The 107,994-nt window shown below is 51.6% G+C and carries 121 protein-coding genes, 4 tRNA genes and 4 pseudogenes (1 of these 129 running past the window's edge); 51 read left to right on the top strand and 78 right to left on the bottom strand.

The window, feature by feature from the left end; genetic code table 11:
• The 3 genes from ACZ5TN_RS11615 to ACZ5TN_RS11605 all read left to right on the top strand — a co-directional run.
• A protein-coding gene (locus ACZ5TN_RS11615; RefSeq protein ID WP_011250188.1) for a dihydrodipicolinate synthase family protein crosses the window boundary here: on the top strand, positions 1 to 64 show its end. It extends 815 nt beyond the left edge of the window; only the last 64 of its 879 coding nucleotides appear in the window; its start codon lies off the left edge, out of view; the stop codon is at positions 62 to 64.
• Positions 65 to 127: 63 nt separating this feature from the next.
• Complete coding sequence (locus tag ACZ5TN_RS11610; RefSeq protein WP_011250189.1) at positions 128 to 352, top strand: DUF5646 family protein; 225 nt, start codon at positions 128 to 130, stop codon at positions 350 to 352.
• A gap of 73 nt (positions 353 to 425) precedes the next feature.
• Positions 426 to 620, top strand: a complete 195-nt coding sequence (locus tag ACZ5TN_RS11605) for a type II toxin-antitoxin system RelE family toxin (RefSeq protein WP_143598755.1) — start codon at positions 426 to 428, stop codon at positions 618 to 620.
• A 1-nt stretch (position 621) separates the two neighbouring features.
• On the opposite strand, the gene prf1 is transcribed toward ACZ5TN_RS11605, so the two are convergent.
• The 7 genes from prf1 to ACZ5TN_RS11570 form a co-directional block, all read right to left on the bottom strand.
• On the bottom strand, positions 622 to 1,869 hold the full coding sequence (gene prf1, locus ACZ5TN_RS11600) for a peptide chain release factor aRF-1 (RefSeq protein WP_464917653.1): 1,248 nt from the start codon (positions 1,867 to 1,869) through the stop codon (positions 622 to 624).
• 64 nt (positions 1,870 to 1,933) lie between these two features.
• Positions 1,934 to 2,170, bottom strand: coding sequence for a pro-sigmaK processing inhibitor BofA family protein (locus ACZ5TN_RS11595; RefSeq protein WP_054839993.1), 237 nt, complete (start codon positions 2,168 to 2,170; stop codon positions 1,934 to 1,936).
• Positions 2,171 to 2,179: 9 nt separating this feature from the next.
• A complete protein-coding gene (locus ACZ5TN_RS11590; RefSeq protein WP_054839992.1) occupies positions 2,180 to 2,740 on the bottom strand; it encodes a hypothetical protein in 561 nt (186 codons plus the stop codon).
• Positions 2,741 to 2,848: 108 nt separating this feature from the next.
• Positions 2,849 to 3,244, bottom strand: coding sequence for a type II toxin-antitoxin system PemK/MazF family toxin (locus ACZ5TN_RS11585; RefSeq protein WP_011250193.1), 396 nt, complete (start codon positions 3,242 to 3,244; stop codon positions 2,849 to 2,851).
• 29 nt (positions 3,245 to 3,273) lie between these two features.
• Positions 3,274 to 3,957, bottom strand: a complete 684-nt coding sequence (locus ACZ5TN_RS11580) for a hypothetical protein (protein WP_464916773.1) — start codon at positions 3,955 to 3,957, stop codon at positions 3,274 to 3,276.
• Between the two features lie 93 nt (positions 3,958 to 4,050).
• A complete protein-coding gene (locus ACZ5TN_RS11575; RefSeq protein ID WP_054839990.1) occupies positions 4,051 to 4,452 on the bottom strand; it encodes a hypothetical protein in 402 nt (133 codons plus the stop codon).
• Positions 4,453 to 4,495: 43 nt separating this feature from the next.
• Positions 4,496 to 4,939 (bottom strand): class III signal peptide-containing protein, encoded by a 444-nt coding sequence (locus ACZ5TN_RS11570; protein ID WP_054839989.1) that lies wholly within the window; start codon positions 4,937 to 4,939, stop codon positions 4,496 to 4,498.
• Positions 4,940 to 5,058: 119 nt separating this feature from the next.
• Here ACZ5TN_RS11570 and ACZ5TN_RS11565 point away from each other — a divergent pair, with 119 nt between their 5' ends.
• The gene (locus ACZ5TN_RS11565; protein ID WP_011250197.1) at positions 5,059 to 5,610 is read left to right on the top strand and encodes a hypothetical protein; all 552 of its coding nucleotides are present in this window, start codon (positions 5,059 to 5,061) and stop codon (positions 5,608 to 5,610) included.
• A gap of 8 nt (positions 5,611 to 5,618) precedes the next feature.
• Here the strand turns inward: ACZ5TN_RS11565 and ACZ5TN_RS11560 are convergent, their stop codons facing one another.
• From ACZ5TN_RS11560 to ACZ5TN_RS11550, 3 genes are read right to left on the bottom strand one after another with little or no spacing between them, the layout of a single operon-like run.
• Positions 5,619 to 6,929: a site-2 protease family protein gene (locus ACZ5TN_RS11560; RefSeq protein WP_464917652.1), complete on the bottom strand. Its 1,311-nt coding sequence runs from the start codon at positions 6,927 to 6,929 to the stop codon at positions 5,619 to 5,621.
• A 39-nt stretch (positions 6,930 to 6,968) separates the two neighbouring features.
• On the bottom strand, positions 6,969 to 7,370 hold the full coding sequence (locus tag ACZ5TN_RS11555) for a DUF126 domain-containing protein (RefSeq protein ID WP_011250199.1): 402 nt from the start codon (positions 7,368 to 7,370) through the stop codon (positions 6,969 to 6,971).
• A gap of 9 nt (positions 7,371 to 7,379) precedes the next feature.
• Positions 7,380 to 8,540: an aconitase X catalytic domain-containing protein gene (locus ACZ5TN_RS11550; RefSeq protein WP_464916772.1), complete on the bottom strand. Its 1,161-nt coding sequence runs from the start codon at positions 8,538 to 8,540 to the stop codon at positions 7,380 to 7,382.
• Positions 8,541 to 8,633: 93 nt separating this feature from the next.
• On the opposite strand from ACZ5TN_RS11550, the gene ACZ5TN_RS11545 reads away from it, so the two are divergent.
• The 9 genes from ACZ5TN_RS11545 (at position 8,634) to ACZ5TN_RS11505 (ending at position 14,404) form a co-directional block, all read left to right on the top strand.
• A tRNA-Met gene (locus tag ACZ5TN_RS11545) sits at positions 8,634 to 8,711 on the top strand.
• Positions 8,712 to 8,813: 102 nt separating this feature from the next.
• On the top strand, positions 8,814 to 9,728 hold the full coding sequence (locus ACZ5TN_RS11540) for an LAGLIDADG family homing endonuclease (protein WP_464916771.1): 915 nt from the start codon (positions 8,814 to 8,816) through the stop codon (positions 9,726 to 9,728).
• 68 nt (positions 9,729 to 9,796) lie between these two features.
• Positions 9,797 to 10,252, top strand: coding sequence for a 30S ribosomal protein S15 (locus tag ACZ5TN_RS11535; protein ID WP_011250202.1), 456 nt, complete (start codon positions 9,797 to 9,799; stop codon positions 10,250 to 10,252).
• A 30-nt stretch (positions 10,253 to 10,282) separates the two neighbouring features.
• The gene (gene gan, locus ACZ5TN_RS11530; RefSeq protein WP_011250203.1) at positions 10,283 to 11,716 is read left to right on the top strand and encodes a GINS-associated single-strand DNA-specific exonuclease; all 1,434 of its coding nucleotides are present in this window, start codon (positions 10,283 to 10,285) and stop codon (positions 11,714 to 11,716) included.
• Positions 11,694 to 11,951, top strand: a complete 258-nt coding sequence (locus tag ACZ5TN_RS11525; RefSeq protein WP_011250204.1) for a KEOPS complex subunit Pcc1 — start codon at positions 11,694 to 11,696, stop codon at positions 11,949 to 11,951. Before gan ends, ACZ5TN_RS11525 begins: the two co-directional genes overlap by 23 nt.
• A gap of 15 nt (positions 11,952 to 11,966) precedes the next feature.
• On the top strand, positions 11,967 to 12,569 hold the full coding sequence (locus tag ACZ5TN_RS11520; RefSeq protein WP_011250205.1) for a 30S ribosomal protein S3ae: 603 nt from the start codon (positions 11,967 to 11,969) through the stop codon (positions 12,567 to 12,569).
• Between the two features lie 63 nt (positions 12,570 to 12,632).
• Positions 12,633 to 12,899, top strand: coding sequence for a hypothetical protein (locus ACZ5TN_RS11515; RefSeq protein ID WP_232500564.1), 267 nt, complete (start codon positions 12,633 to 12,635; stop codon positions 12,897 to 12,899).
• A complete protein-coding gene (locus ACZ5TN_RS11510) occupies positions 12,896 to 13,321 on the top strand; it encodes a type II toxin-antitoxin system VapC family toxin (RefSeq protein ID WP_464916770.1) in 426 nt (141 codons plus the stop codon). The genes ACZ5TN_RS11515 and ACZ5TN_RS11510 overlap by 4 nt, the downstream gene beginning before the upstream one ends.
• 15 nt (positions 13,322 to 13,336) lie before the next feature.
• Positions 13,337 to 14,404 (top strand): SPOUT family RNA methylase, encoded by a 1,068-nt coding sequence (locus tag ACZ5TN_RS11505; RefSeq protein ID WP_464916769.1) that lies wholly within the window; start codon positions 13,337 to 13,339, stop codon positions 14,402 to 14,404.
• Between the two features lie 81 nt (positions 14,405 to 14,485).
• On the opposite strand, the gene ACZ5TN_RS11500 is transcribed toward ACZ5TN_RS11505, so the two are convergent.
• The 6 genes from ACZ5TN_RS11500 to ACZ5TN_RS11475 form a co-directional block, all read right to left on the bottom strand.
• On the bottom strand, positions 14,486 to 15,205 hold the full coding sequence (locus ACZ5TN_RS11500; protein WP_464917651.1) for a DUF92 domain-containing protein: 720 nt from the start codon (positions 15,203 to 15,205) through the stop codon (positions 14,486 to 14,488).
• A 75-nt stretch (positions 15,206 to 15,280) separates the two neighbouring features.
• A complete protein-coding gene (locus ACZ5TN_RS11495) occupies positions 15,281 to 15,730 on the bottom strand; it encodes an Lrp/AsnC family transcriptional regulator (RefSeq protein ID WP_048053714.1) in 450 nt (149 codons plus the stop codon).
• 191 nt (positions 15,731 to 15,921) lie between these two features.
• Complete coding sequence (locus ACZ5TN_RS11490; protein WP_011250211.1) at positions 15,922 to 16,206, bottom strand: MazG nucleotide pyrophosphohydrolase domain-containing protein; 285 nt, start codon at positions 16,204 to 16,206, stop codon at positions 15,922 to 15,924.
• Positions 16,199 to 16,591: an ArsR/SmtB family transcription factor gene (locus tag ACZ5TN_RS11485; protein ID WP_332370041.1), complete on the bottom strand. Its 393-nt coding sequence runs from the start codon at positions 16,589 to 16,591 to the stop codon at positions 16,199 to 16,201. Before ACZ5TN_RS11485 ends, ACZ5TN_RS11490 begins: the two co-directional genes overlap by 8 nt.
• 52 nt (positions 16,592 to 16,643) lie before the next feature.
• Entirely contained in the window at positions 16,644 to 17,015 is a 372-nt protein-coding gene (locus tag ACZ5TN_RS11480; RefSeq protein ID WP_011250213.1) for a Mov34/MPN/PAD-1 family protein, read from the bottom strand.
• Positions 17,016 to 17,085: 70 nt separating this feature from the next.
• A complete protein-coding gene (locus ACZ5TN_RS11475) occupies positions 17,086 to 17,874 on the bottom strand; it encodes a DUF2666 domain-containing protein (protein WP_011250214.1) in 789 nt (262 codons plus the stop codon).
• Between the two features lie 123 nt (positions 17,875 to 17,997).
• On the opposite strand from ACZ5TN_RS11475, the gene lonB reads away from it, so the two are divergent.
• Entirely contained in the window at positions 17,998 to 19,905 is a 1,908-nt protein-coding gene (gene lonB / locus ACZ5TN_RS11470; RefSeq protein ID WP_011250215.1) for an ATP-dependent protease LonB, read from the top strand.
• 13 nt (positions 19,906 to 19,918) lie between these two features.
• On the opposite strand, the gene ACZ5TN_RS11465 is transcribed toward lonB, so the two are convergent.
• The 4 genes from ACZ5TN_RS11465 to ACZ5TN_RS11450 all read right to left on the bottom strand — a co-directional run bounded on the left by ACZ5TN_RS11465 (position 19,919) and on the right by ACZ5TN_RS11450 (position 23,654).
• A complete protein-coding gene (locus tag ACZ5TN_RS11465) occupies positions 19,919 to 20,083 on the bottom strand; it encodes a hypothetical protein (RefSeq protein ID WP_048053715.1) in 165 nt (54 codons plus the stop codon).
• Between the two features lie 15 nt (positions 20,084 to 20,098).
• Positions 20,099 to 20,677, bottom strand: coding sequence for a CBS domain-containing protein (locus tag ACZ5TN_RS11460; RefSeq protein ID WP_011250217.1), 579 nt, complete (start codon positions 20,675 to 20,677; stop codon positions 20,099 to 20,101).
• A 259-nt stretch (positions 20,678 to 20,936) separates the two neighbouring features.
• Positions 20,937 to 21,803 (bottom strand): DMT family transporter, encoded by an 867-nt coding sequence (locus ACZ5TN_RS11455; RefSeq protein WP_011250218.1) that lies wholly within the window; start codon positions 21,801 to 21,803, stop codon positions 20,937 to 20,939.
• A 168-nt stretch (positions 21,804 to 21,971) separates the two neighbouring features.
• A complete protein-coding gene (locus ACZ5TN_RS11450; RefSeq protein WP_464917650.1) occupies positions 21,972 to 23,654 on the bottom strand; it encodes a hypothetical protein in 1,683 nt (560 codons plus the stop codon).
• Between the two features lie 114 nt (positions 23,655 to 23,768).
• Here ACZ5TN_RS11450 and ACZ5TN_RS11445 point away from each other — a divergent pair, with 114 nt between their 5' ends.
• Positions 23,769 to 25,232 (top strand): DHH family phosphoesterase, encoded by a 1,464-nt coding sequence (locus ACZ5TN_RS11445; protein WP_464917649.1) that lies wholly within the window; start codon positions 23,769 to 23,771, stop codon positions 25,230 to 25,232.
• A 42-nt stretch (positions 25,233 to 25,274) separates the two neighbouring features.
• On the opposite strand, the gene ACZ5TN_RS11440 is transcribed toward ACZ5TN_RS11445, so the two are convergent.
• Genes ACZ5TN_RS11440 through ACZ5TN_RS11430 form a run of 3 tightly spaced genes read right to left on the bottom strand, consistent with a single transcriptional unit; the run spans position 25,275 to position 26,682 of the window.
• The gene (locus tag ACZ5TN_RS11440; RefSeq protein WP_054841391.1) at positions 25,275 to 25,484 is read right to left on the bottom strand and encodes a PRC-barrel domain-containing protein; all 210 of its coding nucleotides are present in this window, start codon (positions 25,482 to 25,484) and stop codon (positions 25,275 to 25,277) included.
• A 34-nt stretch (positions 25,485 to 25,518) separates the two neighbouring features.
• On the bottom strand, positions 25,519 to 25,998 hold the full coding sequence (locus tag ACZ5TN_RS11435; RefSeq protein WP_464916768.1) for a hypothetical protein: 480 nt from the start codon (positions 25,996 to 25,998) through the stop codon (positions 25,519 to 25,521).
• 48 nt (positions 25,999 to 26,046) lie between these two features.
• Entirely contained in the window at positions 26,047 to 26,682 is a 636-nt protein-coding gene (locus ACZ5TN_RS11430; protein WP_464916767.1) for a DUF120 domain-containing protein, read from the bottom strand.
• Positions 26,683 to 26,889: 207 nt separating this feature from the next.
• Here ACZ5TN_RS11430 and ACZ5TN_RS11425 point away from each other — a divergent pair, with 207 nt between their 5' ends.
• The 4 genes from ACZ5TN_RS11425 (at position 26,890) to ACZ5TN_RS11410 (ending at position 31,452) form a co-directional block, all read left to right on the top strand.
• Positions 26,890 to 27,639, top strand: a complete 750-nt coding sequence (locus ACZ5TN_RS11425; RefSeq protein WP_464917648.1) for a class I SAM-dependent methyltransferase — start codon at positions 26,890 to 26,892, stop codon at positions 27,637 to 27,639.
• A 198-nt stretch (positions 27,640 to 27,837) separates the two neighbouring features.
• Positions 27,838 to 30,504: a valine--tRNA ligase gene (locus ACZ5TN_RS11420; RefSeq protein WP_464917647.1), complete on the top strand. Its 2,667-nt coding sequence runs from the start codon at positions 27,838 to 27,840 to the stop codon at positions 30,502 to 30,504.
• Positions 30,505 to 30,585: 81 nt separating this feature from the next.
• Positions 30,586 to 30,996 carry a YhbY family RNA-binding protein gene (locus ACZ5TN_RS11415; RefSeq protein WP_011250226.1) on the top strand — a complete coding sequence of 137 codons (411 nt, stop codon included), beginning with the start codon at positions 30,586 to 30,588 and terminating at the stop codon, positions 30,994 to 30,996.
• 3 nt (positions 30,997 to 30,999) lie between these two features.
• Entirely contained in the window at positions 31,000 to 31,452 is a 453-nt protein-coding gene (locus ACZ5TN_RS11410) for a 30S ribosomal protein S19e (RefSeq protein ID WP_011250227.1), read from the top strand.
• A gap of 50 nt (positions 31,453 to 31,502) precedes the next feature.
• Here the strand turns inward: ACZ5TN_RS11410 and ACZ5TN_RS11405 are convergent, their stop codons facing one another.
• Positions 31,503 to 33,044, bottom strand: a complete 1,542-nt coding sequence (locus ACZ5TN_RS11405) for a hypothetical protein (RefSeq protein ID WP_464916766.1) — start codon at positions 33,042 to 33,044, stop codon at positions 31,503 to 31,505.
• 219 nt (positions 33,045 to 33,263) lie between these two features.
• Between ACZ5TN_RS11405 and ACZ5TN_RS11400 the strand changes: the two genes are divergently transcribed.
• The 3 genes from ACZ5TN_RS11400 to ACZ5TN_RS11390 are packed head-to-tail and all read left to right on the top strand — an operon-like array spanning position 33,264 to position 34,831.
• A complete protein-coding gene (locus ACZ5TN_RS11400) occupies positions 33,264 to 33,602 on the top strand; it encodes a DNA-binding protein (RefSeq protein WP_011250229.1) in 339 nt (112 codons plus the stop codon).
• An 11-nt stretch (positions 33,603 to 33,613) separates the two neighbouring features.
• Positions 33,614 to 33,928: a hypothetical protein gene (locus tag ACZ5TN_RS11395; protein ID WP_048053717.1), complete on the top strand. Its 315-nt coding sequence runs from the start codon at positions 33,614 to 33,616 to the stop codon at positions 33,926 to 33,928.
• Positions 33,929 to 34,831, top strand: a complete 903-nt coding sequence (locus ACZ5TN_RS11390; RefSeq protein WP_011250231.1) for a transcription initiation factor IIB — start codon at positions 33,929 to 33,931, stop codon at positions 34,829 to 34,831.
• Here ACZ5TN_RS11390 and fen read toward each other — a convergent pair whose 3' ends face one another.
• Both fen and ACZ5TN_RS11380 read right to left on the bottom strand, forming a co-directional pair.
• Positions 34,832 to 35,854, bottom strand: coding sequence for a flap endonuclease-1 (fen, locus tag ACZ5TN_RS11385; RefSeq protein WP_464917646.1), 1,023 nt, complete (start codon positions 35,852 to 35,854; stop codon positions 34,832 to 34,834).
• Between the two features lie 86 nt (positions 35,855 to 35,940).
• Positions 35,941 to 37,143, bottom strand: coding sequence for a molybdenum cofactor synthesis domain-containing protein (locus ACZ5TN_RS11380; protein ID WP_464917645.1), 1,203 nt, complete (start codon positions 37,141 to 37,143; stop codon positions 35,941 to 35,943).
• 108 nt (positions 37,144 to 37,251) lie between these two features.
• On the opposite strand from ACZ5TN_RS11380, the gene ACZ5TN_RS11375 reads away from it, so the two are divergent.
• Positions 37,252 to 37,896, top strand: a complete 645-nt coding sequence (locus ACZ5TN_RS11375; protein ID WP_464916765.1) for a DUF7411 family protein — start codon at positions 37,252 to 37,254, stop codon at positions 37,894 to 37,896.
• 96 nt (positions 37,897 to 37,992) lie between these two features.
• Here ACZ5TN_RS11375 and pfpI read toward each other — a convergent pair whose 3' ends face one another.
• Positions 37,993 to 38,493, bottom strand: coding sequence for a deglycase PfpI (pfpI, locus tag ACZ5TN_RS11370; protein WP_464916764.1), 501 nt, complete (start codon positions 38,491 to 38,493; stop codon positions 37,993 to 37,995).
• A 100-nt stretch (positions 38,494 to 38,593) separates the two neighbouring features.
• Positions 38,594 to 39,049: an Lrp/AsnC family transcriptional regulator gene (locus tag ACZ5TN_RS11365; protein ID WP_011250236.1), complete on the bottom strand. Its 456-nt coding sequence runs from the start codon at positions 39,047 to 39,049 to the stop codon at positions 38,594 to 38,596.
• A 110-nt stretch (positions 39,050 to 39,159) separates the two neighbouring features.
• Here ACZ5TN_RS11365 and ACZ5TN_RS11360 point away from each other — a divergent pair, with 110 nt between their 5' ends.
• The gene (locus tag ACZ5TN_RS11360; protein WP_464916763.1) at positions 39,160 to 40,326 is read left to right on the top strand and encodes an OBG GTPase family GTP-binding protein; all 1,167 of its coding nucleotides are present in this window, start codon (positions 39,160 to 39,162) and stop codon (positions 40,324 to 40,326) included.
• 994 nt (positions 40,327 to 41,320) lie between these two features.
• Here the strand turns inward: ACZ5TN_RS11360 and ACZ5TN_RS11355 are convergent.
• Both ACZ5TN_RS11355 and ACZ5TN_RS11350 read right to left on the bottom strand, forming a co-directional pair.
• Positions 41,321 to 41,398: transfer RNA gene (locus ACZ5TN_RS11355), tRNA-Ile, on the bottom strand.
• 6 nt (positions 41,399 to 41,404) lie between these two features.
• Positions 41,405 to 41,480: transfer RNA gene (locus ACZ5TN_RS11350), tRNA-Asn, on the bottom strand.
• Between the two features lie 93 nt (positions 41,481 to 41,573).
• On the opposite strand from ACZ5TN_RS11350, the gene ACZ5TN_RS11345 reads away from it, so the two are divergent.
• Positions 41,574 to 41,650: transfer RNA gene (locus ACZ5TN_RS11345), tRNA-Thr, on the top strand.
• Between the two features lie 3 nt (positions 41,651 to 41,653).
• On the opposite strand, the gene upp is transcribed toward ACZ5TN_RS11345, so the two are convergent.
• The 7 genes from upp to ACZ5TN_RS11310 all read right to left on the bottom strand — a co-directional run bounded on the left by upp (position 41,654) and on the right by ACZ5TN_RS11310 (position 51,091).
• The gene (gene upp, locus ACZ5TN_RS11340; protein ID WP_464917644.1) at positions 41,654 to 42,322 is read right to left on the bottom strand and encodes a uracil phosphoribosyltransferase; all 669 of its coding nucleotides are present in this window, start codon (positions 42,320 to 42,322) and stop codon (positions 41,654 to 41,656) included.
• A 70-nt stretch (positions 42,323 to 42,392) separates the two neighbouring features.
• The gene (locus ACZ5TN_RS11335; protein ID WP_464917643.1) at positions 42,393 to 43,826 is read right to left on the bottom strand and encodes an MATE family efflux transporter; all 1,434 of its coding nucleotides are present in this window, start codon (positions 43,824 to 43,826) and stop codon (positions 42,393 to 42,395) included.
• A 64-nt stretch (positions 43,827 to 43,890) separates the two neighbouring features.
• Positions 43,891 to 45,303: an MATE family efflux transporter gene (locus ACZ5TN_RS11330; RefSeq protein ID WP_464916762.1), complete on the bottom strand. Its 1,413-nt coding sequence runs from the start codon at positions 45,301 to 45,303 to the stop codon at positions 43,891 to 43,893.
• Between the two features lie 61 nt (positions 45,304 to 45,364).
• Complete coding sequence (locus tag ACZ5TN_RS11325; RefSeq protein ID WP_464916761.1) at positions 45,365 to 45,781, bottom strand: type II toxin-antitoxin system VapC family toxin; 417 nt, start codon at positions 45,779 to 45,781, stop codon at positions 45,365 to 45,367.
• 9 nt (positions 45,782 to 45,790) lie between these two features.
• Positions 45,791 to 46,018, bottom strand: coding sequence for an AbrB/MazE/SpoVT family DNA-binding domain-containing protein (locus tag ACZ5TN_RS11320; protein ID WP_464916760.1), 228 nt, complete (start codon positions 46,016 to 46,018; stop codon positions 45,791 to 45,793).
• Between the two features lie 84 nt (positions 46,019 to 46,102).
• Entirely contained in the window at positions 46,103 to 48,484 is a 2,382-nt protein-coding gene (gene ppsA / locus ACZ5TN_RS11315; protein ID WP_464916759.1) for a phosphoenolpyruvate synthase, read from the bottom strand.
• A gap of 129 nt (positions 48,485 to 48,613) precedes the next feature.
• A complete protein-coding gene (locus tag ACZ5TN_RS11310) occupies positions 48,614 to 51,091 on the bottom strand; it encodes a glycosyltransferase family 39 protein (RefSeq protein ID WP_464916758.1) in 2,478 nt (825 codons plus the stop codon).
• Positions 51,092 to 51,146: 55 nt separating this feature from the next.
• Here ACZ5TN_RS11310 and ACZ5TN_RS11305 point away from each other — a divergent pair, with 55 nt between their 5' ends.
• The 9 genes from ACZ5TN_RS11305 (at position 51,147) to ACZ5TN_RS11265 (ending at position 63,317) form a co-directional block, all read left to right on the top strand.
• Positions 51,147 to 52,226: a hypothetical protein gene (locus ACZ5TN_RS11305; RefSeq protein ID WP_464916757.1), complete on the top strand. Its 1,080-nt coding sequence runs from the start codon at positions 51,147 to 51,149 to the stop codon at positions 52,224 to 52,226.
• A gap of 291 nt (positions 52,227 to 52,517) precedes the next feature.
• The gene (locus ACZ5TN_RS11300; RefSeq protein ID WP_464916756.1) at positions 52,518 to 55,853 is read left to right on the top strand and encodes a C1 family peptidase; all 3,336 of its coding nucleotides are present in this window, start codon (positions 52,518 to 52,520) and stop codon (positions 55,851 to 55,853) included.
• Positions 55,854 to 55,896: 43 nt separating this feature from the next.
• A complete protein-coding gene (locus ACZ5TN_RS11295; protein WP_011250247.1) occupies positions 55,897 to 56,196 on the top strand; it encodes a DUF424 domain-containing protein in 300 nt (99 codons plus the stop codon).
• Positions 56,197 to 56,241: 45 nt separating this feature from the next.
• Positions 56,242 to 57,414: a 60S ribosomal export protein NMD3 gene (locus ACZ5TN_RS11290; RefSeq protein WP_464917642.1), complete on the top strand. Its 1,173-nt coding sequence runs from the start codon at positions 56,242 to 56,244 to the stop codon at positions 57,412 to 57,414.
• Positions 57,414 to 58,481, top strand: coding sequence for a DUF1464 family protein (locus tag ACZ5TN_RS11285; RefSeq protein ID WP_464916755.1), 1,068 nt, complete (start codon positions 57,414 to 57,416; stop codon positions 58,479 to 58,481). Before ACZ5TN_RS11290 ends, ACZ5TN_RS11285 begins: the two co-directional genes overlap by 1 nt.
• Positions 58,482 to 58,545: 64 nt before the next feature.
• Positions 58,546 to 59,874, top strand: coding sequence for a CoA-disulfide reductase (cdr, locus tag ACZ5TN_RS11280; protein ID WP_464917641.1), 1,329 nt, complete (start codon positions 58,546 to 58,548; stop codon positions 59,872 to 59,874).
• Between the two features lie 76 nt (positions 59,875 to 59,950).
• Complete coding sequence (locus tag ACZ5TN_RS11275) at positions 59,951 to 61,399, top strand: potassium channel family protein (protein ID WP_464916754.1); 1,449 nt, start codon at positions 59,951 to 59,953, stop codon at positions 61,397 to 61,399.
• 45 nt (positions 61,400 to 61,444) lie between these two features.
• Positions 61,445 to 62,590: an ATP-NAD kinase family protein gene (locus tag ACZ5TN_RS11270; RefSeq protein WP_464916753.1), complete on the top strand. Its 1,146-nt coding sequence runs from the start codon at positions 61,445 to 61,447 to the stop codon at positions 62,588 to 62,590.
• 112 nt (positions 62,591 to 62,702) lie between these two features.
• Entirely contained in the window at positions 62,703 to 63,317 is a 615-nt protein-coding gene (locus tag ACZ5TN_RS11265) for a hypothetical protein (RefSeq protein WP_464916752.1), read from the top strand.
• Positions 63,318 to 63,341: 24 nt separating this feature from the next.
• On the opposite strand, the gene ACZ5TN_RS11260 is transcribed toward ACZ5TN_RS11265, so the two are convergent.
• Complete coding sequence (locus ACZ5TN_RS11260) at positions 63,342 to 63,500, bottom strand: hypothetical protein (RefSeq protein WP_464917658.1); 159 nt, start codon at positions 63,498 to 63,500, stop codon at positions 63,342 to 63,344.
• Between the two features lie 130 nt (positions 63,501 to 63,630).
• On the opposite strand from ACZ5TN_RS11260, the gene ACZ5TN_RS11255 reads away from it, so the two are divergent.
• Positions 63,631 to 64,452, top strand: coding sequence for a hypothetical protein (locus ACZ5TN_RS11255; protein ID WP_464916751.1), 822 nt, complete (start codon positions 63,631 to 63,633; stop codon positions 64,450 to 64,452).
• Here ACZ5TN_RS11255 and infB read toward each other — a convergent pair.
• Positions 64,449 to 67,883: an intein-containing translation initiation factor aIF-2 gene (gene infB, locus ACZ5TN_RS11250; RefSeq protein ID WP_464917640.1), complete on the bottom strand. Its 3,435-nt coding sequence runs from the start codon at positions 67,881 to 67,883 to the stop codon at positions 64,449 to 64,451. The two genes, ACZ5TN_RS11255 and infB, sit on opposite strands and share 4 nt — an antisense overlap.
• 93 nt (positions 67,884 to 67,976) lie before the next feature.
• Here infB and ACZ5TN_RS11245 point away from each other — a divergent pair, with 93 nt between their 5' ends.
• Complete coding sequence (locus tag ACZ5TN_RS11245; protein ID WP_464916750.1) at positions 67,977 to 68,822, top strand: hypothetical protein; 846 nt, start codon at positions 67,977 to 67,979, stop codon at positions 68,820 to 68,822.
• A 1-nt stretch (position 68,823) separates the two neighbouring features.
• Here the strand turns inward: ACZ5TN_RS11245 and ndk are convergent, their stop codons facing one another.
• The 14 genes and pseudogenes from ndk to ACZ5TN_RS11175 form a co-directional block, all read right to left on the bottom strand.
• Positions 68,824 to 69,348, bottom strand: coding sequence for a nucleoside-diphosphate kinase (gene ndk, locus ACZ5TN_RS11240; protein ID WP_011250258.1), 525 nt, complete (start codon positions 69,346 to 69,348; stop codon positions 68,824 to 68,826).
• Positions 69,309 to 69,983: pseudogene (locus tag ACZ5TN_RS11235) on the bottom strand (ATP-binding cassette domain-containing protein); the annotation flags it as partial. The gene ndk and the pseudogene ACZ5TN_RS11235, both read right to left, overlap by 40 nt.
• 76 nt (positions 69,984 to 70,059) lie before the next feature.
• The gene (locus tag ACZ5TN_RS11230) at positions 70,060 to 70,509 is read right to left on the bottom strand and encodes a hypothetical protein (protein ID WP_464916749.1); all 450 of its coding nucleotides are present in this window, start codon (positions 70,507 to 70,509) and stop codon (positions 70,060 to 70,062) included.
• A complete protein-coding gene (locus ACZ5TN_RS11225) occupies positions 70,506 to 71,261 on the bottom strand; it encodes a hypothetical protein (protein ID WP_464916748.1) in 756 nt (251 codons plus the stop codon). The genes ACZ5TN_RS11230 and ACZ5TN_RS11225 overlap by 4 nt, the downstream gene beginning before the upstream one ends.
• Before the next feature lie 84 nt (positions 71,262 to 71,345).
• Positions 71,346 to 72,953 carry a hypothetical protein gene (locus tag ACZ5TN_RS11220; RefSeq protein ID WP_464916747.1) on the bottom strand — a complete coding sequence of 536 codons (1,608 nt, stop codon included), beginning with the start codon at positions 72,951 to 72,953 and terminating at the stop codon, positions 71,346 to 71,348.
• A complete protein-coding gene (locus tag ACZ5TN_RS11215) occupies positions 72,950 to 73,837 on the bottom strand; it encodes a hypothetical protein (RefSeq protein ID WP_464916746.1) in 888 nt (295 codons plus the stop codon). Before ACZ5TN_RS11215 ends, ACZ5TN_RS11220 begins: the two co-directional genes overlap by 4 nt.
• 231 nt (positions 73,838 to 74,068) lie before the next feature.
• On the bottom strand, positions 74,069 to 74,596 hold the full coding sequence (gene cobO / locus ACZ5TN_RS11210) for a cob(I)yrinic acid a,c-diamide adenosyltransferase (RefSeq protein ID WP_464916745.1): 528 nt from the start codon (positions 74,594 to 74,596) through the stop codon (positions 74,069 to 74,071).
• Positions 74,597 to 74,735: 139 nt separating this feature from the next.
• Positions 74,736 to 74,942, bottom strand: a complete 207-nt coding sequence (locus ACZ5TN_RS11205) for a 50S ribosomal protein L24e (RefSeq protein WP_014122366.1) — start codon at positions 74,940 to 74,942, stop codon at positions 74,736 to 74,738.
• Positions 74,943 to 74,944: 2 nt separating this feature from the next.
• Positions 74,945 to 75,157 carry a 30S ribosomal protein S28e gene (locus ACZ5TN_RS11200; RefSeq protein WP_011250261.1) on the bottom strand — a complete coding sequence of 71 codons (213 nt, stop codon included), beginning with the start codon at positions 75,155 to 75,157 and terminating at the stop codon, positions 74,945 to 74,947.
• Between the two features lie 79 nt (positions 75,158 to 75,236).
• Positions 75,237 to 75,608 (bottom strand): 50S ribosomal protein L7Ae, encoded by a 372-nt coding sequence (gene rpl7ae, locus ACZ5TN_RS11195; protein ID WP_048053845.1) that lies wholly within the window; start codon positions 75,606 to 75,608, stop codon positions 75,237 to 75,239.
• A 73-nt stretch (positions 75,609 to 75,681) separates the two neighbouring features.
• Positions 75,682 to 76,866, bottom strand: a complete 1,185-nt coding sequence (locus ACZ5TN_RS11190) for an ATPase domain-containing protein (protein ID WP_011250263.1) — start codon at positions 76,864 to 76,866, stop codon at positions 75,682 to 75,684.
• Positions 76,867 to 77,006: 140 nt separating this feature from the next.
• A complete protein-coding gene (locus ACZ5TN_RS11185; protein WP_464917639.1) occupies positions 77,007 to 77,618 on the bottom strand; it encodes an HVO_0476 family zinc finger protein in 612 nt (203 codons plus the stop codon).
• A gap of 33 nt (positions 77,619 to 77,651) precedes the next feature.
• Positions 77,652 to 78,956, bottom strand: coding sequence for an ATP-binding protein (locus ACZ5TN_RS11180; protein ID WP_464916744.1), 1,305 nt, complete (start codon positions 78,954 to 78,956; stop codon positions 77,652 to 77,654).
• A gap of 55 nt (positions 78,957 to 79,011) precedes the next feature.
• Positions 79,012 to 80,907, bottom strand: coding sequence for a phosphoadenosine phosphosulfate reductase domain-containing protein (locus ACZ5TN_RS11175; protein ID WP_464917638.1), 1,896 nt, complete (start codon positions 80,905 to 80,907; stop codon positions 79,012 to 79,014).
• Positions 80,908 to 81,024: 117 nt separating this feature from the next.
• Between ACZ5TN_RS11175 and ACZ5TN_RS11170 the strand changes: the two genes are divergently transcribed.
• From ACZ5TN_RS11170 to rpl18a, 7 genes are all read left to right on the top strand, one after another.
• Positions 81,025 to 81,978 (top strand): SPFH domain-containing protein, encoded by a 954-nt coding sequence (locus ACZ5TN_RS11170; protein ID WP_011250267.1) that lies wholly within the window; start codon positions 81,025 to 81,027, stop codon positions 81,976 to 81,978.
• Positions 81,979 to 81,984: 6 nt separating this feature from the next.
• Complete coding sequence (locus ACZ5TN_RS11165; RefSeq protein ID WP_011250268.1) at positions 81,985 to 82,404, top strand: NfeD family protein; 420 nt, start codon at positions 81,985 to 81,987, stop codon at positions 82,402 to 82,404.
• Between the two features lie 47 nt (positions 82,405 to 82,451).
• Positions 82,452 to 83,036 (top strand): thymidine kinase, encoded by a 585-nt coding sequence (locus tag ACZ5TN_RS11160; RefSeq protein WP_464917637.1) that lies wholly within the window; start codon positions 82,452 to 82,454, stop codon positions 83,034 to 83,036.
• A 78-nt stretch (positions 83,037 to 83,114) separates the two neighbouring features.
• Positions 83,115 to 83,270 carry a 50S ribosomal protein L39e gene (locus ACZ5TN_RS11155; RefSeq protein ID WP_011250270.1) on the top strand — a complete coding sequence of 52 codons (156 nt, stop codon included), beginning with the start codon at positions 83,115 to 83,117 and terminating at the stop codon, positions 83,268 to 83,270.
• Between the two features lie 10 nt (positions 83,271 to 83,280).
• Positions 83,281 to 83,553 (top strand): 50S ribosomal protein L31e, encoded by a 273-nt coding sequence (locus tag ACZ5TN_RS11150; protein ID WP_464916743.1) that lies wholly within the window; start codon positions 83,281 to 83,283, stop codon positions 83,551 to 83,553.
• Between the two features lie 27 nt (positions 83,554 to 83,580).
• Positions 83,581 to 84,270 carry a translation initiation factor IF-6 gene (locus tag ACZ5TN_RS11145; RefSeq protein WP_011250272.1) on the top strand — a complete coding sequence of 230 codons (690 nt, stop codon included), beginning with the start codon at positions 83,581 to 83,583 and terminating at the stop codon, positions 84,268 to 84,270.
• 52 nt (positions 84,271 to 84,322) lie between these two features.
• Positions 84,323 to 84,556: a 50S ribosomal protein L18Ae gene (rpl18a, locus tag ACZ5TN_RS11140; protein ID WP_011250273.1), complete on the top strand. Its 234-nt coding sequence runs from the start codon at positions 84,323 to 84,325 to the stop codon at positions 84,554 to 84,556.
• Between the two features lie 268 nt (positions 84,557 to 84,824).
• Here the strand turns inward: rpl18a and ACZ5TN_RS11135 are convergent, their stop codons facing one another.
• The 4 genes from ACZ5TN_RS11135 to ACZ5TN_RS11120 all read right to left on the bottom strand — a co-directional run bounded on the left by ACZ5TN_RS11135 (position 84,825) and on the right by ACZ5TN_RS11120 (position 89,217).
• Positions 84,825 to 85,979 carry a glycosyltransferase family 4 protein gene (locus ACZ5TN_RS11135; protein WP_464916742.1) on the bottom strand — a complete coding sequence of 385 codons (1,155 nt, stop codon included), beginning with the start codon at positions 85,977 to 85,979 and terminating at the stop codon, positions 84,825 to 84,827.
• Between the two features lie 106 nt (positions 85,980 to 86,085).
• A complete protein-coding gene (locus ACZ5TN_RS11130) occupies positions 86,086 to 86,793 on the bottom strand; it encodes a UbiA prenyltransferase family protein (RefSeq protein WP_464916741.1) in 708 nt (235 codons plus the stop codon).
• A gap of 103 nt (positions 86,794 to 86,896) precedes the next feature.
• A complete protein-coding gene (gene gltA, locus ACZ5TN_RS11125; protein WP_011250276.1) occupies positions 86,897 to 88,342 on the bottom strand; it encodes an NADPH-dependent glutamate synthase in 1,446 nt (481 codons plus the stop codon).
• Positions 88,342 to 89,217 (bottom strand): sulfide/dihydroorotate dehydrogenase-like FAD/NAD-binding protein, encoded by an 876-nt coding sequence (locus ACZ5TN_RS11120; RefSeq protein WP_464916740.1) that lies wholly within the window; start codon positions 89,215 to 89,217, stop codon positions 88,342 to 88,344. The genes gltA and ACZ5TN_RS11120 overlap by 1 nt, the downstream gene beginning before the upstream one ends.
• A 150-nt stretch (positions 89,218 to 89,367) precedes the next feature.
• Between ACZ5TN_RS11120 and ACZ5TN_RS11115 the strand changes: the two genes are divergently transcribed.
• Complete coding sequence (locus ACZ5TN_RS11115) at positions 89,368 to 89,598, top strand: hypothetical protein (RefSeq protein ID WP_464916739.1); 231 nt, start codon at positions 89,368 to 89,370, stop codon at positions 89,596 to 89,598.
• Here ACZ5TN_RS11115 and ACZ5TN_RS11110 read toward each other — a convergent pair.
• On the bottom strand, positions 89,585 to 90,346 hold the full coding sequence (locus tag ACZ5TN_RS11110; RefSeq protein WP_011250279.1) for a tRNA (adenine-N1)-methyltransferase: 762 nt from the start codon (positions 90,344 to 90,346) through the stop codon (positions 89,585 to 89,587). The genes ACZ5TN_RS11115 and ACZ5TN_RS11110 overlap by 14 nt on opposite strands.
• Positions 90,343 to 90,957, bottom strand: coding sequence for a DUF257 family protein (locus tag ACZ5TN_RS11105; RefSeq protein WP_011250280.1), 615 nt, complete (start codon positions 90,955 to 90,957; stop codon positions 90,343 to 90,345). The genes ACZ5TN_RS11110 and ACZ5TN_RS11105 overlap by 4 nt, the downstream gene beginning before the upstream one ends.
• 59 nt (positions 90,958 to 91,016) lie before the next feature.
• On the opposite strand from ACZ5TN_RS11105, the gene ACZ5TN_RS11100 reads away from it, so the two are divergent.
• Entirely contained in the window at positions 91,017 to 91,343 is a 327-nt protein-coding gene (locus tag ACZ5TN_RS11100) for a signal recognition particle protein Srp19 (RefSeq protein WP_011250281.1), read from the top strand.
• On the opposite strand, the gene ACZ5TN_RS11095 is transcribed toward ACZ5TN_RS11100, so the two are convergent.
• Positions 91,344 to 91,586 carry an Lrp/AsnC family transcriptional regulator gene (locus ACZ5TN_RS11095; RefSeq protein WP_011250282.1) on the bottom strand — a complete coding sequence of 81 codons (243 nt, stop codon included), beginning with the start codon at positions 91,584 to 91,586 and terminating at the stop codon, positions 91,344 to 91,346.
• 227 nt (positions 91,587 to 91,813) lie between these two features.
• Here ACZ5TN_RS11095 and ACZ5TN_RS11090 point away from each other — a divergent pair.
• From ACZ5TN_RS11090 to ACZ5TN_RS11080, 3 pseudogenes are all read left to right on the top strand, one after another.
• Positions 91,814 to 92,806 (top strand): annotated as a pseudogene (locus tag ACZ5TN_RS11090) (DEAD/DEAH box helicase); the annotation flags it as partial.
• A gap of 3 nt (positions 92,807 to 92,809) precedes the next feature.
• Positions 92,810 to 93,835 (top strand): annotated as a pseudogene (locus tag ACZ5TN_RS11085) (LAGLIDADG family homing endonuclease); the annotation flags it as partial.
• Between the two features lie 180 nt (positions 93,836 to 94,015).
• Positions 94,016 to 95,191, top strand: a pseudogene (locus ACZ5TN_RS11080) (helix-hairpin-helix domain-containing protein); the annotation flags it as partial.
• Here the strand turns inward: ACZ5TN_RS11080 and ACZ5TN_RS11075 are convergent.
• Positions 95,184 to 95,522, bottom strand: a complete 339-nt coding sequence (locus ACZ5TN_RS11075) for a hypothetical protein (protein WP_464917636.1) — start codon at positions 95,520 to 95,522, stop codon at positions 95,184 to 95,186. The pseudogene ACZ5TN_RS11080 and the gene ACZ5TN_RS11075 sit on opposite strands and share 8 nt — an antisense overlap.
• A gap of 103 nt (positions 95,523 to 95,625) precedes the next feature.
• Between ACZ5TN_RS11075 and ACZ5TN_RS11070 the strand changes: the two genes are divergently transcribed.
• Together ACZ5TN_RS11070 and ACZ5TN_RS11065 are read left to right on the top strand one after the other, a co-directional pair.
• Positions 95,626 to 96,183, top strand: coding sequence for a dephospho-CoA kinase (locus ACZ5TN_RS11070; protein WP_464916738.1), 558 nt, complete (start codon positions 95,626 to 95,628; stop codon positions 96,181 to 96,183).
• Positions 96,184 to 96,226: 43 nt separating this feature from the next.
• Positions 96,227 to 96,643, top strand: a complete 417-nt coding sequence (locus ACZ5TN_RS11065) for an RNA-binding domain-containing protein (protein WP_464916737.1) — start codon at positions 96,227 to 96,229, stop codon at positions 96,641 to 96,643.
• 12 nt (positions 96,644 to 96,655) lie between these two features.
• On the opposite strand, the gene ACZ5TN_RS11060 is transcribed toward ACZ5TN_RS11065, so the two are convergent.
• The 6 genes from ACZ5TN_RS11060 to ACZ5TN_RS11035 are packed head-to-tail and all read right to left on the bottom strand — an operon-like array spanning position 96,656 to position 99,992.
• The gene (locus ACZ5TN_RS11060; protein WP_464916736.1) at positions 96,656 to 97,927 is read right to left on the bottom strand and encodes an ABC transporter permease; all 1,272 of its coding nucleotides are present in this window, start codon (positions 97,925 to 97,927) and stop codon (positions 96,656 to 96,658) included.
• Positions 97,924 to 98,682: an ABC transporter ATP-binding protein gene (locus ACZ5TN_RS11055; protein ID WP_464916735.1), complete on the bottom strand. Its 759-nt coding sequence runs from the start codon at positions 98,680 to 98,682 to the stop codon at positions 97,924 to 97,926. The genes ACZ5TN_RS11060 and ACZ5TN_RS11055 overlap by 4 nt, the downstream gene beginning before the upstream one ends.
• On the bottom strand, positions 98,679 to 99,038 hold the full coding sequence (locus ACZ5TN_RS11050) for a hypothetical protein (protein ID WP_464916734.1): 360 nt from the start codon (positions 99,036 to 99,038) through the stop codon (positions 98,679 to 98,681). The genes ACZ5TN_RS11055 and ACZ5TN_RS11050 overlap by 4 nt, the downstream gene beginning before the upstream one ends.
• 1 nt (position 99,039) lies before the next feature.
• On the bottom strand, positions 99,040 to 99,237 hold the full coding sequence (locus tag ACZ5TN_RS11045) for a helix-turn-helix transcriptional regulator (RefSeq protein ID WP_011250290.1): 198 nt from the start codon (positions 99,235 to 99,237) through the stop codon (positions 99,040 to 99,042).
• The gene (locus ACZ5TN_RS11040; protein ID WP_464916733.1) at positions 99,238 to 99,603 is read right to left on the bottom strand and encodes a DUF2178 domain-containing protein; all 366 of its coding nucleotides are present in this window, start codon (positions 99,601 to 99,603) and stop codon (positions 99,238 to 99,240) included. It lies immediately after the preceding gene.
• Complete coding sequence (locus ACZ5TN_RS11035) at positions 99,603 to 99,992, bottom strand: DUF2178 domain-containing protein (protein ID WP_367884412.1); 390 nt, start codon at positions 99,990 to 99,992, stop codon at positions 99,603 to 99,605. Before ACZ5TN_RS11035 ends, ACZ5TN_RS11040 begins: the two co-directional genes overlap by 1 nt.
• A 225-nt stretch (positions 99,993 to 100,217) precedes the next feature.
• Here ACZ5TN_RS11035 and ACZ5TN_RS11030 point away from each other — a divergent pair, with 225 nt between their 5' ends.
• On the top strand, positions 100,218 to 101,174 hold the full coding sequence (locus ACZ5TN_RS11030; RefSeq protein ID WP_464916732.1) for an integrase: 957 nt from the start codon (positions 100,218 to 100,220) through the stop codon (positions 101,172 to 101,174).
• A gap of 18 nt (positions 101,175 to 101,192) precedes the next feature.
• On the opposite strand, the gene ACZ5TN_RS11025 is transcribed toward ACZ5TN_RS11030, so the two are convergent.
• The 11 genes from ACZ5TN_RS11025 to ACZ5TN_RS10975 form a co-directional block, all read right to left on the bottom strand.
• On the bottom strand, positions 101,193 to 101,750 hold the full coding sequence (locus ACZ5TN_RS11025) for a putative toxin-antitoxin system toxin component, PIN family (protein ID WP_464916731.1): 558 nt from the start codon (positions 101,748 to 101,750) through the stop codon (positions 101,193 to 101,195).
• A gap of 3 nt (positions 101,751 to 101,753) precedes the next feature.
• The gene (locus ACZ5TN_RS11020; protein WP_143598694.1) at positions 101,754 to 102,047 is read right to left on the bottom strand and encodes a hypothetical protein; all 294 of its coding nucleotides are present in this window, start codon (positions 102,045 to 102,047) and stop codon (positions 101,754 to 101,756) included.
• Between the two features lie 104 nt (positions 102,048 to 102,151).
• A complete protein-coding gene (locus tag ACZ5TN_RS11015; protein ID WP_464916730.1) occupies positions 102,152 to 103,042 on the bottom strand; it encodes a hypothetical protein in 891 nt (296 codons plus the stop codon).
• A 264-nt stretch (positions 103,043 to 103,306) separates the two neighbouring features.
• Positions 103,307 to 103,900 (bottom strand): hypothetical protein, encoded by a 594-nt coding sequence (locus ACZ5TN_RS11010; protein ID WP_464916729.1) that lies wholly within the window; start codon positions 103,898 to 103,900, stop codon positions 103,307 to 103,309.
• A gap of 4 nt (positions 103,901 to 103,904) precedes the next feature.
• A complete protein-coding gene (locus tag ACZ5TN_RS11005; protein WP_464916728.1) occupies positions 103,905 to 104,246 on the bottom strand; it encodes a hypothetical protein in 342 nt (113 codons plus the stop codon).
• On the bottom strand, positions 104,243 to 104,821 hold the full coding sequence (locus ACZ5TN_RS11000) for a hypothetical protein (RefSeq protein ID WP_464916727.1): 579 nt from the start codon (positions 104,819 to 104,821) through the stop codon (positions 104,243 to 104,245). The genes ACZ5TN_RS11005 and ACZ5TN_RS11000 overlap by 4 nt, the downstream gene beginning before the upstream one ends.
• A gap of 6 nt (positions 104,822 to 104,827) precedes the next feature.
• A complete protein-coding gene (locus ACZ5TN_RS10995) occupies positions 104,828 to 105,100 on the bottom strand; it encodes a hypothetical protein (RefSeq protein ID WP_011250300.1) in 273 nt (90 codons plus the stop codon).
• Positions 105,097 to 105,297, bottom strand: coding sequence for a hypothetical protein (locus tag ACZ5TN_RS10990; RefSeq protein ID WP_011250301.1), 201 nt, complete (start codon positions 105,295 to 105,297; stop codon positions 105,097 to 105,099). Before ACZ5TN_RS10990 ends, ACZ5TN_RS10995 begins: the two co-directional genes overlap by 4 nt.
• Before the next feature lie 108 nt (positions 105,298 to 105,405).
• Positions 105,406 to 106,269 carry a hypothetical protein gene (locus ACZ5TN_RS10985; protein ID WP_464916726.1) on the bottom strand — a complete coding sequence of 288 codons (864 nt, stop codon included), beginning with the start codon at positions 106,267 to 106,269 and terminating at the stop codon, positions 105,406 to 105,408.
• Positions 106,270 to 106,274: 5 nt separating this feature from the next.
• The gene (locus ACZ5TN_RS10980; RefSeq protein WP_054839936.1) at positions 106,275 to 106,886 is read right to left on the bottom strand and encodes a hypothetical protein; all 612 of its coding nucleotides are present in this window, start codon (positions 106,884 to 106,886) and stop codon (positions 106,275 to 106,277) included.
• Positions 106,887 to 106,950: 64 nt separating this feature from the next.
• Complete coding sequence (locus ACZ5TN_RS10975) at positions 106,951 to 107,895, bottom strand: hypothetical protein (RefSeq protein ID WP_011250304.1); 945 nt, start codon at positions 107,893 to 107,895, stop codon at positions 106,951 to 106,953.
• Positions 107,896 to 107,994: the final 99 nt, after the last annotated feature.

The raw sequence follows: 107,994 nt of genomic DNA, 5'->3' as shown, positions 1-107,994 counted from the left end.
CTACACTATGGATGGAAAGGAAGTTGAAGAAAAGGTGAGGGCTCTCCTCTTAGAGGTTCTGTAAGCCAAGAAAAAAGTAGTCGAAACATAAAAATACCTCCTGTAGATACCACTAGACGGTGAGAGTATGGAAAGGACTACTGATGCACGCATTGAATATATTCTCTCTGAACTGGAGAGGCTCAAGGTTCACATCCAAAGACTTGAGTCTATGCTCGTTCCCCTTGTGAAGGACGAAGTCCCCGAGGAGGAGCTCAGAGAGATAGAAATGGAAGCGAGAAAGTTCAAGGAGGAAAGCGAGGAATGGATTGATGCCGAAGACCTCGATGAAATCCTGGAGGATGAAGAATGACGTTCAGAGTTAAAATCAGAAAGGAAGTCATAAAAGAGCTAAAGAAAATGCCAAAGCCAATCTCAACAGATTTCTGGAGCTGAAGGACGTTCTTCAGTATGAAGCCGTTCCGAGGGACAGGTTTGATATCGCAAAGCTGAAGGGTTCCGATGATCTGGATATATACAGAGTTAGACTCGGTGAATACCGGGTTATCTACTCAGTAAACTGGGAAGAGAGAGTTATACTAATCCATCGGCTTAAAAGAAGAGGGGAAGCGTATAAATAGCTCACTGAATCTTGTACCTTAGAATCGCGCCAAGACCCCCAAAGGCCTTGTAGAACTGCTGGCCTTCCTCGGTATCGAGGGAGATAATCTCGACATCCGCCCCGCTCTCCTCTGCCATCTTTATAAGCTCCTCCGCTACGTCCCACTTCTCGAAGGTTATGTTCTGGCTTCCGCACTTGGGGCAGTGAGTCAACTGCTTCTTGTAAACGTGGAACTCCTGTTCGCTCATTGTCTTGAGCTCCTCCCAGCCGCAGTTGTTGCACTTCGCCCTGACGCGAACCTTGTCGTAGCCCTCGCTGATTAGGAGCTTGTCAACGGCGCCGAGCTCAAGGGCCTTCCTAACTTCCTTCTCACCGTAGGTTATCATTCCCGTGTCCTTGACGAGGTGCTTGAAGAACTCCTGGATGAGCTGACGCTCCTTAACTGCCTCATGGTCTTTGAGGATGTCGCTGGCCTTCTCAACAAGCTCCCTTAGACCGTACTCACCGTGGTAGCTGATGTCAACAACGCCGATGACCTTCTTCCTGAGCTCGTGGTGGAGGTAATCTCCCTCAACGAACTCCTCCTTCGTCGGACCAGGACCGCCTATGATTATGCCCCTGAGCTCACCCTTCTCAAGGAGGGGCAGGAAAGCCTTGTTGGCGTGCTCCCCAATCCTCTTCATGAACTCGTGGGTCTCCTGCTCCCTGATGCGCTCGTAACGCCTCGCCGACTGACCACCGGCGCGGGTCTTTCCGGGGACGTTGGAGGTAAGCTCGTCTATGACCTCGATTCTCTTCCCACGGAGGAGACCTATAGTCGCCTCGTTCTTCTCGACGGTTATAAGGCCGTAGGCGTCCTTAACGCGGAGCATCTCCTCAAGGGGCTCGGTAACGAAGGTCTGGTCACATCGATATAGCCTGACGTTGAGCGGCTCGGGTGGAACGATAGCCCAGAGCTTTATGTCGCTCACACCTTCCTGCTCGCTCACGTTTCCGACGAAGAGAGCCAGGCCGTTCTCGGGGGTCTGTTTGTAGAGCTTGAGATGCTGCATCGCTCTTTCGAGTGCACCAAGGACGTTCTTTCGAGTTGACTTGCTCTTGATGTTCTGAGCGGTCCCGTACTCCTCCCTAAGCTGCTGCATGACCTTGTTTATGTCATAGCCGGCCGGGATGTAAAGGCTGACGAGCTCGGTTGCGCGGCCTCGATAGCTCTTCAGCTCCTCGACCTTCTTCTTGAGTTCGTACATCTCGGCAGACTTGTGAGACATGAGCATCACCCCTAACTTCTCTCGCTGAAATAGGCACGAAAAGGGTCTTTATAAAGGTTTGGAGCTACAGAAGGGATAGCAGGATGACTATGAAAACACCCGGGATTCCACCGATAGCGACTATCAAAAGGTTCAGAAGGTTGAGCTGGACGTGAGTGATGCCAAGGAAGTTGAGAAGGCCGAGTATGAGCAGGCCAGCTATCGTGTTCAGGGCCAGCCACTTGATTATTGCCAGGGTCAGCTTGGTGACGGCCCATCCAACCGCTATGATTAGGAAAAGAAGAACTAAAATCTCCAGCATTCTTTCACCTCAAAGCTTTTCAAGAGCTTCCTTTGCTATATCTCCGAGCTTGACCCACTTCTTGCCCTCGAAGGGAAGTATCACTTTGTCCTCGACGTCCACGAACTCCCGGACCTTCTCTGACAGCTCGCGCAGGCCGAGCTCACCTATGATCATGAGAGCAAAGCCTTTCTGGTTTTTGTCCCCTGTTTCAAGCTGTTTTTTGAGTTCATCCACAATCCAGGCCCTGTATTTGTCGAGAAGCTCCGGATAGGTTTTGACGATAGCATAAGCCAGCGTCATCGCGTTCTCCCTGACGTAGGGGTTTCTAGATTCCGTAAGGCCAAGGATTTTCCTGAAGGTATCCTCGTTAAAATGACCCTTGACAACATCAGGGTTGCTTTCCACGAGGTTCGTTATCGTTAGCAGGGCATCTCCAACAACACCCGGGTTGTTCGAGGAGAGAAGTTCAAAGAGGGCCTCCCTGATCTTCTTGTCCTTTACTGCCTCCTGGAGAAGGAGTTCGAACTGGCTCTCCTCCAGCATCTTTTGAACCTTACCCTTCTTGGAGCCGAATGAGAGGAACGCCATCGCCACCACCTTAAGGGGATTTGGAGAAAGGAGATTTAAAGGTTTATCTTTTCTTTTTGAAAGCTTTGCCCTTCAAGGCGAGCGAGCTTAGTGTTTGAGGTTCGGGGATTAAAAGAGGCTGTGGATGTTGGATAGTAGTTGTTTGAGTGTCGGCCGGTCGAGTTTTCCGATTAGCTTTCCGTTTAGAACGATGTCCTTGGGAAGGGTGAACAATTTGAACGGCTTGATGATGCTTATGTTCCTCAGCCTTCCCGTTCCAGGCACTAGGTTAGAGTTGGAGATTATTATCACCCTCCTTTTGAGTTCAGGAGGTAGGCTTAGTATTCGGTAGTCTTTGTGGCGGGATACCTGGCAAACTATAACGTCCAAGTTATCTGAGTTGAATTTATTCTCTGAGACAATTATGACAGGCCTTATTTTGTCTTTTAAAACGAATTTTTGGCTGTTACCCTGGAGTTCATAGTAAGGAAACGGTGCCGTCCATATTTCACCTTGTTCCAGCATGTTTCGTCCTCCTCTGGCTTCAAAGAAAGTCAGTCTTCCAGAAGTTCGTCAATGAAGTAGTCGTCTATTGTCCTTGGTTCGGGATTTAGGGACTTTATTTTCTCCGCGACGATTTTGAAGTCTTTTTCAAGTTCAGCTAGGTCTCTTTCCTCTTCGACAATTTTCAGCACTCTCAGAAGCAGGAGGAGGAAGTATCCGATTAGTTCTTCTATGGTGTTGAAATCCCTGTTTTCCACCATTATCCCAAGGAGGTTCGCCTCCAGGGACAAGAATTTGTCGAGGATTTCAAACTGCTTAACTTCCTCTTCGGTTAGGTTGTCCCTGCTTAATGCCTTTTCCCATAGTTTTCTGTTCGATTCGTTCACCTGGGCCTGGAGTTCCACAATCTCGGGGATTAAGATATTGAGCACTTCCTCTTTGACTTCTTCTGGGTTTATGTAGCTGTTTTCCGCGGCCTCCATGAGTTCGTCCAAGAAGGGGGATGTTTCAGATAGGATAATGTTGTTGATATCCCCTATTGCTCTTTCGTAGGATTCTTTAGTTGCCTCCTCGGGAGTGATCTGTAGAAGTTTTTGCAGGATTTCATCGGAGTTTTCATCTATTTGCGCCCGTATTTTCTCAAATACGTCTGATAACGATGTGATGTCTGTGAACATGAGAAGAGGAACGTCTCTGAAAAACCTTTGCCAGAATGTATAGTACTCCCTCGCCACTTGGGCGCACACAAGGATCACCCTCAATAGTTTCTGTCTCCAATGGGTGGTATCAACGCAATGCTTAAATAAGTTTTGCAGTTATCCAGCTCCCTAGCTTCCCAGCGCGCAGATTATTACCTTGCACGCCTCATCGTTGCCAGCCATGCAGTCGTCGTAAATCTGTCCCAGGTTCTTGCCGTTTGCGTCGTAGTTAATCGCACTTGAGTAGTCGCCGGAGTAGGAAGTGCCCTGGACTGTGCAGGTGGTCTTTCCATTTGAGGTCGAGAGGGAGACGGCTTTGGACTTGATGTTTTCCCACGTCCCGGTTGCGTTGAGCTGGACGATGATGTACTGTGCGGAGTTCTGGAGGGAGAGGGAACTGACTTGCTCGCTGGTTCTCAGGGCGTTTGGTATGTACCCTGTGTTATAGGCGAAGAGCGTGATGAAAAGCAGAATGAAAGCAGTGCCGAGCATGAAGACGTATTCGAGAGAAGACTGAGCTGGAGATTTCATTGGACACACCTCGGAGAAAATAAAAGGGGAACAAACTCCAACATCAGCTCTTCTTAGCATCCGAAAGGTCAAGAATCAGATTACATGCAGCCTCGTCTCCACCCTGACAGTCATCATAAATCTGGCCAAGGGTTGTAGGAAGCTTAGTGTATGAAGCCCAGTCTGAGCTTTTGTCTATGTTGGCAGTTGCTATCACCTTACTCACTCCTGTAACCTTGCCATTATCATCTTTCTGAGCAACACCGATCTTAAGGAGAGTACTGTCACTCACAACAGCATAGTCGTCATTCCATATGCCACTCCCAACAAGCCTCGTTTTGACCATCTCAACCTGGGCTTGAAGCTGAGATATATCTGCAGTCTGCTGGGCTTGGCTTCCGCTCTGGCTGACGTACCTCACAGCTATCAGGATTATAACCAGGGCGGCCGCGATCATGAAGAGGTACTCGATGGCACCCTGGCCCTTCCTCCTCTTGAGTCTGAACATTCCACAACACCTCCGAAGGGTTACTTCACCCCATTCTCAATCCAAAAACCCTTATATAGCTTTCTACCCAAATTTGAGGGTGAGGCCTTCAATATTGTGTAATCAGCAGGGGTGGTGGCATGAGGTTGCTTAATTTCCAGCATGAATCTGCAAGTATTGAGGATTGTACAAGCACTGTGGTTGAATTATCAAATAAGGCCCTCCAATCAACCCACGGATTCATATCATCCGCAAAGATTTCCCTGAGCTTTGGAGCTTTTATGAACCTCGGAGTTACGGTGCTCATAGACGACGAGAAAGATATGTTAAAGGGCATCATTGCGGAACATTCAACTGGTAAGAACAGGGCCGATGCCCTCAACAAAGCCCTGGAGATTCTCAACTCGAAGCTGCCGAAGAACGCTGAGGTTGTGGACTTCGAGGTCGGCACCTACGTAACCCCCGTTACGAGGAGGGCCTACGGCGTCGCTGTTGCCGTTTACAACGCCCCCACTGAGCAGAAACCCTTCGAGGAATTCACGATGGAAGAAAGGCGGAGACTCATCGCACGGGTTCTCAAGGAGTTCAACTACAACCCGAAGGTACTGAACATCTCAGAACTCGCCAGAATGTTCGGAGTGTCGAGGGACTCGATATACTACGACATCCAGCAGATACTAAAGGAAAAATAATTGAAAGGCTAAGCCGTCCAGAGCGGCCTTGGAGTTGCTGTAATCACGAATATCACAAGCGCCGTTAGTGCTAGAACTATTCTGCCCTTTGAAACGGGACTGACCTCGTCGAGAGCCCCCGGGTTGCCAGCGGAACCTATGAAGATTATCAGTATGGCCCATATCAGCCAGCCGCTCCAGAGATAGCTCATCCCGACGAGGAGCAGAGCTGCGGCGTAGGTTATCATCTTATGCGCCTTCTCGCCGATGAACGCCCTAAGGATGTGGCCGCCGTCGAGCTGGGCGACGGGGATTAGGTTGAGGAAGGTAACCAGTATTCCGACCCAGCCAGCTATGGCTACTGGATGAAGGAAAATCACGTAATCGCCCTGTACGTTGAGCACCAGCCTTTGGAGGGCCTCAAAGAGCAGGTTGGTTCCGAAGTAGAGGCCGCCCTCCGTTGATGGCACCATGCTCATGGGCACCAGCACGGATAGCTTCAGACCGAGCACAGTCACGGGCACGGCGACGAGGAAGCCCGCTATCGGCCCGCTGACGCCGAGGTCTATGGCGGCGTTTCTGGTAGGGAGCGGTGACTTCACCCTTATCACGGCTCCCAACGTCCCGAGGATGTTTGGGAAAGGTATGAAGTAGGGCATCGTCGCTTTAACGCCGTGGTAGGTGGCCGCAATCTTGTGGCCGAGTTCGTGGGTGCCTATTATGGCCATCACGCTGACCGAGAAGGAGAGCGCAATTATATACGGGTTTCTAAGGCCTGGAAGGCCGTAGTGGTCAAGGGTGGCGATGTAGTTGAGCGCCAGGTAGTAGCCGGCGAAGAACGTCGAGAGTACTGTAAGCACGAGGAAAAGCCAGGGAAGCCATGGATTGTCGGGGGGTATCTTTCCAGCGGGAAAGACGAAGAGCACGACTCTACCGTCCCTCTTCTTAAGGGCCGCCCAGTAGCCGAGGTTCTCAAGCTCCCTGAGAACCCTCTCAAAGTTTTTTTCGTAGATGTCGAGAACCTCAAAGACCGCCACGTGCCCATCAAAGCCGTAAAACCTCAGAGAGTAGAACTCATTTAGCCTTGCCTCGACCTCCGGGGGAAGACCGTGAGGAGATTCTCTCGGGACTTCAACCCCGGGAGAAACTCCACTCCCCTCGGGAGCTGGGACTTCCTCCCTCCCAGAACGGACGTTCGGAGATTCTACACCGCTTACAGCATAGCCCACTAGTATCATGTCGCCGCCGCACTTGGGACAGGCCCTCTCAATCACGGGTTCGGTGGAATCCAGGACTTCCCTGTGGCCGCAGTTTACGCACTCGTATATTCCCCTCGGCATTTTCACTTCCCAAAAGAAATTGGGGAGAAAGTTAAAAACCTACTCCCCATCCTCAAGGATTTCGACCTCTCCGCTGTCGGCATCGACGCGGACTTTCATCCCGGTCTTGAGCTTTGAGACATCCACACCGTCAACCATTGGAATGTCTGATATAATCGCGCCCGTGGCAACTATAGTCTCGGCTTCGCCAACGATTATCGCCTTCGGGGCTTTGTTGTTCTTTTTGAGGGCATAGATAACGTAGGAACCAACTGTGGAGCCCTTGCCCCTCGGGAAGACGAGGATTTTTCCCGCTATGCTCTGACCCCTGATGTCGCTCTCGGCGTCAGTCACGATGCCCGTCTCGGGATCAACGCCGCCGAGAAAGGAGAGGGGCTTCCTGGAGACTATAACTTCTCCCTCCGCTTTGCCCCCAACGATTTTCCTGCCCTTGAGCTTCATGTTACCACCTCACGGAGCCTCCTTTATCAGGTTCTCAACGCCGTCAAGCCGTACGCTGAAGCCAAAGGAACGGAAGTAGAAGGCCGACTTTCCGCTGTTCGTGGCTATCCCCCTGTACCATCCCTTTATCGGCGAGACGACGAAACATGAATCGGGTATGATTTTCCCGTTGTAGCGTTCGATTATCTCAGTATAACCCAGGGCATCCGCCAAAGCCTTCACGGCCCTGCTGGCGGTTATGAAGAGGGGTATCTTGAGGGGCTTCCCGCGCATTCTCAGGAGTTCTGCTATTTCCTTGACCTCCGGCAGGGAAGCGTGAGGACAGCCAATCAGGATCATGTCTATCTCACTCCAGTCGTCCTGGAAGGATTCTCTAACGGCTTTAAGGTCAGAGTCCTCAACGGTTATCGTTTCCAGTTTGTCAGTTATAGCCTCCCTGTACTCAGGGGTCTCTCCCTCAACGTGGTAGAGGGCTATCGAGCCGGTAGCCCCCATCGCGGCGCCGAGCTCCTTGAGGAACTCGGTCTTTTCAGGCTTTAGGTTTTTGAAGTAGGGGACGTCGTTTCCGAGGGTCTTGCCGACGTGGTAGCCGAGAACCGAGTAGTCTGCGAAGGTCTTTACCTTAGCTTTAACGTCAACGATAACCGTTGCCTTCCTGTTCTCATCGAGGTGGAGGCCGTAGTTTGGAGTTTTGCCGACGATGGCAGCGGCGAGGCTAGACGGCCCTCCTTCCCTGTTCGTCCTAGCTCCCAGAATAGAATTGGCGAAGCTGACAGCTGAACTCTCGCTCCAGGCTATATGGTCCCCGAACTTGGGGAGGTTTGCGCCGTAGTACGGGGTGCAGGTAGATGTGACCTCAATGCCCATCTTTCTGTAAAGCTCAAGGACTTCCATCTGCTTTTCCATGAACTCGTCGTCGCCTATTCCCGCCGGATTGAGGGTTGTGTAAACACTGACCTTCGCTCCAGCCTCTACAAAGTCCCTCAGGAACTCGATTCCAGCATCACCGATGTTCTTGTAGGAGACTCCCGCCACCTGGGCGCTCTTTATCGGGATGAGCCTGTCAGCACCGTAGATGTCGCCGAGGGCAACGAGTATCTCCATCGCCTTCTGCAGTGCATAGCCGTACTCTCCCGCTAAAATTAGCTCCTCCTCCTTCGTCAGGTACATTCTACCACCGGCATAATTTGACCTGGAAAAGTTATAAAACCGCCTCCGCAAAATTTATAAACCCTCCACTGTTCACTAACTAACGGGTCGAGCAGCGGGGTGGGGCAGCTAGGAGTGCCCGCCGGGCTCATAACCCGGAGGTCCGAGGTTCAAATCCTCGCCCCGCTACCAGTCTATTTTTGTGCATTTCTTCTGGTATTTGTTCCCCCATGATGTTTATTGTTCAGCATAATTTTCGAAAAGTTTATACATACATCTTGCTAAGTAGTAATAATGAGAAGGTTGCGAGATTTATCAGTATTCGAACTCAAAGAGATTATGGACTATGCAAGAACTCTCGGTTCAGAGGGGCTTAGTTATTCAGCCATCTCATCAAAGATCGCTGAGGCATATGATGTTAGCGTTTCCCGACCTACCATCAGTAGATGGTGCAAGGGAACACACGACCCATTCAACAAAATAAACGATGTGAATTTGAGCCCGTCCCCAGCTCTCTCGTACGTGATTGGTGTTTATCTGGGAGACGGAAGCATTCATAACAAGGATAACGGAAAATACCGAATAAAGCTCAAGGTTGTAGACAGGGAATTTGCTGAGGCGTTTTACAATGCTCTGAAGACGCTGGGATTGCATCCCGTCTTTGGATTTGAAAACGATTCCACGAGAGTTAATCGTTTTTATGTTGAAGGCTCCAGCAAGGCTTTGTATGGATTTTTGAAAAATCCCATTGAATTCCTATTTGAGGTAGCAGAGTTGTATCCTGCGGAGTTTTTGAGGGGTTTCTTTGACAGTGAAGGTTTTCCGGTGGTCTCTGCTGGTAAAAGATTTAGAGTTTATGTGGAGGCTGTGAACTCGAATCTGAAACTGCTCGAATTTTCAAGGAAGTTGCTCGAGACAAAATTCAAGATAACATCCGCGATATTCAAGATGTATTCTAAAGGTCAGAGGGTTGTTATACGAGGACGGGAGTATAAATCAAATGTGGATATGTTTGGCCTGCGAATAACCAGATTAATGGACATTAAACGGTTCCACGAGGAAATTGGATTCACTGCAGAAAGAAAAACTCAAAAACTGCAGTATGCGCTCTCTCTTCTGGAATGCTGTCCCAACGATGCCACTATGCGTTGGAAGGAGAGATACATTAAAGTTGGTAGGGAGTATCGGGAGCGGGGCAAACCTTTTTAAACTCATTCCGCAACGCCGATGCGAAGGGGCGGCTGGCGGGAGCTGGCCGTCACCGGGAGGTGTATGATATGGCGAGGATACACGCGAGAAAGAGGGGTAAGTCTGGTTCAAAGAGGCCACCGAGGACCGCTCCGCCGGCTTGGGTCGAGTACACGGCGGAAGAGGTCGAGGCTCTGGTTGTCAAGCTCAGGAAGGAAGGCTACAGCACGGCCATGATAGGCACGATTCTCCGCGACCAGTACGGCATTCCGAGCGTCAAGCTGATAACCGGCAAGAAGATAACCAAGATACTCGAAGAGAACGGCCTCGCTCCGGAGATTCCAGAGGACCTCATGTTCCTCATCAGGAGGGCCGTCAACCTCAGGAAGCACCTCGAGCAGCACCCGAAGGACAAGCACTCAAGGAGGGGCCTTCAGCTCATCGAGAGCAAGATCAGGAGGCTCGTCAAGTACTACCGCAGGACTGGCAAGCTCCCAGCCAAGTGGCGCTACGACCCAGAGCAGGCCAAGCTCCTGGTCCGCTGATCCCTTTCCTTCTTCTTCCGGTGATGCCGCGTGGATAAGGAGGCTTTTTTGGAGCGCGTTAGGGAAGGGGCCGAGCTAATTAAGATGCATATCGAGTTAGGTCACACGATAAGGCTCATCTCCCACAGGGACGCTGACGGCATCACGGCAGGTGCGATTCTTGCGAAGGCCGTTGCGAGGGAAGGGGGAACCTTCCAGCTCAGCATCGTCAAGCAGGTGAGCGAGGAGCTTATAGACCAGCTGGCGAGGGAAAAGAGAGAAATCTACGTTTTCAGCGACCTCGGAAGCGGCTCAATTGAACTCATCGAAGAAAAGCTGAACTTTGCCACCGTCGTCGTTGCCGACCACCACCCACCCGAGAAGGACTCGTTCTCAACGGACTCCCACGTCCTTGTTAATCCGGTTCCATTCGGAGCAAACAGCGTTAGGGACTTGAGCGGCTCTGGGGTGGCCTACTTCGTCGCAAGGGAGATGAACAGAAAGAACAGGGACATGGCCTACGTAGCCATCGTCGGCGCCGTTGGGGATATGCAGGAGATAGACGGGACTTTTCACGGACTCAACCTTGAAATCATAGAGGACGGAAAGGAGCTGGGTATTCTCGAAGTCAGGAAAGAACTCAGGCTCTTTGGAAGGGAGAGCAGGCCGCTCTATCAGATGCTCGCCTACGCTACCAATCCTGAAATCCCGGAGATAACGGGAGACGAGAGGAAGGCAATAGAATGGCTCCGCGCCAAAGGCTTTGACCCTGAAATGAAGTACTGGCAGCTGAGGGAAGAGGAAAAGAGAAAGCTCCACGAGGCCCTCCTCGTCCACATGATAAAGCACGGAGCACCGAAGGAAGCAATAGACAGGCTCATTGGTGACGTTGTCATAAGCCCGCTCTACCCTGAGGGGGACGTAAGACATGAGGCGAGGGAGTTCGCAACGCTCCTCAACGCCACAGGAAGGCTGAACGCCGGAACGCTGGGAGTTGCTATCTGCCTGGGCGACGAGGAAGCCTACAAAGTTGCCAGAAAGATGCTCGACGACTACAAAAAAGAGCAGATAGAGGCGAGGAAGTTCATAATCCAGAACTGGAACATGGTCGAAGAGGGGGAGCACGCCTACGTCTTTTACGCTGGCAAGAACATACGGGACACTCTCGTTGGAATAGCAGCCAACATGGCCATCAACGCGGGTCTGGCTGACCCAGAGAAACCCGTGGTAGTTCTAGCCGACAGCGACGAGGACGAGAACCTGGTAAAAGGCTCTGCCAGAACCACGGAGAAGGCACTGGAGAAGGGCTACCACCTTGGGGAAGCGTTGAAAGAGGTTGCCGAAAAACTTGGCGGCGAGGGCGGTGGACACGCCATAGCCGCGGGCATACGCTTCCCGAAGAACAGGATAGACGAGTTCATTAAGCTCTTCAACGAAGCCCTCGGGAGGCAGGTGAAGGGCGGTGGAAGTGAAGGCGAGGGTTGAGATAGTCTGGCACTACGGCGATGATGCCAAGGCGAGGGCAATAGCTGAAGCAATCCAGGTGGACAACGAGAGCATGCCCGAGGAACTAAAGAAAAGTTTAAATGTGCAAACCCGATGGGTTGATGGAGACGTCATAACAAAGGTTAAATACTCGGGTGAGATTGACACCCTCATCAAAGCGCTCGATGATATTGTGTTTTCGGTCAAAATCGCCGAAGATAGCGTAGAGGTGTGAACTGGAGGTGTTAAGATGGCAAGAGGTAACCCAAGGAAGAGGGCCGCTGCGGCTAAGGATAAGTGGAAGATGAAAGAGTGGTACATCGTTTACGCTCCCGACTTCTTTGGGAGCAAGGAGATAGGCCTCACTCCCGCTGACGACCCTGAGAAGGTTATAGGCAGGGTTATTGAAACGACTCTGAAGGACCTCACCGGCGACTTCACCAAGGGCCACGTCAAGCTCTACTTCCAGGTCTACGACGTCAAGGGTCAGAACGCCTACACCAAGTTCAAGGGCCACACCCTCGCGAGGAGCTACATAAGGTCCCTCGTCAGGAGGAGGACCACCAGGGTTGACGGCATATTCAACATCACCACCAAGGACGGCTACAAGCTCCGCGTCATGGGCATGGTCATCGCCTACAGGAGGATTCAGACCAGCCAGGAGAGGGCAATCAGGAAGATCATCCAGGACATCATCTACAAGAAGGCCGAGGAGCTCAACTTCGCTGACTTCGTTCTCCAGTCTGTCAACGGTCAGATAGCCAGCGAGATAGCGAAGGAAGCGAGGAAGATATACCCGATCAAGCGCGCCGAGGTCAGGAAGATAAAGGTTCTCGCCGAGCCTTCCGCCTGAAGGCTTTTTCAATTCTCTTTTGGTTCTATTCTCGGAAACGTTATATGCTTCCATGCCGTATTCATGTTGGGTGATAGGGTCATGGGATCTGCCACAAAGCACATTCAAGCCGAGATAGATGAGAGGCTCTACCTCATGCTGAAGTCCATTTCCATCCGAACTGGAAAACCGCTCAAAGAACTTTTGCAGGAGGCGATTGAGAAGTACGTCGAGATTGAAGAGAAAGAGCTTAAACAAAAGGCGAAAAACGACCCCATCTGGAAAATCGTTGGAAAGGGGGAGCTTGAGGAGAACGCCAGCGAAGACGAGGAGTGGGGGCTTACCGAATGAAAAGGCCGGTGCCAGAAGTTATCTACCTTGACACGAGTGCGCTCATAGCCCTCTTCAACAGAAATGACAAGAACCATGAAAGGGCTGTATCTTACCTGAGGGAGGCCCTCGAGTCCGGGAACCTCTTTCTCCTCTCAAGGCCAGTGCTCATGGAGTACTTAAACGGCCTATCCAAGAGGTATGGAAAGGAGATCGCTAAGGAAAACTACGATGCCCTAACCTCTAGCAGCTTCGTGTACATTGAGAACGAAACGGAGGCAGATTGGAGAAAGGCTTGGGAGTTCTTCTTTAAGTATCGCGACCAGAGGGGTATTGACCTCTTCGATTCCCTCAGCTTTGCGATCATGGAAAGGCTCGGCCTGAAAACAGCTTTCACGTTTGACTCTGAATTTAAGGTTCATGGGTTTAGGACTGTACCATAACCGGGAGGTGATACCTTGAAGTTTCTCGTCAAGACTCAGAGGGGCATGGAGTCCGTTGCTGGGAACTACATCCGAGAAGCCCTTCCCAACGCTGAAGTCTGGGCTTCTCCCATGGGTTATTCGGGTCTTGTAATAGTTGAAACCAACGATGAGAACGCTGAGGAAAAACTCCTTGAAATACCTGAAGTGGAGCGCGTTATACCCGTCCTTGTCGAGACGAATGCGGAGCTGAAGGAGATAGAGAAAGCCGCCGATGAAATAGCCAGTCTCATAAGTAAAGATGAAACCTTCGCCGTCAAGACCAAGAGGCGCGGAAAGCACGACTTTTCGAGCATCGATGTCAACCGCGTTTTAGGTGCGAGGATCAAGGAGCTCACCGATGCGGACGTGAACCTGAGCTGGCCGGACAAGGTAGTCCAGGTTGAGATAATAGGGGATAGGGCGTTCATCTCGGTTCTTCCAGGGGAGGAATACCGAAAATACACTCCAGACAAGTTCGACGCCAGGAAGCTCTTTTCCAAGGTTACCCTTGTCCAGATGCCCTACTGGGGCGACTACAAGGCCTGCAGGAAGTTCGGTGAGAAGATCGGCAGGGCGGCCCAGGCCTTTGAGGTCAAAGAACTCATCATAGCACCTAAGGAGAAAATGGACGCCTACGAGCTGATGGAATTTCTCAGGGGCATCAAGATAGGCCAGGAGAGCAGGTACCAGATACAGAGGGAGGCTTATCCCTGGAAAGTCGAGAAGGTTCCCGTGTCTGTGTGGGATCTCTACCAGGTCATTAGGGACAAGAGAAGGAACAAAAGACTCCTGATAATCACTGATCCTAAGGGACCTACTTTAGCAGAGGTCAAAGAGAAACTGGCAAAGGACATGCACTACGCCAAGGAAGTAGTCATATTCATTGGTTCGCGGGAAGGCATCCCGAGGGGCCTCTTCAGGTTTGCCGATTACGTGGTTGACCTAGCACCTTACATGACGTTTGCGACCGAGCACGGCATACCAGCGACGCTGGTCTCCCTCTGGGAGGTTTATGAAGAGTTCCTCAGGAAGAGTGAAGAAAAAGCCGAGGACTCTTCCTGATCTTTTTATCTAAATCGGCGTCAGGCCCTAAGGTCGTCCTCACCGCTCGGGAATCCGCCGTAGTCATCATCCGCCGGAGTCTCATACCATCTCAAGAGCGTAGAAGAGAGCAGCACCGATTAGACCGCCAAGAAGGCTTGCCAGAAAGTTAGTGGAGTTGTTGTCAGTGATTCCCTTCTCCTCAAGGGTCGCTCCAATGAGACTGTCCAGATTCACGCCAACGAAACCGCCAATTGTGACTGCGAGTAACATTTTCCAGGTATGAGTGGTCAGCGGGAGAGCGAAGGGGGCTATCATCAAAGCACCGATGAGGGCTATAACCTCACCCTGGACTGATACGGCACCATTCGTTCCGGGATTAACGGGTTTCAAGTTGGTTATTAACCTAGGCTTCCTACCGAGGACTTTTCCAAGCTCGCTCGCGAGAGTATCTCCGTTCACCGTGGCTATTGAGGCAAAAGTTGCCGCCCAGAAGATATCCTCCTTAACAGCAGCTTCCACCAGGAGAAATATTAGCACAGCCAGACCGTTTCCGAGAACGTTGCCGATGCTTCTTGTGCCGTTGTTTGACTGGGCGAGGCCTTTCTTAACTTTTTCTCCATACCGATACTTTGTGGCCAGAACCCCGAGGATAAGGAAGGTCAAAAGTGCCAGAAACGTCCACGTTCCACCAAGCACAAGAACACCTAAGCCCAAAAGGGCCGCGGCTATCGAGCCCTTGGCATCTAAGGCTCGGGAGCGATATGCCAGGACCCCAAGGAGGAGCACCGTGATTATATCAGCAATGATGTTCAAAGTCATCACCGTCATCTTGGTAGTGCTCTGAAGAAGGTTTATTACTTTTTCCCCATTTTGAAAATAGAAGGAGAACAGAGACTAGAGGGTCTCAAATTTGATTGTCTCAGTGATGAACGTTACGTCCATGTGGTCTATCGCGGGAACTTTCTTGGATATCTCAGAGATTATCCTTTCAAGCTCCCTCATGTCCTTGGGCCCAATTACGTGGATCACAAGGTTGTGGGAGCCAAGTGCACGCTGGATCACCTTGACGTGTTCGTCTTCCTTAAGGGCCTCTATGGCATCCTTGACATTTGCACCGGGCTTCAGAGTAATACCGAGGACAACGTGAACGTAACCGAGAGCATCATAATCGGGTATCACGGTGTACTTTAAAATTACACCGCTCTGCTCAAGGCGGTTCATCCTGCGGGAGATTCTCTGCCTTGTCGTGCCGAGAAGCTCGGCGAGCTCCTTGTATGTGAGGCGAGCGTTCTTTGAGAGAAGCTTAAGGATGCGAAGGTCAACGGGATTTATTTTATCCGCCATCACAGCCACCCCCTAACGTTTGTTTGAGTTGTTTACAAATGCATATAAAAATGTTTCGTTTTTGGATGTACTTCGGCATAATCCAGTTATTGATGGGTCGCCAAAAATCGCGGTTATTGCAGCATTAAACGTTCAAAAGTGTTATAATTGCGGGAGCTTACTACAGAAATACGATAATAAAAATAAAACCATCAGCTTCGCAAATCTCTCTTTCGGTATTTAAGCACGGTACTGTCAAGGGCCTGGAAGGCGTCAATTCCATAGTGGTTGGCTATACATAGGAGGGCGTAGAGAACGTCGCCGAGCTCCTCTTCAAGTTTCTCTTTCCCCCCATGTCCCTTAATGCCCTCAAAAGCAAGCATGGCATCGGCGAGTTCACCGACCTCCTCCACCAGCGCCGCGAGCATCTGGAAAGGGGGCCAGTAGCCCCCCTGCCTCTGGATCAGCTCATCGACCTTCCTCTGAAGTTCATTCATACCCAACGAGCACCCCTTCAACTTTCTTCAAGAGCTCTTCAATCCTCTCTGTGTTGGCCTTATAGAAGCGCATCCTACCTTCTCTGCGCTCCTTCACAAGGTCGAGCGTCTTCAGGGTGCGGAGGTGGTGGCTTATGAGGGTCTGGTCCTCACCGAGGACTTCAGAGAGCAGGCACACACAGAGCCAGTTGTCGCGGGTGAGCTTCAGAATCTTGAGCCTTATCGGGTTGGACAGGGCCTTTAAGAACTCAATGATTTCTCTATCAACTTCAGGCTCAAGCTCCGCTTCCATCTCGGGAAGTCCGCATTTCTCGTAGCACTTGAAGACGCTCTTTTTGGGCCTTTCGGGGAGTTTCTCCACTATGTCCCTTACCTTCATGTTCATCACCGAGGAAAATCCGACGAATCCCTAAATAAATCTTTTTCACATGAAATATTCAATCAATGATCTCAATAAGGACCTCCTCCCCCGAGGATGTGTATGCCCTCACATCGTCCTCGGTAAAGGGCCAGGGAATTATCAGGTGGACTCCCCCGAACTTTGAAAAGAACCTCAGATCGGCCTCAGAGGGCCAGAATGCTGGAGAGGGATGGGAGTGAACGGTTCCCTTTATGCTCTCGTCCAGAGGGAGCATCCAGTGGTTAAAAAATACCGAGTTTCTGCCGGGATACTGGTTGGGAGCTATCAGAACCTCCTCAAAAATTCCGTCCTTCTCCCTCAAAAAGCCAGCAAACTCGTTAGGATAGGCACTCCTGGCCAACTGAAGAAGGTATTCCAGAAGCTCCCTGCGGATTTTTATCGTTCTCATGGACGGCACCTCAAAAGGGAAAAGGTCAGCGAAGCGAAGAGTCATCACCGCTCAGGTGTCCTCGGCGTCATCACGCCTTCTCAAGGTACTTCTCGAGGCTCTTGGACGGGACGTCCAGAGGAAGTCCTATCTTCTCAAGGGCCACGCGAAGAGCGTAGACCCTCGCGTGCTCAAGGAACGGTTCATCGGCGTAGGCGGAAGGCTCGAACGCCTCGTAGGCTTCCACAACCTTCGGGATGTCGGACTTTTTAACCTTTTTGAACGCCGAGAACTCACCCTCTATACCCTCAACGTCTATGTGCGCATACGCGGGAAGCTTTAGGGTGACCGTCTCGTTGATGCTCGCTAAAAGCCTTGCAACATCGAGTAAGGGTGTTTTTTCGTCTATGATGAGCCTCTTGACGACTATCCACTTTCCGTGCTTGGCAGTAAAGTTCACGTGGTCTTCTTCATACGGAAATTCTACCTCAACTCCAGTAAGCTCACCTTCAGGGTAGTTGATGGGAACAACACCTTCGAGCGTCATCCTGACGAGAACTGCCTTTGCAGCATCAACCAAGAGCTTTTTCAGCTTTTTGTCGTTCTCTCTGACCAGTCCGCCCAGTTTCCTCGATGTTCCAGGGGACTTGAGCGCGACTATTGTGTCGCTGAGGGTGTCTTTCCTGACTTCTTCTGCCAGTTTTCTTATGCCATCTATGTCTATCTTTTCCCCCATGTAGCCGGGTATCCTGGAGTTCACAGAGTTCGCTATTCCTGCAAGGAAGTGGGCAACGTTCTCATCCTCAAGCTCCGTGAGCTTCTTGGCGACCCGCCAGTCGTTATGCTTTGCTGTGAATGCAACGTGCTCCTCTATCCTCATGCTCTCACCGAAGGGAGTTTTGACGTTGGGCTTTTAGCTTTTTTGTGGCGCTGCCCATACCCTCAAAAAAGGTTATAAATCGGGTCAATCCACTCAGTCCTAGAGCTGAGAGAGGGAAGAAAGATGGACGAGGAGTCCACCAAGGAGAGGCTGATTCCCCGCGAGTACGGAGAAAGTCTTGATCTAGGAATCGATTTCAAGACCACCGAAGAAATCCCGGTACCGGAAAAGCTCATCGATCAGGTCATCGGTCAGGAACACGCAGTTGAGGTCATAAAGACGGCCGCAAACCAGAGGAGGCACGTTCTCCTCATAGGCGAGCCTGGAACTGGTAAGTCAATGCTCGGCCAAGCAATGGCGGAGCTCCTTCCAACGGAGAACCTTGAGGACATCCTGGTCTTTCCGAATCCCGAAGACGAGAACATGCCAAAAATAAAGACTGTTCCAGCATGCCAGGGAAGGCGTATCGTGGAGAACTACCGCAGAAAAGCAAAGGAACAGGAAGGAATCAAGAACTACCTCCTCATGTTCGTCATATTCACGGTGATACTGGCAATCATCATGGAGCCAACGGCCACCACACTCCTAATGGGAATGTTCGTGGTGCTCCTCAGCATGATGGTGCTCTCCAACATGCGCTTCAGGAACACGGTTCTTGTGCCAAAGTTACTCGTTGACAACTGTGGAAGGAAGAAGGCTCCCTTCGTTGACGCCACAGGAGCGCACGCTGGAGCACTGCTCGGTGACGTCAGGCACGACCCCTTCCAGAGCGGTGGTCTGGGAACGCCCGCCCACGAGCGCGTTGAGCCGGGCATGATACACCGCGCCCACAAAGGCGTCCTGTTCATAGACGAGATAGCAACGCTCTCACTCAAAATGCAGCAGAGCCTCCTCACGGCGATGCAGGAGAAGAAGTTCCCAATAACCGGTCAGAGCGAGATGTCGAGCGGTGCGATGGTGAGGACGGAGCCTGTCCCATGTGACTTCATCCTAGTTGCCGCCGGAAACCTGGACACCATAGACAAGATGCACCCGGCTTTACGCTCCCGTATCAGGGGCTACGGTTACGAGGTCTACATGAGGACAACGATGCCAGACACCATTGAGAACAGGAGAAAGCTCGTCCAGTTCGTCGCTCAGGAAGTCAAGAGGGACGGCAAGATACCACACTTCACAAGGGAAGCCGTTGAGGAGATAGTGAGAGAGGCCCAGAAGAGGGCGGGAAGGAAGGGCCACCTCACGCTCCGCCTCAGGGATCTCGGTGGTATAGTCAGGGCGGCTGGAGACATAGCCATCAAAAAGGGCAAGAAGTACGTTGAGAGAGAAGACGTCCTTGAGGCAATGAGAATGGCAAAACCGCTGGAGAAACAGCTCGCCGACTGGTACATAGAGAACAAGAAGGAGTACCAGGTCATAAAGACCGAGGGCGGTGAGATAGGCAGGGTAAACGGTCTCGCAGTTATAGGCGAGCAGAGCGGTATAGTCCTGCCGATAGAGGCCGTCGTTGCCCCCGCGGCCAGCAAGGAGGAGGGCAAAATCATAGTCACCGGAAAGCTCGGTGAGATAGCAAAGGAAGCTGTCCAGAACGTCTCGGCAATAATCAAGCGCTACAAGGGTGAGGACATCAGCAGGTACGACATCCACGTCCAGTTCCTCCAGACTTATGAAGGCGTCGAAGGTGACTCGGCGAGCATAAGTGTAGCAACGGCCGTTATCTCGGCCCTCGAAAACATACCGATAAGGCAGGACGTTGCGATGACAGGCTCCCTCAGTGTCCGTGGAGAAGTGCTCCCAATAGGTGGGGCGACACCGAAGATAGAGGCTGCCATAGAGGCGGGCATAAAGAAGGTCATAATACCCAAGGCCAACGAGAAGGACGTGTTCCTGAGTCCCGACAAAGCAGAGAAGATTGAAATCTACCCGGTCGAGACCATAGACCAGGTGCTGGAAATAGCACTCCAGGACGGGCCGGAGAAGGACGAGCTTCTCAGGAGAATACGCGAGGCCCTTCCGCTTTACGGGTCTTCCTAACTTCTTTGGGGTTTCATTTTCTTTCCTTGAACCTTAGAACGAAGAAGAGAACTACCATGAAAACCGTTACGACCTCGCTGACCTCAAAGGGCAGGATGCCGACGACTCCCAGTGTATAGAGAACTGCCAGAAGAATTACAATGACAAGAAGAATGCGATAGGCCTGTTTTTTCTCCACTTCAGACACCTTCCATTACTCCCTAGATAGAGTCTTTCCGAGTCTGAACAGATCAACCCTAGTTATTATGCCAACGATCTTTCCGGCCTTATCCTGAACAAGAACTGCAGGGTGATCCTCAAGGAGGTACTTGACAACCTCAAGGTCTTCATCCTCGTTAACGATTGGGAAAGGTTCTTCCATGACTTCCACAACCTTGTGCCCGTAAATGTCGTCGTACTCAAGGCTCTGGCGCACGAGCGTCCTCTCGGTGATTGAACCAACGACCTTGTTTCCAGAGATGACGGGAATCTGGGATATGTTGTGTTCATTCATAAGTCTGATAACCTTCTCCACGCTATCGTAGGGCTTGACCGATATGACTGGAGATGACATGACATCCCTGGCCTTCGGCTGGGCCTTTTTGCACTCAAGGAGGGCCTGGAGAATTCGGTTGAGGGTCGAGAGCCTCGGGTCAACCTTCCCGGCTTCAAGCTTGGCTATGTAGGCCTGAGTCACTCCAGCCTTCTTCGCAAGCTCTTCCTGTGTTATGCCAAGCTCCTTGCGGATTTTCCTGATCTCCCTGGGGTCTATGGGCCGGGGTATGGTCACCATCAATAACCACCAGTTATTGGACGGTGGTGGGTATTATAAGGCTTTCTTGAGAAGGGCATCGAAATGTGGGCCGGGTACAGAGGCCCGCGGTCACTGCTCCCGCGGGTGGATGCTCCCGGCCCTGTGGGCTCGGCGTGAGCACGCTCCGCTCACGGAACCCGATACCTTGCGGAGGCGGTTGTACCGAGCCCTGCGAGGAGACTGACTGTCCCCTCGCTGTCGGCGTTGTAATGTAGTCAGAGAAGTTTAAAAACATAGCTCAACCTGTGGAGATTAAGATAATGCCCGCAACCGCAAGGGCAAGCCCCTCGAATATTCTCCTGTTGGGTTTCTCACCGAGGAGGAGCACAGCCAGAAGTGATGATATAATCGGGTTTATCGCCGAAACGGGCGCCGCTATCGGGGAACCAACGCTTGAGACGGAGTACACAAAGAGGTACTGGCCGAGAATAAGTCCGAGCACAGCGGCACCGCTTATCGTTAGAAATTCTCCGATGGTAATGCTCCTGATTTCTCCATAGTATTTCGGAAGAAGGATTGAGATGCCAATTGCCGCAAACATCATTCTAATGCCGGCGAGTTGGAGTACGGGGACATCGGAGCTCAGGTAGTCCAGCAGGGTTATTGCCACACTCCAGGATATCGGTGCCAACAGGGCGTATATAAAACCGAGTCCATCAACTTGCTCCTCTTCTTCTGCCCTTCTGACTATTATTATGGCAGTTACAACAAGCAGGGCCCCGATAACCACCTGGGGACTGACTTTTCTGTCCAAAAAGAGAACAGCCCACAGTATTGCCCAGAGTGGGTATGTGGAGGTAATCGGTACAGTCCTCGACACTCCCATCCTTTTTAAGGCAGAGAAGTAGAAGTAATCGCCGATTACGAAACCGAACTGGGCGGAGATGAACGCCACTAGAAGAAGCCTTGGGGAAAGTCTAAAAACCCCCATATTGTTTGTAGCGAGGAAAATTACCAGGAAGGTCAGTGCCGCAACGTAGAGCCGCAGAATATTCGCACTTATAGGAGACAGCCTTTTTAAGCCCATTCTCACAAGGATAGTCGCTGACGCCCATGAAAACGCCGAAACCAGTGCCGCAAGGATTCCAATTATCAATGAGTTCATGGTGCTCACTTGAAGAGACGCCTTAAAAAATTATTGGCTTAGCGTTTAGATGTTCGTAGAAGAGATGTTTTATTAGCCCCTCCCGAAGAGCAATTTGAAGTGATGAGCCAGGCTAGGCTGACCTTAGGGATGATGAGGATCTTGAGTGCTGAACAAAAAAGGAATGAGTCAGCGGAGGATTATGTTGAGCTTCCTCAACCTGATTGAGACGCTGTACTCGCTGGACACCTCTTTGATAACCCTGTTTATGGTCTCTGCAACATCCTGCTTTATTTTTTCGTCCGAGATTCCCGAGTATGCACCGAAGAGACCTCCAACTTCTTCCTTTGCGAAGCTGGCCTCTATATCAACATACACAGTGGAACCCTGAACCTCGTGGTTGAGCTTTAACCACTTAAAGGTAGCACGGGGCACAAGTTTCAGCTCCGCGTGAATTCTGGCTTTAAGGGTTTCAATCGCCGGCTCAATCCTGCTCTTAAGAAGCGTCTGTTCCGCTTCCTTTTTCTTTTCTTCGGTGAGGAACGCGAGCTCGTCTATTCCTGCCTCCTGGAGAAGCTTTTCCACTTCTTTCTCAAGGAGTTCTTTCTTTGCCAGGATTTCTGAGGCCTTCGCTGACGTTGGTTTCACGGAGGGCTTAGTAGGCACAACACCTTCAGGACGAATCACCTCAACAGTGACGGTGTGAATTGAAATGTAGCGCTCTATGGCCTTAGAGAGCTCACGAGCATGGCGAGCCAGCACGGCTCTAACAGCTCTCTCTGCAGTGTCCTTATCGTATTCTCCCTTCACAGCAATGGAGAGGTTTATCTCAAACTCTCTTCTTCCTTTTATATCGAAGTACGCACTCTCCACCAGCATTCCCGAGGTTTCAATTTCCCTGATAACAGTCTTGGCAAAGTTACTGAAATACGGCCACATATCCTCGAGTACTGACAGCCGGATTTTCTTGCTCTTATCTATGTAGTCAGTTCTCTTTTTGTCCTTTTCAGTGATTTCCCTGGGTCTGGCTTCTTCACCGTCGAGAACTACTCTTATATCCTTGAGACGGGGTTTGTACTCAGAGACCCTGAATATTATTGGGGCGTTCTTGCTCACTATGTGGAAAATCCTTCTCTCCGAAATCTCTATATCCCTGCGGTTTTTGCTTTCCGAGCTTCCATATACGGTAACATTGAGATCAACAACCCCTCCCTCTGCATGGCCGGTGAATTCAATCTTTTTTATTCTGATACCGCGGATTTTTTCAGAGTCCCTCTGTATAGCCTCAGCGTATTTCATAAAGGCCTCCTCGGGGATTTTTTCACCCTCGAGCTTTATGGAAATTTCGGGCCCAATTGTTGTCTCCGCTTTCTTGGGTACAATCTCTGGGAGTTTCTCAGCTTTCTTGGGGGCGGTTCGTTCTCTTTCAGGAGCGGCCACCTTTATAGGCTGAGGCTTTTCAACTATCCCAGCTTTTGGCTCCTCACCACCCTCTTCAAAGAGCTCGTTGATGGGCACTTTTGGGGTTTCTGAGTATGCCTCAAGGTTCTCAGCTATGGCAAGCTTTAGTTCAATTTCATCTAACGAATAAACATCAACGATCATTGGCTTGTCGAGGAGAACTTTGAATAGCTCGACTGTCTTGTCACCGCTGTATCTCTCGTTTGTATCTACCACAATACCCTCAGCCGCAAGGACTTTACTGCTGTCAAGCAGGAGTGTTATGTAATATTTGTTACGGCTATCCTTAGAGAATATCTTCAAAAATACCCCACTTCCTTGAGAGAGGGCCTCTTGGATTAAATTACTCAGTTCCATTTTAGAGGTAACGACCGCGTTCTCTACCATGGGAGTCTTTGTTGGAAGCTCCATGGGCACCACCATTAGCTATATATATTGCCTCGCCAACAGAACCAAATGGCAAATTCACTTCATAGTGTACCAGGGTAACTATTTAAACATTATTGTCCGACTAGGGTGATGCTGATGAGGATACTAATACTTGGAGGGGGCATCCTGGGGCGTCTGATAGCAGAGGCACTCCGCGGTGAATTTGAGGTTACTATCATAGAGAAAGACGAGCTAAGAGCTCAAACTCTGAGCGAAGGCGGGTTAAATGTAGTCCACGGAGACTTCTCATACACTGCCACACTCCTGAAGGCAGGCATAGACAAAGCGGACCTGCTTGTGATAACTACGATGGATCTCGAAACCATCAAAAAAACTGTTTATGTTGTGAGAAGCAACAGCAAGAACATCCCAATCGTTACAGTTTTACCCGATGGCACAACTATTGAGAGCCTTAAAGAGGACTTAAAAGCCTCTTTCGAGGCCGATTTAAACATTGACTACGCAATAACCCCCATGGATGCCATTAGGGATGCCCTCCTGGCTGTCATACACCGCATTGGTGAAAAGAAGAACCTGAACCTTCTCCTCAAAAAGTTAAGGGAGCTTAGAGAGTCCGCCGATACACTGGGAATAATAATGCACGACAACCCGGATCCAGATTCAATAGCGAGCGCCACGGCCCTGGCAGCTATTGCCCAGACTCTCGGGTTTAAAACAAAGATTTTCCACGGTGGTGAGATAACCCACCACGAAAACAGAGCTTTCATAAACCTACTTGGAATTGAACTCACCAAAGTTTCACGGGGATCGTATGAGATAAAGAGGATGCCTTTCCTTGCCCTCGTTGACTGCCAGCCAAACGGCAATCTGACCATTCTCGAAGAAGCCGACCTTGAGAGAATCAAGATAGTGATAGACCACCACCAGGTTCTCCAGCATTTGAGTGAGTTATTGCCCGAAGATGCGTTCACAGATATCCGTCCAGAAGTAAACTCGGCATCCTCTATCCTTGTAGAGTACCTCAGGGGCATGAACTATCCTTTGACTCCGGCTTTAGCTACCGCCCTATTCTACGGAATATACGTGGACACAAAGAAGTTCTCCAAGCTCAGTCCGGTTGAGTTAAAGGCTATCGAGTTCCTCGCAGGAAAGGTCGATTATGAGATTCTCGATAAAATAGAGCACCCCGACATAAGCACCGAAACGGCTGAAATACTCGCGAGGGCAATACTGAACCGCAGGATGTACAAGAACGTCGTTATCAGCAACGTTGGCTTCATAAAGAACAGAGACGCCCTGGCAGAAGCGGCGGACTTCCTCCTTAGGCTGGAAGGGATAACAACAGTTCTGGTCTTTGGCATAGTTGAGGACTACATAGAGATGTCGGCCAGGACTCGGGATGTCCGCGTTAACATAGGGAAAGTCATGAAGGAGGCATTTGGGGAAATCGGCAGCGGTGGCGGCCATGCCCGCGCAGGGGGCGCAAGAATTCCGCTCGGGCTTTTCAAGCTGGCCAAAGACAAGAACTCTCTCCTTAGGCTCGCAGAGGAAGCTATAACGGAAAAATTCCTTGAGGCACTGAACATAAAGGAAGGCTAAAGGAAGAGAGAACAACCCTTTTCATTTATTTGATTCCAAGGATCACTCCTCTTTTGCCCTTACGAGTATTATATCCCCAATGGCAGTAACGCGGTCGTAGGGAACCCCAACTTTTTCACCAGGAAGCACAAGTGCCAGCACCCTGCCGCGGCCCTGGTCTATCTCTATTAGAACCTCATCAACGTAACCGACGTAGTTGCCCTTTGTATTATATATCTGCTTGCCGTATATTGCTGAAAGCCTCATCACCATTGCAATCACCAGGGCAGGTTAGCAATGGACGTATTTAAACGTTGTCTTTTGGAATTCTCCTAAACCGTTCGAGTCCCCATCGCATCAGAGAACCCAACACCAAGAAGAGCGCCACACGTCCGCTACTCTTTATCACCGAGAAGAGGCCGCCCTCGACCCCCTGAAAAGGCTCAAAACTCCTGAATAAAAAGAGAACAACCGCAAATCCCCCCACATAATTGGAAAAGCCCAACAGTGCATCGTTTAAATCGGAGGGCTTTATCACAAAGGCAGCCATCAAAGCCAGAACCGCAAGAATGTAGTCAAGGCTTTTCACTCCGCCCCCATAAGCCCAGGAAAGTACGAGCACGGCAGTGAAAACCACCCCCATTAAGGAAGCCGCGGGAGCGACCCTAAATCCCGCTGGCCCGAGGTACATCCCAAGCACAACACCCACAGCCGCACCCAGAAGTATGGAGTAGGCCATGTAATCCCTGCTTGCAGCGTATCCAAAGAAAACAACCAAGAATCCCAAAAAGGCCCCCCAACCCAGAGTAGGCCAGAACAGCGTTCAACCTTGCGTTCATTGGATTACCTCAAGTCTTACCCTGTCCCCGTCCTTAAGCTTCAGCGCCTCCCTCAAATTCACCGGTGCAATTATCTCGGCTATCCTGGGGGGATGTATGGTTCGAGAAGGAACGACTATAGCCCCCTTGATCCCACCTATCATAACGGGATACGCCTTAACATCACCAAAAGTCCGGCCATCTTTGACGAAGCCAGGGATTATTACCGGCCTAATATTGCAAACTGCATCAAGCACAGTCTTAGGAAACAGAATTTTAACGTTCAAAGTGCCTGGAAACGGCTTAAATCCAAGGTACTCCTCGATAAGGGGTTCGTACTGCCTTACATAATAAGCACCTTCCCCAAGTCCCGACACGACTTCACCCACTATCACTCCTTTTGATAGCGCGTTTGATATTTTGTCGCATATCTCCTGAAGGAAATCGAGACCCTTTGGGAGAATCTCAATATATGTTCTCCTTCCCTCCGTCTTTCGCTCTATCAGTCCCTCATCCTCAAGCTCCGCAAGGAGACGGAGAACAGTCTGGGGGGACGTATTAAGGGCATCAGCAAGTTCTCTTATCGTAATTCGAACGGGTCGTCCTATCGCGTTTCTCTCAGATAATTCGATGAGCATCAATATTTTCTTCATTCTTCTGCCACCGCCACAACCTCTGTTGTTACGTTTTAAAATGTTTCGTAACAACCTAGCTCCAAAGTTAGATGTTATCCATGAGCATGTATTTTTTCTCTGATCACATGACCATCATAGTATTCAGCAAAAGAAAGGCGGATTTGGACTTAGATCTGAGGGTGAAAATTTAATATTCGAACTATCCTTCACCTCTTGGTGGTCTACGTGCACGAGCTCTACACGGTGCTAGCTGAATACTACGACACAATCTACAAAAGTAGAGCCGAGAGGGTTAAGGAAGAGATTGACTTCGTCGAGGAAATCTTTAGGGAGGACGCGAAGAGAGAGGTAAAGCGCGTTCTCGACCTAGCCTGCGGGACTGGAATCCCAACGCTAGAACTTGCAGAGAGGGGCTACGAAATCCTCGGTCTCGACCTGCACGAGGAGATGTTGAGGGTTGCGAGGCGGAAGGCAGAGGCTCGGGGTTTGAACGTCAAGTTCATCCGGGGCAACGCCCTGGATATAAGCTTTGAGGAAGAGTTCGACGCTGTTACGATGTTCTTCTCTTCAATCATGTATTTCGATGATTCTGCAATTCGGGAATTATTTAATTCTGTAAGGAGGACGCTGAGGCCAGGAGGGGTCTTCATAGCTGACTTCCCATGCTGGTTCTACGGCGGGAACGATGGCCCGATAGTGTGGGACGAAAGGAGGGGAGATGAAAGGCTCGTGATAACCGACTGGCGGGAGGTTGAGCCGGCCGTTCAAAAGCTCCGCTTCAAGAGACTCGTGCAAATAATCATGCCGAACGGAGAGACAAAGGCGTTTTTCGTCGATGACGAACTCAATATCTACACGCCGAGGGAGATGAGGCTTCTGGCAGAGCAGTACTTCAGCGAGGTCAAAATCTACGGGAACCTGAGGAGGGACATCGCCCCCAGCGACAGGAGGTACTGGCTGGTGGCCGTGAAGTGACCCAAACTTTTTTAAATACGCTGGCCATTTCTATACCCTGGTGGTGCCTATCGTCCACCGTAACACCTATTTCAACCCCTGAATTCCAGGCGTTCCGCCCTTCTGGGTTAGCTCAAGCTCTGGCACCACCGCGGCTAAGGTTTTTAAAAGGCCCTTCTGAGGTTATCCCATCTTCAGAAAAACCAAAGGGTGATGCCCATGCTTCCTAAAAACTACGACCCCAACGAGATTGAGCCCAAGTGGCAGAAGTTCTGGCTCGATGAGAAGATATACAAGTACGAGCTCGACGAAAAGAGGCCGAGCTACGCGATTGATACGCCCCCACCGTTCACGAGCGGAACGCTCCACCTCGGCCACGTTCTCAGCCACACCTGGATCGACATCATGGCCAGATACAAGAGGATGACCGGCTACAACGTGCTCTTCCCGCAGGGCTTCGACAACCACGGCCTTCCAACAGAGCTGAAGGTCGAGAAGGAGTTCGGCATAAGCAAGGACCAGCCAGAGAAGTTCCTCCAGAAGTGTATCGAATGGACCTGGCAGGCCATAGAGGCGATGAGGAACCAGTTCATAAGGATAGGCTATTCCGCCGACTGGGACCTCGAGTACCACACGATGGACGACTGGTATAAAGCGGCCGTCCAGAAGTCCCTCATCGAGTTCTACAAGAAGGGAATGCTCTACCAGGCGGAGCACCCAGTCTATTGGTGCCCGCGCTGCAGGACGAGTCTTGCCAAGGCAGAGGTCGGCTATGTGGAAGAGGATGGCTTCCTCTACTACATCAAGCTCCCGCTCGCCGATGGAAGCGGTCACGTGCCGATAGCCACCACCAGGCCAGAACTCATGCCCGCCTGTGTGGCAGTTTTCGTCCACCCTGAGGACGAGCGCTACAAGCATGTTGTCGGCAAGAAAGTGAAGCTCCCGATATTCGAGAGGGAAGTTCCCGTTCTGGCCGACGAGGACGTTGACCCGAGCTTTGGAACTGGTGCTGTCTACAACTGTACCTACGGCGACGAGCAGGACGTCGTCTGGCAGAAGCGCTACAACCTTCCGGTCATCATAGCTATCAACGAGGACGGAACGATGAACGAGAACGCCGGGCCTTACGCCGGCCTTAAGACAGAGGAAGCCAGGAAGAAGATAGCCGAAGACCTTGAAAAGATGGGTCTCCTCTACAAGAAGGAGAAGATAAGGCACAGGGTCCTCCGCCACACCGAGAGGAGCTCCTGTATGGCTCCCATCGAGCTCCTGCCGAAGAAGCAGTGGTTCATCAAGGTGAAAGATTTCACGGACGAAATCGTCAAGGTTGCCGAGCAGATAAACTGGTACCCACCGGACATGTTCCTCCGCCTGAAGGACTGGGCGGAGTCAATGGACTGGGACTGGGTCATCAGCAGGCAGAGGGTCTTCGGAACGCCCATCCCGTTCTGGGTCTGCGATAACGGCGAGATAATCCTGCCGAACGAGGAAGATCTGCCAGTTGACCCGCGCTTTGAGAAGCCCCCGAGGAAGTGCTCCGACGGAAGCGAGCCAAAGCCTGTAACTGACGTCCTCGACTGCTGGGTTGACTCGAGCATAACCCCGCTCATAATCACCAAGTGGCACGAGGCCATTAAGGGCGACGAAGAGGGTAAAAAGTGGTTCGAGCACAACTTCCCAACGGCTCTGAGGCCGCAGGGAACGGACATCATAAGAACGTGGGCGTTCTACACAATATTCAGAACGTGGGTTCTCACCGGCGAGAAGCCCTGGCACGACATCCTCATCAACGGTATGGTCGCCGGACCGGACGGAAGGAAGATGAGCAAGAGCTATGGCAACGTGGTTGCCCCGGACGAGGTCATCCCAAAGTACGGCGCTGACGCTCTAAGGCTCTGGACGGCTTTAGCGCCGCCGGGAGAGGACCACCCGTTCAAGTGGGAGACCGTTGACTACAACTACCGCTTCCTGCAAAAGGTCTGGAACATCTATCGCTTCGCAGAGAGGCACCTTGAGAACTTTGACCCCGCTAACGCTCCAGAAGAGCTTGAACCGCTCGACCGCTGGATACTCAGCAGGCTCCACAGGCTTATCAAGTTCGCGACCGAGGAGATGGAGAAGTACCGCTTCAACCTCCTCACCAGGGAGCTGATAACCTTCGTCTGGCACGAGGTCGCGGATGACTACATTGAGATGATCAAGTACAGGCTCTACGGCGACGACGAGGAGAGCAAGCTGAAGGCGAAGGCTGCCCTCTACGAGCTGCTCTACAACGTGATGCTCCTGCTGGCCCCGTTCGTGCCGCACATCACGGAGGAGCTCTACCAGAACCTCTTCCGCGAGAGGATTGGAGCCAAGAGCGTCCACCTACTCGAGTGGCCGAAGTACAGCGAGGCCAGGATTGACGAGGAGGCCGAGAAGCTCGGAGAGCTCGCTCGCGAAATAGTCGGAGCCATGAGGCGCTACAAGAACAGCCACGGCCTCTCGCTCAACGCCAAGCTCAAGCACGTTGCTATCTACGCCACAGATTCCTACGAGGTGCTCAAGACCATAGAGAAGGACATAGCTGGAACCATGAACATCGAGAAGCTTGAGATAATCAGGGGGGAGCCCGAGCTTGAGGAGAGGATCATCGAGATAAAGCCAAACTTCAAGACGGTAGGGCCGCGCTATGGAAAGCTCGTGCCGAGGATCACCGCCTACCTCAAAGAGAACGCGGAAGAGGTGGCAAAGGCACTCAAGGAGAGCGGAAAGATCGAGTTCGAGGTCGATGGCCAGAAGGTAGAACTTACCAAGGACGACATCGTGCTCAGGAAGGCCGTCTTCAGCGAGGGAGAAGAGGTCGAGACGGCGGTCGTTGGAGACGCTGTGATACTCTTCTTCTGAGCTTGCCTTCTTTACATTTCCTTGTTACCCAGGGTCAACCTTTTTAAAGCCATTTTCAAAGAGGGTGGAAGGTGAGAGACTATGAAGAGACTACCTGGTAGCGTGAGAAGAGCCATCCGCGCGAGATACTATGACATAGAGCCGCGAGCGTGGATTGGGAAGAAAGGATTAGCCGAGAGTGTCATCGAGGAGATAAACACCCAGCTTGAAAAGGATGGGATCCTGAAAGTCGAGATAAGGAAGGGCGCGCTCATCTCAACCGGAATGGACAGAAAGGCCATAGCAGAGAGGGTCGCGGAGCTCACCGACAGCGAGCTTATAGACGTCAGGGGCAAAAGGTTTATATTGTTCAAACCGAGGGAAGGCTGGGAAAGGTATTTAAGGCGCCTTGAAAGAAAGGCGTCCGCTGAGAGGCGGGAGGAGAAACCCGTCCAAAAAGTCAGGCTCGATATCGCTAACTTCAGAAAGAAGTTTAAGAAGGGGAGGGATTGAAAGATGGCGACTGTCTATGACGTTCCCGGTGACCTGCTCGTCGAGAGGGTTGCCAAGGCTCTGAAGGAGGTTCCCGAGATAAAGCCGCCCGAGTGGGCCCCGTTCGTCAAGACTGGAAGGCACAAGGAGAGGCTTCCCGAGCAGGAGGACTGGTGGTACTACCGCGTTGCCAGCGTCTTCAGGAAGGTCTACATTGATGGCCCGGTCGGAATCGAGAGGCTCAGGACCTGGTACGGCGGAAGGAAGAACCGCGGCCACGCTCCGGAGCACTTCTACAAGGCCGGCGGAAGCATCATCAGGAAGGCACTCCAGCAGCTTGAGGCCGCTGGCTTCGTCCAGAAGGTTCCGGGCGAGGGAAGAATCGTTACCCCGAAGGGCCAGAGCTTCCTCGACAAGATCGCCACAGAGCTCAAGAAGGAGCTTGAGGAGCAGATTCCCGAGCTCAAGAAGTACTGAGCTCTCTTCTCATATGTTTTTTGAGAGTCCAAGTACTGAATTTGGATAGCTCATGCTCGTCTAGTTCCCAACCTCCAGAGAATTATGCCGACCAGAATCACAGCTACCACCGCGAGAACCGATATCTTAGGGATGTTCTCTCTCATTCCCGTGTTTAGATCTGAGCAAAGCGGGAGGCCGAGCACGCTAAGGGGTTCATAATACGGTGGGACGATGTAGGCATCTCTCCAGGTGATAAGGAGAAACGTGTTGTTACCCACGACAACGGCTTCGGTTTTATCCGCAAGGGCGTAGCTAATGGGTATCCTTCTGCCGTTGTTTATGATGAATGCAGTATTATTCTCGTGATCAATTTGAAGGGTTCCAGTTTCGTTATTCGGGATGTATTCGCCATTCACGGGAATATATCTAGGGGGGATCAGGTTCTTTCCCAGCTCCCTCTCATCCGTCGTGTTGAAGATTTTGAAGCCCTCATCGGTCAGCTCGTAGGCAGTGAAGCCCTCGGTAGTGGTCCCGTTCTGTCGTATCTCCCACAAGAAGGCAACAAGGGGGTGGTCGTTCTTTCTGTAAACTTGAACCCAAACGTGATGGTACACGTTTTCATCTTCTTGGTAGTCCAACCAGTAGTAGGTTTTCCTCGGGGTTTCAACGGTGTAGTTTCTCCAGGAGAGGGTTCCGTTTCCCAGGATGACGTAGGAACCGTTGTATTCAGCGATGGGGAGGCCATCTATATAGAGTGCTTCTCTGCACTTTCCGCTAACCCTGTACACAACTGGAAGGTTGTACATCCTGAACGAGACCACCCACTCGTTTTTCTCCCACGACCAGAAACCGTAGAGGGACTTCAGCGGTCTCGACGAGTACGCCAACTTTAGAACTTCCTTTGTGATGTCCCTCTTCGTGCCATTTGCGATCAAGAAATACCTCGTGGGAGTGTATTCCGGAAGGAAAGAGGGCGGCTCGTACCTGATTCCATCCTCAACCGCAATATCGAAGGGCGCTTTAACCTCAGGAATGTGGAATCCCTCAGGGGTCTCGTTTTTAAGCTCGAAGTCTCCGTTGTGGTAGAGGTAGTAAACGGTAGTGTTCGGAAAGATCATATCTACGCGGGCCCACAGGCGGCCTTTGTTGTCCAGTCCGAGGTTGACCCACGCGTAGGGGGTAATGCCCGCGTTCTCGGGGGCTATCGTGTCCCTCGCCTCCCACGAGAGGCCCCACTCCCCGGTAACGTTCAGTGTTTTTGGGTCGAGCCTGAAAACGCTGTCGCTGGCTGAGTGAGGAACACTCCCATAGTTAACAACGAGAAAAATGCTCCCGTTGTAGAACAGAAAATCGCGGGCATAGCCGACGTAATTGGGGAGCACCGGCCTTAGGGTTATGGGAACACTTCCGTTGTACACCCCCATGTAGAGTTCGTCGTACGGGTAAGAGTAGATAAGGGTTAGGTTTCCGGCATTGGCAACCTCCAGAGTGTCCACAATGGATAAAAAGTCTCCATCTTCGTATGGCAGCTCCTCCGCTTCAAGCTTCCATGTTAGATCTTGGAATTCGCTCCCATTGTACGCAAAAAGCCCGTCGTTCTCAACGAGCAACTGGTGGCAGCTTTCACACCAGGCTGTACTGTAGGCACTCACGCAGGGCGATGAGAGTACAATCAAAACAGATATGAGAGCGAGTAATTTTCTATAGTGATTCATTTTAATCACTACATCAAGGGTTTTATTACATTATTGAGTTGTTATTCTCCCTTTAAGCTTTTCGTCCCAATACCTTTTTAACGGGACTTCCAATTTTAACCTGGAGGTGAGAACATGGCGGAGGACATAGAGGAGATCAGGAAGCGCAAGCTCATGGAGCTCCAGAAGAAGTACCTCGAACAGCAGAAGGCCCAGGAAGAAGCCCTTAAGAGGGAGATGGAGCTGGAAGCGCAGCTGGAGGCAATAATGAGAAAAATCCTCACACCCGAAGCAAGGGAGAGGCTTGGAAGGGTCAAACTAGTCAAACCCGAACTGGCGAGACAGGTTGAGCTTCTCCTGGTTCAGCTCTACCAGGCGGGGCAGATAAGGGAGAGAATAGACGACGCAAAGCTGAAGAGGATTCTGGCCGAGATAGACGCCAGAACGAGGAGAGACTTTAAGATCAAGTGGTAAAGGGATCGCATATGGACGCTTCCCTGATCATCAAAATCCTCGACGAAAAGGGAGAGGTAAGTCTGGACACATGGAAGGTCGTCTCCATAAAGGAGAACGACGATGGGACTGCCGATATACTCTACAAGAACAAGCACGTCGGCAGTGATGGTGATCCCGTCTTCCTGTGGATCTATGCCAACATAGTTGAGGAAGACGACGATGTTCGCGTTCTTGAGAGGATAACCTTCAAGAAGGAGGATATCCTCTGGTTGGTTAGGTACGTCTTTCCGAAGGTTAAGGTTATAAGGGGTTTGCCCAACAGCCCGCCGGCCGGGGGTGTTTGAGTGAGCGGGAAGAGAGTCTGTCCCGTGTGCGGCTCAACGGAGTTCATATACGACCCCAGCAGGGGTGAAATAGTCTGTAAGGTTTGCGGTTACGTTATCGAGGAGAACGTGGTCGATGAGGGCCCCGAGTGGAGGGCCTTTGATCCGGGCCAGAGAGAGAAGAGGGCGCGCGTCGGTGCTCCCGAGAGCATACTCCTCCACGACAAGGGACTTTCCACCGACATTGGAATAGACAGGTCGCTAACTGGACTGATGCGCGAGAAGATGTACAGGCTGAGGAAGTGGCAGTCCCGTCTCAGGGTCAGCGACGCCGCTGAGAGAAACCTCGCCTTCGCCCTCAGCGAACTTGATAGGCTCGCGAGCAATCTAAGCCTCCCGAAGCACGTCGAGGAAGAGGCCGCAAGGCTCTACCGTGAAGCAGTGAGGAAAGGACTCATAAGGGGACGCTCCATAGAAGCCGTCATAGCCGCCTGTGTTTACGCCGCCTGCAGGCTTCTGAAGGTCCCGAGAACCCTTGATGAGATTGCCGACGTCTCTCGCGTTGATAAGAAGGAGATTGGAAGGAGCTTCCGCTTCATAGCGAGGCATCTCAACCTCACTCCAAAGAAGCTCTTCGTAAAGCCGACTGATTACGTGAACAAGTTCGCCGATGAGCTCGGCCTCAGCGAGAAGGTCAGGAGGAGGGCCATAGAGATCCTCGAAGAGGCCTACCAGAGAGGCCTCACGAGCGGAAAGAGTCCAGCAGGATTGGTGGCAGCCGCCCTCTATATCGCGAGCCTCATGGAAGGGGAGAAGAGGACCCAGAGGGAAGTGGCGGAGGTTGCCAGGGTCACCGAGGTTACCGTGAGGAACAGGTATAAAGAGCTGGTAGAAAAGCTGAACCTCAAGGTTCCGATAGCCTGACTATCGACCGAACCAGCTCTCTAGGGTTCTCTGCTTTCCCGCTTTTACCGCTTTTTTCAGCCTTTCGAGGCCGTTCTTAACGCGCTCCTCGCTGAAGTCGTGCTCGTCGCAGAGGAACTTTAGGATCTCCTCCTCGTCCGGCTCGCGCCACTTAAGCTCGTAGTCGTCCGTAACAGGGGGATTTAGGAAGAACTCCTTTATGGCGTAGAGGTCAACGTCGCTCTCCTTCTGGTACTTGGCCAGCGGGTCTTTCGTTCTCTTAACGATTGTTAAGGCTTTCTTCGGCCCTATCCCCTTTATTCCGCCGGGGTTGTAGTCAGTCCCGACCAGAATGGCCAGCTCGATGAGCTTCTCCCTGTCTATCCCGAGCTCCTTAAGAACCTCTTCCAGAACCACCAGCTCCGGCTTGACCTCGACGTAAACGTTCTTTCCGGGAAGTTTTCTCCTCCCAGTTATCGTGAGGTTCCTTACGAGCCTCGGCGCACCGAAGAGGAGTGAGTCGTAGTCCTGGCTTGCAGAGGCATAGACAGCTTTTTTGGCGGCCATGTAAGCCGCTTGGGCTTCTCCCTCACTCGGGGCCTGAACGACTGGAATACCCATGAGCTCAAGGAGCTTTTTGGCGTCGTTTATCAGCTCCTCGTTCACCCTCGTGGCGCGCATCGCGTACTTCTTGGCCTCCTCAAGGTCACCCTTCTCAAGGGCCTCGTACCACTTCTCCTCTGCTTCTTCCCTTGCCTCACGCCTCTTTTCAAGCTCCCTCTTCTTGAAATCCGGTGGCTTGCCGTCGAAGACGTAGGCCGGCTTTATACCAGCTTCCATCAGGTTGATGGTTCTGTAGAAGAAGCCGCTGAGGTGAGAAGTGATCCTGCCCTGTGAGTCCATTAGTGGAGTTCCATCGCGCTGCCTTATGGTTGAGAGGAACTGGTACATGGCGTTGAAGGCGTCTATGGCAACCTTCTTGCCGTAGAGACTTTCCAGCTCGATTTCCTTTCTCGGTATCAGCTCACCTATCTGGACTCCCATTCTCACCACCGGAAAAGATGAGAAAAAGAAGTATTTAGGCTTTGCCTCAGCCTGCCAGTTGTACAGTATCTCCAAAGTGTAGAGAGTCACCCAAACAGCGTGACCTCAACCTCTTCCCCAGCTTCGAGGATTTCAACGGTCTCTGGGACTTCTATGAATCCATCAGCATCCACAAAGCTTGTCACCGCGCCGCTGCCCTTCAAAATGGGCACTGCTTTCTCCCCTTCAATCCTGACCGGAAGGAACTGTCTCCTTCCCTTGACGGAAAATACCTTGTGGGCGAGCCTCTTCTTGACCTTTCTGACTTCAGAACTCCTTCCAATCAGCTTTCTCAGGAGCGGTGCCACGAGGAGCGTGAAGTTTGTCAGACAGCTCGTTGGGTAGCCTGGAAGCCCGAAGATCGGCTTGCCGTTGATTTCCCCAATGATAGTTGGCTTTCCGGGCTGTATTGCTATCCCGTGGATGTAAACCCTGCCAAGCTCCTCAATTATTGAGCTCGTAAGATCCCTTATTCCCCCGCTTGCCCCACCGCTGAGGAGGACGACATCACAGCACTCAAGTCCCTCGAGTATCAGGCTCTTCAAGCTCTCGCGGTCGTCCCTTGCTATGCCGAGGAAGAGCGCCTCTCCGCCGAGTTCCCTGACGGCATCGGTTATGGCCCTTCCGTTGATGTCGTATATCTTGCCCGGTTTGAGCTCTTCTCCTGGTGGGATTATCTCATTTCCGGTGCTTATCACGGCAACTTTTGGTTTTTTAAACACCGGCACTTCGGAGATACCAACCGCCGAAAGGAGGGCAGTTTCCTTGAAGCCGAGCCTGGTTCCTTTCTTCAGCAGAAGCTTGCCCTTTGGAATGTCCGCCCCTGCCTTCATAACTCCGAGGCCAGGATAGGCAGGCTTGTAGATGATGACGGTGTCTCCCTCCCTGTCAACGTCCTCGAACTGAATGACCGCATCGGCGCCCTCTGGAAGGGGTGCACCAGTGGATATATAGACTGCTTCACCCTCCTTCAGCTGGATTGAAGGGGTATCCCCCGCGTTTATCTCACCCACGACCTTCAGCTTAACAGGTTCGCTCTCGCTCGCCATGAAGGTATCCTGAGCGCGAACTGCGTAGCCATCAACGGTGGCCCTGTCAAAGGGAGGAACGTCTATTGGGGACACAACGTCCTCTGCAAGAACCCGACCAAGGGCCTGTTCAAGCGAAACTTTCTCGACTTTCGGTTCAAGGTTGAAGGACTCGATGACCTTTACTGCCTCCTCGAGCGGAACAACCTTAAGGAACGCCATTTCCACCACCGAAGTTAATGGTTCCATCGCCTATAAATCGATTGCGTAAACGGAATGGCTTAACAGAACCGCTAAAAAACGACGGCATAAGTGGAAAGAGGTGAGATGATGAAGGTATACCACCTCTACTCGGGCGGCAAGGACTCCAGCTTGGCGGCGTGGATTTTAGCAAAGCTGGGCTATGAGGTCAAGCTTGTTACCGTAACTTTCGGAACGCTCGATAACTGGAAGTACGCGGAGGAAACGGCCAGAAGACTTGGCTTCGAGCATGAAATTCTCAAGCTCTCAGGGGAGATCCTTGAGCGGGCCGCCGAAATGGCAGTTGAAGACGGAAGACCCGGAAGGGCGATTCAGTTCATCCACGAAAAGGCTCTTGAGGCCCTGGCCTCGAAACCTGATGTTGAGAGGGTTAGTGACGGAACGAGAAGGGACGACAGAGTTCCATACCTCGACCTGCCAAAGGCGCGTTCACTTGAGGATCGGTTCGGGGTGGCGTACATAAGACCTCTCCTCGGCCTCGGCTACAGGACGATAAACGAGCTCGTTGGAAGGCTCTTTGAGGTCGAGATAAGGGAGAGCGAGGAGCTTGAGAAGAGCGACTACGAGGTCGAGCTTAGGCACCTTTTGAAGGAGAGAGGAATTGACCCGCTGTCAATATTCCCGAAAATGCACTACCAGTCCAGGGTTCTTGGATGGAAGGAAGAAAAGCTGACCTCCTCCCCATCGCGAACGGCCAGGGTTTCAAAGAACTGACCCCACTACCGGCGGAAAGGTCTAACAGTTCCCCACCACTTGCCTACCTGTCTTCAGTAACAGCTAAGGAAAAGAATTGAATCAGAAAGAAAAAATTCACCTAAGAAGCTTGACGAACTCTCTCATCCAGGCGTACAGGTCCCCTGGGTGCCTTGAACTGACCCAGTTTCCGTCAACGACGACCTCCGCGTCAATCCACTCGGCGCCAGCGTTCTTCACGTCGTCCCTGATGGTTACCGTGCTCGTCCCCTTCCTTCCCTTCAACACGCCGGCGGAGATGAGTATCTGCGGCCCGTGGCAGATGCTTGCGACGGGCTTTCCGTCCTCGAACATCTTCTTTGTTATCGCGACGGCCTTTTCGTTCAGCCTGACTATCTCCGGTGCCCTTCCCCCCGGGAGAACCAGCGCGTCGAACTCGTCTGGGTCAACCTCGTCAAAGGAAAGGTCAACGTTGACCGTGTAGCCGTGCTTGCCCGTTATCTTGCCCCTCTGGAAGCTGGCGACGTAGACTTCATGCCCCTCTTCCTTGATCCTGTGGAGAGGATATATCAGCTCAAGGTCTTCAAAACCGTCAGCACTCAGAATCAAAACCTTCATCTCAATCACCCCCATAACATTCAGATAATGATTGAAACTCGACATTTATAACCCTTGCTGGACAGAAATGACGAACACGTGTAAACATTAAAAAGAAAGTTCAGAGCGGCAGTTCGGTGGTCTCCTTGTGAACCTTGAGGACGACCATCGTGTGCGTTGCATCAACTCCTTCAATGCTTCCCATCTTGTCCAGGAACTCATTGAGTTCTGAGCTGCTTCTCGTCCTGATTTTCACAATCATGTCGTAGTCCCCGGTGGTCTCATAGACCTCGCATATCTCGGGGTACTTCTTAAGCTGGTCAGCGACGTGGCCGTACATCCCAGCCTTGGCCTTTATGAGGATGAACGCGAGTATGCTGAAACCTAGAGCGTTTGGATCCAGGATGACCGTGAACTTCTTTATTATTCCCTTCTCCTTAAGCTTCTTTATGCGCTCGTATATCGTGGACTCGGCAAGTCCCACTTCCTTTGATATTTCTCGAAGGGGAGTTCGGCTGTTCTTCTGGAGAATCATGAGGATTTTCTTATCGACTTCGTCAAGACCTCCTCTAGCCATAAACATCACCACCGGGGAAAATTTTTCGGAAGAGCTTATAAATTTGCCGACTATAGGATACCATACGTTTATAAAAACCCGTTCGTCTTTGCGGAAGGGGGTGACAGGGAATGCCAACGAACGTAACAGCGGAATACCTTGCCGCGGAAGAGGAGTACAGGAACGCCAAGACCATTCCAGAGAAGATCCGCGCCCTGGAAAAGATGTACGCAACAGTCCCGAAGCACAAGGGTACGGAAAAGCTTAGACTCCAGATCAAGAGGAAACTCGCGGAGCTCAGGAAGGAACTTGAAAAACAGAGGCAGATGCGCAAGGGCGGTGGCGGCCCCTCAATGGCAGTAAGGAAGGAAGGTGCGGCACAGATAGTCCTGGCCGGCCTCCCAAACGCCGGTAAAAGCTCCCTGATGAGGGCATTGACGAACGTGGATGCCGACGTTGCCGACTACGCTTTCACAACCGTCGAGCCGATTCCGGGGATGATGCACCACAAGGACGTACAGATACAGCTGGTCGAAGTCCCTGGATTAGTGGAGGGTGCGGCACTCGGAAAGGGAATGGGCCCCCAGCTGTTGAGCGTTATCAGGAACGCCGATGCGATAGCCATCGTTGTTGACCTTTCCCAGGATCCGGTTAAACAGATGGAGATCCTCCTGAGGGAGTTCGAGAGGGCTGGCATCAAGGTGAACAAGAGGAAGCCAAAGGTGGAGATAAAGAGGACGGCCAGCGGTGGTATCGTCATCAACGGTCAGGAGAACATAAAGGGCGACATCCAGGAAGTCATGAAGATGCTCAGAGAGGAAAGGATACACTCGGCGGAGATAACCGTTAAGGAACCTGTGACCCTCGAGGAGTTTGCCGACGCGCTCGATGAAAGCCTCGTCTGGAGAAGGGCAATCATCATAGCGAACAAGGGCGACGCCCCTGGAAGCAAGGAGAACTACGAAAAGCTCGTCAAGGCCTACGGCGACCGCTTCAAGATAGTGCCGGTCTCGGCGAGGAGAAAGATTAACCTCGACAAGCTCAAGGACGAGCTTTATGAGCTGGCTGGGATTATCAGGGTTTTCACCAAGAGCCCCGGAGAAGAGCCTGCCTATCCACCGGTGGCGCTCAAGAAGGGTTCAACTGTCATGGATTTAGCTGAAAGAATTCACAAGGACTTCGCCAAGAACTTCCGCTACGCGAGGGTCTGGGGCAAGAGCGTCAAGTTCCCCGGTCAGCGCGTTGGGGCCGACCACGTGCTCGAAGATGGAGACATAGTGGAAATACACGCGAGGTAATGTTGTCCATTATTTTTAGATCTTCTCTGATATTAGCCTACCTTTCCCAAACTCCCTTTGGAAGTGATTCTAGAGGAAACAAGAACTTGGGCAAACTCAATGGAACTATCGTTCCGTGCGTTGAAGCAGAGCTTCAACGTCGCGCAGGAAGCTTTTAGAAAAAGCTTCACCAAGGAAACTTTGCAAGCAAAGTTTCATCAAAGTGCGTGGTTCGTGTTTGACGGAGCATTTTGGGCGGATTTTCCTTTTGAACGCTGTTGGGAGTGGCGAATTCTATTTTTAATTTGCCCGATCTGTGTGAGTTTGCTTTTTAATTGACGCCCCACGGGCGTCAAGGTGTCAGAAACTCCTTTTAGAGGGCTGAAATTGGGAATTCACTAATGCTAGCTTGTGTATCTTGAAAATCTTCATAGAAAAGCAATTTCAAAAGGAACCACGAACCTTGATCAAACTTCGCGGAGGAAGCTTTTGAGAAAAGCTTCACCAAAAGCTCGAATGTCTTCTTGATGTTGGCTTGATGCGATTAGATTCTCTTGGTAGAGGGGCAGAGTAATGCGGGTTTTCTTATTTTTAACGCCTTTCGGGCGTTATACTGCGAGCAAACCCCTTGAGGATTTCCAATTTATGGTGAGAATCACTGAAAAGCTGGGCACTCAAAAGGACATTCCATCTTTGATGAAACTTTGCCCACAAGCTTTTGGAAAAAGCTTGACCAAAAGTTTGTAGCTCTTCTTCAAGGAGAGTTTTATTTTAGGATTTTAGACTGCAAGTGCTCATTTTTGAGTGAGAACCTTTTAGGAAGCTTCTTGAAGAGGGTGTTTTCTTTTCTTTGACGCCCTTTGGGCGTCGATTTTGAGTTAAACACGCACTAACAGGAGAGTTTAGAAGTTCTCTCTTTTGAACACAATTGCTCGACGAGAAAAATCACATGAAATTGGCATTCTGGAAAAGAGCTACGAGCCTTGATCAAACTTCGCCTGCGCGAAGTTTGTACTGGTGGGCCCGGGGGGCTTTGAACCCCCGACCACGCGGTTATGAGCCGCGCGCTCTGACCAGGCTGAGCTACGGGCCCACCTGATGGCGCCGCCGCCCGGATTCGAACCGGGGACCGCCGGATTAACAGTCCGGCGCTCTACCAACTAAGCTACGGCGGCTCGACCCAATGTAGGGAATGAGAGGTTGATTTATAAATTTTGCGGTTTTGAGAAAAGAAAAATTTATAACTGCTCATTCAACTCTTATCCCGTGCCCCGGTAGCCTAGCCTGGCGGGGCGGCGGACTTGTAATCCGCAGGTCGCGGGTTCAAATCCCGCCCGGGGCTCCATCTTCAAACCTTTATCGGTTCTCCGAACGCTCTATCACCAGCGTCTCCGAGGCCCGGAAGTATGTATCCGTGATCGTTGAGCTCTCTATCTATTGCCGCCACGAACATTTCGACATCCGGGTGAGCTTCCTTTATCCGGGTTATTCCCTCTGGGGCTGCTAGAACGCCGACTACCACGTAGCGCTTGGCTTTTCCGTACTTTTTAACCTCATCAAGGACTTTGATAAGCGTTGAGCCGGTTGCTATCATCGGGTCGGCTATTATGACGGTGTCTTCCGCCTTTATCCTGGGCACTTTGACGTACTTCATCTCAATCTCGAACTTTGGCGCCTTTCCACGGGATGCGGAGACTATTCCAACCCTGGCGTGCTCGAAAACTTTAATGAGGCCCTCCATTAATGGAATCGCGGCCCTAAGAACGGTGATTATCACGACGTTTCTGCGGTCCTTCACGATTATGCCCTCTGTTTCTTCCAGCGGTGTTCTGATGGGGACTTTTTCTGTTGCCATAGTCTTGGTTATTTCGTATGCCATGTAACGTCCAAGTTTGACGAGGCCCTTTCTGAACGCTATCGGGCCGGTGTTTTCGTCCCTCAACTCCGTGAGAATCTCCATTATGAACGGGCTGTCCTCAAAAGAGTACACACCTTCCCAGCGCTCGTCCCTCTTCATGGACTTCACCGTTGAGGGTTAGAGTCGGGGTTTATTAGACTTCCGTTTGCCGATTTTTGGTAAGGAAGTGCTACTCTTTTGATTCCTCCTCGATAATGCGCCTCATCCACGTTCCCCTGCTGAACCACAGGAAGGCCACTATCGCCGCCAGAAAGTTGCTCATGCCCATTCCGAAGAACACGCCCTTTGGGCTCATCCCGAAGAGCTCCGCGAGCGGAACTCTAAGCCCGAAAACCGTCACAGCCGCGACGTAGCCGAAGACGTAGCTCAGGGGTATCCTGAAGCCCCAGAGGCGAAGCATGCTGAGAACCATACTCTTCTTGGTGTGTCCAGCTGAGCTAAAAGTCCTCGTAACAACGACGAAGATTCCATTAAAGAACGGAACGGAAATCAGGAAGTATTTGAGGACGTACTCGCTCTGAGCTATAACTTGGGGGTCGTCAAGGAAGACCTTGAATACTGGAACCCGGAAGAGTCCGATTATCAGGATCGCTGAAGAGGCTATGAGGAAGTTAATCACCATTGCCCTCTCGGCTATTCTCTTGGCCCTTTCGTACTTCTCCGCCCCGATGTTCTGGGCTATCATCGTCCCCATAGCCATGCTGACACCCCTTGCTATGCTCGTTATGAAGTTCACAAGGCGGGTGGTGATGGTGTAAGCCGCGTAGGTCACATCCCCATAGCCGTAGATTATCCTCGTCAGAACAACGAAGCCGAAGCTGTTGGCGGACTGGCCGACTGCTGAGGGAAGGCCAACGCGGAAAATCTTTGAGTAGAACTCCATATCCGGCCTGAGCGTTTCCCTCGTGAGGTGAAGGCCGGCCCTTCCGCTCGTTAAGAGACGAGCACCTATGAGGGCACCAGTGGCGTTTGAGAGGACAGTTGCTATGGCTGCCCCAGCAACGCCCCACTCGGGGAAGGGCCCGATGCCGAAGATTAGGAGCGGGTCGAGCACTATGTTCATGGCCACTGTGAGCATGCTTATCTTTACGGGTGTTTTTGTATCTCCAGAGGCCCTCATGAGGGCGGAGAAGGCCATGAACGTGAAGGAGAAGGGAACACCAGCGAAAACGACGGTGGCGTAGGCCTTGGCGTAGGGGTAGACGTTTGGAGTGACCTTCATGAAGTGGAGCGCGTAGGGCAGGATTGCCAGGCTTATCAAAGCGGTAGCGGTGGAGAAGAAGAGCATAAGGGAGTAGAGAGCCCCCGCTGAACGGTTAGCCCTCTCGTAGTTTCCAGCCCCGATGTACTGCCCTACGAAGGCGAAGCCCGCCGTTGCAAAGCCCATGCCGAGGGCCATGAGGGTTCCTATTATCGGCCAGCTCGTTCCCGGAGCGGCCAGGGCTTCCCTGCCAAGCTTGCCGAGCCAGAAGGTGTCGGTTATGTTGTAGAGAACCTGCACAAGGTTGCTGACGATTAGAGGGTAGGCTAACTTGAGGAGGGTCTTCTCTATCGGCCCGTTGAGAATTTCCTGCCTCATTGCCTGAATCTTTCCGCGCTCCATCCCTACCACAGTAAGACGGGCATCGAAGCGGGGATATAAAAAGTTAATGGATGTGGAGTTAAAACTAATGTTTCTCGATTATCGCCCTCATCCAGCTTCCCCTGAGGAACCATGCGAGGGCTATGACCGCTCCAAGAACGTTGCTCAGACCCATTCCAAGCCACATTCCTGCCGTATCTCTCATCAAAACCCCGAGGCCGTAGCTGAGCGGGAGTCTTATACCCCAGAGGCGGATCATCCCGATGACCATGCTCTTCTTTGTGTGCCCCGCGCTGTTGAACGTGTTGTTCACGGCCGAGAATATTCCGAAGAACGGAAGCGAGGCGGAGAAGTAAAGGACAACCTTCCTGCTCTCGGCTATTATTGCCGGGTCGTTAATGAAGAACCTGAATATCGGGACGCGGAAGACTGCGAAGAGGATCGTCCCAGCGCTCAGGATAGCGAAGTTTATGAGCATCGTCTTCTCCGCTATTTTCTTAGCCCTCTCGTAGAGGCCCGCTCCAATGCTCTGGCCCACCATAGTCCCCATCGCCATGCTTATGCCGTCGGAGAAGGCGAACATGAAGTTGGTGAGCCTGTTGGTTATGCTGTATGTTGCGAAAGCCACGTCTTCATAGTGGGGAAGCCCATGTGCCTCTCCGTAGAGCCTTCCGACAGTGAAGATAACCCTCGTGAGGATGACGAAGCCGAGTGCAGTGGTTGATGAGCCGATGCTTGAAGGCAGGCCAACGCGGAAAATCCTCGAGTAGAAGTGGAAGTCGGGCTTGAGAGTCTCGGGCGTGAGGTGTATGCCCACTTTGCCCGTGAACAGGAGATAACCTCCAATGAGGGAGCCGAGGCTGTTGGAGAGCATGGTTGCCACTGCCGCACCAACGACACCAAGCTGTGGAAACGGCCCCCACCCGAATATGAAGAACGGGTCGAGGACGAGGTTGAGGAGAACCGTGCCGATGTTTATCTTAACCGGCGTCCTCGTGTCGCCAACCGCCCTCAGGAGGAAGTTGAAGGCGAAGAGCGTGAAGGAAAAGGGTATGCCCGCGAAAATTACCCTCGTGTAGCGGAGGGCGTAGGGGAATATCGTGTCGCTGACACCCATCAGGCGAAGGAGGTAGGGAGCGAGAATAACACCGAGGATTCCAACGGCCGTCGCGAAGAGGAGCATGAGCGAATATAAAGCCCCAGCGTAGCGGTTGGCCCTATCGTAGTCCTTCGCCCCAACATACTGGCTCACGAAGGCGAAGCCAGCGGTGGCGAATCCCATCCCTATGCTCATGAAGAACCACACGAGGGGCCACGCCGTTCCGGGAGCCGAGAGCTCAAGCCTTCCGAGCTTCCCGAGCCAGAAAGTATCGGTGAGGTTATAGAGCACCTGGACGAGCTGGTTGATGATTAGGGGATAAGCTAGAATGAGGAGTGTCTTGACTATCGGCCCATTGAGTATCTGCTCGCGCATCCGCTCTACTTTCTCGCTCCGCATGATCGATCAGATGGAAATCTAAACGTTGGTATAAAAGGTTTATCGTGGATAAAAGAGCCAGCTACTCTTCCACGATTTTGACATCGAGGTTCAGAAAGTGTCTGTCAAAGGTGTATATTTCATTTATGTCAAGTTCTCTCATTTTCAGGTAAGCTAAAGCGTCGTTCACGCTCACCCCTTTATCCCGAGCTATGAGAACAGCTTTGAGATAATCCTCAGTAGCAACGGGGAGGACAATGACGTTCTCAGCGGTTAGGAGGTCTTCAATGAATTCAAGGGCAATGGTTAGGTTTAATTTAGCCTCAAGGATGTTGGCCACCTCGCTGAGGTGGACTACTGTGGTTGCCACTTCTTCGCCGTTTTCAATTCTGGTAAGGATTTCTCTTGCCTTTTTCTTTCGTTCCAGCACCGAGGAGGGTACTTCTCCCTTTGGTTTAATGACCGCATACAAAAAGACGTTGGCATCGATGAACCTCATAGAGATCCCTCACTGAGGATTTATGTCCTTGAGAAGCTCCTTCTCAGTATCTTCTCCCTTCAGCTCGACTTCGAGGATGTCGAAGAACCTTGAAAGCCTGGGCTTCTTCCTGGGAAGTATCTCTATCCTGTCCTCGAGTTCGACGATTATAACCTCGTTCCCCCACTTCTCACGCCAGGACTTCGGCAAAACCAGCCTTCCCTGGGGATCGACTCTCTTAACTTCCACAGTACCCATAGAATCACCATTAAGGGATTTAGAATGGAACTAAATAAACCTTTTGCCAAGTGGAGAAAACGAAGTAGAAAAGAGGAGAGGACTTCAGAACTCAAGCTCGTCCTCTTCCTCGAAGAGCTTCTTCCTGGCAGCCTCGAGGAGGATCTTCTGCTCCTCCTGGGCAACGGTCTTCCTGATGAGCTCGACTGCATCCGGGTTGGCGCTGATGCTGTCGATGCCGAGCCTGACGAGGATCTTGGCCATCTTCGGGTCACTTCCGGCCTGTCCGCAGATGCTGGTCTCGACGCCGTGCTTCTTGGCGACCTTAATGACGTGCTTGATGAGCTTGAGCACGGCCGGGTGGGTCTCGTCGTAGAGGTGGGCGATCCTGTCGTTGTCCCTGTCGATGGCGAGGGTGTACTGGGTGAGGTCGTTGGTACCGAAGCTGACGAAGTCGATGCCCTCCTTGATGAGGTCCTCGATGATGAGGGCCGCTGCTGGAACCTCGATCATGATGCCCCACTCGACGTCCTTGTGCGGCTCAAGGCCGACTGAGCGAGCGATCTCCTTGGCCTTCCTGATCTGCTCTGGGTGGCCGACGAGCGGGAGCATGACGCCGATGTTGTTGTAGCCCTCCTCGACGACCTTCTTGATGGCGGTGAACTCGGCCTTGAGGAGCTCCGGCTGGTCGAGACCGCGCCTGATTCCGCGCCATCCGAGCATCGGGTTCCTCTCGTCTGGCTCGTCCTCTCCACCGGGCATCTCCTTGAACTCGTTGGTCGGGGCGTCGAGGGTCCTGTACCAGACCGGCCTCGGGTAGAAGGCAGCGGCAACGGTCCTGATACCGTCGGCGAGCTTCTCAACGAGCTCGTCGAACTTGCCCTCCTTGATGAACTTGATCGGGTGCTGACCGATGCTGAGGATCATGTGCTCGGCCCTGAGAAGACCGACACCGTCGGCGCCGGTGGCAGCTGCGCGCTCAGCGACCTCAGGCATTGAGACGTTGACCTTAACCTTGGTCGCGGTGATGAGCGGAGCTCCAGCGACGACGACCTGACCGCCAGCGGCTCCAGCGGCCTTCTCCTCCTTCTTCTCGACGAGGCTCTTGACTATGCCCTTGTAGACAACACCGCGGGTACCGTCAACGGTGACGTAGTCGCCAGTCTTGAGCTTCTTGGTGGCCTCCTTGGTACCGACGACGGCCGGGATGCCGAGCTCACGGCTAACGATGGCAGCGTGGCTGGTCCTTCCACCCTCGTCGGTGACGATAGCGGAAGCCCTCTTCATTGCCGGAACCATGTCCGGGTTGGTCATGGTAGTGACGAGAACGTCGCCCTCCTTGACCTTGTCGATCTCGCTGGCGTCGAAGATGACGACGACCCTACCGGCACCGATGCCCGGTGAGGCACCGAGACCCTTGAGGATGACCTCGGCCTCCTCAGTGCCCTCGACCTCCTCTGCCTTGGTCTCTTCCTTGAGGGTTGTTATCGGCCTGCTCTGGACGATGTAGAGCTTGCCGTCGTCCTTGTCGTAGGCCCACTCGATGTCCTGCGGCCAGCCGTAGTGCTCCTCGATCTTGGCACCCATCTTGGCGACCTCGATGATCTGCTCGTCGGTGAGAACCTGCTTCTCAACCCACTCCGGACCGAGGTAGTCGGCGACCTTGACGTAGACGGTGCCCTTGCTGGTCTCGGGGTTCCTGACGACCATAACTTCCTTCTTGGCGATGAACTTCTCCTTGATCTTCCAGGTGCCCTTCTCGACGATGTACTCGTCCGGGGTGACGCTGCCGCTGACGACGGCCTCACCGAGGCCCCAGCTGGCGTTGATCATGATCTCGTTCCTGTTGTTGGTGACCGGGTTGGCGGTGAACATAACACCGCTCTTCTCGCTGTTGACCATCTTCTGGACGACGGCTGAGAGGTAGACCTTGCTGTGGTCGAAGCCCTGCTTGGCCCTGTAGAAGGTAGCCCTGGCAGTCCAGAGTGAGGCCCAGCACTTCTTGACCTTGTCTATGACGTCATCAACGCCGTAGACGTCGAGGTAGGTCTCCTGCTGGCCGGCGAAGGAAGCCTCCGGGAGGTCCTCAGCGGTAGCGGATGAGCGGACGGCGACGTAAACGGCATCCTTGTTAAAGCGGGCGCTGAGCTCCTTGTAAGCCCTCTCGATCTCCTCGGCGATCTCCGGGAGCATCGGGAGCTCGATGATCTTCTGCCTGATCTTGGCGGTGTTCTCCTGGAGCTGCTTGGAGTCGTCAACGTTGGTCTGGCTGATGATCTCCATAATCCACTCCTGGAGGGTCTTACCGTCCTCAAGCTTAACGTTCTCGACAAAGTACTTGTAGGCCTCTGCAGTCACACAGAATCCGGGCGGAACCGGAATTCCGGCCTTGGTGAGTTCACCAAGGTTGGCACCCTTTCCACCGACAAGGGGAACATCTTCCTTGCCGAGCTCCTCAAACCACTTTATAAACCTGTATTCGCTCATGGCGATCCCTCCAAATTAATTACTGCGGGTGATATATCAACCGGCCGCTTTTAAAATTAACTATCCAGACCTGTTCTTTGGTGTATAGGGATGAAAAAAGAGGAAAAAATGTCCATTAAAGCCCGTATGTCACGGAAGGAACTTTGGGAGGGGGTGCTGCTCGAGGAGGGAGTTCAGGAACTCGATTGCTTTCTCGCTTCCGTACGCGTACGTCATGTAGCGGTATATTGAAACCGCCGCATCGAGCGGGTGCGTCTCTTTGGTCGGGTCGAAGGTTTTCATGATGAAATCGAGCGTTTTCTGTGCCTGTTCTTCAAAGCCCGCCACGTGGTAAATATAAGCCATCTGAACGTAGCTTGTCCTCGAGTACGCGTAGGGGTAATTCTCTGCCTTAAGTCTACCTTCCTCGTCCTGCTGGTCTTTGAGCCATGTGGCGGCTTTTTTAACAGACTCTAACACCGTTTCGTCCCCTGTGAGCTGGTAATACCTTGCCAGAGCGGATGCTACCGCAAGTGTGGTACCGATGTTATCTCTCCAGTCTCCCGTTTTACCCTGCTCGTTCAATATCTCTCTAAGAACGTTTTTCTCCGTCGTGGCGTTCAAGATGCCGAGTTCCTTGTAGAGCGGAAGCAACAGGGCGTTTACAACAAAGCTTCCCGATTTGTCCTTTGGCGTGGTCATGAAGTAATCCTCTTTCTCTCTGGACTTCAATAGACTGAGCGCTTTCTTGGTTCCGTTGAACTGGAACTTCCTGATGGGCTCCAGTGTGTACGCCGTGTACAGCGTGAAGTCGTTGGGAGGAACACCCCAAGGGAATGCCCCGTTCTCCATTTGCTTGTACTCTAGCCACTTTAGTAGCCAGTCTGCCCTCTCCTTGAACCTCTCATCTCCCGTTATGTTGTACAGGTTGTAGTACAGATCAACCATCCATCCGTTTAAGTTGAAATAGGCCTTGTATCCTGTGTCGAAGTCGGCGTAGTTGTAGCCCGTCCAGAACCTCTCGAAAAAGTTCACCAGAGGGGAGTAGTCCCCATGGTACTCTATGGGGAGAGGCTGTTCTATTCTGAGTTCGGGCTCTGGGATGAACTTGTATATCACGGAACCACCATTGCAGAACTCTAGCTTAAAGTGGGTGTCATACGGGGCATATTCCATGAGGCCATACCTTATCAGTCCGTAGGAGTAGCGCGGTCTGTCAACGAATATGTAGCTCACGTTGTATTTTTTCATAAGATAGTAAACGAGACTCCTCTGGTTGGAGCTGAACATTATGACATGGTCCGTGTAAGCCCGCGCCGCTTCCTTTACCGTTGGGGCCTCACCGAAGAACCCCTGATAAACCTTTTTCCACACGACAACGTCCTTTCTGTGGGTGTTTCCAATCAAGAGGTATCCCATATCCCACCAAACGAGTATCGTGGCGTTTTCAGGGGTATTCTGAGATATCCACTCATAGGCCTCTTTGTCCGTTATGCTCGGAATCGATATATAATGGTACGCCCCATAGACCCCCTGGAATGTGGGAGTTAAGATTAAGACCGCTATTATGAGGACTTGGACTGCCCTCTTCTCAGGAAGGGTCTTTACAAGAGCGGAACCGAATCCCCGCACGTCATTTAGGACCCTCTTCAAAACGGGGCCAATTGATGGGAAAACGACATCTATAAGATAGTCCGAGGCGATTGCCGCAAGGGGAATTGTGGCGTAGGGATCCCTAAAGCGGAAGGAAACTCCACCCGCCAGCAGGAATGTCCAGGCCCACAGTACAAGTCCCCTCTGGAGGGGTCCTTTTTTGAAGTAATAGGTACTTCCGAGAACTCCAAAGACGAGCTGGACAATTCCAACCCACTTGAAATATCCGAGGAAACTTACCTCGCTCCTCTGAAGCCGTAAAAATAGTTCTCCAAAAGTTGATTTTACCTGGGGCAGGCCAAGGTATGCCAGAAGTCCAGCAAGGACCAGGATGATTACATAGTGGACGTTGCGCTTTATGGTGGGCTCCAAATAAGACAGCAAGACTATCGCTGCCGCAAAGGCAAAGAATATCCATCCCCTGTGGGTTATAGTGTAGAGCCCAAAGGTCACTGCAAAGGGGATAAAGCTCGAGATTGTCTTCTTTTTAAGAAACCTCAAACCAAAAAACATGCTCACAGAGAACAGAAGCAGCCCCATGTTTTCGGGTATGTAGAGGCTTGTTCTGTATATGAAGTTTGGGGCAAACGCCAGCAGTAGCGTTGCCAGGAGTGCTTTTCTCTCGTCCTCAAAGAGCTCTTTGTAGGCAAAGTAAAACCCCAGGACTGCAAACGTGCCGTAAACGGCTGGTATTACGAGGAAGAAATAGTCCGAGTGGAATATTCTGTAGAGGAAGGCGCCGACTATATGAAAGAGGGGCGGATAACTGTAGGCACGGAGGCCGAGGAGGGACGGTAGATCCCGGGACACTGCCCCTATTCCACCTTCAGCAATCCTCAGGGTGAGGTCCCTATGAAGGTACTCATCATAAGCCGCCAGTAAGAGGTTTCTGTGCGGAATCAGTCTGATTATGAACGACACAATAATGAGCAACAATAGGTATATCATTGAAACGTATGTTCTCTTTCGCTCCACGGCCAACACCTCTAAAAGCTTTTAAGCGCAGCCATCAGCTTTTACTGGTGGTGTTGTGAGGGGGTTAAAAATATTTGGCCTTGCTTTTTTTGGATATCTATTTCTTGCACTCTACTCCAATTATTTGGATGAAGACCTTCGCGCCGTTGTCTATCAGAGGGGCTTTGAGCCCTCATCCGTCTTGCTTGGTTTCTTAGTTGCCCTGGTTTTTTTTATGGCGTTTGCCGCGGGCTATCTTTCGGGACTTCAGCTTCCACCATCATTCCTCATTGCACTGTTTCTCATACTCTCCCTTCACGACTTCCCGAATGCATTTTTAATCGCATTTGTGGCCGTAATTGGATACTATCTCAAGATTGACGTCTTTGAAAAGTTCTCCACTTTGGCCCTCTGGATCTCAATTCTCGGCCCCATCATCTTTTACTTAAGCATGGGCATTCCCCTTTTCCAGTGGGGACTCAGGTACAAAATCGTTGGTCCCCTCGTCCTTTTCGCCCTATTGGGAGCAGGGGGGCTAACATACTCGAAGTTTTCCACCAGAGCAAAAACACTCTTTCTCTTGGCTTATTCTGTCGTATACTTTCTCGGGACTTTCCGCTCCCTGCTTCTCCTCGGATACATCCCGTATCTGCTGGACTACACTCTGAGTCGTGAAAGAAAATGGCATGTTGTAATTTTTGGCTCGGCACTCCTTGGAATGGTGCTCATCATGAGCGGGAGCATCTCTGCTCTGCTTGTAAGAATTGGATTTACGTTTCTGGTTTTCCACAACTTAGTTAGCATCTCCCTTCCCTGGGGTTATTTTCACGGCTCGGTTCTCTTCAGTGAAGGCCCCAGAGCCCTGGTCTCACAGCTCTTTGGCGCATCAACTAACTACACGTACTTCTTTTTCGGTCAAGCGGTGGCTGATTTTGGCATATTTGGTCTTCTTGAGGCGTTTCTCCTCGGCCTCTTCCTTAGAGAGAGCGAAAGGGAGCATGAAACCTTTGTCTTTGTCTGTTCCCTCATGATATATGCCCTCGATTCTGGAATAGACGCGCTCATCCTGATGTTTATCATTGGAGCGTTGATTTTCCAGGATTTGAGGCTGACCATTATCGGGACGAGGACCACACCCAGAACAGGTTCAAGCTGATTCTTTTCTGCCCTAGGGACGAGGCTTTTGAGAAGGAAAAGCAATGCTATCGCCGAAGTGATCCGGTTGAAGTTAATCCAACGCTAATCTTTGTTTGTTAGAGCTAAACCAATAATACCCGCATATGTCTCGGACTCACTCTGTCTTTGCGGTTTAGTGACCAATGACTATCCTGCGTAGTGTGGACTCTTTTGATGATTATCTACCCCCAATGCCCTATATTCACCATTAGTGATAAGATGCGTTTACTCTCGGCGAAATCTTTATATCACTGCTGACATCTAGTTTCCAATGCCAAACAACGGAGGTGTTGCTATGAATCGAAAGGTGTTGAGCCTGCTAATCGTGGCAGTAATGGTGCTGTCGGTAGTGCCAGCAGTGCTTCCGGGGACGCTGGCAGCTCAGAACTCTCCAGAGAATCACAGTGTGATAAGGACACTAGAGGACACACTTGACAAGAGTCTGCTTCTTAGCTCATATAAAACGGGACTTAGATGGGTTTCGCCAGAGGAATACTCGAAAATTACGGGCATAAAATTTAAGCCCCTAACAGAGTCTGCCTTTAAAGAGGCTCTAATGAACGCTCCGTACTATCCGGGTAGGGAAACAATGGCAATATTGCCCTCTACCACAGGATACAAGGTGTCCTCAGGTTTGTCTCTTCCGCCAATGGTGTTCAACAATCTGTATCTCCCACCTATAGGGGATCAAGGTTACATTGGCTCGTGCAACGCCTGGAGTTCAACCTACTACGTCTGGACGTACATGATGAACTGGTGGAGGGACAATCCATATCCTCGCACGCCAGACGTCATCATGAACCCGAGCTTTACCTACAACCTGATTAACGGTGGCGTTGATGAAGGAAGTAACCCCTGGGATGCCATGACCCTTATATCTACAGTCGGTGCCGTTCCACTGGACGCGTTTCCACTCTATACATATCCTCCAAAGGAAGCATTTACAAATGGTACCCTTACAAATTACACTCTCTATTACGAGTGGTACAACGAAGCTATCTCCAGGTGGCCCAACATCACCCAGTGGATGATAGCACCGCGTAACAGCGGTAACGACTACATGTGGCAGGCCTCATTGTATGAGTACCAAGTTCCGGGTCAGTGGTACATAATAGACCTGTCCAACGACACCCAGTGGCAGTACCTCAAGCAACTGCTCGCTGCCGGTTACGTTGTGCAGTATGCTTATGGGGTAAGCTTTCCATTCGATGCGGTCAATATCTTTGACAGCGCGGATGAGATACTGCAGGCCCTTGATTACTGGGCAAGTTACGTCGCCACTGCGACGAACAACGAGACCTATTATCAGTGGGTCAACGAGACATATTTGAGCAACGAGACCTTCATACAGGGTCTGAAGCAGACCTTTATGCCCTACACTGAGACCAAAGCGTTTTATGACTTCACCAAGGAAACCGGCTGGTGGGAAGTTTGGTCCAAGTACATTGAGGTCAAGTATGGAAGGACATATTCGTTAATTAAAGGTGGCCACGCTGTAACCATCGTGGGCTACGATGACAGAGTCAAAACCGCAGACGGATATGGCGTTGTTAGGATAGCGAACTCTTGGGGCCAGAACTGGGGAGATGGGGGATACTTCTACATGAGCTACGAGGACATTCGGTTTGGAGAGGAATCGTTCCAACTGGCATGGGTATACGTTCCTAAGGCGGCCAACTACCAGCCGAAGCTCATGAGCGTCGTCGGCATAGCTCACCCCTTAAGAGGAGAGGTCATTGATGGGACCTACGATCCAAGCACGTATATGCCAGTTCACGAAGCTGGTATCCCGATAGTTGCAGAAGTAAATGGAACTCCAGTGTGGGGCATGAACTTTTTGGACTTCTACCATGATTACCTCCCTGAAAACGTCATTCCGTACCTTGCCAACAACCGTACTCTCCTTTATCGGAAACTTCCACAGGCTCACCCGTTCCCGAACAGCCCGATGGCATTCGACGTAAGTGGGCTTGGTGAAGGGTTAGCTTATTACATGGAAGAAACGGGTGATGCGCCAACTTACATGACTATCTACACAAACGTAAGCGATATAATCCCAGACAACATAACAGGTGAAATCTACAATTTCACACTTCTCTACCAGGGCCCGACCGGCGACTACATGCTTCTCGCCTCGGCTGATATAACCAATGGAACCATTCCCGACGGCGGATGGAAAGTTATCCCCATCGAGGTTCCGATAGTGCAGTACGGAAGCCTCACACTTTCAAATAGCTCAACAATAAACTTCGGCAACTTCAGCGTTGACGTGCTCAGCCTCGTCCCGCTCAAGGGCGCCTACGTCAGCATTGACGGAAAGGAGTACCAGCTCAGCGAGGAGAACGGTGGCTACTACTTCTACGGTACGGAAATAGACCAGAAGCTTAAGCTCCCTGCTGGAACATACAACTACACAGTCGTCGTCGTTTACCCGAATGGTAAGGAGGTCGCTCTTCCGACCAGAACAGTTACCATCGAAGGCCCAACGGTTGACATCCTATCCCCAGTTAACACAGTTTACAACACCTCAACCGTTGAGGTAGTTGTTAACGTTACCGACCCGTACGCCACCGTGACAAACGTTAAGGCCTACCTCAATGGGAAGCCCCTGAACCTGACGGCAAGCGGATCACTCTACGTTGCTACCCTCACTAACCTAACCAATGGAGAGTACAAACTAACTGTGATTGCAAACGACACGACTGGGGCATATGGAATTGCCACCAGGTTATTCGTCGTCCACACAAGCGCCAAGGTAACCGAGGTTATCGTAAACAACGAGACCAACGTTACCATCGGCGTCGTCGGCGGAAGCGCCAACGTGACGGCCGAGAACAACACCATCGTTGCTAACGTTTCCACCTCCTCCGGCGAGTTCACCGTTGAGATCCCAGTTGTGAACAACATACCCGCAGTCGTTGTGAACGCCTCCTCCGTTGACACCGTTGTAGCCGGAGGCAGCAACGCCACCCTGGTTGCCGGCTGGAACGCAACGTTGACTGAAGTTTCGACGAAGACAACCCCTGTAGATACCAAAGGCAACAAGAAGGTATACTCCGTGACCATAACAGCAAACGTTAGCATTGGCGAGAACGGTGTGGCAGTGGTGGCTCTCAGGGATGTCAACATAAGCAAGGTCTATGTTATAAAGAACGGGCAGAAGGTTCAGCTTACCACAAACAAGAGCAACTCACTCGGTTACTATTACAAGGAGGGCAATGTTATATTCGTAGTACTCAAAGAGGACCCGATCATTGTGGCGCAGGGAACAAAGGAAGTAACTGTACCATCAGAGAGCGGCATCTCCATCACGACCCTCAACTTCCTCGGCTACCGCTGGTACAACATATACCACGAGGAGTTCAACGAGACCTACCAGAAGGCCCTCGAACTCGGTGTGGACAACGAAACCCTCCAGAAGGCCCTAGAGCTCCACAAGGAGGCCGAGAAGTACTACGAAGAGGCCATTGAGATCACCGACGGCAACATACTCGCGTACCTCAGCGACCCGAGACTCATAAGACCACTGCGCCTGGCGTACCTCAACGAGATGAAGGCGGTGAAGCTGCTCCTTGAAGCCATCGAGGAGCTTGAGGCCCAGGGCTGAAACCTTTTTAACCCTCTTTTCTTCCTTTTCTCCCGGTGGTCAAATGATATATGTGAAGGTCTATCGCGTTCAGGGGGAGGTTCTTCTCGCCGCCTGCGACGAGGAGCTGCTTGGAAAGACGTTTAGAGAAGGGGAGCTGAAGCTTGAAGTCAAGGAGCGCTTTTATAGGGGCGAACTCGTCGAGGAAGATCGCCTGAAGGAGCTTTTGGACGAGGCAACGATAGCAAACCTCACCGGAGAACGCTGCGTCTCAAAGGCTATAGAGCTTGGGTACGTTGATCCTGAAAGAGTCCTGAGAATCCAGGGTGTCCCCCACGCCCAAATGGCGAGGCTCTTCTTCTGAGTTAGGTTTTTAACTTCTCTTCTGGCACTCTCTCCGGTGAGAGCTGTGAGCGAGCGCTTTTGTTATAGATGTGGGATAAGCGAGAGAGAAGGTGGGCCCCTCATTGAGGGTCTCTGTCAGGTGTGCTACCGGAAGGAAAATCCCGTCCTTCTTATCGAGAACGAAATAAACACGGAGCTCTGTCAGAACTGCGGGAGCTACAAGAAGAGGGGAGTGTGGGTTGACCCCCACAGCTATGAACTTGAGGAGCTCATCTTTGAGGTTGCCGAAAACGCCCTGCTTGAAGCCCTTGAGGATTCCTTCAGCGACAAAATCCGCGAGTACGAGGTCGTATCACCTGAGGAGCTAGAAGAAACTGAGGAAATCCCCCTCGGCAGGGCAGTTGTTGCCTTTGAGCCGGTTGACTACCATATAGAGTACTTCCCTGCGATAATAACGTACGAAGTCCGCGTTAAGGCCAGAACCCACGAGCTTCAGCGAGAGCTGCACGATGAGCGGAAGAAAGTTACAGTATACGTTCGCCAGACCGTCTGCCCGCGCTGTCAGAAGTTCCTCGGTGGTTATTTTGAGGCGATACTTCAGGTCAGGGCAGAGGACAGACCTCTAACGGAGGAAGAAAGAAAGGCCATCGGAAAGCTCGTCGAGGAGAAAGTGGATGAGATAATGCGCAAGGACAGGATGGGGTTCATACAGGACACGATAGAGAAGGAGGAAGGGCTGGACTTCTATATGGGATCAACCAGTGCCGCGAGGAAGCTGGCCCAGGCCATAAAGGAGCGCTTCGGTGGAAAGATAAGCGAGGCCTACGAGCTAGTGGGCATGGACAGGCAGACGAGCAGAGAGGTTTACAGGACGAGCGTCAGCGTCAGAATACCCAAGTTCCAGAGAGGAGATATAGTCACAGACAGGCGGGGAACCGTTTACGAAGTCGAGAGGGTTGACGGCAAGGGCATGACCCTGCGCAATCTCTCCACGGGGGAGAGCGAGCACAAGGACTGGAAGACCCTCAGCAGGGAGGGAGTTGATACAGTCGAGCACGAGGAGAGCGAGGCGATGGTTACGAGCATAGGGAGGGACGAAGTCCAGCTCATGGATATGGAGAGCTATGAGACCTACGAAATTGAAAAGCCAGGAGTTGAGCTTACCGAGGGCGATGTTTACAGAGTTGTCTCTGTAAAGGGGAAGCGCTACATCCGTGGAAGAAAGGAGGGGGAGTAATGAGGGTTATAGGCGTCGACCCCGGAACCAAGAGCTTCGACGTGATAGGGCTTGAAGATGGGAGGATAAAGCTCGACCTCAGCTATCCGAGCGAGGTCGTTGCAGAGGATCCTGGAAGGATAGTGAAAGCCATTGAGGAGTTCAACGCGGACATAATCATCGGGCCGAGCGGCTACGGCGTCCCGCTCAAGCACATAAGCGAGCTCACCGATAGAGACCGCTTTGAGATGACCCTAGTTAGGGAGGAGGAGATGAAGGAAATCCCAGTCCTTATTGGCCTCCAAGAGATGGTAAGCCAGATGGCCGAGAAGGGCATGAACGTGTGGTTCATTCCAGGAGTTATACACCTCCCGACGGTTCCGGAGTGGAGGAAGTACAACAAGATTGACATGGGAACAGCCGACAAGATGGCCATAACTGTCCTTGGAATCTACGACCAGGCAAAGAGGCTCGGTATCGATTACGCCGATGTCTCCTTCGTTCTCCTTGAGGTCGGCTTTGGCTACAACTACGCCGGAGCGGTCAAAGACGGAAAGATTGTGGACGGCATCGGTGGTACAATTTTCCCGGGGCCGGCCTATGTGAACAGTGGGGCCCTCGACGGCGAGGTTGCCTATCTGATGGGCAGCATAAAGAAGTGGCATCTCTTCTGGGGCGGGGCGAGCGTAATAGCGGCCGAAAAGATACTCCCTCCAGAAGAGTTCGCCAAGAGGCTTGATGAAGAGCCCTTTGCGAAGGCCTGGGAGGCCATGAAGGACGGCTTTGTAAAGGCGGTTGCAAGCGAGCTGGCGGTCGTTGGAGATGCGAGGGAAATAATCCTCTCCGGCAGGCTGATGCGCATAGACGAGCTTAGAAAAGACGTTGAAGACCTCTTCGAGGAGCACTTTGACCTCCCAGTGGTCAAGCAGAGGGGCCTTGAGGGCAAGGCGAAGGAGGCCGCCCAGGGAAGCGCGATAATCGGAGACGGTCTGGCAGGGGGCCAGTTCAAGGAACTCGTTGAGCACGTTGAGATAAAGAAGAGCTATGGAAGCGTTCTAGACTGGGTGAAGCTCCCTCTGGCCCTTTAAGGTTTCTCTTTTCTGTCCACCAACATTTTTAACCAAAGGTTTTGAACCTTTCCCGGTGATGGTGATGGAGAGAAAGACGGTCGTTGTTATAGGTGGTGGAGCCGCTGGGATGAGTACCGCCTCGCGCGTCAAGAGGTTGAAGCCAGAATGGGACGTCAAGGTCTTCGAGGCGACGGAGTGGGTCAGCCACGCCCCATGCGGAATCCCCTACGTTGTTGAGGGCATCTCGCCCAAGGAGAAGCTCATGCACTATCCCCCCGAGGTCTTCATCAAGAAGCGCGGCATAGACCTTCACCTGAAGGCCGAGGTAATCGAGGTTGATCAGGGCAGTGTTAGAGTGAGGGAGGAGGATGGCGAGAAGACCTACGAGTGGGACTACCTCGTCTTCGCCAACGGCGCCTCACCCCAGGTTCCCGCAATTGAGGGCATCGACCTGCCTGGAGTCTTCACGGCAGACCTGCCGCCAGATGCCGTTGCAATAACCGAGTACCTTGAGAAAAACCCCGTCGAAAACGTCGTCGTTATTGGAACCGGTTACATAGCCATTGAGATGGCCGAGGCCTTCGTCGAGAGGGGCAAGAACGTTACACTCATCGGAAGGAGCGAGAGAGTCCTCAGGAAGACCTTCGACAAGGAGATAACCGATATAGTTGAGGAAAAGCTCAGAAACCACCTCAACCTCCGCCTTGAAGAGGTCACGCTCAGGATTGAAGGAAAGGAAAGGGTTGAGAAGGTTGTTACCGATGCCGGCGAGTATCCAGCCGACCTCGTGATAGTGGCGACGGGAATAAAGCCCAACACCGAACTTGCCAGAGGGCTCGGCGTCAGAATAGGTGAGACCGGTGCCATATGGACAAATGACAGGATGCAGACGAGCGTCGAGAACGTCTATGCCGCTGGAGACGTTGCCGAGACGAAGCACCTGATAACGGGGAGGCGCGTATGGATGCCCCTCGCTCCAGCAGGAAACAAGATGGGCTACGTGGCTGGAAGCAACATCGCTGGAAAGGAGATTCACTTCCCAGGAGTTCTTGGCACAAGCATAACCAAGTTCCTCGACCTTGAGATTGGAAAGACTGGTCTCACCGAGGCGGAAGCGATGAAAGAGGGCTACGACGTCAGGACGGCCTTTATAAAGGCGGGAACGAGGCCCCACTACTATCCTGGCTCAAAGACTATATGGCTCAAGGGTGTCGTTGACAACGAAACCAACAGGCTCCTTGGAGTTCAGGCAGTTGGAGGAGATATTCTTCCGAGAATTGATACAGCGGCGGCAATGATTACGGCGGGCTTCACCACTAAGGACGTCTTCTTCACGGATTTAGCGTACGCACCGCCCTTTGCGCCGGTCTGGGACCCGCTTATAGTCCTTGCCAGGGTCCTCAAGTTCTGAATTTCCTTTTTGCTTCTCTTTTGTACGGCAGTATGAAGTGGAAAGCTTTAAAGTGGGAGGTGCTGGTTTTTCTGTGATGTGCGAGTACACCTACGAGAACGGGAAAAAGTGCAGGCTGAAACCGCTGGAAGGCTCAAAGTACTGTGCCCTCCACATCCCTAGGGAAGAGGGAGAGGCCGTATACGGTGAGAGACTGAAAGAGATCAAGAAAGAGGCCTTTGAGAAAAGGTTGAAAGTTGGCCAGACATATTTTGAGGGCGTTGATCTCTACGATGTAGCGATAAGGGACTTCACAACTGAAAAAGTTCTTGTTTTCAAAAACTCGCGGGTTACAAACCTCATCATGGATGCCTCCTCGGTTAGGGGTCTTATCCTGATTGACTCAAAAGTTGAGAGAGTTGTTATTTTTGAAAGCACCCTTGAGACGATTCTTGTAAAAAATTCCACGGTTTTCGGTCTCAACATTCTTAGGACGGAGTTTTCAAGTCACATCTCGATAAGAGACTCGGAAGTTAGGTACCTTATGATAAACTCGACGCGCTACACGCCCAAGGGGGAAGTCGGTGAAGAGAAAGCCTATGGGGAGACCGAGAGGATTGTCGGCAACATAGAGATTTCAAACCTTACAGGCGTTAGGAGGATAGGAATAAACACCCGCTACCCGCTCCTCAGGGAGATCCTTAAGGAACACGGGATAAACGTATCAGAAAGCAAGGAGCGGAGCGTTAGGGCGCGGAATCTGATAATAAGGGATGTCTCCTTTGACGTGTCCCCTCGCTATAAGAGAAGGGTGAGGCTTACCGTTGCAGGTTTTCATGGCAGGCTGCACCTTGAGAACCTCGAGGTTTTTGGCCACATTGAAATCCGGAAGAGCTACCTGGTCTCCCCGGAGTTCGTCCACGTCAAAGTTGAGAGTAACCTAGTGCTAAGGGGCACCTCGATCCACACCGACTCTACTTGGGGCATGACAGTTCTTCCCAACCTTCCGATAGAGCTTGAAGTGGGTGGTTTCATTATAGTAGAGGACTGTAGGTTCAACAATCCCCGTGCGGAGGAACTTTTCTACCGTCTCGCGAGGACGAGCTGGGAAAAGAGTGGAGACTTTGACAGGGCTGACGAGTACTACTACCTTGAGATGCTGGCGAAGAGAAAGGCCAAGCTCCAGTCGAGGAAAAAGGGGTTGAAAAGGATCATCAACACAGCAGAGGTTTGGTTTGAATGGCTCTTCGCAGATCTAACCTGCAAATATGGAACGGACTGGAAAAGACCCATTCTCCTCTGGCTGGGAGCCGTTAACGTCATTTTTCCCCTACTGTTCTGGGCTACAAAGAGTGTTGAGGGCCTCTCAAGCTCTCTCAGCTTCCTCGACTACGAGTACTTCAGCATCGTTACTGCCACAACCCTCGGCTACGGCGACTACCATCCCTTCGGCGTTGGCAGAATTATAGCGTCCGTCGAGGCACTCTTTGGAATGTTCATGTGGGCGGTCTTCCTCACGGTCTTCGCTAGGAAGTACATGAGGTAGGGCAAGCTTTAAGCACACATCCCTCTACCTTTATCGGGGGTAGAAATGAGGAAGCTCAGAGTTGGGTTCATAGTCAATCCGATAGCCGGAATGGGCGGTAGAGTGGCTCTGAAGGGAACCGACGGCGTTGTTGATGAGGCGATAAGGAGGGGAGCGAGGCCGGTAGCTCCTGAAGTTGCCCGCCTCTTCCTGAGTGAGCTGAAGCACTACAAGGAGGCTGAGAGTTTTGAATTTCTAACAGGGCCCGGCCCTCTGGGGGAGGACTACCTTAGAGAGTTTGGGTTCGTCTTTGATGTAATCAGGCACAGGGAGATTGGCTACCGTGAGATTGAAGGAGTGAAAATCCCGGACACCACTTCGGATGACACGAAAATTCTCGCCCGTGAAATGCTCGAAAAAGTTGATATAATAGTCTTCGCCGGCGGTGACGGCACTGCGAGGGACGTTCATTCCGTCCTTGGCAAAAAAGTCCCAATCCTAGGCGTGCCCACTGGCGTGAAGATGTTCTCCGGTGTTTTCGCGGCCTCGCCTGAAAGTGCCGCCAGAGTTCTCGTCGAGTTCGCTAGAGGGAGGGCCAGGCTCGAAGAGAGGGACGTCATGGACCTCGACGAAGACGCATATAGGAGGGATGAGGTCAGGCCAAAGCACTACGGGAAGGCCCTGACGCCCGTCGTTGAGCTGCTTGTCCAGGGGGCAAAGGAGCCGCAGAAAGTCGATGAGAGCGAGACCCTTGAGGCCATAGCAGATGCGGTGGCTGAGGAGATTTTGGACGAGGACGGAATCTACTTTCTCGGGGCAGGTTCGACTATAAAAAGAATAAAGGACAGGCTGGGAATAAACGGGACACTGCTCGGGGTTGACGTTGTTGAGGTGAAAGAAGGAAAGGCCAGGCTCCTCGTGAAGGACGCGGCTGAAAAAGACCTCCTACGCTTTGTCGATAAAAACCCGAGGATAGTCGTTACGGTGATAGGCGGTCTCAACTTCCTCTTCGGCAGGGGGAACCAGCAGTTCTCCGCTGAGGTTTTGAGAAGGATTCCGAAGGAGAACATCATCGTCGTTGCTACTCCATCGAAGGTGGAAAACGGAGTTATCCGTGTGTACACGGGAGATAAAGAGGTTGATGAAAAACTCAGGGGCTACATCAGGGTCAGGGTCTCCCCCTGGATGGAGAAGATGGTAAAGGTTATCTGACATTTTAATTTTCTTGCTGGAATGTGTTTGAGAATATGAGTCCCTCTTGATTAAAATTCTCACGAAAACATTTTAAAGCACTTCTTATCGAAAGTTTTACCGGGTGGTAAATGTGGTTTACTTCGAACATGCAACTGACCCGGTGACATTTGGCCTCTTCATGGTGCTCTACTACGCATCGATTCCCCTTGCGATCATCGTGTGGGCCTTTAAGTACTACCCGTATATACAGAAAAGAGAATACCATCTCAAAGAGCTTGGAGCTTTCCTCCTCCTTGCCTTTATGGTGACGTCTTTCTCCGGGTACTCTCTCCTTAACCAGTACCTATACCTCCACTCGCCTTTCGATTCAATATCCTGCTACACTTCCTCATGCATACTGTCATCCGCACTAACTAGTGAGTACGGCTTCTCTGAGGAGGAGCTCAAAAGCTACGGCCTCCCCTCAGTGGGAGTGATGACTGTCTTCAGGATATCTGACGTTGTGGTCAGCAAAAGTTTGCTTAAGCCCAAGAAATTGAACAACATTGTAATTACGAGGGCATGGCTCATACTGCCGGTCGTTGATGTTTACGTGTACCACGTGTCGACTGGCCCCACCAAGAGGATAGTAAGAAAAGAGAGGTTTTACTTTGTGTGGCCATTATCTCCAGGGTCTTTCCTGAGCGAGAAATTTGACGCGGACTTCACCGTTTTGATCACAGGAAATAGTGGAGCCGGGGCATGACTGCTTTTGTCTCTTTTCTCTGCATCATCTTTGTCCCCTCAGCCCTTTTACCAGTTCTTCCATAACGCCCAGGAACGTCTCTACTTCTTCGATGCTGTTGTAGACGTGGAAGGATCCCTCAACCTGAAAATCCGTGCCCCCGCACAGGGGACACCTAAGCTGCCTTCTCTCCATGAGAATCACCGATGTTACTATCTGCTTAGAGTATAAATATGTTGCGCCTGGTAAAATGATCGAAGTTGCCGTGCAGTCCGGACTTGTTTTTAAGCAAAATTTAAAAATCCCGTTTATTACTCTTATTGGTGATGGGGTTATGGTGAAAAGAGTATCAAAGCTAAAACGTATTGATGGAATAACTCACGGGAGCCATATAGACACGGTTTATCCCGATCCCGCTGGGGCTCTGAACTTGCTGATGGAGGGAATTAAAGATAATGAGCCTCGGATTGCGACTGTGGAGTTAAATGTTGGTAAAATCCTGCCCCGCAAAAAGACCGTCAATGTGTGGATATACGACGTGTCCTTTGGCGACGATGTGTTCATGAGATCACTTCTGATTGAGGATTCCAAGAAGAAGATCCTCCAGTTTGCAACGGCTTTTCCCGTTCTCAACTCGGAAACGAGTGTTAAGTTTGAGGTTAACGAGATTCTCGAGTGGGCCAACAGGCTGGAAGCGAACGTCTCGGGTAGGGTCATCGGAGAGGAGACTCCCTATGTGAGCTTCTTTGCAGTTGATTACATCGAGAGAAAAGCCGACTACCTGGAGCTTGACACTGCCAGGGCAAAGCTGGCCTTCCTCGCTTACTGGGCCAAGGTTGGGCCGATAGGGGATAAAATCTCCGTCAGCCCGCAGAATGGAGAGCCTGTGCAGATTAACTTGGAAGATGCCGAGCTGCTCCTCCCAGCCTCGTTCAAGGGCGCATTCATGGACGACTACGCCATAACCGGCAGGGTGCTGAGGGTCAAGCCCAGCAGGACGTTATACGGCGATGGATACCTTATAAGACTGAAGAGTTTCCCCTTGGGCGAGATAGACCTCTTCGTTCTCAGAGAACACCTGAAAGGAGAGAACAAGGAGATAAAAGAAGGGGAAATGCTTACCGCCGTTGGATGGCTCCAGGGAGGGCTCGTTTAGACCGCCCTCCAGAACGGGTCTTCTTTCGCCTTTACCTTTGCCGTCATCTTGAGGGCCTTTATGTCTGTCTCTTCAAGCTCGTCCTTGAGTTGCTTGGCGAGAATTATGACGTCGTTCTTGCTGAGGTCGACGTAAAGGGTCTCCCCGGGGTGTATGTGCCTGCCGACTATCGCGCCCTCGATGGCTATTGCCACCGCGTCCCCTTTCTTCGCCTCCTGGACGAAGTCGTTCTTGTTCTTTATCGACTTGATGACACCGACCTTCTCGCCGGTCTCTTTGATTAGGGTTACACCCGGCCTTATCCTGCCCTCGAGGACTTCGACGCCGACTATGGCCGGCTTGCTCCTTCTGAAGACGTAGCGCTCGTCCGGGTAGAGCCTGATAACGCCTGGGAAGGTGACGTTCTTGAGGAGCTCGCGCTTCCTCTTCTCCTCCTCTGCCTTCACCCAGGCCTCGTAGTCCTCGATGAGCTTGTAGATAATGTTGCCAACGAAGATTGGGACGCCCTTTGCGTTCGCAACCTCTTCTGCATCTTCGTTGACCTTGACGTTAAAGCCGAGGACGACCCCGTACTTCGGCTCCTCTTCCTTAACGCTCAGGGCCTCCATAACGTCGGTCTTGCTGATGTTGCCAACATCTGCCTTTCTGATGGGGATTCCTTTCTCCTGGAGCTCCTTGCTGAGGGCCTCAAGGCTTCCAAGCGTATCAGCCTTGACTATGACGCCAATCTTACCGGTATTTATGACGACGCTCTGAATCTGGCTGAGTATCTCCTGCTTTGCCTTTTCAATCTCCTCCTCGGAGCGCGCCGCTATGACTGGTGAACCAGCTAACGCCTCCTCAAGGCCCGGAGCCGCTATCTTGACACCCGCCGCCGCTGTTACCTCATCAACCTGGTCGAAGCGGAACCTCGGGTCCCTGATCTCGTCGAGGGGTTTTGGCTTCAGGAGCGCGCGGATTTTGGTAACTATCGCCTTGTCCTTTCCGCCAACCACTATCGTGTCGTCCTTTCTCAGAGTTCCATCGTAGATGATGACGTCGATGGTTGTCCCGAGGCCAACCTCTTCTCTGACCTCGAGGATGGTACCGCGTGCGGGGCCTTCAACCTCTATCTTCAGCTTCTCCTCAAGGTACTTCTGGGAGAGGCCTGCTATGAGGACGAGAAGTTCTGGAATGCCTATGCCGTACTTGGCCGAGATTGGGACGATCGCAAGCTCCCTGGTGAAGTCCTGAACGCGGTCGAAGCGGTTGGCGTTGAATCCCATCTCGTAGAACTTTCCTATCAGTTCCCAGAGCTTGGTTTCCAGCTCCTGTATTGCTCTCTGATCCTGCTTCTTAATGTTGACGAGGAAAGGCTCGTCCTCCTCGATGACCCAGCCCTTTATCCTGTCTATCTTGTTGGCGGCAACTATAAAGGGCGTTCTATACCGCCTCAGGATTTCGATGCTCTCTATCGTCTGCGGCTGGAAGCCCTCGTTTATGTCAACAACGAGGACCGCCAAATCGGCGAGGCTTCCTCCCCTAGCCCTGAGGCTCGTAAAGGCCTCGTGGCCGGGAGTGTCGATGAAGAGCAGTCCGGGGAGCTTTATCTCGCCCTTCCAGAGCTTGATGAGCGGGCCGGCGAGCTGTTTGACAACATCTATCGGAACCTCAGTTGCACCTATGTGCTGGGTTATTCCCCCCGCTTCCTTTCCAGCCACGTTCGTGTGCCTGATGCGGTCGAGGAGGGTGGTGTTGTGGACGAGGATGCCGTTGGCCACGAAGTTGTGGGTCTCAGTTGTGACATCATAGACGTAACCCTCGTATTCGAACTCTTCTATGTCCTCAACCGGAATGAACACGAGGTTTTCAGCGAGGTTCCTGATGTAGTCAACGTCACTTGAGTCAAACTCCCTGTTGCGCCAGACTTCGAGGAGCTCTCTTCCAAGCTCTGTGAGCTTTCCGTCCTTTATCAGCCCATCCTTTTCGAAGGCTTTAATGTAGTTGTGATCCCTTATCCTACCCTCGAGGACGGCGATTTTTTTGTCGAGGTTAATTGAGCCTTTCTCGATGGCGTCGAGAATTCTCATTAGAGTCTCGTAGCTCGGGGCTTCTTCGGATTCGTATTTTCCGTAGAACGGAACGTTTGAGTTAAGCTCCGTCCTTGTGAAGCCGAAGAGGAGCCTCAGGCGCTTCAGTTCCTCGAAAATCGGATAGCTTTCGCTCCTCCTGCTCTTTTTAATTGCCTTTTCAAGAGCCTCCGCCTTGTTCTTCACCGAGAAACCTATGTACCTTCTGAATAGGTCGAGGTTTCTCCTGCCAGATATAACGAGGGTCGTGTAGTCCGAGCGGTAGATCTTTGAGACTATTCCAAAGCGGAGAAGGAGCAATGAAAGGTCCTCAAGGAACTCCTGGGATGCGCTCGTCACTTCAATCCTCGCGTCCTTAAGGCTGACGTGCCCGTCGGCATCAAAGTACCCCCTGAGGAAGCGGGAGACGTACTTTCTGGGGGCAATGAAGAGTATCCTTGGGACTCTAATGCTCTTCGCCTTCTGTCTCTCGGGGTATTCAAACAGGACTCTGAGAAGCCTCAGCAGGGCGTTTTTGCCGTTGGTGAGTTCAATCTCGTAAGATGTGGTGCGCTCCACCCTCTTCACTGCCACCCCGAGGACTGAAAGCTTCTTCAGCTCCTCGTAGACCTCAACATCGTTGTTGGCTATCTTGTCCTGGCTTCCGTCTCCGAACATAACGCCCGCGAAGTAGAAGAACGCCTCCCATTCCTCCGGAGAGCGCGGAAGCTTTACGTAGTGGAGCGGCTTCCCTGAGCGGTGCATCCTTGGGGTGAAGGCCACCCTTTCCACTTCGTCCCACAGGTTGAGCCTCTCTATGTCCTCCCACCTGAAAACGTTCCTCTCAACTTTGTACGCCCTGTCGCCCTTAAACTCGCTGGAGATTTTGCTGAGTACTTCTCCCCTGAGCTTTGCGATTAGCTCATCGTTCTTGAGCTTCTCATAAACGAAGGAGACGAATCTCTCATCACTCTCGTTCCCGTGGATTACCCTCGGAACGGCGACGTAGTCCCCCGGCTTGAGCTGGTCTGCGCGTACCCATCCCCTCGTTGTCAGGAAAGGATGTTCTGGCGTAACCGAAACCGAGTGCCAGTTCTTGAGCTTGACTCTGAGCATTTTGCCCCTATGCCTCACCTTCCAGACGTACGGGCTTTCGAGAACTCTTAACCTTCCATCTTCGCCCACTATTGTGAGTTTCGCTCCGAGCTTTCTGATTTCCTTCTCGTTGTCAGCGACTACGGTTTCTTTAGCTAAATCGAACAGTCCCTTAAGTGTTATCGGGCCGTGCTCGGGCAGTATCACTTTCTCATCTGGCAACAGGCACTTGCCGTGGTCAACGTGGCCGAGAACCGCGATGATTGGCTGTCTAATTCTCTTCGTCATTTTTCTCACCTGAGCTAAAGTCCGGCGTGGGCTTTTAAAGGTTAGCCGGGGGAAGGATTAAAAATCCATGCAGTAAATCCTGACGGTGGTGAGATGATAGGACTTGTGGTTGGAACTCTACTCGGCATTCTATTGGCTCTCATCGCGGGCAGACTGAGGGGAAGGGGTAGCGAGATCTTCATGTCGCTGCTGGGAATACCGGTCTTTACCTACGCATTCTCGGTTCCGTTTGCGGAGACTTGGCCGCGGAATACCTACATCTGCGCTGGAACGTGCCTCACTCCTACCCAATGGGCGGGGGTATGGGTGTTTTTGTCGTTTCTGGTTGCGGTTGTCTATTCCTACTTCCGGGCGAGGGAGAGCCTGAGCATTGACGAGTACGTTCAGGTCTCGTACCTGGCGTTGGGGATATTTGCGGGGGCGGTCGTACTTTCGTCAACACTGCTTCCCGCTTTGATCGTTCCGGGCATTCTGGCCTACGCCCTCCTTGTCTGGCCGAGGGAAGGGGGCTCCATAAAGTTCCTGAAGGTTGAGAGGGTGGACTTCCTTGAAGGAGCTGAGGTTTACACCGACGAGAAGAGTATGATGGCCTTTAAGAATGGTAGAACGCTCTTCATCGGGGGAGCAGTCCTCAAAGAATTTCCTCGCTCCAGGGAGCTTGCGGAATGCACTTTGAAGGCTCCAAATCCAAGTCCAGGGATGAAGCTTGCGATTTTAATCGTTGGGTTCCTCCCGGCAACGCTTCTCTTCCTTGTTCCAAGGGGTGTTCTTGCAATAGCCGCCTACGGTATCGTTGTCTTGATGACCTTCCTGCTACTCGGAAAGGTTGCAGTCAGCAGGACGAATAAAAGGCTTCCCGAGGAATGTCGCGAGGTTCTGAAGGAGTACTCGGACTTCATAAGGAAAAAGAAGGGGAAGCTCGACATTGTAATAGACTAAATCAGCGCTCCAGACAGTCCATGCTGTCCAGGTATTCCTTCTTTGACCTCGCGTGGGTGTGGTAGAACCAGTCTGCGGCCTTGCAGTACTCGAAGAGTTCCTCGGGCTTGAAGTAGAGGTTTATCTCCCTCTCGGCGCTCTCCGGGCTGTCGCTGGCGTGGATCACGTTGTAGATTGCATCTCCAACGTCGAGGCCGTAGTCGCCCCTTATACTCCCTGGCTCGGCGTCCTTCGGGTCGGTGGCTCCTGCCATCTTCCTGACGACGCTTATGGCGTATCTTCCCTCAACGACCATAACGACGCTCGGAGCCTTGGTTATGTAGTCGATGAGCGGCTCGAAGAAGGGCTTACCCTTGTGCTCCGCGTAGTGCTTCTCGGCAAGCTTCCTGTCAATCCATATCATCTTCATTCCGACGATCTTGAGACCGCGCTTCTCAAAACGGCTGATGATTTCCCCCATGAGGCCCCTAACGACGGCGTCGGGCTTCAAAATAATGAGGGTTCTTTCAATCTGTTTGTCTGCCATTGGCAACACCGAAGTTGATACTCGGGGGGGTTAATAGGTTTTGTGTAGTCAAACTCCATCCATGCTAGGTACCTTCTCGCGACCTCTTGCTTGTAGGACCCGCTGTATGTGAGCTTTCCGCCTTCAAGAACGACCATCTGGTCTATTCCAAGGTTTAGGGGTATGTGGCTGGCTATGAGAAGGCCAGTCTTCTTGGGGAGTTCGTTGAGAGCATTCGCTATGATTATCCTGCTTGTCGCATCAAGGCCGCTGAATGGTTCATCCATTAGGATGAGTTCTCTCTCAGAAGCCAGGGGTTCTATCATCGCAACTCTCCTCCTAAGGCCCTTTGACAGCTCGCCCACCCTTTTAAAGGCATGATCTTTAAGTCCAAGCGTTTCAACGGCGTTTTTTACGGGCTCAGAACCGTAGAGTTCGGAGAGGTAGTCGATGATGCTGGAAACTCTCATCATGTAGGGAATGTCTTCAACGTCTCTCACATAAAGCATTTTGGAGTAGAGCTCTGAGGGATCTTTAAATGGATCTAGACCGAGAACCTTTACTGAGCCTTCGGTTGGTCTCAGGATTCCGGATAAGACTCTCATCAGCGTTGTCTTTCCTGAACCGTTTGAGCCGAGGAGGAGAACCCTGTTGCCCTTCAGGTCGAGCGTTATCCCGTCGAGGGCGACGTTGTAGCGGAATTTCACCGTGAGGTCTTTAACGCTGGCAAGCTCACGAGCGGGCATCTACTACCACCTCCGGCCCGTTTCTGCTTGGCATAACCTCGCAGGAGTTCGGGATATCCAATGTAACGTGGAAGTAGAGGAATGGATCCTTCCTGTCGAACTCAAAGTTCACCCGCCCGTTTCCCCGAAAGACCTTTCCATCCATGGTAACAACTTCGATGGCGTAGCTGGTGTTTTCGGGACAGGTTATGTTGGCTATGTAAAGGCTCAGCTTAGTTTTTCCAGCTTTCATCGGCCAGAAGACGTCGAAGGAGTAAGTAACGTTTTTGTCGACGGCCCTGCCGAACTTCAGAAGCTGGTCTGCCTGGTCGAGTCTTATTTCGGCGTGCATCGAGCACTTCAGGGGGCTCCAGTATGGTATCCCGAGGACGGCGACCGAAGCGGAGAGCAGGAGGGAGAACACAACTATAATCGTAAGGGTTTTTGACCAGTTCATACGCTCATCCACCTCCTGTGGAAGGAGTAGAGCATAAAGAGGAGAAGCCCGACTGAAGTTCCAAGGTAGGCCCACACAGTCCTCCATTCAAAGCCGAGCTTTCCGGAGAGGAGGAAAGTCAGGAGGAGGGTGAAGACTATGGAGAGGTCGAGCCTGCCCCACAGGATGTATGTTGAGTAAACCGCGAGCGTTGCCGTCAGGAGGAGTGAAACGAGGATTGAGGAGAGAAGGATGAGTGAGCCCCGGCTTATTCCGGAGAGCCATTTGAGAGATACCACCCCGATGGGAAAGAGGGCGGAGAACGCCAGGGGTAGGAAGATGAGGAAAGAGGCCGCGAGTCCGATTAAAGCAGTCCTGGCAGGAGAAGCCCTCTCCCTGAAAAGAAGTGGAACGAACGAGGTTCTTGTTCTGTACATTAGGGGGAAGAGAGCTATCATTACCGCCACGACGTAGACGGAGGAAACAAGACCGGAGTTCGACCACACGAGGGCCCCGAAGAGACCCGCTATCTTCTGCTTCATCGTGAGGTACTGTGAGGCATAGTAGTCCGGTGCCTTCTCCTGAACCTGGCCGGAGAGGTGTCCTGGGGCCCCGAGGATGGGAGTTACGGAGCCCCCGATGATAGAGGCTTTGTAGATTGAATCCGCCGCTATGTAGGATGTGACTGCCGCGACAATCACGGCCGCCAGAATAACTGCCAGTATCTCAACGTGGAGATAATCCGAAAACGCGTTCTTTATCAGGGCCTTCATCCTTTCAACCTCCCTGAATAAATATCGATGTTGCGGGGAAACTTGAAACTCTAAAGATAAAAGTGGATAAAAGAATATGAGAGTTCATTTCCTCTTCCTCCAGAGCCAGACGGGGATTAACGCCAGCGGGAGGAGGAATGCTGGGCCGCAGATGTGTGTGTTCTTATCTGATTTGTTGGATGTGATGGCTCGGGATGTAGTGTTTTCAGTCTTTGCGTCAGCTGCTGGAGCCTGAGTATCCTTTAAATCCTCAGGAACGCTAAGGCCACATGCATTCAGCTGTTTTATTACGAACGGATAAAGAACCTCGAACCTGCTCACGTTAACAGTGTCCTGGGTTGATATGTTGTACATTATATTCATTACCTCATTTATAAGGCTGTTTCTGAGGTACTCAATGCACTGACCTACAGTCTCCCAGCTGGTCGTGATGTTCTCTGGCGTGTAAAGGGAGGGGTCGTACTCCACATGGAGGAAGGGCTCCGAACCGTTCACGAAAGGCTTTATGAGAATGTACGAGCCGTTGTAACCGGGGGGCAGGGGGAGGGTTAGCAAACCCCACGAGTCGGGGGGGACGTGGAAGTCAACGATGGCATATCTCTCGCCCCAAAAACTCCATATCAGGTATGGGCTTCCAGTAGACTTTAAGGCGTGGGAGAGCACAAGCTCTTTCAGGGGCTGGGGATCGTTGTCCCTGAGGTAGGCGAGCATCGCACTTTTTGCCTCGCTCTCGTTTACTCTCATACTTCCTCCGGTGATCGTTGGGACGGTGTAAGGTTTGTTGACCCAGGACATGACGTCAAGGACGGTTTTCGTGCTTCCGTTGAGCCTTACGTAGTCCCTCACGACTACAGCCGGTTGACCGAGGTAGTTCCCCTTTGGGTTGAGTATGTTTGATGTTACGTTCATGGCGAACCCTTGGATGTACGCGCTTGCTTTTCTCACGTCATCGCTTGCCTTAGCCTTTTCTATTACCTGTTCAACTATCCACGGGTTGGTCTCGACGGTTGATATGAACTGTTTCGTCCGGTAGAGGAGTCTCCTAATGTAGTTGTCCGGAGATAAGTACGGTGCGGGGAGGAGGGGAAAGAGGCCGACGTATTTTTTCTCTTCCCCATATATAAGGTATCCTTCTCCCGTGACTTTGTCGACGAGGAACTTGAGATGGAGCTCCCGCGGCCAACCAACGGCCGAGGGGTCACTTGTTCCGATGAAGTTCCTGGACTCAGGGCCTATGGTTATGTTGGAGAGCTCAACGAGCACGAGCTCGTGGGTCGAGTTGTACGGTCTGTAGATTATGGTTATGTTCGTGGTCTGGAGGTCGAGGGCTACCCTGTATGGCGTGCTGACGTAATAAGCAACTTTTATTGACTTAAAAGTCCTGTTAGAGAAGTTATGGGTAAGATCAAATGTGTGTACTCCCCTGATCACAATGTATGGGTTTGAGACGTTGGTACACCCTGTGTAGACGAGGCCAGAAATTAAAGCGTATGTGCCGTTGTCTATCTCAACTGGGGGATACCCAAATCCCAGTGGATAACAGTGGGGAGCGTTGACTGGAATCATTGAGAAGTTCTCGTTCATGGGCCAAAAGCGTATTGGAAGCGGTATGAACTGGGCGGAATCCGCCGTTGCAACCTGAGATGTTCCGATGACTACAAAAAGAAAGAGGAGGGACAGGAGCTTTTTCATTCCTTCACCTCCTCATATACTATTGGAAGTTCGCCCGTGCCAAGGCTGTTGTAGTCAACTCCGTCGGGGAAGCTCCAGAAGAATTCTACATAGCTCAAATCAAAGGGCTTTGTTTCAATCTTGGTGTATGTGTTCGATGGGAGCCCCTCTGGTCCGAGCCTTTCTGACGTTGGGCAGAAACCGTAGCACTTCTCGGTTAGTTCGTGGATAAGATAGCCTTTGTATCCAAGCTCAAAGCGGTACTGGCTCTGGGTGAAGCTCACCTCAACAACAAACTCGTTCGTCTGGCTTATACGCTCTACAACCTCGGCCGATAGAGAGATTGAGTTCTCAACTCCAGACCCGAGAAGTTCGAGTCCTGCCTTTACCTTTGCCTCAGCCGCTACCTTTGCTGAAGCTTCGTCCGTTGCCGAAACAATAACCCGGACACTTGCCGTTTCAGTTCCTCCTGTGGGTCCGGCGTACACATAGTGCTTGCTCTCACCATTGCTCGGGAATGAGACAGAATACCTTTCCCACCCTGTTACTCCGGGGAGCTTAATGCTTGTGTATGTCCCCCTGTTGTAGTCCGTTGCCCCAATTGCTCCGATGTACTTGAGCGTCTTTCCATCGTCTGTATAAAGGACAAGTGAGTGTGTTAACACGGCAACACTTGTGACCACATAGTCATCCCAGGGTATCCTTACCTTGACGTTCTGGACGTATCCTCCCTTTATGGTATTCTCGTACCTGTTGAAGTATGTCGTTGGAGAGTACCAAGTCTTTGCTCCTGTATACGCGGCGGTATCCTCCAAGCTTGCACTCAGGGCGCTAACTGGTGTCACTATGGCCGCTACTAAAACCAATATTCCGAGGAGGCTTGCCACCTTCTTCCACATGGCCATTCACCTCAGGGCACTACCGTGCCCATTTTCGATAATACCACTGTCATTTATAACTTTTTCGAATCTCTTAAGTTTTAAATTTAACTACTGAACCCCCTAATGTTTTTTTAGAAATAAGTAATCTTCCAATTGGAAATTTGGAGGTTTTCAGGTTCCCTCTGCCCGAGGTTCGGGTCTTCCCGGGTCATTCCTTTCTGTTTTAAGTCCATGAAACACATGCCACTTTCCCTCTCAGTACTCCACGCCCCTCCTGGCCAGAACTCCCCTTTGGTAAGGGTGCTTTACCTCCCTCATTTCAGTAACGTAGTCCGCCAGCTGGAAGAGCTCCTCAGGGCAGTACCTCCCAGTCAGAACGAGCTCGGTGTTTTTGGCCTTGCTCTCGATGAGCTCTTCCACTTCTTCCACTGAGAGCATGTTAAAGCCCAGGGCAATACAAACCTCGTCGAGGATGACTAAGTCCCACTCACCGCTTGAAACCGCCTCCTTGGCCCTTTTGAGAGCTCTTTTAGCTGCCTCTATGTCCTCCTCGCTCGGCTTTCCATGCACGAACTTTGGCAGGCCGTAGGACTCTATAACCGCCCCGCACTCCTCGATCTTCTTCTGTTCCCCGTAGGCCTTTGGGGCCTTCATGAACTGGATTATCAGAACCTTCCCGCCGGAACCGAGCATCCTCACAGCGAGGCCAAATGCTGCCGTCGTCTTTCCCTTCCCGTTTCCAGTGTAGATGTGCACCAAACCGAGTCTATCTCTCCAGCTCATTTTGTTCACCGAAGAAGTTTGGGAATGGAGTATTTATCCATTTCGGGTGATTAAGATAGACACTCGGATCTTGACTGGAAACTGGTAAAAGCCCTGCTTAAAACAGTGGCAAAATTGCTGAGAAAGAAAAATGAAAAATTCACTTCCTCCTCTTGGCCCTCTGGAGCCTGGCCTCCTGGAAGGCCTTGGTCCACTTAAGCTTTCTGGGATTTCTACCCATGAAGTAGTACTTCTCGCACTTGCTTGAGCAGAAGAACAGGACTCTGCCGTCGTTCCTGACGAACATCTTGCCCGTTCCCGGCTCGAACTCCCTTCCGCAGTAGGAGCAGACGTTCCAGCGGGCCATCTTCATCTCCTCCTCCTGATCTCTCTGGCCTCACGCTCGGTTTCTCTGAGTATGACTATGTCACCGACGCGGACCGGCCCCTTAACGTTTCTCCTTATGACCCTACCCTTGTCGCGGCCTTCGAGGATTCTAACCTTGACCTGGGTAACGCCACCGGTAACGCCGGTCCTGCCGACGATCTCAATAACCTCAGCAGGGTATCCTTCGTCACTCATACCTCACACCCCTAAATCTAAAATCCCCTCGCAGAGATGACCTTAAACCTTTCGTGAATGTTAAGGAAGGAAAAGGAGCTCACTTCATGAGCTCCTTGACCTTCATGGCGATGTCCTCAACGAGCTCGCGGGCCTTGCCCGGCTCGATGATAGCAACGCTGGCAGCTGGAACCTCAAGGCCAGCGGCCGCTCCAAGCTCCTTCTTGCTCGGAACGTAGACGTACGGGATCTCCTTCTCCTCGCAGAGCGGCGGGAGGTGGGCAACGATCTCTTCAGGGTCAACGTCCTCGGCTATGATAACGAGCTTGGCCTGGCCCCTCTCGACGGCCTTGGTGGTCTCGTTGGTGCCCTTCCTTATCCTTCCGGTGTCCCTTGCGATCTCAACGGCCTCAAGGGCCTTCTCGGCAAGCTCCTGTGGAACCTCAAACTTCACGTAGCTCGGCTTCGCCATCTTCATCCCTCCGAAACCTCATCGTTCATCTGTTTGCACCACCGACTCGGGCTGACCGCTTAAAAGGGTTTCGCTACTCAACTGGCCAGAACACAAACTCGCAGTGATCTGCGCCCATGGCCTCGCACTTGGTTTCCTTGCCCTCCCATCTCTTTCCCGTGAACTCCGTTAGGAACTGGGCTATTGAACCCGCGTAGTGGACATGATATGGCAGGGATGAACCCTTCCCTCCTGGAAAGAGGTTTTTGCCCGTTATCAATATTAGGTCGTCTTTGATGTCCACGATCTCCAGGGTGCCGCCCCCACTGGAGCGCGTTAGGAGCGCTATTTCTTCGAGTGCAGCCCTCAGGCTGTCGGTGCGCATTCTCGCGTCTTTTCCGAGCCCAATAAACTGCTTCTTGCCCCAGAGATAAAGGAACTCTTTGCCCTTCTCAGGCCCTAGGAACTCATAAGCAGTCTCTATAGTAGCCCTTTCGCTGTCTTCGGTGATTATTTCCACCCTATCCCAGTCAAGCCACAGAGTTCCATCGGATTCTGCTCTAAGCCTCTTTTTGATACCCTCCAAGGTAGCGTATTCTTCAAGTACGAGTTTTATCCCCTCTGAAGACCTTACGTATGGAAAGATCAGGTTTGCAGTCTTTAGTGGCTGAATGGAGCGTGCTATGTGAATCCTTCCACGGGACACTTCAAAGACATAGTCAAATGGTATCAAAGTAGCAGCTAGATCAACTTTCTCAAACACATTCCCGCAGAGAGCGGCCATGGCGGTTACTCCAGTTGACTTCACGGAGTTTATCAGACGTACCAGCGTTTTTATGTAGCCCTTTGGATTGGGCTGGAGGGTGTACTGGGCCGTTAAATCATCCACAACAAGAACGTCAAAATCTCCTTTTGAGAGGCGATCCCTAATTACGGCCGTTGTGATTCCTATATCGAGGGGGTTGGAGAGGATGTTCTCACCCTGCTTCTGGTCGGGAGCGTAGAGGTTGGTGTACCCGTCCAGGATAACCAGAGAACCGTTCTCTATGAAGGGGAGGTAGTTGATCCCATTGTGCTCAGCTTCTTTGATGAGAGTGTCAGGTGCTTCTCTAAACGCTACTAGAAGGACTTTTTTCCCGTCTTTAAGAGCGTTTAGAGCGACCTGATGCATGAGAATTATGTTGTCGTATTCGAGTGAACCAACGAAGGCAACGGCGGAACTCTCTATTATGCCGCCGTCAAGGGCATCGTCAACCTGCCTTATTCCCGTCTTTAGCATTTTTCTCACCCTCGCGGAGTTTGTTTGTAGAACTTATAATCTTTTGGTTAACGCTTGAGACATTTTGGGAAAACTATCAAATTAAATTGGATAAAAAATTTCAAAGCTCAGGAGCGGCCAAGCTCATCATCCAACTCAGGTTAAGACTCCTCATCATAGCCCCGATATATCTCGAGGCTCCTTCTGGCTCTCGCCTTCGGAATCTGGTGGCCCATTATGGCCACGATTTCATCTGCCCTGGCCTTCCCGTGGTGGAGCATTTTTCTTTCCGTCTTTATCTTCTCCACCCTGAAGGTGTAGCCCCCGACCTCGATGACTTCCCCAACGACGAACTCCTCGCTCCTTGGTACCTTCACCTTAAAGGCCTGGGTGATGCCCTTTGGAAGGTAGATAGAGACCTTTATGACCTTCGGGTAAGTTAAGCTCTCGCCCCAGAGGGTCTTGACTTCTTCCACCTTAGCCTTGTTGACCCTCTTGTCCCCCTCCAGCTCTATCCCTGTTATTCTGACCTCATCGTCCTCCGTCTCGACGATGTCCCCCACTTTTATTTCTTCACCCTCCGGAAGCTCGGCTTCGCTCTTGAAGCTCCTCTCGTGCTTGCTGACAATGAGAGGAACCTTCCTGAACTTCGGAAGGGTAACGTGCCAGACGTGGCCGCAGTCGTTACAGCGAAGGGTAAGCTCTCTCCCCCTCTCCCTGATGACCTCAACGTTCTCGCTACCACATTCAGGACATACGAAGGGCTCTTCCATTTCTCTCACCGGAATGGGAGAAGGGAAAACGGTTTATAAACCTGCCCCAAGGAGCCACTTCCAAAGGGGTATGAATTCAATATTCTTTCCATCAACGGTTTCCGCGGCCTCGTAATCCCACGTGATCGCCTTTAGATTCCCGCATCTAAGATGCCTGGAAGCAGAGATCAGAGCCTTTACTTCACGTCTCATCGTCTCTGGGTCGTCAACGCTCCAGCTGACCTGGATCAGCTCAGAAACCTTTGGCCCCCTCGAAACCACGAAGTCAACTTCTCCTTCACGTCCTTCCCAGTAATGAACCTCGATTAATGGGTCGGAGTAGTGCTTTCTCCTCAAGAGCTCAACAGCAACGATGTTCTCCAATCTGAAGCCGAAGTCCTCCACACCCAGAGCCTCCGCGAATCCAATATCAGCCAGATAGAGCTTTGGAGCGCTCCGAAGGGATTCAACGGTGTTGCCATGATACTTCCGAACGGGAACGACGAACCCGACGTCCTCAAGGTAGGAGAAGTACTCGTAGACGGTCGGCTTACTTAGTTTAACCCCCATGGATGACAGAAATCCGTGGAGCTTTCTAACCGAGGTTTTCCTGGCGAAGTTCCTTGTTATGACCCGTATTAGGGCCTTCATAGCGGAGCTTTTTTCAACACCATATCTCTCGATCAAGTCCTTGTAGACTATCAGGTCGAGGTACTCCTGGAGCGTTCTGATCTTGAGGAGGGGAGGGTAGTCCACTATTCCTGGGAAACCTCCGTATCTGACGTATTCGTCGAGGAAAGCAAAAAGCCGGCCCCTTCTGGCTTCGGTTAACGGAGAGGTCAGCTTAAACTCCTTGAACTCCAGGAATTCTCTAAAAGACAGTGGAAAGAGCTGAAACGACAGCGTTCTTCCCCTAAGGGAAGTTGCAATCTCCTTCGAGAGTAGTTTTGAAGAGGAGCCCGTTAGAAAAACTCTGGCGTTTCCCCTCTCCACCATCCGTCTCACGAATTTTTCCCATCCCTCTACAGCCTGCACCTCGTCAAGGAAAAGGTAGAGAACCCTGGCTCCGGGGTTGTGCTTATGATAGAGCTCAACTATGCTGGAGAGATCTTTGGCCGTCATTCCAACAAGCCTCTCGTCCTCGAAGTTAACGTAAAAAAGCCTTCTGAAGGGGAGCCCAGAACCCATGAGTCTCTTCATCGTCGCATAGAGGAGGTGAGTTTTGCCAACCCTCCTGAGGCCAAAGATAGAGAGGGCAGTGTCAAGGTTCGTGGGCAGGGCGAGCTCCCTCTCCTTCACTTCTGGGAGTCCAAGCTCCCAAAACTCTGCTATGACCTCTTCGAGCACCTCTCTCATCATATGTACAACTCAATTTTACCATATTTAAGTGTTTTTGTCAAACTCAACTTTACCATCAGAGCTGGCTACCCTCCTCGGGGTTCTTGATCTTCAACAGCGGGCAGACGTCCATGCACTCGCGACAGTGGACGCAGGAGTCCCAGTCAACGACTATCTTCTTGCTCCTTTCGTCGATGCTCAGCGCGTTCTCTGGGCATTTGCCGACGCAGACCCCGCAGCCAACGCACTCGTAGGCCCTCTTGACGAGGTAGTAGGCGCTCCAGGCCTCTTCCTCATTCGGAGCTCTGGCGGTTCTTGTGCCGGTTAGGAACTCAACCTGCCCCGCCTTGATAACGTCGCCATCGACTTCTACCTCACCGAGGATTGGGGCCACCTCAAGGAGCCTCTTCTTGTTGAGGACGGTGTTGAAGGTCAGCTCGTAGCCATCGTCGGTCTCTTCAATCTGGACTTTTACCGGCTCCCATGAGCGCTCCTCTGGAATATCAACACCCAGCTTCCGCGCTATTGACTTTTCACCCTTGCTGAGCTTCTTCCAGCGCCAGAAGCCGTAGGTTACCCACTCCTCTGGAAGGTCAAAGCGCTCCCTCCAGTACTCCAGCGCCTTCTTCCACTTCTCCCAGAGTTCGGGCTTCTCCCTCTTCAGCCTCTCGAACTCAGCCAGAGAAGCGCTTGGACAGAGGAAACAGCCTATTCTATCAAAACCGCGAGCGTAGAGCGGGTTGTACTTCAGCTTCCTGCTGAATATGTAGAGCCAGACCTCTATGGCCCTCCAGTGGAAGATCGGCGAGGCTCCTATCTCGTTCGGCACCCACTCGTTCCTCCACACGCGCGGCTGCTTGAACCTCTTTATGCTCTCGTACTTCCTCTGGCCGACGAACATCAGGACGCCCTTTGGGTAGTTCTCCTTTATGGCCATCGTAATCGGCCCGAGCTTCGTTACCTTACAGCACCAGCGGTAGTCCCTCCCCGGCGGTGAGAAGACATACAAAGCCCTCCAGAAGGCGTCGCCGGCGTCGGCCACTATGAACCTGACTCCCTTAGGCTCAAGCTCCTTTCTCAGCTCTTCAACGTATTGAACGGTTTCCGGGAATTCGATGCCCGTGTTGTTGAAGAAGACCGCGAAGTCGGTTCCAAACTCCTCCAGTGCCAGACCGAGAACCGCCAAACTGTCCTTTCCGCCCGAGAACGCGACCGCCTTCGGAAGGTCAGAGTACTTGTTAGCTACTCTCCTCATGAACTCCCTGCTCTTCACGACCTTCTCTTCAAGCGCTATACTGTTCGCCCGCAGAACATCCTCCATGGTGGCCTTCTTGCCCTCGCGGTAGTTTACTGCCTTCTGCCTCTTCGGCTTTACGCCGGTTCCTCTCTCTCCTCCCATCAGGGCATCGTAGTCCTTCTTTGCTATCCCAGTGGCGAAAACCTCTCCGTCTTCGGTAACAAGTATGACCTCATCCCCAACCCTTATGCTCGGATCCGCTTCGAGGACGCCAACTGCCATCAGGTTTGCGCCCTTCTTTATCGGCCCTACAGCTCCCTTGTCAACGACTATCCATTTCTTCATCTTCTTTCCGAAGCGCTTCCAGAGGGCGATGGCCCCCTCAACTTTCAGTCCGGCGTGCCACTTCAGCTCGAGCGGGTTGTACTTGACGTAGCCGAAGACGTAGCCGTCGAGGATTATCTCGTAGGCATCATCCTCGCTCGGGAGCTTGTTGAGGAGGACGATTTTTCCCTCCAAAATTTCGCCGATGTCAACGCCGTAGTGCTCCATGAACACTGAGCGGATGAACTCAATGTCCTTCTCAAAGGCGAAGCGCAGGTCTCCCGGCGGAGTGATGTTTAGCCTGAACACTCCTTCCTTTCCGTGAACCGCACAGGAGTCGCCGATGAGCGGGACGTTGCACTTCTCGCACCAGTTTATGTAAGCCTTTCCAAGGAAGACGGGTCTTCCCATTTTTCCCACCTGCTCACACATACGCTCGGGGTTTAAAAAGTAGACCCCACAAACCTGGGAAAGGCTTATAAGGAACTCAACATAGAAGAAGTCTAGAAATTTCGGGAGGTAGTAGTAATGGCTGGCTTTGCCGCCTTTGTAATATTCGTCCTGGGTCTGTTCTTGCTTCTGCTGTTGCTACTGGGCGTCAAGATAATCCGGCCCTACGAGAAAGGTCTGGTGGAGAGGCTCGGAAAGTTCAACAGAATCCTCGACCCCGGTGTACACTTCATAATCCCTTTCATGGAGCACGTCAAAAAGGTTGACATGAGGGAGCACGTCATTGATGTCCCCCCTCAGGAAGTCATCTGTAAGGACAACGTCGTCGTAACCGTTGACGCCGTGGTGTATTATCAGATAATCGACCCGATAAAGGCCGTCTACAACGTGAGCAACTTCCTGATGGCCATCGTCAAGCTCGCCCAAACCAACCTGCGTGCCATAATCGGTGAGATGGAGCTCGATGAGACTCTCTCTGGTAGGGACATAATCAACGCCCGCCTGAGGGAAGAACTGGACAAGATAACCGACCGCTGGGGCGTTAAGATAACCCGCGTCGAGATACAGAGGATAGACCCGCCGAAGGACATCCAGGAGGCGATGGCCAAGCAGATGACGGCGGAGAGGGAGAAGAGGGCCATGATACTCCTGGCGGAAGGTAAGAAGGAGAGCGCCATAAGGGAGGCCGAGGGCCAGAAGCAGGCGGCCATTCTGAAGGCCGAAGGTGAGAAGCAGAGGCAGATACTCATCGCTGAGGGCCAGGCAGAGGCAATCAGGAAGGTGCTTGAGGCCCTCAGGATGGCGGACGAGAAGTACCTCACGCTCCAGTACATCGAGAAGCTTCCCGACCTTGCCAAGTACGGCAACCTCATAGTCCCGTACGACACAGAGGCTCTCATCGGCCTGCTGAGAATCCTCCAGAAGGTCAAGGACATGCCGCTCCCTCAGCCGCCGAAGAACGAGAAGGAAGAGCCCCAGGGAAGTGGTGAGAACAGCGAAGAGCTTGAAAAGCCTAAAGACATGACGGAGTGAGGGGCCATGGACCCCTTCCCGATTTTTCTCCTCATCCTTGGACTGCTCATAATCCTGCTCGACATGATGGTTACGGCATTCATAACACCCATAGGGGTTACCTTTGCCGTTCTTGGGATTCTCTTAGGCTTCGGCTGGAACTTCACGGAGAGCTTTGTCGTTGCGTTGATCTTCGGCGTCCTCGCCTACATCCTCGTCGGCAGGTACATCAGAAAGGACGTCGTGGACATTGGAGAAAAGGAGAAGAAGTACACCTTCGAGCTGGTAGGGAAGAGGGGGAGAGTCGTTAAAGTAGCGGAAGACCACTACCTCGTTGAGCTTGAGGGGGACAACTGGATAGCGCTCAGTGATGATAAGCTCGAAGTCGGGGACACGGTTGAAGTGGTCAAGGTTGATGGGGTCAAGCTGATCGTGAAGAAAGTCTGAGCCCAAACCGTTTTAACCCTTCTTTTTCACCTTCCTCGGTGAAACCGATGCACCCGGGCGGTTTTCTTGAGGTCATAACTGGCCCAATGTTTGCCGGAAAGACTACCGAGCTGATCAAAAGGGTCGAGAGACAGATTTTCGCCAAGAGAAAGGCAGCCTTATTCAAACCGGCCATAGACAATCGCTATTCCGAAAGGGAAGTCGTTGCACACAACGGGCTCAGGTACGAGGCCTTCGTAGTGCCGACTACCGAGGAAGGGGTGGAGAGGATAAAGGAGATAACGCTCAATGAGGGCTACGAGGTCATTGGAATAGACGAAGTTCAGTTCTTTCCGATGTCAGTTGTGGAGGCCTTAAACGAGCTCGCCGATCAGGGAATTTACGTCATAGCCAGCGGGCTCAACCTCGACTTCAAGGGCGACCCGTTCCCTGTGACGAAAGAACTCCTCGTGAGGGCGGACAACATCGTCTATCTGACGGCGGTCTGTACGGTCTGCGGAAAGCCCGCGACGAGGAGTCAGAGATTGATAGACGGGAAGCCCGCTCCAAGGAATTCGCCGGTTATCCTCGTTGGGGGAAGGGAAAGCTACGAAGCAAGATGCAGGGAGCATCACCTCGTTCCCGACGAATGAGATATTTAAATGGTAAACACAAAAAAGCTTAAAAACGAATTTCCAAAGCATGAACAGGCAAAAGGAGGGGGTGTAACTATGGCCAGGAACAAGCCGTTTGCGAAGAAGCTCAGGCTCGCCAAGGCTGCAAAGCAGAACAGGCGCGTCCCTGTTTGGGTTATTGTGAAGACCAACAGGAAAGTTATCACTCACCCGAAGAGGAGACACTGGAGGAGGACAAAGCTTAAGGAGTGAGGTGATGTAAATGCCGATCAAGCCCGGTGAAGAGGTCATATTCGTCGTCCCGATAAACAAGATCAAGAAGAGGGTTCCCCGCTGGAAGAGGGCGCCCAGGGCTGCCCGCTTCGTCCGTGAGTGGATAGCCAGGCACGCCAAGGCTGACGAGGTCATAATCGGCACCGACGTCAACGAGAAGATCTGGGAGCGCGGCGCTGAGAAGCCGCCAGGAAAGCTCCGCGTCAAGGTTGTCGTTGAGGAGAGCGAGGGGAAGAGGATAGCCAAGGTCTCCCTCGCCTGACTTTAACCACTTTTTAGAGGTGACGAGATGCACATAGAGAGACTCGATTTTGAGAACTCCCCATATCTCGGTGTTTACGGGCGCGCAACTGACAGGGTTCTTCTCCTGAGAGAGGGACTGGGTGAGAAGAAGCTGGAAGTCCTGAGAGAAGTTCTCAAAGTCCCGATCATCGAGACCAGCATCATGAAGTCGAGGATAGTTGGAATATTCGCCGCCGGCAACTCCAACGCAATCATCGTCCCTTGGTACATCTGGGACGCTGAGCTTGAGAGAATCAAAACTGCTCTCAACGAGTTCGGTATTGACATGGACGTTGTCCCCTTTAAGAGCAGGCTCACAGCCCTTGGCAACCTCATCCTGACCAACGATAAGGCCGCCCTCGTCAGCAAGGAGTTCACGAGGGAGGAGGCAAACGCGATAGGCGAGATACTGGGCGTTGATGAGGTCGAGAGGGGAATGATAGCCAGCTACCGCTCAGTCGGCAGCGTTGGCGTCGTCACGAACAAGGGCGGGCTCGTCCATCCCGAGGCAACTGACGAGGAGCTTGAGTGGCTGAGCGACCTCTTTGGCGTTGATATCTACGTCGGCACAGCCAACATGGGCGTTCCATTCGTTGGCTCATGCATGCTGGCCAACTCGTATGGTGTCGTTGTCGGGCACCTGACGACTGGTCCTGAGATAGTGAAGATCGAGGAAGCCCTCGGCTTCCTTGGTTGAAGCAAAGCTTAAAAAATGGCCTGAGTAGTGGCGGAGGAAGGAGGTGTGAAAAATGGAGGTCAAGGTTTTCCGCGTCAAGGGTACCTTTGAGAGGCTCGGAAAGAAGCAGCCTTTCACCAAGGAGTACAGGGCCCTCAAGGAGGAGCACGTAAGGGAGCTCGTTTACTCTGACATCGGGAGCAAGCACAGGGTTCCGAGAACAAAGATATGGATTGAGAGCATCGAGGAGATAAAGCCAGAAGAGGCCGAGGACCCGGTCGTCAGAAGGCTCAGCCTCGAGCTTTGACCTTTTCTCTTTAAGAATAGGCCATCATTTTAAAGGGACTGTTCATTGGATAAAGCTTGGGCTCGAGACTTCAGAAAATTCGAAGAAATCTTCGAAGGGAAAGAAGTGAGCTCGGCTCTTTTTCTTCATCATTATCAATCAGATACCCTAGAGCTCGTCATCGCTCGTTTTACTCTCCAAACCGAAAGTTAAAAGGATAGCGGCTCGGCCAGTATGCCCCTCATCACCCTTCAGCTATCGTGAGGTTCGTCATCGCCGCGTTGCCTGCCTACAACTCGCTTAAAACCTCTTCGTACACTTTTTCTATCTCGCCCGCAACAACCTTCCAGGAGTAGCACGTTTCAACGGCTTTTCTCCCGGCTTCTCCAAACTTTTTGGCAAGCCCTTTGTCGGAGAGGAGCTTTAAGACTGCCTCGGCAAGTGCCGCTTCGTCGCCAGGGGGGACGAGTATGCCGCTTTCACTTTCTTTAACGACTTCAGGGATCCCACCAACCGTTGTCGTGACAACTGGAATTCCAGAGGCCATCGCCTCAAGCACTACTATCCCAAAGGCCTCTGCCGTTGTTGATGGCAGGACAAAAACATCTGCGGAAGCATAGAGCTTCGGAAGAAGTCCATCAGGGACGTAGCCCATAAATCTCACGTGGTCTTCAATGCCCAGGAATTTCGCCTGCGCTTTCAGGAAAGGAAGCATCTCGCCAGAGCCGACCATAACAAGTGTGACATCTTCCTTTTCCCTTGCTATGTTCTGGAAGGCGTTGAGGAGCACGTGGGGCCCTTTCCTGAAGGACATCCTGCTAACGTAGAGAATTAAGTCTCCGTTTATTCCAAGCTCTTCTCTCACCAGTTCTCTCTCTTTATTGCTCAGTGGTCTGAAGCGCTCGTCATCGACGCCGTTCGGAATAACTCTAACTGGAGAATCCGTGAAGTGTTCTACGAACGCCTTCGCAGCCTTGCTAACGGCTATTATTTCATGGGGGTATTTTAGATAGTGGTTGAGGAGTGGAAAAGTCAACCCAAGGGCCTTCCATAGGGAAGACTCGTGGGAGAAGGATATGCTGTGGGTTGTGAGGAGTGTTGCCTTTTCGAGAGTTCTCCCGGCCTTAACCGCCTTCAGCGAGAGTGGAGTGAAGGCGTGGTGGGCGTGGACAACATCAAAATCCACGAGAAACTCGCCTAGTTCTCTGTTCGACTTCAGCCCGTAGGTTATGTTTATCCCGAGCACCGGACTGATGACACCCGGGACTTTAACCAATCCTACCCCCAGCTCTTCAAGCTCTTTTTCCTTTCCCGTTTTTAGATCATTAGTCACTATTGAAACGTCGTGGCCGAGCTTTTTCAGATAGATTGCAAGCTGGTGCATATGAGTGGCGACGCCGCCGATCTTTGGGTAGTACCAGTCGCTGACGAGGGCTATTTTCATTTTCCTGCACCCCTAAGACATCATCCACCGAGCACCAACCTGGCGGTGTGTGCAACCAATAAAGCCAGCATGAGAGCGTCCAACGTCCGGTAGTTTATCCTAAGCTTCACTGCCACTGCCCCAAGTGCTCCAAGGGGGGTAATCCCACCACCAGCAGGACAATTGAGGCCCAAGAGAATACCACAACAAGCGTTTCAGAGGCCTTTTTTCCAAGCGCTATCGGCGTCGTTTTGAGGCCCGCCTTAAGGTCGCTCTCATAGTCGCCGAGGTGGTTCCTGAGCTCGAGGGCAAAGGAGTAGAGGGTAACGCTGAGTGCTATAAGCGCCTCGATGCCTGAGATTCTCCCGTCCATTGAAGCGCCGTAGAGGAAGGGAAGCCCGCCGAAAAAGAGGCCATGAGAGAGCACATCAACCACCGGCCTCGCCTTCAGCCTCGGCGGTGCGGAGTAGATGGTCGCGAGGAGAGTCATGAGAAGGTAAAAGATGAACATTAGGGTGTTCGTTCTGGAGGCGATAGCCGTTCCAAGCAGGGCAAGAACCACAGAGATTGCCACGCCTTCCCAAAAACTGAGCTCCCCGCTGGCTATTGGATTCCTCTTAACCTTATCTGGGTTCAGTGAGTCGGTGTCCACGTCGAAGCAGTTGTTTATTGAGAATGCGTACCAAACGAAGAACACCCCAGCTATAAAGGCCAGCAACGCCTCATCACGACTAACCCACTTCACGTTCATCAGTATCGCCAGACCAATGAGACCGATGTATGCCCGGCCCTCAAGCGGCCGGAAATTCCTTATAACAGCTGAAACAGATGCCATGGTATCACTCAATAGCTCCCAAAATAGGACATTATAAGTCTTTTCACCGCCAGGTTTTCCAGACATAAAAAGCATACGGTACCACAAAGGGGAAGAAAAGAAATCAGGCGTTCGCCTTTTCCTGCCTCTTCTTCGTGAGGTACTCGTGGATGGCCTTCGCGGCCTTCCTCCCATCACCCATCGCCAGGATGACGGTTGCCTCTCCCCTTATGGCATCTCCACCGGCGAAAACGCCCGGAATGCTGGTCATGAGGTTCTCATCAACGACGATCTTTCCGCGCTCGACCTTGAGGCCAGGTGTGTTGATGATGAGCCTGTTCGGGTGCTTTCCAATGGCGATAATGACGGTGTCCGCTTCGAGGGTTACGTACTCGCCGGTACCGACTATCTTCCTCTTGCCCCTGGCGTCCCTCTCATCGAGAGCCTTCATCTTCTCGAACTTGACTGCCTTGACCCTGCCATTCTCGTCGCCTATGAACTCGACCGGGTTGACGAAGTAGACGAACTTGATGCCCTCCTCCTTGGCGTGCTCGACCTCTTCCTCCCTGGCCGAGACGTCCTCCTCACCGCGGCGGTAGGCTATGGTCACCTCTGCACCGAAGCGCCTGGCGCTCCTAGCGGCGTCCATTGCGGTGTTTCCAGCGCCGATAACGATGACCTTCTTGCCAACGTAAACCGGTGTGTCGTATTCAGGGAAGAGATAGGCCTTCATGAGGTTGACCCTCGTGAGGAACTCGTTGGCGGTGTAGATTCCGTTGAGGTTGATTCCCGGGGCGTTGATTAGCCTCGGAGTTCCAGCACCGGAACCAATGAAGACAGCATCGTACTCTTGGAGGAGCTCTTCGATGGTAACTGTCCTGCCAACAACGTGGTCGGTGAGTATCTTGACGCCGAGCTTTCTGAGCTTCTCAATCTCCTTGTTCACAATCTCCTTCGGAAGTCTGAACTCGGGGATACCGTACATCAGGACTCCTCCGGGCTCGTGGAGGGCCTCGTAGATGGTAACATCGTAGCCGAGCTTCGCCAGCTCTCCGGCGGCGGTGAGGCCAGCTGGCCCAGCTCCGATGATAGCGACCTTCTGGCCCTTCTTCTCGATCTTCGGGATTATCTCAAAGAGAAGCTCCTCATCAATGCCCTTCTCGCGGGCGTAGTCAGCAACAAAGCGCTCAAGCTTGCCGATGTTTATCTTGTCGCCGACCTTGCCCATGACACAGTTCATTTCACACTGGTCTTCCTGCGGGCAGACACGACCGGTCGTAGCTGGGAGTGAGTTGCAGGCCCAGATGACGTTGAGGGCTTCCTTAACGGCCTTGTCAGGATCGTCGCGGTACTCAACGAGCTTGCTTATGAATCCAGGAATGTTGATGTGAACCGGACAGCCCTTGATACAGGGTGCATACTCGTAGGGGCACTGCAGACAGCGCTCGGCTTCCTTAACGGCCAGTTCGAAGGTGTAGCCGAGGTTTACTTCCTTGAAGTCCTTAATCCTCTCCTCCGGGGGCCTCTCGGGGGTCGGAACCCTCTCCTTGATGAGCTTCCTTCTCGGCATCACTGCTCACCTCCCTGGGCCTGGAGTTGCTTTAGATAGTGCTCAAGGGCGAGCCTCTCAAGCGGGGCGTAGAAACCCGTCCTGTGTATCAGCTCGTCCCAGTCGACCTTATAGGCGTCGAACCCAGGCCCGTCGATGCAGGCGAACTTCACCTCTCCTCCAACGGTAACACGGCATGCTCCGCACATTCCGGTTGCATCAACCATGATTGGGTGAAGGTCGGCGTGCATCGGGATTCCGAACTCCTTGACCACGTTGAAAATGGCCTTCTGAGCACCGGCCGGGCCGACGGTGAGCACCATATCAAAGTGCTCGTTCTCAAGGAGCTCCCTGACCTTGGCTGTGGCTCTCTTCACAAGCTCCTGCGCTATCTCGTTCATCCCCCAGCCGGGCTGAAGGTCAAAGCCCTCGACGATGTGCCTGGAGACGCTCTGCTCAAACTCTTCCCTCAGGATTACCATTGGGTTCGGGGAGACGTGAAGAGTGGTAACCTCGTTTCCTATCTCCTGCCAGGCCCTGGCTATCGGGAAAACTTCAACGATACCCGTTATGAGACCTATAGCCAAAACCCTTCCGAACTTCTCCATCGGGGCGGGGTTTCCGAGCGGACCGGCGACGTTGAGGATCTCATCTCCGGGCTTGAGCTCGTTGGCCATCCTCATGGTCGTTTTTCCGCGGACAAAGGTAATGAGGGTTATCCAGCCCTCCTCCCTGTCCCATGTGACGGGAGTTAGGGGGATCCTCTCTCCGTTGGGAAATGCCCTGACGATAACAAACTGGCCGGGCTGAACCTTTTTAGCGACGTGGGGAGCGTGTATCTTGTACCACACCTCATTCATGGCCAGCTCCTTTTTGTCGAGTATCTTGTAAGGCATAATGAACACCTCCGTACATGAGTCCAAACTTGGACATCTAAAGGTTCACAACTTTAAGTGCTTATAAACCTGTTGTTAACCAAAGGTTTAGGACGGCGAAGGTTTTTCAGCCCGACGGAAGGATAATGGAAGAAACGTTTTTAATTGACCATGAGAAGTGGGCTGGGGGTACGTATGAAGAAGGTTGCCTACACTTTCGCTGTAATAATGGCCGCCTTTGGCATGTTCCTTCCGCTGATCTATGGTGCAGTGCCAGCCCTCCAGAGGCTCCTGGGTGAGAACCCGCTCCTGAAATCGCTTGGAATATCGGTTATCTTCTGGGTTCTGGCATACGTTCTATTTGAGGAAGAAGAGAAGAGTGCCGACTTCACAGCTTCCTGAGGAAGGTTATGTAGCCCGTGTGTGCCAGCATCGTCGTCTTCGGCCTCATGCACTCTCTTTTGACTTCCTGCTCCCTAACGAGGACTTCCACAACCCTTGGCCTCATGAACTCTCCTTTGAACTCTTCAAGCGCCCTGAAAAAGCGGTGCACCTGGTTCATGCATGGGGTATAGGCAACAAAATATCCTCCCGGTCTGAGGACATCAACTGCATGCGGCAGGACGTTCTCAGGCTGGGGAAGGTCAAGGACTATGTGGTCGGCTTCTTTCTCATCTATCCCGTCGTAAATGCTCTTATTTTTCAGGACTACCCGATCGGAAAAGCCTGCTAACTCCACGTTCTTCTTTGCTATCTCGTAGAAGTCCTTTCTCACCTCGTAGCTTATTACCTTTCCCGTCGGCCCAACAGCGTTTGCCAAGAATATTGTGAGCGCTCCGCTTCCTGCCCCTGCCTCGATGACCGTGTCGCCCGGTGAAATTCCAGCGTAGGCTATGATTATTCCAGCGTCCTTAGGGTGGACTATCTGGGGACCTCTTCTCATTTTTGCTATGATGTCGTTGATGTCCGGCTTGAGAGCCGTGAAAGTCTCCCCTCTGTGGCTCTGAATTTTAGCGCCGTAGGGCTTTCCTATAAGCTCGCCCAAGTTCAAGATGCCAAGGTCAGTGTGGAACTCTTTATCCTCAACTTTCACAAGATACCGTTTCCCCCGTGGATCAACGAGAAGAACTCTATCTCCGACTGATATCATATTCTCTCTCCTCCGGCCACGATAATCTTCCCCCCAGAAACCTCGGCAACTTTTGTGCTAAGCTCTTCGAGGATTCCAATGTGTGCCTCGTTTAGTATGCTGGTGTTAACGAAGCTGATAATGGCAAGATCTCCCGCCGGTATTGTACCAACTGCAGTCAATATTGATTTCAGGGCTTTTTCAGGGTTGAAGTATATGTAGTGGGAGAGTCCAAAGACCACTGCGTACTTGGGCTTCCGAGGAAGTCTGGAAATTCTGCTGAGTATGGAATGGTAATTCCTTAAGAAGTTCTGCGGCTCATACGTGGGGACTATGTCCTCAAGCACTTCACCGTACGAGGCTGCTCCAGGTCCGATTTTAATGATCTTTATTTCCCTTATAACGTCGAGGATTTTCGTATACTCAACCCCGCTGGTCTTTGCAAACTTTCTCATGAGTATGTCACCAATACCCCAGAAATCTATTGACACGATTCCGTGGTCGTGGATGGAAGGTATTATCTCACCCCACGCTATTTTCTCCACGGGTGCATTGGAAGAGTACTTGATTAAAACAATGTCACCCGGCACTATAGCCCTGATAAAGTCATGAAGTGCTCCTTCATTAGACATTATTTATCACCAGAAGGGTTTTTAACGGCTCAACTTTTAAATCTTGCCGGGTGAAAGGAATGAAGTTCGTAGTGTGGCCGAGCGAGATAGATTCGCGGTTGCCTCGAAAATACGGCAGGCTAGTTAAAAAAGAGGTCGCCCTTGAAGCCCCCACCCCAGAGGAAATACGCGATGCCGCTGAAATTCTCGGTATGAAGGTCATTGAGTTCGAACCTGAAAAGCTGAATCCCAGACTGTCGGGCATCGATGAGGAGCTCAGGACAAAGGGAATGCTACGGATCGAGAGCCCATACCCCAAGGGCAAAAGTCTCAGAATGATTTGTGAGAAAATCAGAGAACTCAGGGCAAAGAAGCGCAAAGCCCACGGCAAGAGAAAGAAGAGGTAATCACTCCTCTTCTGTCTCCACTACTATTGCAGTGGTTGTGTCGATAACGCCGTCAATGTTGTGTATGTCGTGGAGTATCTTTCTGGTCAGCTCGCCGAGGTCCTTGGCCTCGATGTGGACTATCGCATCGTAGGGGCCGGTGACGGCGTCTGCCTTCGTAACTCCCGGCATCTTCCTGAGAGCCTCTATAACGCTCTCGACCTTTCCAATTTCAACAGTAAGCAACACGTAGGCCCTAACCATGGGAACCACCTCGGAGTTTTACGATATTATTTCAACGGGCGTTAATTTAAGCTTTTCGTACAAAGTTCCGGTCGGGTTTTCTAAAGTCCCCCAACATAGAACTAATAATTCCGAATTAAGCATTGACTTCTGGTTCTTCAGGCAAACGTCAACGGACCTCCAAATAGAACGCTCAGGCGGTAGGCATATAAAACCACTTTCCTCACTCCATCGGGATGTGAGAGGAGATGAAGGTTGATGAGCTTCCCATTGACGAGAGGATAAAACGCGTCATAAAGGAGAGAGGGATCGAGGAGCTTTACCCACCCCAGGCAGAGGCGCTGAAGAGCGGCGTTCTTGAGGGGAAGAATCTAGTGTTAGCTATTCCAACGGCGAGCGGAAAGACCCTCGTGAGCGAGATAGTGATGGTTAACAAACTTCTGAGCGAGGGTGGGAAAGCCGTCTATCTGGTTCCCCTTAAGGCACTGGCGGAAGAGAAATACCGTGAGTTCAAGGAGTGGGAAGTTCTTGGCCTCAGGGTTGCTGCAACGACAGGAGACTACGATTCAACCGACGAATGGCTCGGAAGGTACGACATAATAGTGGCCACAGCCGAGAAGTTCGACTCCCTCTTGAGGCACGGGGCGAGCTGGATTAAGGACGTTAAGCTGGTAGTTGCCGATGAAGTCCACCTCATAGGCTCCTACGACAGGGGCGCGACGCTTGAGATGATACTCACCCACATGCTTGGAAAGGCCCAGATTTTGGCCTTAAGTGCCACCGTCGGAAATGCTGAAGAGCTCGCGGAGTGGCTGGACGCTTCTCTTGTTGTGAGCGATTGGCGCCCGGTGGAGCTGAGGAAAGGTGTCTTCCACCTCGGCCAGCTCTTCTGGGAAGATGGGAAAATCGACCACTACCCCGAGAACTGGGAAAGTCTCGTACTGGACGCCGTAAAGAAGGGAAAGCAGGCCTTAGTTTTCGTCAACACGCGCAGGAGTGCCGAGAAGGAGGCAATCTCGCTTTCATCCAAAGTTTCAAAGCTCCTCACAAAACCCGAGACCAGAAGGCTTGAGGAGCTGATCTCCTCCATAGAGGACAACCCAACCACTGAAAAGCTCAAGAGGGCGCTGAAGGGAGGAGTTGCCTTCCATCACGCCGGCCTGAGTAGGGCAGAGAGGACGCTGATAGAGGACGCCTTCAGGAACGGCTTGATAAAGGTGATAACGGCGACGCCGACGCTCTGCATGCATCCCGATACATATGTGGTCACCAAAAGCGGTGCAAAAAAGGTCTCAGAGCTGACTGAAGGCGACGAAGTCTTGACGCACACTGGGACGTTTAAGAAGGTGATCCAACCTCTGAGAAGGGAGCACAAGGGAAGACTCCTTGTTATAAAGGCCTACGGGACAGTTCCAGTTAAGATCACTCCTGAGCACATGGTCTGGGTGGTAAAACAGATACGGCACAAGTCCCACTACTCCGACGGAAGGCAGGTTATATGGTGGGAGTTTGAGGGGCCCGAGTGGATGACCGCCCAGGAGCTGAAGGAGAGGCTTGAATCTGAGACTGACCCAAAGGTTTCCTACATGCTTCTCCAGCCGATTCCAGAGCCCTCTGTTGATGCGGACAAAATTCCCCTGAGAAAGGAAGTTTACGTTGTCAACCAGCACGGAAAAACGGACAAGCTCCATCCTTCCGTAAAGAGGACGCCCGAATACCTCCCACTGAACTTTGAAACTGCCCGCCTAATCGGCCTGTGGATAGCCGAGGGTTCTACCTCAAAGAATGGTGTGATAAAGTTCGACATCAGCTCCAACGAGGAAGATCTTACAGAGTTCATAACCGGAACGATACGGAAATATTTCCCTCACGCCAAAATAGTTGTCAAAGACCACGAAAGAAACCGGCGGACTGTGAGGTTCTGCAACAAGCGCTTTGCAGAGTGGCTTCGCGAGAATATAGGACATGGGGCGGACAACAAGTCAATACCGCCACTCCTCCTTTTGAACAAGAACAGAGAGGTAAGGTTGGGGCTTCTTAGGGGGCTAATTGAGGGCGATGGATACGTGAGGAGAGAGTCCCAGAGGAGAGCCAACTACATATCATACTCCACTGTCTCCCCTTCCCTCGCCTACCAGCTCCAGCTCCTTGTGGCATCACTTGGATACACTTCCTCGATCCACAGGAGCATAAGAACTGAGGGCATAGGCAAGACCAGGAAACCAATCTACGACGTAAAGGTCAGCGGAAAAAGCTACTACTCCCTCCTTGAAGAGCTTGGGTTCGAAGTCCCCCAAAGGGGAAACAGGACGTACAACGTCAACAGGACTTGGAAGAACTACCTCCTCTTAAAAGTCCGCTCCATTGAAGAAGAAGAGTACGAAGGAGACGTCTACAACCTTGAGGTTGAAGGGGACGAGAGCTACAGCGTCGGCTTCATCGTTCACAACTCGGCTGGGATAAATCTCCCCGCATTCCGCGTAATAATCCGCGATACGAAGAGATACGCCAACTTCGGCTGGACTGACATTCCCGTTTTGGAGATACAGCAGATGATGGGAAGGGCTGGAAGGCCGAAGTACGACAAGATCGGTGAGGCCATTATCGTCGCGAGAACCGAAGACCCCAAGAAGCTAATAGATAAGTACATCCATGGAAAACCCGAGAAGCTCTTCTCGATGCTGGCCAACGAGCAGGCCTTCAGGAGCCAGGTTTTAGCTTTAATAACCAACTTCGGCGTCGAGGACTTCAGGGAGCTTGTTGACTTCCTTTCAAGGACTTTCTACGCCCACCAGAGGGGTGATACTTCATCGCTCGAGTACAAGGCCAAGGACATCGTCTACTTCCTCATAGAGAACGAGTTCATCGACATGGATATCGAGAACCGCTTCATAGCCCTCCCATTTGGAAGGAGAACCTCCCAGCTCTACATAGATCCACTCACGGCGAAGAAGTTCAAAGATGCTTTTCCAGCTATCGAGAGAAATCCGAACCCCTTCGGCATATTCCAGCTCCTCGCATCAACCCCGGACATGGCCACGCTAACAGCCAGGAGAAGAGAAATGGAGGATTACCTGGACTTAGCCTACGAGATGGAGGAGCACCTGTACTCGAACATCCCCTACTACGAGGACTCCCGCTTCCAGGGGTTCCTGGGACAGGTTAAGACTGCCAAAGTCCTCCTCGACTGGATAAACGAAGTCCCAGAGGCTAGGATATACGAGACCTACAACATAGACCCCGGCGACCTCTACAGAATCCTTGAGCTTGCGGACTGGCTGATGTACTCCCTCATCGAGCTCTACAAGCTCTTCGAGCCAAAGGAAGACGTCCTTCAGTACCTCCGCGACCTCCACCTCCGCCTGAGGCACGGTGTAAGGGAGGAGCTCCTTGAGCTGGTTAAGCTGCCCAACATTGGAAGGAGAAGGGCGAGGGCGCTCTACAACGCCGGTTTCAGGAGCGTTGACGACATACTGAGGGCTAAGCCGAAGGATCTCCTCCAGGTGGAGGGAATCGGTCTGAAAATCCTTGAGGGAATTTACAGACACCTCGGTGTCGAGTACACTATCTCAGAAAAGGAGAAGCCAAAGATGAGGAAGGGAAACCTCTACGACTTCCTCAAATAGCCTCTCCCTCCTCTTTTTCGATAGTAAGAAGACTGAAGATGTTCCTCCCGGGTTCAAAACCGTTCTCGACTGCCCTGTTGTAGAGCTTTCCTCCCGTTCTCTGGCCGAGGAAATAGGCCAAGACAAAGATTAGGATGAACGGAATTCCCGAGGCATTCCAGCTCAGCCCCGCAAGCCTTCTCAAGACTATCACAAGTGGGACGGGGAGATGCACTGCCAGCGCCCACTCCAGCCTGCTTCCACTTCTCTTCGCGTGTGTCCTCCAGAAGCCGAACGGGATGTTTACGAGGAACGTAATTATCAGGCCAGCAATGAACCATATCATGTTCATAGATACCACCTTTCCAGTTTTTAAACTGAACCTTAAAAAATTTTGTCCACCTAACTACCCATCAGGTTTTTAAGCGGGTTTCCAGCTACTTCGGGTGGGCGCGATGATAGTCATAGTAACCGGAATGCCGGGTTCTGGGAAGAGTAAAATCGTAAAGGAGTTTGAGAAGAGAGGTTTTCCAAGCGTTTCTCTCGGGGACATCGTCAGGGAGGAAACCCTAAAGCGCGGTCTTGAGCTTACCAAGGAGAACGTTGCCAAGGTCAGCATACGGTTGAGGCAGGAACTCGGGCAGAACGCCGTTGCAAAGCTCGCCGTCGAAAAAGTGAGAGCGCTTTTAAAAGGTTCGCAAGTCGTCGTTATAGACGGTGTTCGCTCTCTCGACGAAGTTGGAACTTTCAGGGGGGCTTTTCCGGAAGAGAAAATCATTATAGTTGCAGTCCACACACCACCGAGGCAGCGCTTTGAGAGGCTCAAAGCGAGGGGTAGGCACGACGACCCGCAGACCTGGGAGGACTTTGAGGAGAGGGACTGGAAGGAGCTCCGCTTTGGCATCGGAGGAGTTATAGCGATGGCCGACTACATGCTGGTGAACAACGGCTCCAGAGAAGCGTATGAAGCTGAAGTGAAAAAGCTCGTTGATGAAATTATCTCGAAGCTTTGAGAAGCTTTTTAATCCCCTTCCCCAATCCAGGCAGGGTGAGACCATGAGCGAGCTGTTTGAGGAAGTTGAGGTTGAGGCTTACGTTTACCCGACGGAGGATATTGAGAAGGTAAAGAGGGCGATGCTCAACCTGATTCCCGATCTGGAGTTCGAGGCCTTTGACAGGGGGGACTATATAATCCTCACCGGAAAGACCAGGGGCAGGAAGGCCCTCAGCAGGCTCTATGAACTCTTCAGGGGGCAGGCGATACTTGATACTGCGAGGAGCTTCCTTGAGGAGGGCTACTTCGGCGAGGAGATAATCATCAAGGTGAACAAGCAGGCCGCTTATGCAGGTGTCGTGAACTTCAACGAGGAAAGCCCGCTCGGCCCGATAACGATAATCATAAGGACGAAAGACCCGCAGAAGCTTATGAAGTGGCTCGCTCCAAGGACTAAAGACGGCGTTCCGATAGAGTGAAAAAGAAAGGGATTACCTCCTCTTCTCCCCCCAGCTTATCTTCGCCGTCAGAACCTTTTCGCTTGAGAAGACCCTCGCCGTCAGGTAGAGGGTGACGAGCGCCACCACGGCAAGGTAAGCGACGCTGAATAGCATTGGGGCGTACTCGCCGGTTATGGCGTACCTGTAGGCCGCTATCGGGTGGGTGAACGGAATCGCCAGCAGGCCGTAGCGGGCAAAGACCGGAAGCTGGGAGAGGTCAACGAACATCAGCAGGAAGGCCGGAAAGGCCAGCGGCAGGATAACCGAACTTACAACCGTGTTGGCGCTCTGAACGTCCTCAGCGTAAACAGCTAGTAGCATAGCTAGAGAGAGCGCGAAGACTATCGTTAGGAACACCACGAGAGCGAATAGTAGCATCCCCTCGGGAGTAACCCCAAGGCCAAGGTCACTTAGGCTTATCCCCGTCTCGGTCTGGAAGGTTCCGAGATAGCTCCTCAAACCGACCATGTAAGCTAAAGCCGCGATGAGGCCCATAACCGCCGTCCCAGTTATCTTCGACGCCACTATCGTTGTTCTCTTCACAGGAAGGGTCAGCAGGGTCTCCAAGGTTTTGTTCTCCTTCTCGGCCGCCACCGCTCCAGCCGACATCTGGGCGGTTATTGTGACCATCAGGAACACTATGAGTGGAAGGCTGGTGGACTGGGAGGCGAGGACGGACGAAACGAGTGAGGGTGAAACGTCCACCACCCTGCCGCGAATAACCGACCTGCTGACGGCTTCAATGGGCTTCAGAACGGCATCTGGGTTCTCAAAGCCCGCGTTCTTTATTTTTATCTTTGCAAGCTCTTCTGAAAGCACGTCAAGGACAACCTTTATCCTCGCCTCGCTGACGCTCTCCCTGATTCCCGTTCCGATGGTGTTGAATATGCCGTATATCTCCACCTCAGCCTTCTGGTTGTTTTCTATCGCCGTGCTGAAGTTGTGTGGGATAACGACAAGGACGTTTTGTTCCATGGCCGAGGCTTTTTCGAGGGCTTCTTCAGGCGAGGACGCGCTTATAACGGTGACCGTCACGTTTGGAGTAACGTTGAGGGCCCGTATCAAGAGCTCGCCGTACTTTCCGTCGTCGAAGTTGGCTATCGCGACGTGGGTTTCCTTCTGAGCCTGCTCCATCCCAACCTGCATCATTTTTCCTAGAGCAGGATAAAGCACGAGGGGGACAATGATTAGGCCGAAGAGGAGCTTCTTGTCCCTGATGAGGTTCATTATCTCCTTCTTAGCCAGCACCCAGAAGTCGCTCATGAACCTTCACCTCCAACTGGCTCTGGAATCTCGACGCCAACTGCCCTCATGAAGACCTCCTCGAGGTTCTCGGCGTCGTACTTCTCCTTCAGCTCGGCTGGAGTTCCTGACTCGACTATCCTTCCCTCGTTTATCAGGGCGACTCTGTCGCAGAGGAACTCGACTTCAAGCATGTTGTGGCTGGAAACAAGGAAAGTAACGCCTTTCTCCCTGGCGAAGCTCTTTATCGTCTTCCTTATCGTGTAGGCGTTGACTATGTCTAGGCCGCTCGCTGGCTCGTCGAGGATGGCCAACTTCGGCATGACCATGAGCGCTCTCGCGAGGAGAAGCTTCCTCGTCATTCCCTTGGAGTACGTCGAGACCTTGTCCCTGAGTCTGTCTCCGAGGCCTGCTATCTGGACTCCACGCTTGACCATCTCTTCCGCTTTCTTCTCGTCCTTCGCGTAGAGCCTCGCCATAAAGCGGAGGTACTCAAGTCCGGTCAGGTTCTTGTAGGCTCCCGCCTCCTCGGGCAGGTAGCTTATCAGCGCCCTCACTTCCTCCGCTTCCTCAACGACGTCGTGGCCAAAGACTTCTGCTTTTCCACCGGTGGGGCGGAGAAGTGTGGCAAGTATCTTGAGCGTGGTGCTCTTCCCAGCGCCGTTTGGGCCTATGAGTCCAAATATTTCGCCTTCCATAATCTCAAAGCTTATCCCCTTCAGGGCCTTGACCTTTCCGTAGTCCTTTTCAAGGCCCTCAACGAGGACTGCCTTCATTTGGATCCCCCCAGTTTGTAAAGGAGCAGACCAAGAGTCGCGAGCAAAGCGCCGAATATGACAACCTCATTCAGTCCCGAAAAACCTCCGATTATGGCGATGCCGAGCCCGCTTGAGACTCCAAGCCAGCCGTTCCGTGTGCGGGCATTTTTGAAGGAGTGGCCGAGAGCAATCAGGAGAGACCCAAACATCACAAGCCCTATGTAGAGTGCGAAAAAGAAAGGATTGATCGTCGTGCAAGCCTCTCCACTGGGGAGCACCGTGCAGGCGGCCCTGTCAATTGGAGGTCGAATAACCGAAAGAGCCAAACCAAGGGCGTAGAGCACCCCTCCAGCCAGTTTCTCGCTGACATTCATTCTAATCACCTTCGTAAATGAATATGTCCTCAATATTGAGCCCAAAAAACCTTGCTATCTTAAAGGCGAGCTTGAGGGATGGGTCGTACTTTCCCTTTTCAATGGCGATTATCGTTTGTCTCGTGACGCCGAGGGCCTTTGCGAGCTCCTCCTGGGTCAGGCCCCTTTCCTCCCTCAGCTCGCGGAGGCGGTTCTTCACTCACATCACCCGTTCGTACCAGTGCTGGGAGACAAGGAGCACGAATGCACCCACGACCAGGGGGATGAGGAGCATAGTTGCTGTTCCAGTGTTCCCGTTGCTGTACTCCCAGAGGTATTCGGCAAAGAGGAGGGCGCTCATCAGGGCGTAGGCGTTCCTCGTGCTCCTGGCGTTTATCATCTCAGTTCTCTCGTCCTCTATCCTCTCCACACGGGAATTGTAGTACCAGTTAAGGGCGTAGGTCAGCAGGATGCCTAGGAGGAATATCCCAACCGCAAGCAAGCCCTTCCCGGACTTCACGGAATAGGCCAAGCCGATCACAATACCGGTTACTAAAACCACGAGCAGCTCTTCGTACTTCAGCATCACATCACCTCCTCGTAGTGCGCCCTCGCGAAGAGCGGGAAGAGGGCGTAGACGAACATGAAGAGGCCGCTGACGATGGAGGCACTCTTCCAGAATGGGTCGCGCTGGGAGATGATACTCGTTGAGACGAAGGTGAGGGCTATTGTAAAGCCGAGGACACGCATGGTCAGGGCGTAGCTCTTCTCACTAATGCGTTCTATTCTCTCATCAACGATTACTTCTCCGATTCTTTCGAGGTAGCGTTCGTAGGCCGTGGCAATTAGCACACCAATGAAGATGCTTCCAACACCCAGAGCCACACTGCCCCGGTTAGAGGCCGCAATGAACAGTTCGAGAACAATGGCGAATATCACTCCCCAGCCAAGCCAGTAGCGAACCTTCATCCACATCACCGATGTAAAGTTTTCTTTACGTAAAGCTTCCTTTACATCCTTATAATCTTTTCCCCAAAATTTTTAAATCCCATCGGAGAAGAGTAAGACGGAGCGGGGGTTGCCGAGCCTGGTCAAAGGCGGTGGACTCAAGATGCTCTTCTTTCGCCAAATGAAGGCCTCTCCAGTCAGAATGACAACAAAGAAGAGCCGAACACCGATAACATTTTTACAAAGGCTTTGGTGGACTCAACGGCCAAGATCCACTATGGTCGTGATAGACAGAAGTACGCTGAATGGGTGAAGAGGCGCACGCCGAGCATGGCTAAAAAGTATATCCCTCTACTGGACAAATACCTTTGGGGAAAGAAAGCTAACACTCCTGAAGAGCTGAGGAGAATAATTGAGTCAATACCACCAACAAAGAAAGGCAATCCCAACCGGCACGCCTACCTCGCAATAAGGAGCTACATAAACTTCCTTGTAGATACAGGAAGAATCAGAAAGAGCGAGGCTATTGACTTCAAGGCAGTCATCCCGAACATCAAGACCAACGCAAGAGCCGAGTCGGCCAAGGTGATAACCTCCGAAGACATCAGGGAGATGTTCAGCCAGTTAAAGGGGAAGAATGAGACGATTCTGAGAGCACGAAAACTCTACCTCAAGCTTCTCGCCTTTACAGGCCTCCGCGGTGATGAGGTTAGAGAGCTGATGAACCAGTTTGATCCAAGGGTTGTCGAAGAGACCTTCAAAGCCTTTGGCCTACCCGAGGAGTGGAGGAAGAAGATAGCAGTTTACGACATGGAGAGGGTCAAACTTCCGACCAGAAGGCATGGAACTAAGAGGGGATACGTGGCGGTGTTCCCTGTGGAGCTAATTCCAGAGCTAGAGTGGTTCGCTAGCACAGGCTATAAACTGACGGCCGATAATTCCGACAAACACAAGCTTTTCAGGGATTATACAAAGGTGAAGGACCTCGCCTTGTTGAGGAAGTTCTGGCAGAACTTCATGAACGACAACGTAATGAGCACGGTTCCAAACCCGCCGGCCGATGCTTTTCACTTGATAGAATTCCTCCAGGGAAGAGCACCAAAGACGGTTGGAGGCAGGAATTACCGCTGGAACGTCAGGAATGCGGTGAGGATCTACTACTACATGGTGGACAGATTAAAAGAAGAGCTGGGGATTTTGGAACTGTGATAGGCATATTTTCCCCAACTAACTCTTCTTTCTCTTTTTCTTGCATTTCTCTGCGATCTTTGGGTATGCTGAGCTTAAATAACTCTGGAATTCCCTTGCAGTCATAACATTGAAGTAATGTTGCCGTATCTTTGCCTTACCCGTCTTACCTCCCGATACAACAAAATTTCCAAAGTGGCCGGTGTTCTGGGTGAGGAGAAACTTCGCCTTTGCAGAGTAAACAACATTGAGGAACTTAATATCCGACTCATCCTTAATAATCCTGATAACCGACTGATCCCGTAAGAAGTCCACCTTAGGCACGATCTTCTTAGAATTCCGCTGTATAAGTTCTATAAGCTCGTCAGCAAGAGCTAAGACGCCTTTTCGGTTCGTTTTTGAAGCCACTTCTATGGCAATGATGGCAAGGGTAAACTTCATTTCTTCAATAATCTCACTGGAAACGTAGTTCTCAAGGAACTTTTCCTTAAGGCACGTGAGACAGAACCAGGCTGGACTCTTTGAGGGGGATCTGGATTTAAGAGCACTCACCAAAATAGACGTATCAAATACTGTCCTGATTTTACCCCTCGGCATGGACTACACCAGTCCGGCCTTTTTCATTTTGGCTTCAATCCGCTTAAACTTCTTGTATGACTTCCTAACTTCATCCATCAGCTCTCGAACGCTCTTTGAAGTTTTTAAGGGTTCTGGTTTTGCATTCTTAGAGAACTCGCCGGTTCCAAGTTTATCCATTACTGCTTTGACCTCGATAAACCACGCTACATCTTCAGGCTTTTCATGAATTTTATTCGCTATTAGAGTGATGAGATCAGTTGCAACCTCCTCACCCGAGAGGAATCTAAACCTAATGCTTGTGGCCACTTTTCCCACCATCCTTACCTTTGTCTTCTTGCTCTTAAGATTAACTCTCGACGCCATAAGACAACCACCGAAATTTGGATATAGCGTGGATTATATTGCAAAAAAAGAAAGAATCACGGAAGCGGGTTGAATACGTAAATATTTTCGAGATATGTATATACTGGGAAGGTGTTGGCAGTGTACATTTTATGGCCTGCTGGCGTATCATCAACAGGCAAGACAACTTTGTAAGGGGACGTATTCGAAGTGGGAACTTTGAGTACTGTTGTAAAGCTCGAACTACCCGCTGGGGAGTATCCCGCATAATCAGTCGAATATCCATTGTGATGGAACATATACACAACTATCTTCCCCGCAGGCGCATCAAATCTCGAAATTGATGTAGAGTAGGAAGCCGTCCCTTGCAAGTATATTCCTTCTGTCCGCAGGATTGTGTTAGTAGTTTTTCCAGAGTAATAATAAGTTGAGGAGTATTGCATATAATCAAAGAGAGTGAACGTAACCCTGCCATAATCTCCTAAAAGGTCATACTTCCCTCGTATGCCAGTTCCTAAGTTGCTAATTGCCGTGTCCCACTTCTCGTAAACTATGTCCGCTTCGTTGGTATAAGTCGAGCTTGTCCACGTATAATCAGCGTTCTGAATGTACCAGTTCGCCTGAATGTTGAACGTATCAGTTCCTATAAGCTGGGTTCTTGCGCTGTCCTTGTAATAGCGGACTTCAATAACGATATTATCTTTTGAGGTCTCGTTTATCCTGCTGGCCGGCTTTAGATACTTATTCACCGTCGTAGTCTGTCCATAGGTTATAGTAAAGTCGTAGCTGGTCGTTCCGTCATCGAAAGTGAACCCGTTAGTCCCCTGATTAGTTATCTCTGCTGTTGCGTAGATGGTCGCCGTTCCCTTTCCATAAAAGTCGGCCTTCCACCTCGCCTTTTGGACGGTCTGGGTCGTATCCTCCCCGTAGAATTCAACATACGCTATATTCTGGTTATACGTCGCCATTTTCCATCACCTCACATTTTTATTTTTAATCCGTACCCTAAAACGAAAGATTCAACCCAAAGCGGAACAGTCCTAACCCCTATACCATATCCGAGCATAGGGGTTAGAGTGAATAAGGGGACAGTCTTTATACTCGTCCCGTATCCTAAATTTGGGGTTACCTCATATAAGGGGATTGTTAGGATGTTCTCCCCGTATGCGCTCACTTGAGGAGTCCCTAAATCAGGGTTCGGGTGGACTCTCACGTATGAGTATTGTTTAGGTTCAGCCAACAACAATTGAACCACCCCACGCCGTTAATCCCGGCGAACTCGTATATAATGGGACTGTGGTTATTCCAGCTCCCCACGATTCTTGAACCTCTTTCAGCTCGTAGAGTGGGACGGTGAGTATTCCCTGTCCCCAGTACCCCTTTAGCGTAACCGTGTATAATGGGATAGTAGCCACACCGACCCCATAAAACCCCTTAAAGTCTGTAAACGGACTTCTTTTATCAAGAACCTCAACGTCGTAATAATTGTTTCTCATCCCAGCGCCTTTGATGTCGTTAAGCACCAATATAATGTCCTCTTCCTCGCTTTCGAGCGGATAAACGTAAATGGTCGTTAGTGTTTCATCGCCTTCGATGTAATAATAAAGTGGTGTTCCATCCGCTTTCGTTAGATAAGCCTTTTCATTTAGCTTTTTCCATTTGTCAAAGTTCACCGTAATCCCATCGCCAAAAACGTCTTCCGTGTAGAGATAAATGACGCCTAAGGCTGGCCTTCCATCCCCAAGTAACCTCACAACTGCTGGAACTTTAATTGCTAAAGACCCCGTAGCTCCTGCACCCTTTATTAATAGGCTCATAAGCCTCACCAGTTCAAATGTAACTAATGTTTACTAACACCGTGTCAGTGATAGTTATCCCCTGCTTTGGTTCAACCTCGACAACAATCTTCCTAACCGGCTCTTTTGGAATCGGTTGAATAAACACCTGTCCGTTCAATCCCGGCATAAACTTATGCTCCCAGAACGGTTTAGTATCACCGAAACGGTAGAGTCTAACGATAACATAGTCATCATTTCCGTGTGAAACCGTAATAGCGCAAAGCCTAACCGGTGTTCCAAAATCCCATTCCTTTGAAGGCTCGTCGGCTGTGAGTTCAATCGGTATATTATCGGCGGGTTCAAAATACGCATTAACTCGGACTTCTCCCGTCATTTCTTCCTCCCCCCTATGAACAACCCGATTAGGACGATAACGACCGCTAGAATTCCCACCATCCTAACGAACTTCAGAAGTCCGTCCGTGTCCGGCTGTGTTTTCGTAGCGTTCTCGATCCTCTTGATCTCCTTCTCTTCAGGCTTTTTGGGGACAATCAGCTTATACCCGCCAACTCTTTTTGTTTCATGTTCGGTCTTTTTCGCTCCCCCTCCAGCTCCCGGAAGTGCAGTCATCTCAAAGTCAATGAGGTTCACACCTCTGACCTGTCCGCTGTCCTGTCCCTGTTTTGGTTTTGGTAGTGGTATCTCTACCGGCTTTTTCTGTATGCTCTGCTTTGGCATCCCCACCGGCTTAAGCTCCCTCACCGGTGGCTTTGGCTGTGGTTTAACCGGTTTAACGTCCCTAATTGGGAACTTTGGCATAGGCAAAGGCCTAACTGGGAACTTTCCACCCGGCGGGATTCCCGGTTTGTACCTCATATATCTCATTAACTGCTCATCCACCCACTCTGGGTCAAAACCGTACTTTTCTCTCGGGTCGAGCCTGATAATTCCAGGCTTGGCAAACACCATCTTTTATCACCCCTTAACTTCCTCCATAGCTTTCTTTATCCTCCTTCTAATCCTCTGAAGCGTTGAATTAGACAAATGGCGAATCTTTGAATTGTTCTTCTTAAACGAAAGCCTGTACAGTAAAAGCAACCTTCCCCGTGCCGTCTTCCCCGTAATCCTCCCCGCCTTGTAATCACGTAGAATGGCCTTGATAATGTCGTAAAACTCCCGTGCGCTGTCTAACCCCTTCTGTCCCCTGTCCTTAACACGCCTTCCCAGATACTTATATTTCGCCGTCATATCCTCACACTCCCGTTAAGCTTCCCCTCGATTCTCGAAAGCCTATTTTCGTGATTGTAAAGACGCTTCTCCATCTCGTCTAACTTCTTTGAAATAATGCTCAACTGCTTCTGATTGACTTTAGAGGTTACGTAAGCTGTTGAAATAGCAGTAAACAACGCCGTAACCCCAGCGCTGAGAATCTCATACTCCAGCATCTCACCTCACCCTGTCTAGCCACTTTTTGAACTGGATTTGAAAAGCGACCCACAACACAAAAAGGATAAGCGCCTGAACTATCGTGTCCTTATCCAGCTTCATTACCCTCACCTCGCAAAAATAGTCCTTCTCGGATTCACCGGGAGAATATGTTTCTCAGGTGGTTTCGGCTTTGGTATGATCTCAGTAAACCCGCCTGCTATCCAGTCGTTAGCCTTCCTGTAAATGTCGTCGTCGGCTTCATGCTGTTTCAGGTAGTCCGGAACGTCCGGATTCCAAACGTCCAGCGTTGGGGTCGCCTTATCCGGGTTCTGCTTTTCCCATTCCCTCTTTTTCTTCTCCAGCTCACGACCGTAAGCTACTAACTGGTCGAGAGTCATAGCGTTCGGGTCTTTCCCTTCAGCTCTTAAAGCGGCCTTAACACCCTCAAGCCAAGCGTTAAAGTTCGCATAATTCCCGAAACCATACTTATGCGCTAAAGCGTCTTCCCTCGTTGCATAACCTCCCCAAGGGTCTTTCACCATGTTGTTTACGACCGTCTCAATGTAGTACCCGCCGTGAAAAGTCTTAGACTCCCCCGGTTTTACCGGCTGGCCATACTTCCTCAGAACTGGATTATTCGGGTTCACCGGCGGTGCAGTCCCCGGCGTCCACTCATCCCCACCATAGTGTAATATGTTCATAGCCTCATTGTACTCGGGAGAACCAACCTTACCCTTTAAAACCCCCTCAATAATGGTTTTAGTAGCCTCTACGTTCTCTTTCGCCTTTTCGGGGAAATCAGAAGGGTTTAGAGTTTCACCAACTTTCTTTAGCTTATCCTCAATCTTCTGTCCCCAGTCCTTGAACATCCCGAACATCTTATAGAGGGTGTAGATTATCATAATGAATGCGAGGAAGTAAAGGACTATCTGAAGAATCGACCCGATGTTATCCCTGTTCTTTACCATCACGACCGCTGGAACTGCCATTCCCCTCACCTCTTCCTCGTGAAGTAATAGAGAACCCCAGCGCCGACCAAAAGGCCGAGAACCAAAAGACCCTTGTTAATACCCCTCTTTGGTTCGGCGATAGTGGTCTTAACAACCTGTTCGGGTGGCTTTTCAGGTGGTTTTGGCGCTGGGACGGTCTTAATCCCAGTATTCATCTCAAGCTTTGGCTTTAACTGTCCATTCTCGACAACCCAGCCTTTTTCATTCCGCACGACAAGGCTCCTTTTAAGGCTCTCAAGCTGTCTCTGAATATCACCCTCGAAAGGCGCTCCCTTGAACTCCTTAGCCTCGAACATCTTTGTAGCAAGAACCTCAACGTCGTGGAATTTTGGGTCGTACTTTGTAGAACCTGTTAGCTTTTTCCTCAACTTCATTATAAGCTCCGGCTGGGATTTGGACTCAGAAACGAGCCTCTTTAATTCATCCTCAGAGAGGCCATACTTCCTTAGAACATCGTTCACGTCCGGTGGCTTTATGTCCGCTTTCCCGTACTTCTTGAGAAGGCGATTCCTAACCTCTTCAAACTCCCGACCATCTTTAACCGTATAAACGGCTTTGTGGCCGCCTCCAATATCAAAAGTTACGACCTGAACCATTTTACCCACCTCGTTAAGTTCTCAGAGAATAGAGAGAAAAGAAAGACTGATTTAAGCCTCTGATTTAAAGGCTTATGACCTGCGGAACTATTTCGTGACTAATGTACCTCAGCTTTCCGGCGCTAGTGGTCTTAAGCGCAATCTTGAAAGTTCCCGAACTCTCCTCACGGAGGTCGAGTCCACCGATGACGACCTCACGGTCGTAATCGAACATAGTCATACCGGTCGGGACGCTGGAAAGCTTATACTGTACCTTGTCCAGCTCACGGCTGGTGTTGTAGTCAATCTTGTAAAGCTGAATCCTAGCCGGCCTAGTCCTAACGAGTGCGTACTTATCTACGATGTCAGCTCTCGCTCCGGTGTCGTCGTAGAAGACCATAAGCGCACGCTTAAGGACTGAACCAACCGGAAGCTCAAAGACTTCCGTAAGCTCTCCGAGCTGGTTAAACGCCTTCTCGATAGCGTAAACTTTCGGCTCTTCGATGAATATCTCGCCGTAATCACCCGCCGAATAGACGGCGACGTATTCACTCCCGCTCTCATAAACCTCCTTATCGAGAGTTATCTTAACCTCTGCATCGCTAAGGCTAACGTTAGTGGCTACGCTGGTGTTCCACTCGGCCTTAATCTGAAGCTGGTCTTTTATGAGTGCGTGAATCTTCCCAGCATCGAGAACCATGAGGAACTGGACATCCTGAGTCCCACCAGCCGGAACGCTAACCGTATCGTTGAGGCTAAGCGCCTTCCCGTGAGTGTCGTAAATGTTCAGGTAACCGATGTCAGTTCCCTTAAGTGCGTAGTGAACAACATTACCGTTGCTAACAACTCTTATTTCATTAATCGCCTTAAGTACGTCCTCCATAGTAACGTTAGTGTCAGAAGCTCCGCTGTTGGAAAGCGTAAGCTTTGTAAGAAGCGCTATGCTGTCAATAACCCCGTTGCGGGGAATATCAACGCTCTTAACCGTCAGGTTAAGAACGTCATCAAGGGTTTCTTTCACCTTATACACGGTTCACACCTCCCTGATTTCACTACCACGCCTTCAGAACTTCCCCTTCAGGAACTTGTTGTAAACTATCAGGCCGATTATAACACCCAGAACGTTCAT

The sequence above is a fragment of the Thermococcus sp. JCM 11816 genome, assembly GCF_055396515.1.
Note: the sequence above shows the minus strand (reverse complement) of the source record. Positions and strands in the feature narration are given on the sequence as shown.

What these genes read in the sequence shown, in the direction of transcription:
- ACZ5TN_RS11155 (WP_011250270.1), top strand. Translation starts at nt 83,115, where the DNA reads ATGGCCAGGAACAAGCCGTTTGCGAAGAAGCTCAGGCTCGCCAAGGCT.
- ACZ5TN_RS11500 (WP_464917651.1), bottom strand. Translation starts at nt 15,205, where the DNA reads ATGACTTTGAACATCATTGCTGATATAATCACGGTGCTCCTCCTTGGG.
- ACZ5TN_RS11395 (WP_048053717.1), top strand. Translation starts at nt 33,614, where the DNA reads ATGGACGCTTCCCTGATCATCAAAATCCTCGACGAAAAGGGAGAGGTA.
- ACZ5TN_RS11200 (WP_011250261.1), bottom strand. Translation starts at nt 75,157, where the DNA reads ATGAGTGACGAAGGATACCCTGCTGAGGTTATTGAGATCGTCGGCAGG.
- ACZ5TN_RS11070 (WP_464916738.1), top strand. Translation starts at nt 95,626, where the DNA reads ATGATAGTCATAGTAACCGGAATGCCGGGTTCTGGGAAGAGTAAAATC.
- ACZ5TN_RS11595 (WP_054839993.1), bottom strand. Translation starts at nt 2,170, where the DNA reads ATGCTGGAGATTTTAGTTCTTCTTTTCCTAATCATAGCGGTTGGATGG.
- ACZ5TN_RS11540 (WP_464916771.1), top strand. Translation starts at nt 8,814, where the DNA reads ATGAGAAGGTTGCGAGATTTATCAGTATTCGAACTCAAAGAGATTATG.
- ACZ5TN_RS11450 (WP_464917650.1), bottom strand. Translation starts at nt 23,654, where the DNA reads ATGGAGCTTCCAACAAAGACTCCCATGGTAGAGAACGCGGTCGTTACC.
- ACZ5TN_RS11015 (WP_464916730.1), bottom strand. Translation starts at nt 103,042, where the DNA reads ATGGCGACGTATAACCAGAATATAGCGTATGTTGAATTCTACGGGGAG.
- ACZ5TN_RS11270 (WP_464916753.1), top strand. Translation starts at nt 61,445, where the DNA reads ATGAGGAAGCTCAGAGTTGGGTTCATAGTCAATCCGATAGCCGGAATG.
- ACZ5TN_RS11510 (WP_464916770.1), top strand. Translation starts at nt 12,896, where the DNA reads ATGAAAAGGCCGGTGCCAGAAGTTATCTACCTTGACACGAGTGCGCTC.
- ACZ5TN_RS11565 (WP_011250197.1), top strand. Translation starts at nt 5,059, where the DNA reads ATGAGGTTGCTTAATTTCCAGCATGAATCTGCAAGTATTGAGGATTGT.
- ppsA (WP_464916759.1), bottom strand. Translation starts at nt 48,484, where the DNA reads ATGAGCGAATACAGGTTTATAAAGTGGTTTGAGGAGCTCGGCAAGGAA.
- ACZ5TN_RS11585 (WP_011250193.1), bottom strand. Translation starts at nt 3,244, where the DNA reads ATGCTGGAACAAGGTGAAATATGGACGGCACCGTTTCCTTACTATGAA.
- ACZ5TN_RS11560 (WP_464917652.1), bottom strand. Translation starts at nt 6,929, where the DNA reads ATGCCGAGGGGAATATACGAGTGCGTAAACTGCGGCCACAGGGAAGTC.
- ACZ5TN_RS11420 (WP_464917647.1), top strand. Translation starts at nt 27,838, where the DNA reads ATGCTTCCTAAAAACTACGACCCCAACGAGATTGAGCCCAAGTGGCAG.
- ACZ5TN_RS11520 (WP_011250205.1), top strand. Translation starts at nt 11,967, where the DNA reads ATGGCAAGAGGTAACCCAAGGAAGAGGGCCGCTGCGGCTAAGGATAAG.
- ACZ5TN_RS11360 (WP_464916763.1), top strand. Translation starts at nt 39,160, where the DNA reads ATGCCAACGAACGTAACAGCGGAATACCTTGCCGCGGAAGAGGAGTAC.
- ACZ5TN_RS11165 (WP_011250268.1), top strand. Translation starts at nt 81,985, where the DNA reads ATGGACCCCTTCCCGATTTTTCTCCTCATCCTTGGACTGCTCATAATC.
- ACZ5TN_RS11430 (WP_464916767.1), bottom strand. Translation starts at nt 26,682, where the DNA reads ATGAAGAAAATATTGATGCTCATCGAATTATCTGAGAGAAACGCGATA.
- ACZ5TN_RS11040 (WP_464916733.1), bottom strand. Translation starts at nt 99,603, where the DNA reads ATGCTGAAGTACGAAGAGCTGCTCGTGGTTTTAGTAACCGGTATTGTG.
- ACZ5TN_RS11300 (WP_464916756.1), top strand. Translation starts at nt 52,518, where the DNA reads ATGCCAAACAACGGAGGTGTTGCTATGAATCGAAAGGTGTTGAGCCTG.
- ACZ5TN_RS11100 (WP_011250281.1), top strand. Translation starts at nt 91,017, where the DNA reads ATGAAGTTCGTAGTGTGGCCGAGCGAGATAGATTCGCGGTTGCCTCGA.
- ACZ5TN_RS11475 (WP_011250214.1), bottom strand. Translation starts at nt 17,874, where the DNA reads ATGAGGATAGAGGAGCACGTTGCATTCACAGCAAAGCATAACGACTGG.
- ACZ5TN_RS11335 (WP_464917643.1), bottom strand. Translation starts at nt 43,826, where the DNA reads ATGGAGCGCGGAAAGATTCAGGCAATGAGGCAGGAAATTCTCAACGGG.
- ACZ5TN_RS11205 (WP_014122366.1), bottom strand. Translation starts at nt 74,942, where the DNA reads ATGGCCCGCTGGAACGTCTGCTCCTACTGCGGAAGGGAGTTCGAGCCG.
- ACZ5TN_RS11460 (WP_011250217.1), bottom strand. Translation starts at nt 20,677, where the DNA reads ATGGTGACCATACCCCGGCCCATAGACCCCAGGGAGATCAGGAAAATC.
- lonB (WP_011250215.1), top strand. Translation starts at nt 17,998, where the DNA reads ATGGACGAGGAGTCCACCAAGGAGAGGCTGATTCCCCGCGAGTACGGA.
- ACZ5TN_RS11220 (WP_464916747.1), bottom strand. Translation starts at nt 72,953, where the DNA reads ATGAAAAAGCTCCTGTCCCTCCTCTTTCTTTTTGTAGTCATCGGAACA.
- ACZ5TN_RS11175 (WP_464917638.1), bottom strand. Translation starts at nt 80,907, where the DNA reads ATGGGAAGACCCGTCTTCCTTGGAAAGGCTTACATAAACTGGTGCGAG.
- ACZ5TN_RS10980 (WP_054839936.1), bottom strand. Translation starts at nt 106,886, where the DNA reads ATGGTTCAGGTCGTAACTTTTGATATTGGAGGCGGCCACAAAGCCGTT.
- ACZ5TN_RS11135 (WP_464916742.1), bottom strand. Translation starts at nt 85,979, where the DNA reads ATGAAAATAGCCCTCGTCAGCGACTGGTACTACCCAAAGATCGGCGGC.
- ACZ5TN_RS11035 (WP_367884412.1), bottom strand. Translation starts at nt 99,992, where the DNA reads ATGTGGATGAAGGTTCGCTACTGGCTTGGCTGGGGAGTGATATTCGCC.
- ACZ5TN_RS10995 (WP_011250300.1), bottom strand. Translation starts at nt 105,100, where the DNA reads ATGACGGCGAAATATAAGTATCTGGGAAGGCGTGTTAAGGACAGGGGA.
- gltA (WP_011250276.1), bottom strand. Translation starts at nt 88,342, where the DNA reads ATGCCGAGAAGGAAGCTCATCAAGGAGAGGGTTCCGACCCCCGAGAGG.
- ACZ5TN_RS11410 (WP_011250227.1), top strand. Translation starts at nt 31,000, where the DNA reads ATGGCGACTGTCTATGACGTTCCCGGTGACCTGCTCGTCGAGAGGGTT.
- cobO (WP_464916745.1), bottom strand. Translation starts at nt 74,596, where the DNA reads ATGAGCTGGAGAGATAGACTCGGTTTGGTGCACATCTACACTGGAAAC.
- ACZ5TN_RS11375 (WP_464916765.1), top strand. Translation starts at nt 37,252, where the DNA reads ATGAAGGTATACCACCTCTACTCGGGCGGCAAGGACTCCAGCTTGGCG.
- ACZ5TN_RS11245 (WP_464916750.1), top strand. Translation starts at nt 67,977, where the DNA reads ATGATAGGACTTGTGGTTGGAACTCTACTCGGCATTCTATTGGCTCTC.
- ACZ5TN_RS11180 (WP_464916744.1), bottom strand. Translation starts at nt 78,956, where the DNA reads ATGATGAGAGAGGTGCTCGAAGAGGTCATAGCAGAGTTTTGGGAGCTT.
- ACZ5TN_RS11590 (WP_054839992.1), bottom strand. Translation starts at nt 2,740, where the DNA reads ATGGCGTTCCTCTCATTCGGCTCCAAGAAGGGTAAGGTTCAAAAGATG.
- ACZ5TN_RS11110 (WP_011250279.1), bottom strand. Translation starts at nt 90,346, where the DNA reads ATGATATCAGTCGGAGATAGAGTTCTTCTCGTTGATCCACGGGGGAAA.
- ACZ5TN_RS11445 (WP_464917649.1), top strand. Translation starts at nt 23,769, where the DNA reads ATGAGGATACTAATACTTGGAGGGGGCATCCTGGGGCGTCTGATAGCA.
- ACZ5TN_RS11025 (WP_464916731.1), bottom strand. Translation starts at nt 101,750, where the DNA reads ATGCCGAGGGGTAAAATCAGGACAGTATTTGATACGTCTATTTTGGTG.
- ACZ5TN_RS11050 (WP_464916734.1), bottom strand. Translation starts at nt 99,038, where the DNA reads ATGAATGTCAGCGAGAAACTGGCTGGAGGGGTGCTCTACGCCCTTGGT.
- ACZ5TN_RS11060 (WP_464916736.1), bottom strand. Translation starts at nt 97,927, where the DNA reads ATGAGCGACTTCTGGGTGCTGGCTAAGAAGGAGATAATGAACCTCATC.
- ACZ5TN_RS11275 (WP_464916754.1), top strand. Translation starts at nt 59,951, where the DNA reads ATGTGCGAGTACACCTACGAGAACGGGAAAAAGTGCAGGCTGAAACCG.
- ACZ5TN_RS11575 (WP_054839990.1), bottom strand. Translation starts at nt 4,452, where the DNA reads ATGAAATCTCCAGCTCAGTCTTCTCTCGAATACGTCTTCATGCTCGGC.
- infB (WP_464917640.1), bottom strand. Translation starts at nt 67,883, where the DNA reads ATGACGAAGAGAATTAGACAGCCAATCATCGCGGTTCTCGGCCACGTT.
- ACZ5TN_RS11400 (WP_011250229.1), top strand. Translation starts at nt 33,264, where the DNA reads ATGGCGGAGGACATAGAGGAGATCAGGAAGCGCAAGCTCATGGAGCTC.
- ACZ5TN_RS11550 (WP_464916772.1), bottom strand. Translation starts at nt 8,540, where the DNA reads ATGTACCTGACGAAGGAGGAGGAGCTAATTTTAGCGGGAGAGTACGGC.
- ndk (WP_011250258.1), bottom strand. Translation starts at nt 69,348, where the DNA reads ATGGCAGACAAACAGATTGAAAGAACCCTCATTATTTTGAAGCCCGAC.
- ACZ5TN_RS10985 (WP_464916726.1), bottom strand. Translation starts at nt 106,269, where the DNA reads ATGGCAGTTCCAGCGGTCGTGATGGTAAAGAACAGGGATAACATCGGG.
- ACZ5TN_RS11105 (WP_011250280.1), bottom strand. Translation starts at nt 90,957, where the DNA reads ATGTCTAATGAAGGAGCACTTCATGACTTTATCAGGGCTATAGTGCCG.
- ACZ5TN_RS11170 (WP_011250267.1), top strand. Translation starts at nt 81,025, where the DNA reads ATGGCTGGCTTTGCCGCCTTTGTAATATTCGTCCTGGGTCTGTTCTTG.
- ACZ5TN_RS11075 (WP_464917636.1), bottom strand. Translation starts at nt 95,522, where the DNA reads ATGAACATGATATGGTTCATTGCTGGCCTGATAATTACGTTCCTCGTA.
- ACZ5TN_RS11320 (WP_464916760.1), bottom strand. Translation starts at nt 46,018, where the DNA reads ATGGGTACTGTGGAAGTTAAGAGAGTCGATCCCCAGGGAAGGCTGGTT.
- ACZ5TN_RS11610 (WP_011250189.1), top strand. Translation starts at nt 128, where the DNA reads ATGGAAAGGACTACTGATGCACGCATTGAATATATTCTCTCTGAACTG.
- upp (WP_464917644.1), bottom strand. Translation starts at nt 42,322, where the DNA reads ATGAAGAGGGACGAGCGCTGGGAAGGTGTGTACTCTTTTGAGGACAGC.
- pfpI (WP_464916764.1), bottom strand. Translation starts at nt 38,493, where the DNA reads ATGAAGGTTTTGATTCTGAGTGCTGACGGTTTTGAAGACCTTGAGCTG.
- ACZ5TN_RS11365 (WP_011250236.1), bottom strand. Translation starts at nt 39,049, where the DNA reads ATGGCTAGAGGAGGTCTTGACGAAGTCGATAAGAAAATCCTCATGATT.
- rpl7ae (WP_048053845.1), bottom strand. Translation starts at nt 75,608, where the DNA reads ATGGCGAAGCCGAGCTACGTGAAGTTTGAGGTTCCACAGGAGCTTGCC.
- ACZ5TN_RS11055 (WP_464916735.1), bottom strand. Translation starts at nt 98,682, where the DNA reads ATGAAGGCAGTCCTCGTTGAGGGCCTTGAAAAGGACTACGGAAAGGTC.
- ACZ5TN_RS11490 (WP_011250211.1), bottom strand. Translation starts at nt 16,206, where the DNA reads ATGAATGAACTTCAGAGGAAGGTCGATGAGCTGATCCAGAGGCAGGGG.
- fen (WP_464917646.1), bottom strand. Translation starts at nt 35,854, where the DNA reads ATGGGAGTCCAGATAGGTGAGCTGATACCGAGAAAGGAAATCGAGCTG.
- ACZ5TN_RS11255 (WP_464916751.1), top strand. Translation starts at nt 63,631, where the DNA reads ATGGTGAAAAGAGTATCAAAGCTAAAACGTATTGATGGAATAACTCAC.
- ACZ5TN_RS11440 (WP_054841391.1), bottom strand. Translation starts at nt 25,484, where the DNA reads ATGGTGATGAGGCTTTCAGCAATATACGGCAAGCAGATATATAATACA.
- ACZ5TN_RS11480 (WP_011250213.1), bottom strand. Translation starts at nt 17,015, where the DNA reads ATGAGAACGATAAAAATCCGCAGGGAGCTTCTGGAATACCTTCTTCAG.
- ACZ5TN_RS11325 (WP_464916761.1), bottom strand. Translation starts at nt 45,781, where the DNA reads ATGAGGTTCATCGATGCCAACGTCTTTTTGTATGCGGTCATTAAACCA.
- rpl18a (WP_011250273.1), top strand. Translation starts at nt 84,323, where the DNA reads ATGGAGGTCAAGGTTTTCCGCGTCAAGGGTACCTTTGAGAGGCTCGGA.
- cdr (WP_464917641.1), top strand. Translation starts at nt 58,546, where the DNA reads ATGGAGAGAAAGACGGTCGTTGTTATAGGTGGTGGAGCCGCTGGGATG.
- ACZ5TN_RS11485 (WP_332370041.1), bottom strand. Translation starts at nt 16,591, where the DNA reads ATGAACATGAAGGTAAGGGACATAGTGGAGAAACTCCCCGAAAGGCCC.
- ACZ5TN_RS11515 (WP_232500564.1), top strand. Translation starts at nt 12,633, where the DNA reads ATGTTGGGTGATAGGGTCATGGGATCTGCCACAAAGCACATTCAAGCC.
- ACZ5TN_RS11005 (WP_464916728.1), bottom strand. Translation starts at nt 104,246, where the DNA reads ATGACGGGAGAAGTCCGAGTTAATGCGTATTTTGAACCCGCCGATAAT.
- ACZ5TN_RS11295 (WP_011250247.1), top strand. Translation starts at nt 55,897, where the DNA reads ATGATATATGTGAAGGTCTATCGCGTTCAGGGGGAGGTTCTTCTCGCC.
- ACZ5TN_RS11535 (WP_011250202.1), top strand. Translation starts at nt 9,797, where the DNA reads ATGGCGAGGATACACGCGAGAAAGAGGGGTAAGTCTGGTTCAAAGAGG.
- ACZ5TN_RS11215 (WP_464916746.1), bottom strand. Translation starts at nt 73,837, where the DNA reads ATGGCCATGTGGAAGAAGGTGGCAAGCCTCCTCGGAATATTGGTTTTA.
- ACZ5TN_RS11095 (WP_011250282.1), bottom strand. Translation starts at nt 91,586, where the DNA reads ATGGTTAGGGCCTACGTGTTGCTTACTGTTGAAATTGGAAAGGTCGAG.
- ACZ5TN_RS11225 (WP_464916748.1), bottom strand. Translation starts at nt 71,261, where the DNA reads ATGAAGGCCCTGATAAAGAACGCGTTTTCGGATTATCTCCACGTTGAG.
- ACZ5TN_RS11000 (WP_464916727.1), bottom strand. Translation starts at nt 104,821, where the DNA reads ATGGTGTTTGCCAAGCCTGGAATTATCAGGCTCGACCCGAGAGAAAAG.
- ACZ5TN_RS11130 (WP_464916741.1), bottom strand. Translation starts at nt 86,793, where the DNA reads ATGGCATCTGTTTCAGCTGTTATAAGGAATTTCCGGCCGCTTGAGGGC.
- ACZ5TN_RS11570 (WP_054839989.1), bottom strand. Translation starts at nt 4,939, where the DNA reads ATGTTCAGACTCAAGAGGAGGAAGGGCCAGGGTGCCATCGAGTACCTC.
- ACZ5TN_RS11415 (WP_011250226.1), top strand. Translation starts at nt 30,586, where the DNA reads ATGAAGAGACTACCTGGTAGCGTGAGAAGAGCCATCCGCGCGAGATAC.
- ACZ5TN_RS11120 (WP_464916740.1), bottom strand. Translation starts at nt 89,217, where the DNA reads ATGCCTTACAAGATACTCGACAAAAAGGAGCTGGCCATGAATGAGGTG.
- ACZ5TN_RS11150 (WP_464916743.1), top strand. Translation starts at nt 83,281, where the DNA reads ATGCCGATCAAGCCCGGTGAAGAGGTCATATTCGTCGTCCCGATAAAC.
- ACZ5TN_RS11160 (WP_464917637.1), top strand. Translation starts at nt 82,452, where the DNA reads ATGCACCCGGGCGGTTTTCTTGAGGTCATAACTGGCCCAATGTTTGCC.
- ACZ5TN_RS11190 (WP_011250263.1), bottom strand. Translation starts at nt 76,866, where the DNA reads ATGCTAAAGACGGGAATAAGGCAGGTTGACGATGCCCTTGACGGCGGC.
- ACZ5TN_RS11380 (WP_464917645.1), bottom strand. Translation starts at nt 37,143, where the DNA reads ATGGCGTTCCTTAAGGTTGTTCCGCTCGAGGAGGCAGTAAAGGTCATC.
- ACZ5TN_RS11555 (WP_011250199.1), bottom strand. Translation starts at nt 7,370, where the DNA reads ATGAAGCTCAAGGGCAGGAAAATCGTTGGGGGCAAAGCGGAGGGAGAA.
- ACZ5TN_RS11330 (WP_464916762.1), bottom strand. Translation starts at nt 45,303, where the DNA reads ATGCGGAGCGAGAAAGTAGAGCGGATGCGCGAGCAGATACTCAATGGG.
- ACZ5TN_RS11185 (WP_464917639.1), bottom strand. Translation starts at nt 77,618, where the DNA reads ATGGAAGAGCCCTTCGTATGTCCTGAATGTGGTAGCGAGAACGTTGAG.
- ACZ5TN_RS11145 (WP_011250272.1), top strand. Translation starts at nt 83,581, where the DNA reads ATGCACATAGAGAGACTCGATTTTGAGAACTCCCCATATCTCGGTGTT.
- ACZ5TN_RS11230 (WP_464916749.1), bottom strand. Translation starts at nt 70,509, where the DNA reads ATGAACTGGTCAAAAACCCTTACGATTATAGTTGTGTTCTCCCTCCTG.
- ACZ5TN_RS11115 (WP_464916739.1), top strand. Translation starts at nt 89,368, where the DNA reads ATGAGAAGTGGGCTGGGGGTACGTATGAAGAAGGTTGCCTACACTTTC.
- ACZ5TN_RS11455 (WP_011250218.1), bottom strand. Translation starts at nt 21,803, where the DNA reads ATGAACTCATTGATAATTGGAATCCTTGCGGCACTGGTTTCGGCGTTT.
- ACZ5TN_RS10990 (WP_011250301.1), bottom strand. Translation starts at nt 105,297, where the DNA reads ATGCTGGAGTATGAGATTCTCAGCGCTGGGGTTACGGCGTTGTTTACT.
- ACZ5TN_RS11285 (WP_464916755.1), top strand. Translation starts at nt 57,414, where the DNA reads ATGAGGGTTATAGGCGTCGACCCCGGAACCAAGAGCTTCGACGTGATA.
- prf1 (WP_464917653.1), bottom strand. Translation starts at nt 1,869, where the DNA reads ATGTCTCACAAGTCTGCCGAGATGTACGAACTCAAGAAGAAGGTCGAG.
- ACZ5TN_RS11495 (WP_048053714.1), bottom strand. Translation starts at nt 15,730, where the DNA reads ATGGCGGATAAAATAAATCCCGTTGACCTTCGCATCCTTAAGCTTCTC.
- ACZ5TN_RS11065 (WP_464916737.1), top strand. Translation starts at nt 96,227, where the DNA reads ATGAGCGAGCTGTTTGAGGAAGTTGAGGTTGAGGCTTACGTTTACCCG.